Source organism: Tepidimonas ignava (genome assembly GCF_004342625.1).
GTDB lineage: Bacteria > Pseudomonadota > Gammaproteobacteria > Burkholderiales > Burkholderiaceae_C > Tepidimonas > Tepidimonas ignava.
The window spans coordinates 1-113439 of record NZ_SMAH01000003.1 but is presented as its reverse complement, the minus strand read 5'-3'; the positions used below and the strand labels follow the sequence as shown (position 1 = coordinate 113439).

General features: G+C 69.9%; 100 protein-coding genes and 3 tRNA genes (1 of these 103 only partly in view). 44 read left to right on the top strand and 59 right to left on the bottom strand.

The annotated features are described in order from the left end of the window. Window positions 1-2785, bottom strand: partial view of an exodeoxyribonuclease V subunit beta gene (gene recB / locus EDC36_RS03115; protein WP_165902800.1) — the 5' portion only. 971 nt of this gene lie to the left of the window's left edge; 2785 of the gene's 3756 nt are visible here — the first part of the coding sequence; it begins with the start codon at window positions 2783-2785; its stop codon lies off the left edge, out of view. Further along, window positions 2775-6272 (bottom strand): exodeoxyribonuclease V subunit gamma, encoded by a 3498-nt coding sequence (locus EDC36_RS03110; protein WP_132961800.1) that lies wholly within the window; start codon window positions 6270-6272, stop codon window positions 2775-2777. Before EDC36_RS03110 ends, recB begins: the two co-directional genes overlap by 11 nt. Window positions 6273-6354: 82 nt before the next feature. Between EDC36_RS03110 and EDC36_RS03105 the strand changes: the two genes are divergently transcribed. Further along, window positions 6355-7488: an AAA family ATPase gene (locus EDC36_RS03105; RefSeq protein ID WP_207895027.1), complete on the top strand. Its 1134-nt coding sequence runs from the start codon at window positions 6355-6357 to the stop codon at window positions 7486-7488. A 106-nt stretch (window positions 7489-7594) separates the two neighbouring features. Beyond that, entirely contained in the window at window positions 7595-8155 is a 561-nt protein-coding gene (gene greB / locus EDC36_RS03100; protein ID WP_132961799.1) for a transcription elongation factor GreB, read from the top strand. An 18-nt stretch (window positions 8156-8173) separates the two neighbouring features. Here greB and EDC36_RS03095 read toward each other — a convergent pair whose 3' ends face one another. The 4 genes from EDC36_RS03095 to EDC36_RS03080 form a co-directional block, all read right to left on the bottom strand. Next, entirely contained in the window at window positions 8174-10459 is a 2286-nt protein-coding gene (locus tag EDC36_RS03095; RefSeq protein WP_165902796.1) for a RelA/SpoT family protein, read from the bottom strand. A gap of 64 nt (window positions 10460-10523) precedes the next feature. Further along, on the bottom strand, window positions 10524-10727 hold the full coding sequence (gene rpoZ / locus EDC36_RS03090; RefSeq protein WP_132961797.1) for a DNA-directed RNA polymerase subunit omega: 204 nt from the start codon (window positions 10725-10727) through the stop codon (window positions 10524-10526). 21 nt (window positions 10728-10748) lie between these two features. Then, entirely contained in the window at window positions 10749-11378 is a 630-nt protein-coding gene (gmk, locus tag EDC36_RS03085; RefSeq protein WP_132961796.1) for a guanylate kinase, read from the bottom strand. An 8-nt stretch (window positions 11379-11386) separates the two neighbouring features. After that, window positions 11387-12283 (bottom strand): YicC/YloC family endoribonuclease, encoded by an 897-nt coding sequence (locus EDC36_RS03080; RefSeq protein WP_132961795.1) that lies wholly within the window; start codon window positions 12281-12283, stop codon window positions 11387-11389. 78 nt (window positions 12284-12361) lie between these two features. Here EDC36_RS03080 and EDC36_RS03075 point away from each other — a divergent pair, with 78 nt between their 5' ends. From EDC36_RS03075 to EDC36_RS03050, 6 genes are all read left to right on the top strand, one after another. Next, window positions 12362-13372, top strand: coding sequence for a serine/threonine-protein kinase (locus EDC36_RS03075; RefSeq protein ID WP_132961794.1), 1011 nt, complete (start codon window positions 12362-12364; stop codon window positions 13370-13372). Further along, entirely contained in the window at window positions 13369-14145 is a 777-nt protein-coding gene (rph, locus tag EDC36_RS03070; protein WP_390616720.1) for a ribonuclease PH, read from the top strand. The genes EDC36_RS03075 and rph overlap by 4 nt, the downstream gene beginning before the upstream one ends. After that, window positions 14142-14771: a non-canonical purine NTP pyrophosphatase gene (locus EDC36_RS03065; RefSeq protein ID WP_132961793.1), complete on the top strand. Its 630-nt coding sequence runs from the start codon at window positions 14142-14144 to the stop codon at window positions 14769-14771. Before rph ends, EDC36_RS03065 begins: the two co-directional genes overlap by 4 nt. Then, window positions 14768-15967 carry a radical SAM family heme chaperone HemW gene (gene hemW, locus EDC36_RS03060; RefSeq protein ID WP_132961792.1) on the top strand — a complete coding sequence of 400 codons (1200 nt, stop codon included), beginning with the start codon at window positions 14768-14770 and terminating at the stop codon, window positions 15965-15967. The genes EDC36_RS03065 and hemW overlap by 4 nt, the downstream gene beginning before the upstream one ends. A gap of 56 nt (window positions 15968-16023) precedes the next feature. Further along, window positions 16024-16722 (top strand): CBS domain-containing protein, encoded by a 699-nt coding sequence (locus EDC36_RS03055; protein WP_132961791.1) that lies wholly within the window; start codon window positions 16024-16026, stop codon window positions 16720-16722. Between the two features lie 98 nt (window positions 16723-16820). After that, the gene (locus EDC36_RS03050) at window positions 16821-19352 is read left to right on the top strand and encodes a DUF349 domain-containing protein (protein ID WP_132961790.1); all 2532 of its coding nucleotides are present in this window, start codon (window positions 16821-16823) and stop codon (window positions 19350-19352) included. On the opposite strand, the gene EDC36_RS03045 is transcribed toward EDC36_RS03050, so the two are convergent. The 4 genes from EDC36_RS03045 to EDC36_RS03030 all read right to left on the bottom strand — a co-directional run bounded on the left by EDC36_RS03045 (window position 19330) and on the right by EDC36_RS03030 (window position 22331). Next, window positions 19330-20256, bottom strand: coding sequence for a M90 family metallopeptidase (locus EDC36_RS03045; RefSeq protein ID WP_132961789.1), 927 nt, complete (start codon window positions 20254-20256; stop codon window positions 19330-19332). The two genes, EDC36_RS03050 and EDC36_RS03045, sit on opposite strands and share 23 nt — an antisense overlap. A gap of 26 nt (window positions 20257-20282) precedes the next feature. After that, the gene (locus EDC36_RS03040; RefSeq protein ID WP_243646452.1) at window positions 20283-21095 is read right to left on the bottom strand and encodes a UDP-2,3-diacylglucosamine diphosphatase; all 813 of its coding nucleotides are present in this window, start codon (window positions 21093-21095) and stop codon (window positions 20283-20285) included. A 20-nt stretch (window positions 21096-21115) separates the two neighbouring features. Continuing rightward, on the bottom strand, window positions 21116-21625 hold the full coding sequence (locus EDC36_RS03035) for a peptidylprolyl isomerase (protein ID WP_243646451.1): 510 nt from the start codon (window positions 21623-21625) through the stop codon (window positions 21116-21118). A gap of 157 nt (window positions 21626-21782) precedes the next feature. Next, window positions 21783-22331, bottom strand: coding sequence for a tetratricopeptide repeat protein (locus EDC36_RS03030; protein WP_165902799.1), 549 nt, complete (start codon window positions 22329-22331; stop codon window positions 21783-21785). 81 nt (window positions 22332-22412) lie between these two features. Here EDC36_RS03030 and cysS point away from each other — a divergent pair, with 81 nt between their 5' ends. From cysS to tilS, 4 genes are all read left to right on the top strand, one after another. Next, complete coding sequence (gene cysS / locus EDC36_RS03025; protein WP_132961786.1) at window positions 22413-23789, top strand: cysteine--tRNA ligase; 1377 nt, start codon at window positions 22413-22415, stop codon at window positions 23787-23789. Next, entirely contained in the window at window positions 23786-24481 is a 696-nt protein-coding gene (locus tag EDC36_RS03020) for a DNA-3-methyladenine glycosylase family protein (protein ID WP_132961785.1), read from the top strand. The genes cysS and EDC36_RS03020 overlap by 4 nt, the downstream gene beginning before the upstream one ends. 84 nt (window positions 24482-24565) lie before the next feature. Then, window positions 24566-25543 (top strand): acetyl-CoA carboxylase carboxyltransferase subunit alpha, encoded by a 978-nt coding sequence (locus tag EDC36_RS03015; protein ID WP_132961784.1) that lies wholly within the window; start codon window positions 24566-24568, stop codon window positions 25541-25543. Next, the gene (gene tilS / locus EDC36_RS03010) at window positions 25488-26576 is read left to right on the top strand and encodes a tRNA lysidine(34) synthetase TilS (protein ID WP_132961783.1); all 1089 of its coding nucleotides are present in this window, start codon (window positions 25488-25490) and stop codon (window positions 26574-26576) included. The genes EDC36_RS03015 and tilS overlap by 56 nt, the downstream gene beginning before the upstream one ends. Here the strand turns inward: tilS and EDC36_RS03005 are convergent. Next, the gene (locus EDC36_RS03005) at window positions 26497-26697 is read right to left on the bottom strand and encodes a DUF2905 domain-containing protein (RefSeq protein WP_132961782.1); all 201 of its coding nucleotides are present in this window, start codon (window positions 26695-26697) and stop codon (window positions 26497-26499) included. The genes tilS and EDC36_RS03005 overlap by 80 nt on opposite strands. A 60-nt stretch (window positions 26698-26757) precedes the next feature. On the opposite strand from EDC36_RS03005, the gene EDC36_RS03000 reads away from it, so the two are divergent. The 6 genes from EDC36_RS03000 to EDC36_RS02975 all read left to right on the top strand — a co-directional run bounded on the left by EDC36_RS03000 (window position 26758) and on the right by EDC36_RS02975 (window position 32297). Next, the gene (locus tag EDC36_RS03000) at window positions 26758-28041 is read left to right on the top strand and encodes an aspartate kinase (RefSeq protein WP_132961781.1); all 1284 of its coding nucleotides are present in this window, start codon (window positions 26758-26760) and stop codon (window positions 28039-28041) included. A gap of 57 nt (window positions 28042-28098) precedes the next feature. Continuing rightward, a tRNA-Ser gene (locus EDC36_RS02995) sits at window positions 28099-28192 on the top strand. Between the two features lie 114 nt (window positions 28193-28306). After that, window positions 28307-29299, top strand: a complete 993-nt coding sequence (locus EDC36_RS02990) for a Bug family tripartite tricarboxylate transporter substrate binding protein (RefSeq protein ID WP_132961780.1) — start codon at window positions 28307-28309, stop codon at window positions 29297-29299. Window positions 29300-29303: 4 nt separating this feature from the next. Continuing rightward, the gene (locus EDC36_RS02985) at window positions 29304-29750 is read left to right on the top strand and encodes a tripartite tricarboxylate transporter TctB family protein (RefSeq protein ID WP_132961779.1); all 447 of its coding nucleotides are present in this window, start codon (window positions 29304-29306) and stop codon (window positions 29748-29750) included. 2 nt (window positions 29751-29752) lie between these two features. Next, the gene (locus EDC36_RS02980; protein WP_132961778.1) at window positions 29753-31261 is read left to right on the top strand and encodes a tripartite tricarboxylate transporter permease; all 1509 of its coding nucleotides are present in this window, start codon (window positions 29753-29755) and stop codon (window positions 31259-31261) included. A gap of 4 nt (window positions 31262-31265) precedes the next feature. Continuing rightward, window positions 31266-32297 (top strand): asparaginase, encoded by a 1032-nt coding sequence (locus EDC36_RS02975; RefSeq protein ID WP_165902795.1) that lies wholly within the window; start codon window positions 31266-31268, stop codon window positions 32295-32297. Here EDC36_RS02975 and adk read toward each other — a convergent pair. From adk to EDC36_RS02945, 6 genes are all read right to left on the bottom strand, one after another. Beyond that, on the bottom strand, window positions 32294-32950 hold the full coding sequence (adk, locus tag EDC36_RS02970) for an adenylate kinase (protein ID WP_132961776.1): 657 nt from the start codon (window positions 32948-32950) through the stop codon (window positions 32294-32296). The two genes, EDC36_RS02975 and adk, sit on opposite strands and share 4 nt — an antisense overlap. 143 nt (window positions 32951-33093) lie before the next feature. Continuing rightward, window positions 33094-33891 (bottom strand): 3-deoxy-manno-octulosonate cytidylyltransferase, encoded by a 798-nt coding sequence (kdsB, locus tag EDC36_RS02965; protein ID WP_132961775.1) that lies wholly within the window; start codon window positions 33889-33891, stop codon window positions 33094-33096. Beyond that, window positions 33888-34112 (bottom strand): Trm112 family protein, encoded by a 225-nt coding sequence (locus EDC36_RS02960; RefSeq protein WP_132961774.1) that lies wholly within the window; start codon window positions 34110-34112, stop codon window positions 33888-33890. Before EDC36_RS02960 ends, kdsB begins: the two co-directional genes overlap by 4 nt. Before the next feature lie 8 nt (window positions 34113-34120). Beyond that, window positions 34121-35191, bottom strand: coding sequence for a tetraacyldisaccharide 4'-kinase (gene lpxK / locus EDC36_RS02955; RefSeq protein ID WP_132961773.1), 1071 nt, complete (start codon window positions 35189-35191; stop codon window positions 34121-34123). Further along, window positions 35191-35607: an ExbD/TolR family protein gene (locus EDC36_RS02950; RefSeq protein ID WP_132961772.1), complete on the bottom strand. Its 417-nt coding sequence runs from the start codon at window positions 35605-35607 to the stop codon at window positions 35191-35193. Before EDC36_RS02950 ends, lpxK begins: the two co-directional genes overlap by 1 nt. Before the next feature lie 31 nt (window positions 35608-35638). Continuing rightward, on the bottom strand, window positions 35639-36274 hold the full coding sequence (locus EDC36_RS02945; protein ID WP_132961771.1) for a MotA/TolQ/ExbB proton channel family protein: 636 nt from the start codon (window positions 36272-36274) through the stop codon (window positions 35639-35641). Between the two features lie 112 nt (window positions 36275-36386). Between EDC36_RS02945 and xseA the strand changes: the two genes are divergently transcribed. Both xseA and EDC36_RS13315 read left to right on the top strand, forming a co-directional pair. Next, complete coding sequence (gene xseA / locus EDC36_RS02940) at window positions 36387-37766, top strand: exodeoxyribonuclease VII large subunit (RefSeq protein ID WP_143946023.1); 1380 nt, start codon at window positions 36387-36389, stop codon at window positions 37764-37766. 90 nt (window positions 37767-37856) lie between these two features. After that, window positions 37857-38447 carry a superoxide dismutase gene (locus EDC36_RS13315; RefSeq protein ID WP_143946024.1) on the top strand — a complete coding sequence of 197 codons (591 nt, stop codon included), beginning with the start codon at window positions 37857-37859 and terminating at the stop codon, window positions 38445-38447. Window positions 38448-38472: 25 nt separating this feature from the next. On the opposite strand, the gene EDC36_RS02935 is transcribed toward EDC36_RS13315, so the two are convergent. After that, window positions 38473-38973 carry a DUF192 domain-containing protein gene (locus EDC36_RS02935; protein WP_132961770.1) on the bottom strand — a complete coding sequence of 167 codons (501 nt, stop codon included), beginning with the start codon at window positions 38971-38973 and terminating at the stop codon, window positions 38473-38475. Between the two features lie 107 nt (window positions 38974-39080). Here EDC36_RS02935 and icd point away from each other — a divergent pair, with 107 nt between their 5' ends. Next, entirely contained in the window at window positions 39081-40334 is a 1254-nt protein-coding gene (gene icd / locus EDC36_RS02930; protein ID WP_132961769.1) for an NADP-dependent isocitrate dehydrogenase, read from the top strand. Window positions 40335-40463: 129 nt separating this feature from the next. Here icd and EDC36_RS02925 read toward each other — a convergent pair whose 3' ends face one another. Continuing rightward, entirely contained in the window at window positions 40464-42701 is a 2238-nt protein-coding gene (locus EDC36_RS02925) for a methyl-accepting chemotaxis protein (RefSeq protein ID WP_165902798.1), read from the bottom strand. 159 nt (window positions 42702-42860) lie between these two features. On the opposite strand from EDC36_RS02925, the gene clpS reads away from it, so the two are divergent. Together clpS and clpA are read left to right on the top strand one after the other, a co-directional pair. Continuing rightward, entirely contained in the window at window positions 42861-43211 is a 351-nt protein-coding gene (clpS, locus tag EDC36_RS02920; protein ID WP_132961767.1) for an ATP-dependent Clp protease adapter ClpS, read from the top strand. An 85-nt stretch (window positions 43212-43296) separates the two neighbouring features. After that, a complete protein-coding gene (gene clpA, locus EDC36_RS02915) occupies window positions 43297-45639 on the top strand; it encodes an ATP-dependent Clp protease ATP-binding subunit ClpA (RefSeq protein WP_132961766.1) in 2343 nt (780 codons plus the stop codon). A gap of 73 nt (window positions 45640-45712) precedes the next feature. Here the strand turns inward: clpA and EDC36_RS02910 are convergent, their stop codons facing one another. Next, window positions 45713-46234, bottom strand: a complete 522-nt coding sequence (locus tag EDC36_RS02910; RefSeq protein WP_132961765.1) for a methylated-DNA--[protein]-cysteine S-methyltransferase — start codon at window positions 46232-46234, stop codon at window positions 45713-45715. Window positions 46235-46301: 67 nt separating this feature from the next. Here EDC36_RS02910 and sbcB point away from each other — a divergent pair, with 67 nt between their 5' ends. After that, window positions 46302-47768, top strand: coding sequence for an exodeoxyribonuclease I (sbcB, locus tag EDC36_RS02905; protein WP_132961764.1), 1467 nt, complete (start codon window positions 46302-46304; stop codon window positions 47766-47768). Here the strand turns inward: sbcB and EDC36_RS02900 are convergent. Continuing rightward, entirely contained in the window at window positions 47735-50383 is a 2649-nt protein-coding gene (locus EDC36_RS02900; protein WP_132961763.1) for a sensor domain-containing protein, read from the bottom strand. The genes sbcB and EDC36_RS02900 overlap by 34 nt on opposite strands. Window positions 50384-50473: 90 nt before the next feature. Continuing rightward, window positions 50474-51994, bottom strand: coding sequence for a helicase HerA-like domain-containing protein (locus tag EDC36_RS02895; protein ID WP_132961762.1), 1521 nt, complete (start codon window positions 51992-51994; stop codon window positions 50474-50476). Window positions 51995-52092: 98 nt separating this feature from the next. Here EDC36_RS02895 and EDC36_RS02890 point away from each other — a divergent pair, with 98 nt between their 5' ends. The 8 genes from EDC36_RS02890 to rng all read left to right on the top strand — a co-directional run bounded on the left by EDC36_RS02890 (window position 52093) and on the right by rng (window position 58758). After that, window positions 52093-52818, top strand: a complete 726-nt coding sequence (locus tag EDC36_RS02890; RefSeq protein ID WP_132961761.1) for a YebC/PmpR family DNA-binding transcriptional regulator — start codon at window positions 52093-52095, stop codon at window positions 52816-52818. An 8-nt stretch (window positions 52819-52826) separates the two neighbouring features. Next, window positions 52827-54113, top strand: coding sequence for a phosphoribosylamine--glycine ligase (gene purD / locus EDC36_RS02885; protein WP_132961906.1), 1287 nt, complete (start codon window positions 52827-52829; stop codon window positions 54111-54113). Between the two features lie 63 nt (window positions 54114-54176). After that, window positions 54177-55070 carry an oxygen-dependent coproporphyrinogen oxidase gene (hemF, locus tag EDC36_RS02880; RefSeq protein WP_132961905.1) on the top strand — a complete coding sequence of 298 codons (894 nt, stop codon included), beginning with the start codon at window positions 54177-54179 and terminating at the stop codon, window positions 55068-55070. Beyond that, the gene (gene nadD, locus EDC36_RS02875; RefSeq protein ID WP_132961760.1) at window positions 55067-55690 is read left to right on the top strand and encodes a nicotinate (nicotinamide) nucleotide adenylyltransferase; all 624 of its coding nucleotides are present in this window, start codon (window positions 55067-55069) and stop codon (window positions 55688-55690) included. The genes hemF and nadD overlap by 4 nt, the downstream gene beginning before the upstream one ends. Then, the gene (gene rsfS, locus EDC36_RS02870; protein ID WP_243646450.1) at window positions 55687-56157 is read left to right on the top strand and encodes a ribosome silencing factor; all 471 of its coding nucleotides are present in this window, start codon (window positions 55687-55689) and stop codon (window positions 56155-56157) included. Before nadD ends, rsfS begins: the two co-directional genes overlap by 4 nt. Then, on the top strand, window positions 56154-56624 hold the full coding sequence (gene rlmH, locus EDC36_RS02865; protein WP_132961759.1) for a 23S rRNA (pseudouridine(1915)-N(3))-methyltransferase RlmH: 471 nt from the start codon (window positions 56154-56156) through the stop codon (window positions 56622-56624). The genes rsfS and rlmH overlap by 4 nt, the downstream gene beginning before the upstream one ends. Further along, window positions 56621-57256: a Maf family protein gene (locus EDC36_RS02860; RefSeq protein ID WP_132961758.1), complete on the top strand. Its 636-nt coding sequence runs from the start codon at window positions 56621-56623 to the stop codon at window positions 57254-57256. The genes rlmH and EDC36_RS02860 overlap by 4 nt, the downstream gene beginning before the upstream one ends. A gap of 11 nt (window positions 57257-57267) precedes the next feature. Continuing rightward, window positions 57268-58758 carry a ribonuclease G gene (gene rng / locus EDC36_RS02855; RefSeq protein WP_132961757.1) on the top strand — a complete coding sequence of 497 codons (1491 nt, stop codon included), beginning with the start codon at window positions 57268-57270 and terminating at the stop codon, window positions 58756-58758. Window positions 58759-58765: 7 nt separating this feature from the next. Here the strand turns inward: rng and EDC36_RS13230 are convergent, their stop codons facing one another. From EDC36_RS13230 to msbA, 4 genes are read right to left on the bottom strand one after another with little or no spacing between them, the layout of a single operon-like run. Further along, window positions 58766-59029 carry a hypothetical protein gene (locus EDC36_RS13230; protein WP_207895026.1) on the bottom strand — a complete coding sequence of 88 codons (264 nt, stop codon included), beginning with the start codon at window positions 59027-59029 and terminating at the stop codon, window positions 58766-58768. Continuing rightward, a complete protein-coding gene (locus EDC36_RS13225; protein WP_207895025.1) occupies window positions 59026-59469 on the bottom strand; it encodes a hypothetical protein in 444 nt (147 codons plus the stop codon). The genes EDC36_RS13230 and EDC36_RS13225 overlap by 4 nt, the downstream gene beginning before the upstream one ends. Before the next feature lie 45 nt (window positions 59470-59514). Continuing rightward, on the bottom strand, window positions 59515-59703 hold the full coding sequence (locus tag EDC36_RS13220) for a hypothetical protein (protein ID WP_207895024.1): 189 nt from the start codon (window positions 59701-59703) through the stop codon (window positions 59515-59517). 47 nt (window positions 59704-59750) lie between these two features. Next, the gene (msbA, locus tag EDC36_RS02845; RefSeq protein WP_132961756.1) at window positions 59751-61526 is read right to left on the bottom strand and encodes a lipid A export permease/ATP-binding protein MsbA; all 1776 of its coding nucleotides are present in this window, start codon (window positions 61524-61526) and stop codon (window positions 59751-59753) included. Between the two features lie 122 nt (window positions 61527-61648). On the opposite strand from msbA, the gene tolB reads away from it, so the two are divergent. The 8 genes from tolB (at window position 61649) to EDC36_RS02805 (ending at window position 67456) form a co-directional block, all read left to right on the top strand. After that, window positions 61649-62962 (top strand): Tol-Pal system beta propeller repeat protein TolB, encoded by a 1314-nt coding sequence (gene tolB, locus EDC36_RS02840; RefSeq protein ID WP_132961755.1) that lies wholly within the window; start codon window positions 61649-61651, stop codon window positions 62960-62962. Window positions 62963-63025: 63 nt separating this feature from the next. After that, complete coding sequence (gene pal / locus EDC36_RS02835) at window positions 63026-63607, top strand: peptidoglycan-associated lipoprotein Pal (protein ID WP_132961754.1); 582 nt, start codon at window positions 63026-63028, stop codon at window positions 63605-63607. A gap of 20 nt (window positions 63608-63627) precedes the next feature. Then, entirely contained in the window at window positions 63628-64464 is an 837-nt protein-coding gene (gene ybgF, locus EDC36_RS02830; RefSeq protein WP_243646449.1) for a tol-pal system protein YbgF, read from the top strand. 64 nt (window positions 64465-64528) lie between these two features. Then, a complete protein-coding gene (locus EDC36_RS02825; RefSeq protein WP_132961753.1) occupies window positions 64529-65644 on the top strand; it encodes a YeeE/YedE family protein in 1116 nt (371 codons plus the stop codon). Continuing rightward, window positions 65637-66470, top strand: a complete 834-nt coding sequence (locus tag EDC36_RS02820; protein WP_132961752.1) for a tRNA threonylcarbamoyladenosine dehydratase — start codon at window positions 65637-65639, stop codon at window positions 66468-66470. Before EDC36_RS02825 ends, EDC36_RS02820 begins: the two co-directional genes overlap by 8 nt. A 44-nt stretch (window positions 66471-66514) precedes the next feature. Beyond that, a tRNA-Lys gene (locus EDC36_RS02815) sits at window positions 66515-66590 on the top strand. 21 nt (window positions 66591-66611) lie between these two features. Then, window positions 66612-66920, top strand: a complete 309-nt coding sequence (locus EDC36_RS02810; protein WP_132961751.1) for a nucleotidyltransferase domain-containing protein — start codon at window positions 66612-66614, stop codon at window positions 66918-66920. Next, window positions 66917-67456 (top strand): hypothetical protein, encoded by a 540-nt coding sequence (locus EDC36_RS02805; protein ID WP_132961750.1) that lies wholly within the window; start codon window positions 66917-66919, stop codon window positions 67454-67456. The genes EDC36_RS02810 and EDC36_RS02805 overlap by 4 nt, the downstream gene beginning before the upstream one ends. An 11-nt stretch (window positions 67457-67467) precedes the next feature. On the opposite strand, the gene EDC36_RS02800 is transcribed toward EDC36_RS02805, so the two are convergent. From EDC36_RS02800 to EDC36_RS02780, 5 genes are read right to left on the bottom strand one after another with little or no spacing between them, the layout of a single operon-like run. Further along, a complete protein-coding gene (locus tag EDC36_RS02800; RefSeq protein WP_132961749.1) occupies window positions 67468-67788 on the bottom strand; it encodes a hypothetical protein in 321 nt (106 codons plus the stop codon). Continuing rightward, window positions 67785-68036 carry a MoaD/ThiS family protein gene (locus EDC36_RS02795; protein WP_132961748.1) on the bottom strand — a complete coding sequence of 84 codons (252 nt, stop codon included), beginning with the start codon at window positions 68034-68036 and terminating at the stop codon, window positions 67785-67787. Before EDC36_RS02795 ends, EDC36_RS02800 begins: the two co-directional genes overlap by 4 nt. Before the next feature lie 9 nt (window positions 68037-68045). Beyond that, window positions 68046-69323 carry an NAD(P)/FAD-dependent oxidoreductase gene (locus tag EDC36_RS02790; protein ID WP_132961747.1) on the bottom strand — a complete coding sequence of 426 codons (1278 nt, stop codon included), beginning with the start codon at window positions 69321-69323 and terminating at the stop codon, window positions 68046-68048. 2 nt (window positions 69324-69325) lie between these two features. Then, entirely contained in the window at window positions 69326-71173 is a 1848-nt protein-coding gene (locus EDC36_RS02785; protein ID WP_132961746.1) for an aldehyde ferredoxin oxidoreductase family protein, read from the bottom strand. Window positions 71174-71226: 53 nt separating this feature from the next. Then, complete coding sequence (locus EDC36_RS02780; protein ID WP_132961745.1) at window positions 71227-71709, bottom strand: 4Fe-4S dicluster domain-containing protein; 483 nt, start codon at window positions 71707-71709, stop codon at window positions 71227-71229. A gap of 168 nt (window positions 71710-71877) precedes the next feature. Between EDC36_RS02780 and EDC36_RS02775 the strand changes: the two genes are divergently transcribed. Next, window positions 71878-73011 (top strand): helix-turn-helix domain-containing protein, encoded by a 1134-nt coding sequence (locus tag EDC36_RS02775; protein WP_132961744.1) that lies wholly within the window; start codon window positions 71878-71880, stop codon window positions 73009-73011. 175 nt (window positions 73012-73186) lie between these two features. On the opposite strand, the gene EDC36_RS02770 is transcribed toward EDC36_RS02775, so the two are convergent. The 11 genes from EDC36_RS02770 to EDC36_RS02720 form a co-directional block, all read right to left on the bottom strand. Further along, window positions 73187-74023 carry an ABC transporter substrate-binding protein gene (locus tag EDC36_RS02770; protein WP_132961743.1) on the bottom strand — a complete coding sequence of 279 codons (837 nt, stop codon included), beginning with the start codon at window positions 74021-74023 and terminating at the stop codon, window positions 73187-73189. After that, a complete protein-coding gene (locus EDC36_RS02765; protein WP_132961742.1) occupies window positions 74020-74745 on the bottom strand; it encodes an ATP-binding cassette domain-containing protein in 726 nt (241 codons plus the stop codon). The genes EDC36_RS02770 and EDC36_RS02765 overlap by 4 nt, the downstream gene beginning before the upstream one ends. Further along, window positions 74742-75464, bottom strand: a complete 723-nt coding sequence (locus tag EDC36_RS02760) for an ABC transporter permease (RefSeq protein WP_132961741.1) — start codon at window positions 75462-75464, stop codon at window positions 74742-74744. Before EDC36_RS02760 ends, EDC36_RS02765 begins: the two co-directional genes overlap by 4 nt. A 116-nt stretch (window positions 75465-75580) precedes the next feature. After that, entirely contained in the window at window positions 75581-76645 is a 1065-nt protein-coding gene (locus EDC36_RS02755) for an MBL fold metallo-hydrolase (protein WP_243646448.1), read from the bottom strand. Window positions 76646-76706: 61 nt separating this feature from the next. Further along, window positions 76707-77294: a TMEM165/GDT1 family protein gene (locus EDC36_RS02750; protein ID WP_260680220.1), complete on the bottom strand. Its 588-nt coding sequence runs from the start codon at window positions 77292-77294 to the stop codon at window positions 76707-76709. Beyond that, on the bottom strand, window positions 77291-78517 hold the full coding sequence (locus EDC36_RS02745; protein WP_132961740.1) for a DUF2399 domain-containing protein: 1227 nt from the start codon (window positions 78515-78517) through the stop codon (window positions 77291-77293). The genes EDC36_RS02750 and EDC36_RS02745 overlap by 4 nt, the downstream gene beginning before the upstream one ends. A gap of 6 nt (window positions 78518-78523) precedes the next feature. Continuing rightward, window positions 78524-81331 carry an ATP-binding protein gene (locus tag EDC36_RS02740; RefSeq protein WP_132961739.1) on the bottom strand — a complete coding sequence of 936 codons (2808 nt, stop codon included), beginning with the start codon at window positions 81329-81331 and terminating at the stop codon, window positions 78524-78526. 11 nt (window positions 81332-81342) lie between these two features. Then, window positions 81343-82047 carry a DUF4194 domain-containing protein gene (locus EDC36_RS02735; protein WP_243646447.1) on the bottom strand — a complete coding sequence of 235 codons (705 nt, stop codon included), beginning with the start codon at window positions 82045-82047 and terminating at the stop codon, window positions 81343-81345. Beyond that, window positions 82044-83351: a DNA recombination RmuC family protein gene (locus EDC36_RS02730; RefSeq protein WP_243646446.1), complete on the bottom strand. Its 1308-nt coding sequence runs from the start codon at window positions 83349-83351 to the stop codon at window positions 82044-82046. Before EDC36_RS02730 ends, EDC36_RS02735 begins: the two co-directional genes overlap by 4 nt. Before the next feature lie 126 nt (window positions 83352-83477). Continuing rightward, window positions 83478-83828, bottom strand: a complete 351-nt coding sequence (locus EDC36_RS02725) for a DUF5368 family protein (RefSeq protein ID WP_132961738.1) — start codon at window positions 83826-83828, stop codon at window positions 83478-83480. 21 nt (window positions 83829-83849) lie between these two features. Beyond that, window positions 83850-85190, bottom strand: coding sequence for an NAD(P)/FAD-dependent oxidoreductase (locus EDC36_RS02720; protein ID WP_243646445.1), 1341 nt, complete (start codon window positions 85188-85190; stop codon window positions 83850-83852). A gap of 110 nt (window positions 85191-85300) precedes the next feature. Here EDC36_RS02720 and EDC36_RS02715 point away from each other — a divergent pair, with 110 nt between their 5' ends. Beyond that, window positions 85301-85747 (top strand): OsmC family protein, encoded by a 447-nt coding sequence (locus tag EDC36_RS02715; RefSeq protein WP_132961737.1) that lies wholly within the window; start codon window positions 85301-85303, stop codon window positions 85745-85747. Here the strand turns inward: EDC36_RS02715 and EDC36_RS02710 are convergent. The 5 genes from EDC36_RS02710 to EDC36_RS02690 form a co-directional block, all read right to left on the bottom strand. Next, complete coding sequence (locus tag EDC36_RS02710; RefSeq protein WP_132961736.1) at window positions 85737-86657, bottom strand: recombination-associated protein RdgC; 921 nt, start codon at window positions 86655-86657, stop codon at window positions 85737-85739. The two genes, EDC36_RS02715 and EDC36_RS02710, sit on opposite strands and share 11 nt — an antisense overlap. Window positions 86658-86742: 85 nt before the next feature. Next, window positions 86743-86816 (bottom strand) — tRNA-Gly (locus EDC36_RS02705). Window positions 86817-86880: 64 nt separating this feature from the next. After that, a complete protein-coding gene (locus EDC36_RS02700; RefSeq protein ID WP_132961735.1) occupies window positions 86881-88359 on the bottom strand; it encodes an NAD-dependent succinate-semialdehyde dehydrogenase in 1479 nt (492 codons plus the stop codon). 213 nt (window positions 88360-88572) lie between these two features. After that, a complete protein-coding gene (locus EDC36_RS02695) occupies window positions 88573-89754 on the bottom strand; it encodes a CaiB/BaiF CoA transferase family protein (protein WP_132961734.1) in 1182 nt (393 codons plus the stop codon). 7 nt (window positions 89755-89761) lie between these two features. Continuing rightward, on the bottom strand, window positions 89762-90949 hold the full coding sequence (locus EDC36_RS02690) for an acyl-CoA dehydrogenase (RefSeq protein ID WP_132961733.1): 1188 nt from the start codon (window positions 90947-90949) through the stop codon (window positions 89762-89764). Between the two features lie 119 nt (window positions 90950-91068). On the opposite strand from EDC36_RS02690, the gene EDC36_RS02685 reads away from it, so the two are divergent. Further along, the gene (locus EDC36_RS02685) at window positions 91069-92001 is read left to right on the top strand and encodes a LysR substrate-binding domain-containing protein (RefSeq protein WP_132961732.1); all 933 of its coding nucleotides are present in this window, start codon (window positions 91069-91071) and stop codon (window positions 91999-92001) included. On the opposite strand, the gene EDC36_RS02680 is transcribed toward EDC36_RS02685, so the two are convergent. The 3 genes from EDC36_RS02680 to gabT all read right to left on the bottom strand — a co-directional run bounded on the left by EDC36_RS02680 (window position 91931) and on the right by gabT (window position 97306). Then, window positions 91931-94984, bottom strand: a complete 3054-nt coding sequence (locus EDC36_RS02680; protein WP_243646444.1) for an EAL domain-containing protein — start codon at window positions 94982-94984, stop codon at window positions 91931-91933. The genes EDC36_RS02685 and EDC36_RS02680 overlap by 71 nt on opposite strands. 34 nt (window positions 94985-95018) lie before the next feature. Beyond that, on the bottom strand, window positions 95019-95831 hold the full coding sequence (locus tag EDC36_RS02675) for an ABC transporter substrate-binding protein (RefSeq protein WP_132961730.1): 813 nt from the start codon (window positions 95829-95831) through the stop codon (window positions 95019-95021). Between the two features lie 164 nt (window positions 95832-95995). Further along, window positions 95996-97306 (bottom strand): 4-aminobutyrate--2-oxoglutarate transaminase, encoded by a 1311-nt coding sequence (gene gabT / locus EDC36_RS02670; RefSeq protein ID WP_132961729.1) that lies wholly within the window; start codon window positions 97304-97306, stop codon window positions 95996-95998. A 162-nt stretch (window positions 97307-97468) separates the two neighbouring features. Between gabT and EDC36_RS02665 the strand changes: the two genes are divergently transcribed. Next, complete coding sequence (locus EDC36_RS02665) at window positions 97469-98860, top strand: aminotransferase-like domain-containing protein (protein ID WP_132961728.1); 1392 nt, start codon at window positions 97469-97471, stop codon at window positions 98858-98860. 1 nt (window position 98861) lies between these two features. Here the strand turns inward: EDC36_RS02665 and EDC36_RS02660 are convergent, their stop codons facing one another. From EDC36_RS02660 to EDC36_RS02620, 9 genes are all read right to left on the bottom strand, one after another. Further along, on the bottom strand, window positions 98862-100229 hold the full coding sequence (locus EDC36_RS02660; protein WP_132961727.1) for an MBL fold metallo-hydrolase: 1368 nt from the start codon (window positions 100227-100229) through the stop codon (window positions 98862-98864). Window positions 100230-100307: 78 nt separating this feature from the next. Beyond that, window positions 100308-101684: an exopolysaccharide Pel transporter PelG gene (gene pelG / locus EDC36_RS02655; RefSeq protein WP_132961726.1), complete on the bottom strand. Its 1377-nt coding sequence runs from the start codon at window positions 101682-101684 to the stop codon at window positions 100308-100310. A 2-nt stretch (window positions 101685-101686) separates the two neighbouring features. Further along, window positions 101687-103201 carry a GT4 family glycosyltransferase PelF gene (pelF, locus tag EDC36_RS02650; RefSeq protein WP_132961725.1) on the bottom strand — a complete coding sequence of 505 codons (1515 nt, stop codon included), beginning with the start codon at window positions 103199-103201 and terminating at the stop codon, window positions 101687-101689. Continuing rightward, window positions 103198-104208, bottom strand: coding sequence for a hypothetical protein (locus tag EDC36_RS02645; protein ID WP_132961724.1), 1011 nt, complete (start codon window positions 104206-104208; stop codon window positions 103198-103200). The genes pelF and EDC36_RS02645 overlap by 4 nt, the downstream gene beginning before the upstream one ends. Continuing rightward, window positions 104205-105509 carry a PelD GGDEF domain-containing protein gene (locus EDC36_RS02640; protein WP_132961723.1) on the bottom strand — a complete coding sequence of 435 codons (1305 nt, stop codon included), beginning with the start codon at window positions 105507-105509 and terminating at the stop codon, window positions 104205-104207. The genes EDC36_RS02645 and EDC36_RS02640 overlap by 4 nt, the downstream gene beginning before the upstream one ends. Then, the gene (locus tag EDC36_RS02635; RefSeq protein WP_185971204.1) at window positions 105506-106027 is read right to left on the bottom strand and encodes a penicillin-binding protein activator LpoB; all 522 of its coding nucleotides are present in this window, start codon (window positions 106025-106027) and stop codon (window positions 105506-105508) included. The genes EDC36_RS02640 and EDC36_RS02635 overlap by 4 nt, the downstream gene beginning before the upstream one ends. 43 nt (window positions 106028-106070) lie before the next feature. Then, on the bottom strand, window positions 106071-109862 hold the full coding sequence (locus tag EDC36_RS02630; protein WP_132961721.1) for a tetratricopeptide repeat protein: 3792 nt from the start codon (window positions 109860-109862) through the stop codon (window positions 106071-106073). Continuing rightward, the gene (locus EDC36_RS02625; protein WP_165902797.1) at window positions 109822-112476 is read right to left on the bottom strand and encodes a bifunctional glycoside hydrolase/polysaccharide deacetylase family protein; all 2655 of its coding nucleotides are present in this window, start codon (window positions 112474-112476) and stop codon (window positions 109822-109824) included. Before EDC36_RS02625 ends, EDC36_RS02630 begins: the two co-directional genes overlap by 41 nt. A 208-nt stretch (window positions 112477-112684) precedes the next feature. Further along, on the bottom strand, window positions 112685-113439 hold a 755-nt coding region (locus EDC36_RS02620), incomplete at its 5' end, for a DDE-type integrase/transposase/recombinase (RefSeq protein ID WP_243646443.1).

The window sequence follows — 113439 nt, the reverse complement described above, 5'->3', positions numbered from 1 at the left end:
CCTGCGGCCGGGCCGTCGGGGCGTGGCGCAGCGCCTCTGTGGGGCGCCACGCGATGGTGCCGCCGCTGCCGTCGCTCAACCGTTGCAGCGCTTGGGTGATGGCCTCGACGCCCTGTTCGCCCGGGTGGTGGCCGGGCAAACCCAGCACCTGCGCCCAGGCGCTGACGCCAAACACGTCGTCCAGCGGGATGCCCGCCCAGGTGGCGTGGCGCGCACGGGTCAGCGCCACGTACAGTTTGCGCACGTCTTCCAACTGGCGCTCGTGCTCGCCGCGTTGCAGTGCGTGGCTCCATGCGTCGCCTTCGTCGCTGAGGGTGACGTGCAGGTGACCTTCGGCGTCGTGCCAGCGCACCACACCGAGTTGGTGGCTTTTGGGGGCGGCCAGCGGTCGCGGGCGCACCCCGAAGGGCAGCAGCACGACGTCAAACTCCAGTCCCTTGGCCTTGTGCACCGTGATCAGCGTGATGGCGCCGCCGTCGCTCTCAAGCCGCACCTGCGGGGCGCTGGCGTCGTCGTCCTGCCCGCCCAGCAGCCCGCGGCGGGCTTGTTGCAGCAGCGTCAGGGTGGTTTGGATACCTCGCACCCCCTCGCGCGGGGCACGCGCTTGCAGCCACTCGGCCAGGTGCAGCAGGTTGACCAGCGCACGGCGACCGCTGCCCGCGTCGCCGGCGCGGCGCAGCAAGCGCGCGGGCACCGCGTGGTCGATCATCAGTTGGCGCACGGCGGCCAACACCCCGTGGCGCAGCCACAGCGCGTGGTAGTGCGCGAAGCGTTGCAGCGTTTGCTCCCACCCCTGCTCGTCGGCCAACAGGGCGTGCACCTCGGCGGTGTCCAGGCCGGTGCTGGCCGCCAGCAGCGCGTGCGCCACGGCGTCGCGGTCGTGCGGACGGGCGCACGCTTGCAGCCACAGCGCCAAGTCCTCGGCTTGGGGCGTGGTCCACACCGGCGCGCGCTCCGAGCGGTAGGCGCTGGGCAGCCCGTGGTGGCGCAACGCACGGCCGATGCGTTGGGCCTCCTCGCGCTCGTTGACGAGGATGGCGATTTGGCTCGGCTGCAAGCGGTGCAGGCGCCCCTCGGCGTCAACAAGACCGGTGCGCGGGTCGGCCAGCCAGCGCGCCACGGTGGCGGCGCAGGCCTGGGCCAGGGTGTCATGGGGCGCCGCGTCGCCTGACGGGGGCAGGGCCAGCGTCAGCGCTGGGGCGTTGTCGCGTCCGCCTTCGCACCAGCGCAGCGCCAGGCCGCGCGGCTGCACCGGGACGAAAGGCACCTGCCCGGTGCCACCGCCACCGAACCCGAAGGCCCCGTCGGGCGATTGGTGTTCGGCGTGCGCGAACAGGGCGTTGACGGCCCGCACCATGGCTTCGCTGCTGCGGTGGTTGGTGCCCAGCCGCCACACGCGCGGCCCGCAGGCGCGGCGCGCTTGCAGGTAGCTGTGGATGTCGGCGTGGCGAAAGGCGTAGATGGCCTGCTTAGGGTCGCCGATCAGCAGCAGCGCGGTGTCGGGCGCAGCGCGCTCAGGCTGGTAGATGGCGCGCAGGATGCGCCACTGGCGCGGATCGGTGTCCTGAAACTCGTCCACCAGGGCCGCCGGTTGACGCTGGCGCAGGCGCGCCGCCAAGGCCGGCCCATGGGGGCCGCTCAACGCTTCGTCGACGCGGCGCAGCATTTCGTCGTAGGTCAGGCTCTGCTGCTGGCGCAGCTGGGCGCGCATGCGCTGGTCGATCCAGGCGGCGGCGTGGCGGACCACGGCGCCGGCCACGTCGGGCAGGCTGCGCAGGGCCTGCTCGAGGTGGCGCAGCGCGCGCCACAGGTCCAGGTTCTCGGCCTCGGGCGGCAACGTGCCTTCGGTCTGCTGCAGGTGTGCCAGGGTCAGGCGTTGGCGGGCGGTGTGGGTCAGTGGGAGGCGGGCATCGTCGGGCTCTGCCGACCAGCGCCGCAGCTTGTCGAGCCAGCCGCGCACGTCGGCCGGACGTCCCAGGCGGGCGAGCAACGCGTGTGCCGTCAGCACCTTGTCGGCTTCGTCTGCCCAAGCGTGCAGCGGCGCTTTGAGGGCCTGCAGGGCCGCGCGGCGCTGGGCTTGGGCCTGCTGCAGCAGCGTGGGCAGGGGCGTGTCGGCGCCGCCGGGCAGCGCCGCGGCCCACGACGCGGCGTGTTCCAGCAGAGGTTTGACAGCGTCCAGCACCGCCCGCGGGTGGGGGTAGGACGCCAGGACCGCGCTGGCCAGTTCGGTTGGCAGGGGCTGCACGTGCACGCGCCACCAATCCTGCGCGCACTGTTGCAGCAGCGCGGCGGTGTCGGTCAGCACCTCCAAGGCGAACGGCTCGCCGCTGAGCAAGGCGTGTTCGCGCAGGATGCGTTGGCACCAACCGTGGATGGTGCTGATCGGGGCCTCGTCCAGGGCCTGCGCGGCCGCGTCGAGGCGCGCGGCCAGGGCCGGCCATTGGGCCGCCGGGTAGTGCTCGCGCAGCGCACGCAGGGCGGCCAGCGCCGCGGTGTCGTCGCTGGCCGTGTTGGGCGCGCCTTGCATGACCTGCACCGCTTGCCGCAGGCGGGTGTGGATGCGGCTGCGCAGCTCCTGGGTGGCGGCGTCGGTGTAGGTGACCACCAGGATGCGGCGTGCGTCCAGCGGCGGCAAGCCCGGCTGGCCGGGGGCAGCGCCCAGCACCAGCCGCACGTACAGCAGCGCGATGTTCCATGTCTTGCCGCTGCCCGCGCTGGCTTCGATCAGGTGGCTGCCCTGCAGCGGCAGCGCCAGCGCGTCCAGGTCGCGGGGCTCAGGCGTCATCGGGCGGGTCTCCGTCCGTGGGGGTGTCGAGGCTGCTGGCCACGTGGGCGCGCAGCGGTTGCACGATGCGCTCGGTCCATCGGGCAAAGGGGCGGTCGTCGTGCGCCTCGCGCGGGCCGGCCAGCGCTTCGAACGTGGGGTAGTGGCGCCGCCACAGGGCATCGCGCGCCAGACCATGGCCCCTGTCTTCGTACGCTTCGCGGGCTTGGTCCCAAGCGCGCAGCCGCGCGTCCGTGTCGGGTTCGGATGTGCTGCGCAGCGCCTGAAAGTACGCCGCGGCGGCGTGGCGCGGCAGCGGCAGCGGTTGGGGTCCCAGGCCGGTGGTCCAGGCTTCCCACAGGGATTGCCAGACGTCGCGCGCCAGCGTGGTGTCCACCGGGCGAAGCCACGCGTTGCCCATCGGCGAGACCACGCAGGTGGCGGTGGCGCCCAGCGCCAGCTGCAGCGCGACGTGCTCCACCCACACGCGCCACAGGGCGGCCAGCCGCCACCGCTTGCTGTTGAGGCTTTTGCTGTCGAGCAGGCGGCTGCCCTGCACGACCAGCCGGGCGTAGCGGCCATCGTCGCTGCGGCGCACGGCGGGCAACACCGCGTCGAACGGTATCGGCGCCGACGACGGGATCTCGACCACGGTGCGCAGCCGCGGGCGCGCGTCGCAGGGCTGGGGGAAGGTTGTCAAGAAGCCCTGGACGTGCTGCACCAAACGCTGCAAGCGTTCGTCAGCATCGCGCCGTTGGTGTTCGCCCGCTGCACCCAGCGGCCACAGGCCGCTCCACTGGGCGCGGCGCCAGGCGTCGAGGGCCGCGTGTTGGATGTCTTGCTGCGTGGCTCCTTGCATGCAGGCTCGGACCGCGGCCTGCACCCACGTCAGCTCGGCGCGCCAGCGCTGCAGCCCGTCAGGCTCGAACGGTTCGGTGTCGAGGTCGGTGTCCGGCTCCTCGTCCGGCAGGCCGATGCGCAGCCGCTGTTGCGTCCAACCCCGCACCGGGTCGTGCAGCAGATCGGCCAGCATCCCCAGGTTGACCTGGGCGGGACGTTCCCACGCCGGCGCCACCCCCGCCGCGGCAGGGGGGGATGCCAGCCAGTGCGCGGCGTAGCTGAAGCGTTGCGCGTCCAGCGGTGGCGCGGGGTCGGCGGGGGGCGTCGAGGCATAGTTGGCAGGCGCGAACGGCTGCAGCGCGTGTTGGGTGGTGAGCGCATTCAGCAGCGCATCATGGTTGGCGGTATCTCCAGGGGTGTGGCCCACCAGCCGCCAGTGGCGCCGCAAATGATCCCGCAGCTGCGTCACCAGCAGCGAGGGTTGCGCCGGGGTGTCGTCCACGGGGCTGCGCCCCACCCAACTGATGCTCAGATGCTCCCGTGCGGCCAGCACGGCCTCCAAGAAAAGGTAGTGGTCTTCGTATCGGCGCAGGCGGTCGCCGGGGCGCGGCAGGGCGGCCATCAGGTCATGCGCATCGTGGGTGTCACGCCGGGGGTAGGCGCCATCGTGCATGCCCAACAGGTACACGCGCCGAAACGGCACCGAGCGCATCGGCATCAAGGTGGCGAACGTCACCCCACCCGCCAGGAAGCGCTGCCCCACGGCCGCGGGGGCGGCCAGGGCCAGCCAGGCATCGGCCACCACGGCGGCGGGGATGGGGTCGTCGCCCGCGGCCGCGGCGTGTTGCGCCCAGCGGTCCAGCGCGCTGCGCAGGTCACCCACGGTGCGGCGCTCGGCGTCGCTGGTGGGCGCCAGCAGGCTGTCGAGCATGCCGTGCAGACGCTGGTGCCAGGCGTTGGCCGGGGCGGGCTGCCGCAGCGTGCGCTGCCAGGCGTCCAGCGCATCGACCAGCGCCTGCAGCTTGGCCAGCAGCGGCGCTTGCAGCACCGCCACCCCCCGCGCGGGCAGCGCCCGGTCAGCCCACACGGCCTCGTCGTCGCCGATGGCGTAGCCCAACCACAGCCGCTGCAATCCGTCCCGCCAAGTCAGGCGTTCGGCCTGCGGGTCGGTGGGTTGGGTCAGACCCAGGTGCTGTTTGTGTTCGGCGTCCAACGCCCAGCGGATGCCGGCGCGCTCGCGCCAGCGCGCCAGGGTCTCGACCTCGTCGGGCTGCAGGTCGAAGGCGTGCGCCAGTGCGGGCACGTCCAGCCAATCCAGCACCTGGCTGCCTTGCCAGCGCGCCTGGTCCAGCTGCAGCAGGGCGCGCACCAGTTCGTGCAGGCGCTGGGCTTCGGGGTCGCCCGTGTCGCTCACCGTGTACGGCACATGGCGCGGGTCGTGCGGCGGGAGGCTGCCCCACACCGCGTGCACAAACGGTGCGTAGGTGGGCACGTCGGGCACAAAAACCGCGATGTCGCGCGGTTGCAGCGTGGGGTCGCGCTGCAACGCGGCCAGCACCTGGTCGTGCAGCACTTCCACCTCGCGCAACGGCGTGTGCCCAATGTGCATGCGCAGCGAGCCGTCGCGCTGCGGGTCCACCGCGGGCCAGCTCGATTCGCCCTCGGCACGGCCGTGCAGGATGTCGTCCTGCAACTGCGCCAGAAGGTGCGCGGGCGCGCGGTCCGCCGCGGTGCCGTCATCGAAGTGTTCGTGCAACCGGACTTCGGGGTCGCCATCCGGGGCCGCGTCGGCCAGCTGGTGCAGCCCGGCGATGCAATCCCGCCCCTGCCGCCCCCAGGCCGCCAGCAGGGGGTGCCCGGCTTGCGCACCGACGCGATCGAACCAGTCGGTCAGGCTCGGGTTGACGATGAACATCGCCACGTCGCACCAGCGGGCGCACAGGCGCAACGCTTGCAACACGTCCGGGGTGATGGCGCTGAGGCCAAACACCGTCAAGCGCGGCGGCACGCCCGGCGCGGCAGGCAGGGTGCGGGCCCGTTGGACGAACGCCGCATGCAGCTCGCTGCGGCTGGGCCAACGGTGGCCCTCGGCCAGCGCATCGGCGCGCAACAGCCGCCACAGCGCAGGCTGCCAGCGCTCGTCGTGCGGCACCTCGCGCACACGGCCCTCGGCGTCGCGCAGCCGATCCAGCCCCCGCGCCCAGTCGTCCAGCCAATCGGCGCGGTAGATTTGGTACTGGTCGAACAGGTCGGCGATGCGCCACGCCAACTGCGCCCGCCGGTGCAGGTCGCCTTGGCCTAGGTAGGTCAGCAACGGGGCGTAGCGGTCGGCGTCGGGCTGGCTGGCCAGCGTGGGCAGCAGCCGCCACAGACGCCAGCGCAGCGGTCCGCGGTCCAGCGGCGCTTCGTCCGGCACCGCGTCGTGCCCGAGCACGCTACGGTACAGCTGCCACAGCCACTGCGCGGGCAAGCGCATGTCATGCCCCGCGCACACGCCGTGGTGCTGGGCGATGCTTTGCTGCACCCACTGCGCGATGCCGTGGCTGGGCACCAGCCAAACGCGGGGCGCGAGCGGGTCCACATCCAGCTGCGGGGCCAGCGCGTGGCGGGTGGCCAAAGCCAGCAACCGCTCCGGGCGGTGGGACAGGTGGACGTGCAAGGCAGGCATGGCGGGGCGCGGAGGTGACAGCGCGGCAAATGTAGCAAAACCGTCCGCCACGAGGCTCAGCCCCACGCGCTACACTGCGTCCATGGCCGACAAGCAGTTCAACACCGCCGGCCCCAGCAAGCCGGAGCTGCACTACCTGCTCGACCCGCTGGCGCGGGTGGATGTACAAGAGATCGAAGCGCTGATCGAAGCGCAGCGCTACTTCGTGCTGCACGCGCCGCGCCAAACGGGCAAAACCACCGTGCTGCTGGCGCTGATGGCGCACCTCAACGCCCAAGGCCGGTACCGGGCACTGTACGCCAACATCGAAACCGCGCAGGCCGCACGCGGCAACGTTGAGCGCGGCATCACGGCCGCTTGCAGCGCCATTGCCCGCAGCGCCCAGGTGTACCTGGGTGACACCCGGTTGGACGACTGGCTGCTGCGTGGCGAGGGGCGCACCGTTGAAGCCGAAGAAAAACTCTCACGCCTGCTGGCGCACTGGAGCCAACTGGACCCCGCCCACCCGGCGGTGCTGCTGCTGGATGAAGTGGACGCGCTGGTGGGCGACACGCTCATCTCTCTGCTGAGGCAAATCCGCGCCGGCTACGCGCAGCGCCCGCAGGCGTTTCCGCAAACGGTGGTGCTGTGCGGCGTGCGCGATGTGCGCGACTACCGCATCCACAGCGGCGGCGGCGACATCATCACGGGCGGCAGCGCCTTCAACATCAAGGCCAAGTCGCTGCGGCTGGGCAACTTCAGCCGTGAGGAGACGGTGGCGCTGTGGCGGCAGCACACCGAGGCCACGGGCCAGGTGTTTGACGAGGCCATCTGGCCCGAGCTGTGGCAAGACACCCAGGGGCAGCCGTGGCTGGTCAATGCGCTTGGGCACGAATGCACGTGGGAAAACAAAGAGCTGAGGCGCAACCGTGCGCTGCCCGTGACGCTGGCGCACTACTGGGCTGCGCGCGAGCGGCTCATCCAGAGTCGCGCCACGCACCTGGACCAGCTCACCGACAAGCTGCGCGAGCCGCGCGTGCACCGCGTCATTGCCCCGCTGCTGGCCGGTGGCCAAGCACTGTGGGACCCCCTACCCAGCATCGACGACGTCGAGTACGTGGAGGACGCCGGCTTGGTGGCGCTGCGACCCCAGATGCGTGCAGCCAACCGGATCTACGCACGGTTGATCGAGCAGGTGCTTGGACGTGATGTTCAGGCACCATCGCCAACGGCATGAACGCGTGCTGATCGCGCCGCGCACCGAGCGGGTGGGGAACCGCACCGTGGGGGTGTGGGGGATGTGAGCGCTGTGGCGCGACCGACCAACGACTGCATGGGTGACCATGAGCAAGGCATTCACACGCGAAAGCGATCGCGACGACGAGGACGAAGACCTGACCGCGCAGCCGCGTCTGCCGGCTGGCGGCAAGAACTACATCACGCCGCAGGGCTACGCGCGCCTGCGCGACGAACTCAAGTGGCTGCTGGACGAGGAACGCCCGCGCGTGGTCGAGACGGTGGCCTGGGCGGCCAGCAACGGCGACCGCTCGGAAAACGGCGACTACCTGTATGGCAAAAAGCGCCTGCGCGAAATCGACCGGCGCATTCGGTTTTTGACCAAACGGCTGCAGATCGCCGAGGTGGTGGACCCCAGCGTGCACCACGGCAAGGATCAGGTCTTTTTCGGGGCCACCGTCACCTACGCGCGTCCCGACGGCAGTGAAGAAACGGTCACGATCCTCGGCATCGACGAGGCCGACAGCGCCCAGGGGCAGATCAGTTGGGTGTCGCCGGTGGCGCAAGCGCTGCTGAAGGCACGCGAGGGGGACGAGGTGCGCTTGCACACGCCCGCCGGCGTGCAAACGTTGGAGGTGGTGCGCGTCAGCTACCCGGCCCCCACCTGACCGCCCACGGTCGGGCGTTCAGTTGCCATCGTGGCCGCGCGGCGGGCGCACGCGCTGCGCGCGCAGCACCGACGGGGTGCGGCGCAGCTGCCGCAGCACCTGGGCCAGATGCACACGGTCGCGCACCGCGACGGTGAAGCGCAGCTCGGTGGTGGGCTGGGCGCCGTCGTCGCCCATCTGGATGTGGGTGATGTCGGCTTCGGCCGCGGCGATGGCAGCCGCCACCCGCGCCAGCACCCCTTTGCCGTTGGCCACGGTGACGGCGACCGTGGCGTCGAACGCACGGGTGAGCTCCTCGGCCCACTCGACCTCCAAAAAGCGTTCGCGGTCGCGCTGCAGCAGCCGCCGGCCGACGGGGCACTCTTCGGTGTGCACGACCAGGCCTTCGCCTTTGCCCAGGTAGCCCACGATGCGGTCGCCCGGGATCGGACGGCAGCAACTGGCGTAGACGATGGAGCCGCCCTCGCTGCCGTCCAGCACGACCACGCCCTGGCTGGGTTGGTCGTCGCCGGGGGCGCCAAAGCGTTCCTGACTGATCAGCAGCGCGTCGGGCCGCTGCCCAGCTTCGGCCAGCAGCGCGGCGAGCTTTTTGCCCACCATGCCGGCGATGCGCCGCCCTTGCCCGATGTCGATCAGCAGCTCGTCGCGGCTGCGGGCGCCGGTGGAACGCAGCAGCTTGTCCCACACCCCCTGGCCGTCGCCCTCGTGAGGGGGCAGCTCCGCGTAGCCTTCGGCGCGCAGCGCCTGGCGCAGCAAGCGCTCGCCCAACGCGCGCGCTTCTTCTTGCGCCAGGGTTTTGAGGTAATGGCGGATTTTGGAGCGCGCGCGGCCGGTGCGCACAAACCCCAGCCACGCCGGGTTGGGGTGGGCGTGCGGGGAGGTGGTGATCTCGACCACATCGCCGTTGCGCAGCTCGGTGCGCAGCGGCACTTGCTCGCCGTTGATGGTGGCGCCGATGGCGCGGTGACCGACGTCGCTGTGGATCGCGTAGGCAAAGTCCACCGCCGTGGCCCCGCGCGGCAGCGCCAGGATTTTGCTTTTGGGCGTGAACACGTACACCGAGTCTGGAAACAGGTCGATGCGTACGTGGTCCCAAAATTCGCCCGAATCTTTGGTTTCCTGTTGAATGTCCAGCAGCGACTGCAGCCACTGGGCGTTGAGCGTTTGGGCCGCCGGGTCGTTGGCGTCGCCGCTCTTGTAGAGCCAGTGCGCGGCAATGCCCGATTCGGCCACCACGTCCATGCTGGGGGTGCGCAACTGGAATTCGATCGGCGTGCCAAATGGCCCAATCAGCGTCGTGTGCAGCGACTGGTAGCCGTTGACCTTGGGGATGGCGATGTAGTCGCGGAACTTGCCCGGCATCGGCTTGTAGAGCTGGTGCAGCACGCCCAGCGCCGTGTAGCAGTCCAGCACCTGCGGCACGATGATGCGAAACCCGTAAATGTCGGTCACCTGCGCGAACGACAGGTGCTTGGCGTCCATCTTGCGGTAGATGGAATACAGGGTTTTTTCGCGGCCCGCGATGCGCACGTCCATGCCGGTGTGGGCGAAGGCTGCTTCCACTTCGCCTTGCACACGCGCGATGAGGTCCTTGCGCCGCGCGCGTGAGCGCGCCAACGCCTTCGACAGCGCCTGGTAGCGCCATGGGTGCAGGTGGCGAAACGCCAGGTCTTGCAGCTCGCGGTACAGGTTGTTGAGGCCCAGCCGATGCGCGATCGGGGCGTAGATGTCCAGCGTCTCGCGCGAGATGCGCGCCCACTTGTGGCGCGGCATGTCGGCCATCGTGCGCATGTTGTGCAGCCGGTCGGCCAGCTTGATGAGCATCACGCGCACGTCGCGCGCCATGGCCAGCAGCATCTTGCGAAACGACTCGGCCTGGCCTTGCTCGCGGCTGTCGAACTCCAGCTTGTCCAGCTTGGTCAGGCCATCGACCAGGTCGGCCACGGCGGGGCCGAAGTGTTCGGTCAGCTCGGCTTTGGTGACGCCGCAGTCCTCCAGCACGTCGTGCAGCAGTGCTGCCGCCAACGCTTGCGCGTCGAGCCGCCACTGGGTGCAGATTTGCGCCACCGCGATCGGGTGCGTGATGTAGGGGTCACCGTTTTTGCGCAACTGCCCCAAGTGCGCCTGGTCGGCAAAGCGGTACGCTTGCCGCACCTGGTCGATGTCGGACGGGGTCAGGTAACCCAGGCTGGCTTCGAGCGCAGCAAAACTGGCCGCCGCCGCGCTGGCTGCGGCAGCCGAGGGGGCGCTGGCGGGCGGCGTCACCGCCGGCGGCGCGTCCAAGGGGGCGACATCGACACTCACCCCCGTACTGTAAACAAAAAAGGCACCCGACGGGGGTGCCTCGCGGCGATGGCCATGATGGCCGTCAGACCGGGACCTTGCGCAGCATTTCCAGCCCGACCAGGCCGGCCGCGATCTCGCGCAGCGCGGTGACGGCCGGCTTGTTGCGCGTCTCGACCTTGGGCGCATGGCCCTGGCTGAGCATGCGGGCGCGGTAGGTGGCGGCCAGCACGAGTTGGAAGCGGTTGGGGATTTTTTCCAGGCAATCTTCGACGGTGATGCGTGCCATGGAAACCTCCGGATGGTGCGGTCAAGGGTTGGGGGTGAGGCCGAGCGCGGCAAACACGTCGGCGCGGCTGCGGCGCTGCGCGGCCACGCGCAGACGCTGCGAGTGGGTGATCGTTTTCAGATCGAACAGCGCGCGCTCAAAGACTTCGTTGATTATAACGAAGTCGAAGGCGTCGACGTGCGCCATTTCCTGCGCAGCGTTGCGCAGCCGCAGCTCAATGACGTCGGGGCTGTCTTCGCCGCGCCGTTGCAGCCGCGCGCGCAGTTCGTCCCAACTGGGGGGCAGAATGAAGATCAGCACCGCCGCCGGGAACTGGCGCCGGATTTGCAGCGCACCTTGGTAGTCGATCTCCAGCACGATGTCCTCACCGGCAGCGACGCGCGCCTCGATGGCCTGGCGCGAGGTGCCGTAGCGCCGTCCGTGCACCTGCGCCCACTCGATGAAGGCGCCCTCGGCGATCATGCGATCGAACTCGGCGTCGCTGACGAAGTAGTACTCGCGCCCGTGCACCTCTTGTCCGCGTGGCGCGCGCGTGGTGTGTGAGATCGACAGCTTGAGCTGGGCGTCCACCTCCAGCAGCGCTTTGACCAGGCTGGACTTGCCCGCCCCGCTGGGGGCGGCGATGACGAACAGGTTGCCGGGTTGCTGCATGTCGACACTCACTCGAGGTTTTGCACCTGCTCGCGCATTTGTTCGATCAGCACCTTCATGTCCACGCTCAGGCGCGTCAGCTCCAGGTTGGCGGCTTTGGAGCCCAGCGTGTTGGCCTCGCGGTGCAGCTCCTGGATCAGAAAGTCGAGCCGCTTGCCCACTTCGCCCCCTTGGTGCAGCAACCGCTCGATCTCGTCCAGGTGCGAGCGCAGGCGGGTCAGTTCCTCGGCCACATCGATGCGCAGCGCGTAGGCGGCGGCTTCGGCCAGGGCACGTTCTTGCATCGTGGCCGCATCGACGCGCGCGTCGGCCAGCGCTTCGTGCAGGCGTTGCAGGTAGCGCTCGCGCTGCTGCGCCACGGCTTGCGGCACCAGCGGTTCGGCCTGCGCCGCCAGGGTGCGCAACCGATGCACGCGATCATGCAACATCAAGGCCAGGCGCTCGCCCTCGCGGGCGCGCGCCGCCTGGAGCTCGTCCAGCGCACGCCGCACCAGCGCCAGCAGCGCGTCGGCTGTGTTCGGTGGCAGGCTCGCGCCGCGCTGCGCCCACTGCAGCACTTCGGCCACGCTCAACGGGGTGGCTTGGGGCAGCCAGGCGCGCACCTGCTCCTGGGCCGTGGCCAGGCGCTGCAACTCGGCGGCGCTGGGCACGCGCACCGCGGTTCCGTCGGTGGCGTCGAAGCTGACGCGCACCTCCAGCTTGCCGCGCCGCACCCGCGCCGACACGCTCTCGCGCAGCGCCGGCTCAGCCGCGCGCAACTCGTCGGGCAGGCGCAGCGTCAGGTCCAAAAAACGGCCATTGACGGCGCGCACTTCGACGCGCAGCGCTGCGGCGGCTGCCGTACCGGATTCGGCCTCGACGGCACCCGTCAGGGCCGCGTAGCCGGTCATGCTGTAAACTGCCATGAGCGTTGCAAGACAAGACCAGGGATCCGGTGCAGGTGAGGGCCGTGCGGCGCGCCCTGACCGGGGAATCGAGCGATTATGTCAAAGACCAGGCCGGCCCCGTTGCCCGCCGACACGCTGGTGGGCGGCTACCGTATCGTGCGGGTGCTGGCCAGCGGCGGCTTCGGGTTGGTGTACCTGGCGCGCGACGCCAGCGGGTCCCCCGTGGCCATCAAGGAATACCTGCCCACGGCGTTGTGCACGCGCGCCCCGGGCGAGCGGCTGCCGCAGGTACGGCCCGACAAACAGGCGTTGTACCGTTTGGGGCTGCGCGGCTTTTTTGAGGAGGCGCGCGCGCTGGCGCAAATCGCCCACCCGGCCGTGGTGGGCGTGCAGCATTTTTTCCACGCCAACGACACCGTGTACCTGGTGATGGAGTACCTGCAAGGCGCGTCGTTGCAGGACTACATCGTCGTGGCGCGCGAACGCCAGTTGCGCCACGTGCTGCAGGAAGGCACGATCCGCGCCTTGTTCGACGAGGTGTTGCGTGGCTTGCGCATCGTGCACCAGCACGGGCTGCTGCATCTGGACATCAAGCCGGCCAACATCCTCATCACCGACGACGACCGCGCGGTGTTGATCGACTTCGGCGCGGCGCGCGAAGCGTTGCAGCACGAGGGCGACTACGTGCGCCCGATGTACACACCGGGTTTTGCCGCGCCGGAGATGTACCAGCGCGGACCGCACGGCGCGCTGGGGCCGTGGACCGACCTGTACGCCATCGGCGCGTGTCTGTACTCGTGCATGGTAGGCTACCCGCCCCCGGATGCGCCCACGCGCCAGCAGCGCGAGCGCCTGCTGGGGCCGCTGGCGCGCTTGCAGGGCGTGTATTCGGATAACCTGCGTGAAGCCGTGCGCTGGTGCATGATGCTGGATCCGGCGTCGCGCCCGCAGTCGGTGTACGCGCTGCAGCGCGAGCTGGCGCGCGAGGACGAAGACGAAGCCGCCCCGCCGGCACCGCCGCCCTGGTGGGCGCGTTGGCGCACCCGCGCGGACCGCCCTCCGAGCCACGCCGGCGCCCCAACTTCCACCGCAACCCCTACCGTATGACGATGGTCGCTGCCACACCCACCCCCAACCTCGCTGCGCGTCACGACGGGCGCGCGCCCGACCAACTGCGCCCGGTGCGCATCACGCGCGGCTACACCGTGCACGCCGAAGGCTCGGTGCTGATCGAGTTTGGACGCACGCGCGTGCTGTGCACCGCCAGCGTCGAGGACAAGGTTCCGCCGCACCAAAAGGGCAGCGGCCAAGGCTGGGTCACCGCCGAATATGGCATGCTGCCCCGCGCCACCCACACCCGCAGCGACCGCGAGGCCGCGCGTGGCAAGCAAAGCGGGCGCACGCAGGAAATCCAGCGCCTGATCGGCCGCTCGCTGCGCGCGGTGTTCGACCTGGGCGCGCTGGGCGAGCGCACCATCACGCTGGACTGCGACGTGCTGCAAGCCGACGGCGGCACGCGCACCGCCGCCATCACCGGGGCCTGGGTGGCCGCGCACGACGCCGTGCACCAACTGCTGGCCGAAGGCAAACTCGCGCGCAACCCCATCACGGCGCCGGTGGCGGCGGTGTCGGTGGGCATCGTGCAGGGGCGCGCGGTGCTGGACCTGGACTATGTCGAAGACTCGGCGTGCGAGACCGACATGAACGTGGTGATGACCGGCGCGGGCCAGTTCGTCGAGGTGCAAGGCACGGCCGAGGGCGCGCCCTTCAACCGGGCGGCGCTGGACGCGATGCTGGCGCTGGCTGAGCACGGCATCCAGCAGCTCATCACGTTGCAGCGCGCGGCGCTGGACGGCGTGTCGTTTGGGGGCGGGGCATGACCCTGGCTGCCCCCCCGCGCCGGCTGGTGCTGGCGTCCAACAACCCCGGCAAGCTGGCCGAACTGCAGGCGATGTTGGCGCCGCTGGGGGTCGAGCTCGTGACCCAGGGCAGCCTGGGCATCCCAGAGGCCGCCGAGCCGCATCGAACCTTTGTCGAAAACGCGCTGGCCAAGGCGCGCCACGCGGCCGCCGCCAGCGGGCTGCCCGCGCTGGCCGACGACGCCGGGCTGTGCGTGGCCGCCTTTGGTGGGCGCCCGGGTGTGGACACGGCCTACTACTGCACGCAGTTCGGCTACCCCAAAAGCGATGCCAACAACGTGCGCGCGCTGCTGGAAGCGATGCAAGGGGTGCAGGACCGGCGTGCCGCGATGGTCAGCACCCTGGTGGCGCTGCGCGACCCGCACGATCCCGAACCCCTCATCGCCAACGGTCGGGTCGAAGGCTTGATCACCGAGGCTCCGGTGGGCGAGGGCGGCTTTGGCTTCGACCCGGTGATGTACATCCCGGCGTTGGGCGGCACCTTTGCCCAACTGCCGCCCGAGGTCAAAAACACCCACAGCCACCGGGGGCGCGCGGCGGCGGTCATGCTGGCGCTGCTGCGGCAGCAGTGGTGGCCAACCCCATGAACGCCGACGCCGCCATCCACTGGCAGCGCCCGGGGGACATCAGGCTGCCCCACCTGCCGCCGCTGGCGCTGTACATCCACCTGCCGTGGTGCCTGCGCAAGTGCCCGTACTGTGACTTCAACTCCCATGCGTGGGAGGGCACCGCAACGCTGCCCCAACAACGCTACCTGCGCGCGCTGCTGGCCGACCTCGACGCCAGCGTGCCGCTGGTGTGGGGGCGCCCCGTGGTCAGCGTCTTCATCGGCGGCGGCACGCCCAGCTTGTTCGACCCTGACGTCGTGGGGCAGCTCCTCAGCGAGGTGCGCGCCCGCCTGCCGCTGGCGCCGGGGGCCGAAATCACCCTCGAAGCCAACCCCGGCACGTTCGAGCGCCAGCGCTTTGCCGCGTACCGCGACGCCGGCGTGACGCGGCTGAGCGTCGGCGTGCAAAGTTTTGACGACCAGCGCCTGGCGGCCATCGGCCGCGTGCACGACGCGGCGCAGGCCCGCGCCGCCGTGCAGGAGGCCGCGCGTCATTTCGAGACGTTCAACATCGACCTGATGTACGCGCTGCCGGGACAGACCGTGCAAGATCTTGCGCGCGACGTGGACCAGGCGTTGGCGTTGCAGCCGCCCCACCTGTCGGTGTACCACCTGACCATCGAGCCCAACACCTGGTTCGCCAAACACCCGCCGCCGCTGCCGGACGACGACACCGCGTACGCGATGCTGGACCTCATCACCGAGCGCACGGCGGCGGCGGGCATGCAGCGCTACGAAGTGTCGGCCTACGCCAAGCGCGGGCACCGCTGCCGCCACAACCTCAACTACTGGCAGTTCGGCGACTACCTGGGCATCGGCGCCGGGGCGCACGGCAAGCTCAGCTTTGCCCAGCGCATCGTGCGCCAGGTGCGCTGGCGCGACCCGGCCCGTTACATGGACCAGGCGCTGCAGGGGCAGCCGGTGGCGCAGCAGCACGAGGTGGCCGCCTCCGACCTGCCGTTCGAGTTCATGCTCAACGCGTTGCGCTTGCGCGAAGGTTTTACGCTGCGGCTGTTCAGTGAACGCACGGGCTTGCCGATAACCGCGGTATCGACGACCATCGACGCTGCGGTGGCGCGCGGCTGGCTCAGCGTCGGCGACGACGGCTGGGTCGCCCCGACGCCGCGCGGCTTCGACTGGTTGAGTGACCTGCAGGCGCTGTTTTTGCCGGGTTGATGGCGGCTTAGGGTGGCCCGCGCGGCCGGCGCCTGCACACCGTGGAGGGCACGGCGATGCTGGCGGTTTATGGCACCTCGGGGTTGATGTACCGTGGCCCGATCGAGGAGGCGCGGCGCGTGCTGCCGACGCTGCGCAGCACGCGTGCGCGCGCGCTCAAGGTTGAAACCGACCGGCCCGACTTCGCCGACAGCGGCTGGGATCCCTACGCGGCGCACGCGCCCAGCGCGGCCGGCGTGCCCGGCGAGCCACTGTCGCGCAACGCTGCGGTCGCCGTGCAAGCGTACGGCGAGGTGCAGCGTCCGTCACCGCAGCGCCAGCCCCTGCAGCGCGTGGCCGACGTCATGACGCCCGAGGTGGTGACCGTGCGCGCCGGCGACAGCGTCGAGCAAGCGTGGCAGCGCCTCATCGACCTGGGGCTGGGGCAGGCCCCGGTGCTGGACGCCCAAGGGCAACTGGTGGGTTTGTTGACCCGCGCCGAACTGTTGCGCCCCGAGCGGCTGCCGCGGCTGCACGACAGCGCCATCGTCTGGCGGGCGCTGTTGGCGCAGCCGGTCAGCGTCGTGATGGTGTCGCCGGTGCCGGCGGTGGAGCCCGACACCCTGCTGCGCCGGCTGGCGTTGCTGTTGCTGCACACCGGCTTGCCCGGCGTGCCGGTGGTGGACATGGCCGGCGCGCTGGTGGGCTTCGTGTCGCGCAGCGACGTCCTCAAAGCCGTCGTGCACGACCCTCCGCTGGACCTGTGGGCGGGCTGAGCGACAATAAGGGCTTGTGCCCGCTGGCGCCGTGCGGTGCTGGCGCCCCCGATGACCCCGTGCGCGGCCCCGATGGCCGCCGCCTTGTTGCCGCTGCCGTGAACACCACCGTCCTGTCCGTGCCCCAACCGACCGTTGCCGAACTCGACGCCCTGACCGGGGGTGCGTTCAGCGCACCCACCTCGGGCGAGCGGGCTGCCCGCTTGCGCGCCTGGCTGGAGGGCCAGCCGCCGATCGAGACCGTGCGCGCCGTGTACCGCGAGCTGGCCACGCGCGACAAAGGCGCAGCCAAGATCGTCAAGGAGCGGCTGGAAGAACACAAGCGCCAGCGCGCGCAGGACGAAGCCGCCGCCCAGTGGGCCGCGCGGGCCGAGGCGCTGCTGGCGCAAACCCACTTCAATATGGCCGACGCGCTGGCGTGGCAGCGCGACGCCGCCAAGGCCGGCGCCCCGCTGTCGCGCGAACCCCTGGCCAGCCTGCGCCAGCGCCTGGCCGAGCGCATCGCCGCCATCGAAGATCTCACCCACCGGGTGCACGTCGAGCGTGAAGCGGCGGGGCTGCTCGTGCAACGCATCGACATGCTGTCCACCCGCCCGATCGCCGACGCCGAGGCCGCCCACGAGGCCTTGGCGCGCGACGTCGCCCAGTGGCGCGAGCGGGCCGAGGCGCTGGTCGCGGCGCCCGCCTGGGGCGATCTGGAGCCGCGCCATGCCGCGCAACTGCAAGCCACGCGCGAGCAGGTGCAGGCCGTATGGCAGGCGTTCGACGCCGCCTTGGCGCAGGCGCGCCGCGCGCGCGACGATGCGCAAGCCGCGCTGCCCGGCGTGCCGCTGTGGGACGACGAAATCCGCACCCTGCGCGGCCAGGAGGTCGCCGCGGCGCCGGAGGCGGCAGGCGCCGTCGCCGTGCCCAAGGCGGTGCAGGCGGTGGCCCAGGCTGCGCTGCTGCCCACGCTGGAAGCGCTGGAGCGCGAGCTGGCCGAAGGCCACACCAAAGCCATGGTGCGTCTGGCGGGCGAACTGCGCCACCTGCACAAGCTGCACGGCCGTCATGCCGGGCCCGAGGTGGACGCGCGTGCGCAGGCGGCCTTGGCCAAAGCCAAGGAGCTGGAAGACTGGGCGCGTTGGCGCGCCGACCAGTTGCGCGAGGAGTTGATCGCCAAGGCCGAGGCCTTGACGCAAGGCGACGGCGCCAGCCGCCCGGCCGGCAAGGCGCTGGCCGACGCCATCCGCGCGTTGCGCGAGCAATGGAAGCAGGTCGACCAGGGCGGCGTGCCACCCAACCAGACGTTGTGGAAACGCTTCGATGCCGCCTGCAACCGCGCGCACGAGGCGCTGCAGGCCTGGCGCGACAGCCTCAAGGCGCAGCACGAAGCGGCCCGCCAGGCGCGCTTGGCCCTGATCGACGAAGTGCGGGCGTGGACCGCGGCCCACGCCGAGGACGAAGACTGGAAAGCCCAACTGCGCGAGCTGCATGCCTTGGCCGAGCGCTGGCGGCAAGCTGGCCACGTCAGCGAAAAGGCGTACGCCGAGCTGCAGGCGGCGTGGAAAGAGGCGATGACCGCGGCCCACGCCCGGCTGGAGGCGGCACAGGCCGACAGCGTGCAGCGCCGCCAAGCGATGATCGCCGAGGCGCAAGCCCTGGCTGAGCAGCCGCGGGTGAGGCTCGATGCTGTGCGCGAGCTGCAACAGCGCTGGCAGGCCGAGGCGCAGCGCGTGCCGCTGGAGCGGCGCAAAGAGCAAAAGCTGTGGGAGGCCTTCCGCGCCCCGATCGACGCCGCGTTTGCGCGTCGCAGCGCCGAGCGTGAGCAAGCGCAAGCGGCCCTGAGCGCCGTGGACGCCGCGGTGCTGCAAGCGGCCCGCGCGCTGGAGGAGGCTTGCGCGCAAGACGACGCGCAGGCCATCCGGGCCGCCATGGCGGCGCTGCGCGAAGCGGCCTTGGGGGCCGCCGAGCCTGCCCCAGCGCCGGCGGGGCAGGCGGCGGCGCCGGCCGAGGCGGCGCCCGCGCCGGCGCCGAGCGACGCCGCAACCCGGCCGCTGGTGGCGCGCCGTGGCGACGACCGGCCCGGCGTGGCCGCGCCTGCCGCGGCCCCGGCGCGGGACGTGCGCCCCAGCCCGCGTGCCGCAGCGGGCCGCGCGCCAGCGGGCGAGCGACCGAGCGTGCGGCCGCGCCTGGGGGACGCGGCGTTCCGTGCGCAGCGGCAAGCGCTGGAGCGCGCCGAAGCGCGGCTGCGCGAGCTGGCCGCCCGTGCCCACGGCGAAGCCGTGACGGCGCTGCTGCAGGCGTGGCAGCAGCGCCAGCCGCAGGCCGTGCCCAGCGCCGCCCAACTGGGCCGCAGCGCGGCGGCGGCACGGGGGCGTTGGGTGCAGGCCGTGGAGGCGGCGCCGGCGGTGGACGACGCGGCGGCCGACGAGGCGCTGCTGCGTCTGGAAATCGCGGCCGACCTGCCCACGCCCGCCGAGCACCTGCCGGCGCGCCGCCAGTTGCAGTTGCAACTGCTGACACGCCGCCACGAGCCGGGGCCCGCTGAAACCTGGCCGCAAGACGTTGCGCGCGTGCTGGCCAGCGCGGCCACGCCGGCGCGCCAGCAGCGGCTGCAAGCCGTGCTCAAGGTGCTGCTGCGTCGTTGACCGCAGGGGGCGGCCCGTCGCCGCCCAGGTCGTCGTCCGCCGCCGGCAGCGCCGTGGCGCTGGTCGGGGCCTGCGGGTGGCCGAAAAACGCATCGAGCAGTGCGGTCCAGCGGGGGTGCTGCGCCGCCAGCCGTGCGCGGTCGACCCAGTACGCTTCGCACGAGACGGCGAAAAACTCCGCCGCCGACGTGGCGCCATAGGCATCCAGCCACGGCGCGGGGCCGGCAAAGTGCTCGTGCAGCGTGACGCGGCGGCGGTGCTGACGCAGCGCGGCATGCAGCGTGTCGTGCCACAGCCGCGCCGCTTGCGTGGCCGGCAACCCCAGCAGGCCGGCAGGCAGGGGTGGGAGGCCATCGGCCGGTTGGCCCAAGGGCTTGCCACGCATGTCGATGGCGTGGGCGAATTCGTGGATCACCAGGTTATGGCCGACGCCCTGGCTGTGCGCATGGCCCAGCACGCGTGGCCAGGCCAGCACGATCGGGCCGCCTTGCATCGCCTCGCCCGCCAGCGCTTCGTCGTACTCGTGCACCACACCGACGTCGTCGGTGACGCGGCGCGGGGCACGCACCTCGTGCGGGTGCAGCACGATGCCGACGAAGCCGTCGTACCAGCCCAACGCGGCGTGGCCACGGTACAGCAGCGGCAGGCACGCCTGCGCGGCCACCAGCAGCGCCTTGTGGTCATCGACCACGAAGCCATGCGCGCCGCTGAAGCGCTTGCGCGCCAAAAACGCGGCGCACAGCCCGCGCAGCCGCCGCTGCTCGTCAGCGCTGAGCAGCTGCAGCCACGGCAACCCCTGCAGCACCCGTTGCCACAGCGTCGTCGGGATGGCCTCGGGGTCGCCGCGGCGCGCACGCCAGCGGCGCCAGGCGCGTTGCCACCAGCGGCGCAGTGCGTTGGGCATCGCCACCTCCACGGTACGGCGGGCGCTCAAGCGCCGGCCGGCGCCACGCGCCAGGCCCCGGCGGGGCCCAGTTGCAGCACCTGCAGGCGCGGCGGCCGGGCGCCCACGTCCCAGTCGCTGAGCACCAGCCGGGGTGCGCCACCGGGCAGCCGGTGCGCCGCCGGGCGGTGCGTGTGGCCGTGGATGACGCCGTCGGCTTGATGCTGCTGGCGCGCCGCCTCGACCGCGGCGGGATCCACGTCGCCGGTGTCCACCATGCCCGTGTGGATGCGCTGGGCCTGGTACACGCGGCTTTGTGCACGCAGCGCGCGCGCCAGCGCCTGCCGCTCGGCCAGCGGCCGGGCGGCAAAGTCGGCTTGCCACGCGGCGCTGCGCGCCTGGGCGCGAAAGCGCTGGTAGTCAGCATCGTGCACGCACCACGCGTCGCCGTGGGCCAGCAGCCAGCGCCAGCCGCCGGTGTCCAGCACGCAGGGGTCGGCCAGCAGCGTGGCACCGCTGGCCTCGACAAAGGCGCGGCCAAGCAAAAAATCGCGGTTGCCGTGCATCAGGTACACGGGGCGGCGCTGCGCCACCGCGCGCAGCGCCGCGGCCACGTCGCGCGCCAGCGCCGCCTCGGCATCGTCACCGTGCAGCAAATCGTCCCCGACCCAGACCTCGAACAGGTCGCCCAGGATGCACAGGGCGTCGAACGGCGCGCTGCGCAGGTGCCCCACAAACGCGGCGGCGGTGGCCGGGTCGTTCGCGTGCAGGTGCACATCGGACACACAATCGAGCCGCCGCGCCCCCGGTGGCCATGGCACGGCAGCCAGCATCGGCGCGCCGAGCGAACCCGCAACCATGGCCCCTGCGTCGGCGCGCGTCACGGCTGGACGATCACCGCCTTGGTGATGACGACGTCGTCCAGCGGCACGTCGTCATGGAAGCCGCGCCGCCCCGTGCGCACCTGGCGGATCGCATCCACCACTTCGGTGCCCTTGATGACACGGCCAAACACCGCGTAACCCCAGCCTTGCAGCGTGGGCGCGGTGTGGTTGAGGAAGTCGTTGTCCGCGACGTTGATGAAAAACTGCGCCGTGGCCGAGTGCGGTGCCTGCGTGCGCGCCATGGCGATGGTGTAGCGGTCGTTTTTGAGGCCGTTGGCGGCTTCGTTTTCGATCGGGGCGCGCGTGGGTTTTTGCTTCATGCCGGGCTCGAAGCCACCGCCCTGGATCATGAAGCCATCGATGACGCGGTGGAAGATCGTGCCGTCGTAGTGGCCATCGCGCACGTAGGCCAGAAAGTTTTCCACCGTTTTGGGGGCCTTGGCGGCATCCAGCTCCAGCGTGATGACGCCACGGCCGGCGATGTGCAGTTCGACTTGAGGGTTCACGGAACGTGCTCCAGGTTGGGCGCGGGCGGGTGCGGCCGCGCGCGGGGTGGGGGAGGGTTGCGCCGCCAGCGGCCAAACCGAGGCGGCCCACAGCGCGCCCAGCAAGCGCCGACGCACGGAGGTCCGAAGTGGCTGGGTTGGCATGGGACGGACGGGTTCAACGGGCCAGGGGGGCGAACAGTTGGCGCAGCGCCTGCTCACGCTGGCGCAGATCGGCCTGGTCAGGCTGCAGCGCCAGCGCGCGCTGCCAATGGCCCAGCGCCAGTTGCGCGTACACGTCGCCCAGGTTGCGGTGCGCGGTGGCGTAGTCGGGGTGGTGGCGCAGCGCCGCCTCCAGCGCCGCGCGCGCCTCGGCCAGCCGGCCCGCAGCGGCGTGCAGCACCGCCAGATTGTTGTACGGCTCGGGCAGCTCGGGGTGCTCGCGCGTCAACTGCTCGTAGGTGGCTTGGGCGCCGGCGCTGTCGCCCGCCGCGGCCTGGGTGACGCCCAGCAGCAGCCGCGCCTGGACGTCGTTGGGGTGCTCGCGCAGCCAGCCGTCCAGCGCCTGGCGCGCCAGGACCACGTCGCCCGCCGCCAGCCGACGTTGCACCTCGGCGTAAGGGGCACTGCCTTGCGCGGCAGCCGCCAGCGGCACGGCCAAGGCCACGGCGGCCAGCAGCGCGCGCACACCGCGCGAGCGGTCAAAGGGGCAGGGAAACAGCATCATGAACGGTTCGGGGCGGTGCACAATACGCGCCTTCAACCGATTGTAGAGCCGCCGCCACCCAGGCGCTGCGGCGCCGTTGCCATGACCCTGCGCATATACAACTCGCTCACCCGACGCCTTGACCCGCTCGTGCCCCTCGAACCCGGCCACGTGCGCATGTACGTCTGCGGCATGACGGTGTACGACCTGTGCCACCTTGGCCACGCACGCTCGATGGTGGCGTTCGACGTCGTGCAGCGCTGGCTCAAGGCCAGCGGCTACCGCGTCACCTACGTGCGCAACATCACCGACATCGACGACAAGATCATCGCGCGCGCGCTGGCCAACGGCGAGACCATCCGTGGCCTGACCGACCGCATGATCGCCGCGCTGCACGCGGACGCCGATGCGCTGGGCATCGAGCGGCCCACGCACGAGCCGCGCGCCACCGACTACGTGCCGCAGATGCTGAGCCTGATCGAGCGCCTGCAGGCCAAGGGGCTGGCCTACCGCAGCGACGACGGCGACGTCAACTACGCGGTGCGCGCCTTTGCTGGCTACGGCAAGCTGTCGGGCAAGAGCCTCGATGAGCTGCGCGCCGGCGAGCGTGTGCAGGTCGACAGCACCAAGCGCGACCCGCTGGACTTTGTGCTGTGGAAGGCGGCCAAGCCCGACGAGCCCGCCGAGGCGCAGTGGGACAGCCCCTACGGGCGCGGGCGCCCGGGCTGGCACATCGAGTGCTCGGCGATGAGCTGCGCGCTGCTGGGCGAGAGCTTCGACATCCACGGCGGCGGCGCCGACCTGCAGTTTCCCCACCACGAAAACGAAATCGCGCAAAGCGAAGGCGCCACGGGCAAGCCGCTGGCGCAGATCTGGATGCACAACGGCTTTGTGCGCGTCGATGGCGAAAAGATGTCCAAAAGCCTGGGCAACTTTTTCACCATCCGCGAGGTGCTGCAGCGCTACGACGCCGAAACGGTGCGTTTTTTCATCGTGCGCGCGCACTACCGCAGCCCGCTCAACTACAGCGACCAGCACCTGGACGATGCGCGCGCCGCGCTCAAGCGCCTGTACACCGCGCTGGCCGCGGTGCCCGCGCAGGCGCCGGCGACCATCGACTGGGGCGACCCCTGGACGGCGCGCTTCAAGGCGGCGTTGGACGAGGACTTTGGCACGCCGGAGGCGGTGGCTGTGCTGTTCGAGCTGGCCGCCGAGGTCAACCGCACCCGGGACGCGCGCCTGAGCGGCGTGCTGCGTGCGCTGGGCGGCGTGCTGGGCCTGCTGCAGCAAGACCCGCAAGCCTACCTGCGCGCCGGGGTGGGGTTGGACGAAGCCACCATCCAAGCCCGCATCGCCGAGCGGGCGGCGGCCAAGGCGGCGCGCGATTACGCCCGCGCCGACCGCATCCGCGCCGAGCTGGCCGCCGCGGGCATCGTGCTCAAAGACGGACCTGGCGGCACCACCTGGGAGCGCGCATGAACGCACGCCGTGCCCCCGACGGCGCCTGCGTCGCGCCTGCGCACGCCGTGGCGGCCGGCGAAGGCTTGGTGCCCGCGTACTGGGCCGACGCCTGCCAGCACCTGTGCGCACGCGACCGCGTGATGGCGCGCCTGATCCCCCAGCACGGGCAAGCCTGCCTGCAGTCGCGTGGTGACCCGTTCACCACGCTGGCGCGCAGCGTGGTGGGGCAGCAGATATCGGTCAAAGCGGCGCAGGCCGTGTGGGATCGCCTGTTGGCCACGCTGCAGCGCGTCGAAACCCTCACGCCCGCGGCGGTGCTGGCCGCCGGCCCTGACGCGCTGCGCGCGGCGGGCCTGAGCGCGCGCAAGGTCGAGTACCTGCTGGACCTGGCGCGCCACTTCGATGACGGCCGCATCGATCCGCAGGCCTGGCACGCGATGGACGACGAAGCCATCATCCGTGAGCTGGTGGCCATCCGTGGCATCGGCCGCTGGACGGCTGAGATGTTTTTGATGTTCCACCTGCTGCGCCCCGACGTGCTGCCGCTGGACGACCTGGGGCTGCTGCGTGGCATCAGCCGGTGCTACTTCTCGGGCGAGCCGGTCAGCCGCAGCGACGCGCGTGAAGTCGCCGCCGCCTGGGCGCCGTACCGCAGCGTGGCGACTTGGTATATTTGGCGGTCGCTGGATCCGATCCCGGTGGCCTATTGACGACCGCGCGCTGGCGGCGGCCCGCACGCCGCGCCCGCGCCACCCTGCAACGGGCTGCCCAAGCGGCCCCAAGGAGCGACCGAAGTGGCCAAACGCAACTTTCTCGACTTCGAGCAGCCCATCGCCGAACTCGAAGCCAAGATCGAAGAGCTGCGCTACGTCCAAAACGAGTCCGCGGTGGACATCTCGGACGAAATCGAGCGCCTGAGCCAAAAGAGCCTACAGCTCACCAAAGACATTTACGCCAAGCTCACCCCGTGGCAGGTGACCAAAATCGCCCGCCACAGCGACCGGCCGTACACGCTGGACTACGTGCGCGCCATCTTCACGCACTGGACCGAGCTGCACGGTGACCGCCACTTTGCGGACGACCTCAGCATCGTCACCGGGTTGGCACGCTTCAACGGCCAGCCGTGCGTCGTCGTCGGCCACCAAAAGGGTCGCGACACCAAAGAGCGCGCGCTGCGCAACTTCGGCATGACCAAGCCTGAGGGCTACCGCAAAGCGCTGCGGGCGATGAAGCTGGCGGAAAAATTCCGCCTGCCCGTGTTCACCTTTGTCGACACGCCCGGCGCCTACCCCGGCATCGACGCCGAGGAGCGCAACCAGTCCGAGGCCATCGGCCGCAACATCTTCGAGATGGCGCAACTCGAAGTGCCCATCATCAGCACCATCATCGGCGAGGGTGGCTCGGGTGGGGCGCTGGCCATCGCCGTGGCCGACCAGGTGCTGATGTTGCAGTACGCCGTGTACTCGGTCATCAGCCCCGAGGGCTGCGCCTCCATCCTGTGGAAGACGGCCGACAAAGCGCCCGAGGCGGCCGAGGCGCTGGGCATCACCGCGCACCGCCTCAAGGCGCTGGGGCTGATCGACAAAATCGTCAACGAGCCGGTCGGCGGCGCGCACCGCGATCCCCAACAGATGGCCGCGCTGCTCAAACGCGCGCTGGCCGAGGCGCTGCGGCAGGTGGCCGACCTGGAGCCGGCCGAACTGATCGAGCGGCGCCATGCACGGCTGCAGTCCTTCGGGCGCTACACCGACACCAAGGCCGCGCGCGCCTGAAGCCGCGCTGCACGCGCTCGACGCCTGGGCCCTGCGCCACCCCGACGTGGCGCGCGGCCACGCCCCCCTGCTGGTGGCCTACAGCGGCGGGGCGGATTCCACCGCGTTGCTGCTGGCCGTGGCGCAGCGCTGGCCCCAGCGGGTGCGCGCGGTGCACGTGCACCATGGCCTGCAAGCCGCGGCCGATGCCTTTGCCGACCACGCGCAGGCCTGTTGCGCCGCCTGGGGCGTACCGCTGCAGGTGCAGCGTGTGCAGGTGGTGCTGACCCCCGGCCGCAGCCCCGAGGAAGCGGCGCGCGCGGCGCGCTACGCGGCGCTGGCGCAACAGGCCCAAGCGTGCGGGGCGGCGGTGCTGCTGGCCCACCACGCGCTGGACCAGTTGGAGACGGTGCTGTTGGCCCTCACCCGTGGCGCTGGCCTGCCGGGGTTGGCGGCGATGCCCGAGCGCTTCGAGCGCGATGGCGTGACCTTTGGCCGCCCGCTGCTGGCAGCCGACCCCCAAGCGCTGCGCGCGCAACTGGCGCAAGCCGGCGTGCCGTGGGTGGAAGACCCCACCAACGCCGATCCCCACCCCACCCGCAACCGCTTGCGCTTGCAGGTGCTGCCGGCCCTGCTGCAGGCGTTTCCACACGCGCCGGCCACCTTCGCGCGCAGCGCGCGCCACGCGGCGCAGGCGCAGGCGCTGCTGCAGCAGCTCGCCGCGGAGGACCTTGCCCGCATCGGCGACCCCCCGCAACTGGCCGCGCTGCGCGCGCTGCCGCCGCCGCGCGCCGTCAACGCGCTGCGCCTGTGGCTGCGCCAGCGCCACGGCGCGCAGGCCAGCGACGCGCAGTGGCAGGCCCTGGCGCAGCAAATTCAAGCCGCCCGCACGCGCGGCCAGCGCATCGAGCTGCGGCTGGGCGCCGGCACCGTGCGGCGCGACGGCCCCGTGCTGCGCTGGCGGCCGGACAACGCTAGCGGCGCCACCACCACAGCAGCAACGACAGCAGCACCGACACCACCAGGCTCGTGCCCAGCGGCAAGTAAAAGCTGAACCCTTCGCGCTCGATGGCGATGTCGCCTGGCAGCCGGCCCCAGGGCAAGCGGCTCAACCACGGCCACAACAGCCCCGCGAGCAGCAGCAGGGTCCCGAGAACGATCAGAAAGCGCTGCATGGCCACCTATAATGTTCGGGTTTGCCCGCATCCGCGCGGGCCATTCCTGTAGATTCATCCATGGCACTGATCGTTCACAAATACGGCGGCACCAGCATGGGGTCCACGGAGCGCATTCGCAACGTGGCCAAGCGGGTCGCCAAATGGGTGCGGGCCGGCCACCAAATGGTGGTGGTGCCCAGCGCCATGAGCGGCGAGACCAACCGTCTGCTCGGCCTGGCCAAGGAAGTCGCCCCCGAAAAGCCCGGCCCCGCGTACTACCGCGAGCTCGACCAACTCGCGGCCACCGGTGAACAGGTTTCGGTGGGCCTGCTGGCCATCGCGCTGCAGGCCGAAGGCATCGACGCCGTGTCGTACTGCGGCTGGCAGGTGCCCATCCGCACCAACAGCGCCTTCACCAAAGCCCGTATCGAATCGATCGACGACCAGCGCATCCGCGCCGACCTGGCCGCCGGCAAAGTCGTCATCATCACCGGCTTTCAGGGCGTGGACGCGCATGGCAACGTCACCACGCTGGGGCGTGGGGGCTCCGACACCTCCGCCGTGGCGGTGGCCGCCGCCATCAAGGCCGACGAATGCCTCATCTACACCGACGTCGACGGTGTGTACACCACCGACCCGCGCGTCGTGCCCGAAGCGCGCCGCCTGCAGCGCATCAGCTTCGAAGAGATGCTGGAAATGGCCAGCATGGGCTCCAAGGTGCTGCAAATCCGCTCCGTGGAGTTTGCCGGCAAATACCGTGTTCCGATGCGCGTGCTGTCCAGCTTCACGCCGTGGGACATCCCCATCGAGGAAGAAGCCCGCAGCGGTACCCTGATCACCTTTGAGGAAGGCCAACCCATGGAACAAGCCGTCGTCTCCGGCATCGCCTTCAACCGCGACGAAGCCAAGGTCTCGGTGCTGGGCGTGCCCGACAAACCCGGCATCGCCGCGCAAATCCTGGGCGCGGTGGCCGACGCCAACATCGACGTCGACGTCATCATCCAAAACGTCGGCAAAGACGGGCGCACCGACTTCAGCTTCACCGTGCACCGCAACGACCTGGCGCGCGCGCTGGACGTGCTGCGCACGCAGGTGGTGCCGGCGCTGGGCGCCAGCGATGTCGTCGGTGACGCGCGCATCTGCAAGGTCAGCGTCGTGGGCATCGGCATGCGCAGCCACGTCGGCGTGGCCAGCCGCATGTTCCGCTGCCTGGCCGCAGAGGGCATCAACATCCAGATGATCTCCACCTCCGAGATCAAGATCTCGGTCGTCATCGACGAGAAGTACATGGAGCTGGCCGTGCGCGCGCTGCACCGCGAGTTCGACCTCGACCAGCCCGAAGACACCCTGCAAGGCGCGTAAATTTTTCGCCCCGAGCCGCCCAGCGCCCCCCAACTTCGGGCATAATGGCGGCTCTTCGGAGTGATGACCGAGAGGCCGAAGGTGCTCCCCTGCTAAGGGAGTATACGGGCTAAAACCCGTATCGAGGGTTCGAATCCCTCTCACTCCGCCAGCCAACCCCGCCCGCCGTGACGCGCGCGGGGTTTTGTCGTTATGGGCGCTATCATCGCCCCTCACGTGCGGGTTGGTGCGCGTGACATGCGCAGATGACGAGGAGACGCGATCGATGAACGTTGGCAAGGGATTGACGCGGCGCAGCCTTGTGTTGGGGGCGGCCGGTGGCGCGTTGTCACCATGGGCCGTGGCGCAAGGCGGGGGTGTGACCGCCTGGCCGCAGCGCCCCCTGCGGCTGGTGGTGGGCTTCCCACCGGGGTCGTCGCCCGACACCACCGCGCGTACCCTGGCTGAGCCCCTGGCCGCCCGCCTGGGGCAACCGGTGGTGGTGGACAACCGGCCCGGCGCCGCCGGCAACATCGCCGCCGATGCGGTCGCGCGCGCCACCGATGGCCACACGTTGGGGCTGATGATCAACGGCAACCTGACCGTGGCCAAACTGCTCAACCCCGCCACGCCCTACGACCCGCACACCGACCTGGCCCCCGTGAGCCTGCTGGTCAAAGCCCCGTTGGTGCTGTGTGCCGGACCCCAGGTGCAGGCGCGCGGCGCGGCGGTGTGGGCGGCGGCGCAGCAGGCCGGTGATCGCTGGAACTATGGCTCGCCCGGCGTGGGGACGTTGGCGCATTTGGGAATGGAGCTGTTGCAAAGCCGTGCCGGCTGGCGCGCGGTGCACGTACCGTTCCCTGGCAACCCACAGGTCATCCAGGCGATGCTGCGCGGCGAAGTGCACTTGGCCTTGTTGCCGCCGGGCCTGGCCCTGCAGCAGGCCGAGACGGGCAGGCTGCAGGCGGTTGCGGTGACCAGTGGCGGGCGCAGCCCACTGGCGCCGCACGTGCCCTCACTGGCCGAGGTGGGCTTGCCCGACGTTGAGCTGGAGGTGTGGAACGCCGTGGCCGCACCGCGCGCCATGGCCGCAGCCCACGTGGCCCGAGTGGCCAATGCGCTGGTGGACGTGGTTCGGCAGCCCGACATCCGGGCCAAGCTGTTTCAGCAGGGGTGGCAGGTCGTGGGGACGAGTCCGGAAGGGTTGGCGCGTCGCATCGCCAGCGACACCGCGCGCATGCGTGAGGTGATCGAGCGCCTGAACCTGCGCGTGGGGTGAGTGGATGAAACGAGACGTACGCGATGTGCTGGGCGGCGCCCTGATGGTGGCCGTGGGTGCGGGGGCGGCGCTGTACGCGCAGCAGCACTACGAGCTGGGTGAGCTGCGCAACATGGGGCCAGGGTTTTTCCCGGTGGCGCTGGGCTGGCTGCTGGCCGCGCTGGGGGTGCTGATTGCGCTGCCGGCGCTGTTGCGGGGGGGTGAGCCGATCGTGCTGGCGGGGCGGGCCGCCGTGGCGGTGCTGGGGTCGCTGGTGGTGTTCGGGCTGTTGCTCAAACCGGCCGGGTTGGTGCTGGCCACGGTGGCGGCGGTGCTGCTGGCCTCGTTGGCCGATGCCCGCTACCGCTGGCGCACGCGGCTGCTGACGGCGGGGGTGATCGCTGCGTTGGCGTGGTTGATCTTTATCGCGGGCTTGGGCATGGTGTTGCCCACGTGGCCCTGGAGCGCCTGATCATGGACGTCGTACAAGGACTGCTCTACGGGCTGCAGCAGGCCCTGCAGCCGATGATGCTGCTGTACTGCTTCATCGGTGTGTTCATCGGCACGCTCATCGGCGTGCTGCCGGGCATTGGTGCGATGGCCACCATCTCGCTGCTGTTGCCGGTCACGTACCACATCCCGCCCACGGCGGCCATCATCATGCTGGCGGGGGTGTACTACGGGGCGCAGTACGGCGGCTCCACCGCGTCGATCCTGCTCAACCTGCCCGGCACGCCTTCGTCGGCCGTGACCTGCTTGGACGGCTACCAGATGGCCAAGCAGGGGCGCGCCGGGGTGGCGCTGTTCATGACGACCATCGCTTCCTTCATCGGCTCGATGTTGGGCGTGGCGATCCTGGCCGGTTTTGCCCCTGCCATTGCCGAGGTGGGCCTGAAGTTTGGCCCGGCGGAGTACTTTGCCATGATGGCGCTGGGGCTGCTGGCGGCTTCGACGTTGGCCTCGGGATCGCCGATCAAGGGTTTGGCGATGGTGGTGCTGGGGCTGCTGCTGGGTACCGTGGGCACGGACGTCAACTCGGGCGTGGCGCGCTTTCACTTCGACGTGCCTGAGCTCATGGACGGCATCAACATCGTGGCGCTGGCCATGGGGCTGTTTGGCATTGCCGAGGTGGTGGGCTCGGTCAACCAGCCGCGCGAAGGGCACATGACCGGCTCGATCCGCCTGCGTGACATGCTGCCCACCGGCGAGGACTGGCGCCGCTCGTGGCTGCCGATGTTGCGCGGCACCGGCATCGGGTCGTTTTTTGGGGCGTTGCCAGGCACGGGGGCGTCGATCGCCTCGTTCATGGCCTACGCGGTGGAAAAGCGCATGGCCAAAGAGCCCAGCCGGTTTGGCCGTGGCGCCATTGAGGGCGTGGCGGCGCCGGAGGCGGCCAACAACGCCGCGGCGCAAACGGCGTTCGTGCCCACGCTGTCGCTGGGCATCCCGGGCGATGCGGTGATGGCGCTGATGCTGGGCGCGCTCATCATCCACGGCATCCAGCCCGGGCCGCTGCTGATGAGCAACCAGCCCGATCTCTTTTGGGGGCTGATCGTCAGTTTTGCCATCGGCAACATCCTGCTCGTCATCCTCAACTTGCCGCTGGTGGGCATGTGGGTGGCGATTTTGCGCATTCCGTACCACGTGCTGTACCCGGCGATTTTGGTGTTCATCGCGCTGGGCACCTACAGCGTCAACAACAACGTCTTTGACATTTACATGGTGGCGGCCATCGGGGCGGTGGGCTACCTGTTGGCGGTGCTGCGGTTTGAAGCGGCGCCGCTGATGCTGGGCTTTGTGCTGGGGCCGCTGATGGAAGAAAACCTGCGCCGCGCGCTGCTGCTGTCGCGGGGCGATGCGGCCATTTTCATCGAGCGGCCCATCAGCGCAGGTTTTTTGGCGGTGGGGGCGGCGCTGTTCCTGTGGAGCGTGTGGGGCATGCTGCGCCGCACGCTGCGCGAGCGCGAGCGCGCGGAGGGCTGACCGCGTGGACACCAACGGGCGCACGCTGCGGGTGCTGGGCACCGGTGGCACGATCGCCGGGCGGGCCGCCCAGGCGCACGACGTGGTGGGCTACCAGGCCGGCGTGGTGCCGGTGCAGGCGCTGTTGCAGGGCATCGCGTGCCCTGCAGGCTGGCGGCTGCAGGCGCAACAGGTGGCCAACGTGGACAGCAAGGACATGGACCGCGCCGTGTGGCAGGCCTTGCTGCGCGCGGTGCAGGACGCGCTGGACGATGCCGACGTGGGTGCGGTGGTGGTGACGCACGGCACCGACACGATGGAGGAGACCGCGTGGCTGCTGCAGGCCGTGCTGGCGCCCACCAAGCCGGTGGTGCTGACCGGCGCGATGCGGCCGGCCTCGGCGGCGGTGCCGGACGGCCCGCAAAACCTGACCGATGCGCTGGCGTTGGCCACCGACACCCAAGCGTTGGCGGCCGGCGGCGTGTGGGTCACGTTGGCCGGGCGGGTGTTCGATGCGGTGGCGGTGCGCAAAGTGCATCCGCTGCGCGCCGACGCGTTCGGCGCCGGGGACGCTGGACCGTGCGCCTGGGTCGAGGCGGGCCGCGTGCGTTGGTGCGCTGCGCCCGTGCCGGGGTCCTGGGGTGATGATGGCGCGTGGCCGCGCGACGCTGCCTGGCGCCACGCCGTGCTGCACGCACCGGCGTGGCCGCGGGTGGAGTGGATCACCAGCCACGCCGACCACGACGGGGCGATCGTGCGCGCCCTGCTGGCGCAGCGGCAACGCGCCCTGGCCGGGCAGGACGACGACGCGCCGCTGCAGGGGTTGGTGGTGGCCGGCACCGGCAACGGCTCGCTGCACCGGCGGCTGGCGGCGGCACTGACCGACGCCGAGGCGCAAGGGGTGCGGGTGTGGGTGACGACGCGCTGCGCGCAGGGCCAGGTAATGGTGGCCCACGCGGGCCGCGCGCATCCCGCGTTCACAGTGACGACGCTGCCGCCGGCCAAAGCGCGGCTGGCGCTGGCGTTGCGGCTGCTGGCAACGCCGCGGGCCGGTTAGCTGGCCAGCGCCTCGAACACGCGCTGGGTGATTTCCTCCACCGCGCCCACACCGCTGATGCGACGGTAGCGCGGCGCTTGCTCGGGGTCGCGCTCGGCCCAGCTACGGTAGTAGTCCACCAGTGGGCGGGTTTGCGCGGCGTACACGTCCAGGCGCTTGCGCACGGTTTCTTCTTTGTCGTCGTCACGCTGGATCAGATCTTCGCCGGTGACGTCGTCCTTGCCCGGTACCTTGGGCGGGTTGTAGCGGATGTGGTAGGTGCGCCCGGAGGCAGGGTGCACGCGCCGGCCGCTCATGCGTTCGATGATGGCGTCGAACGGCACGTCGATCTCCAGCACGTAGTCGAGCTTGACGCCCGCCTGGCGCATCGCTTCGGCCTGGGGGATGGTGCGCGGGAAGCCGTCGAACAGAAAGCCGTTGGCGCAGTCCGGCTGCGCGATGCGGTCTTTGACCAACCCGATGATGATGTCGTCGCTGACCAGGCCGCCGGCGTCCATGACCTGCTTGGCCGCCAAGCCCAGCGGGGTGCCGGCCTTGACCGCCGCACGCAGCATGTCACCGGTGGAAATCTGGGGGATGCCGTACTTCTGGCAGATGAACGCGGCTTGCGTGCCTTTGCCAGCGCCCGGAGCGCCCAGCAGGATCAGTCTCATGGGTTTCCTTTGCTCGTCTGGTGGGTTGGACCGCTCGACGTGCCGCGCCCTGTCTCCTCAGGCTGGGTGCGCTGGCCGCCAGCGCGCAAGAATAGCATGCGCTGCCCGACACAGGCTTACAGCGGCCGCCATACCGGCCGGGGTTATCGGCGCGCCGCGTGCCGCGCCGCCCACAAGGCACGCACGCGGGCCAGGTCGTCGGGGGTGTCCACCCCGGGGCCAGGGGCTTCGGGTGTGATGTGCACCGCGATGCGCTGGCCGTGCCACAGCACACGCAGCTGCTCCAGCGCTTCGCACTGCTCCAGCGGCGCCGGCGGCAGGGTCGGGAAGGTGCGCAAAAACCCGGCCCGGTAGGCGTACAGCCCGATGTGGCGCAGCGGACGCAACCCGGCGGGCCAAGCGCACAGGTCCAACGCGTCGTCGTGGCGCGGCGCATCGCGCCACCAGGGGATGGGGGCGCGGCTGAACAGCAGCGCCGTCTCGCGCGCGTCCAGCACGACCTTGACCACGTTGGGGTTGAACAACTCGGCCGCGTCGCTCAGCGGGTGCGCGGCGGTGGCCATCGCGCAGTCCGGACGGTCATGCAACCGCTGCGCCACGGCTTGCAACAGCGCAGGGTCGATGAGCGGCTCATCGCCTTGGACGTTGACGACGATCGCGTCGTCGGGCAGGCCCAGCCGCGCCACCGCTTCGGCCAGGCGGTCGCTGCCGCTGGGGTGGTCGGGGCGGGTCAGCAGCGCATCGACGCCGGCGCGGGTGCAGGCTTCAACGATGGCGGCGTCGTCGGTGGCGACGGTGCAACTGAGCGCGCCACTGGCGCGTGCGCGTTCGGCCACGCGCACGACCATGGGGGCGCCGCCGATGTCGGCCAGTGGCTTGTCGGGCAGGCGGGTGGAGGCACGCCGTGCCGGGATCAGGGCGTGAAAGGGCGGCGGCGTCATGCGCTGGCAGCGGGCGGTGCGCTGGGGCGCGGCGGGGCGAGGCGATCCAATTCGGCTTCGTCCAGCGCGCGGGCTTCGTTTTCCAGCAGGATGGGGATGCCGTCGCGGATAGGGTAGGCCAGGCGCGCGCCGCGCGAGACGAGTTCGCCGGTTTCGCGCGCGTACACCAGCGGGCCCTTGGTCACGGGGCACACCAGCAGCTCAAGCAGCTTGGGGTCCATGTTCGGCATCATAGCGCGCGCGGGCGCGGTTGGCCCGCCGTGGCCAGCCAGGCGTCGAGGGCGTCGAGCCATGCGGCCGAGGGGACCACCTCCAGCGGCACGGCCCATACGCCGACGCCCTCGGGCAGGTCGGCGGGGCGCAGTTTGATGGCGTCTTTTTCGGTGCACAGCCACTGGCGCGGCCCGCCCGCGGTCACCGCGGCGTGCAAGGCCGCGCGCAACTGCGCGGTCGGGGCGTGGTCCGCCAGTGGCACGGTGGCCGCCAGCGGCACGCCCTGCGCCTGCAACGCCGCGAAAAACGCCGCGGGGCGGGCGATGCCCGCCAGCGCCCCGATCGCTTCGGGCGTGCTGCGCCAATGCGCCATCGGTCGACGCGTGCCATCCAGCGCCACCGTTTCAGGCGCCAGCCGCCGCTGGGCGGCGAATTCGGGGTAGGGGTGCGCCGCCGGGGGATGGCTGGCCGGCTCGGTGCGCAGCACCCACACGGTGGGCGCGGGCGCGCGGCGCAGCGGCCACGGTTCGCGCAACGGCCCGGCGGGCAGCAGCCAGCCGTTGCCCACGTCCCGTGCGTCGAACACCACCAGCGCCGCGTCGGCGGCCAGGCGCCAGTGTTGCAAGCCGTCGTCGGCCACGACGATGTCCACCTCCGGGTGGCGCTGCAGCAACCGCCGCACCGCGGCCACGCGGTCGCGCCCCACCGCGACCGGCACGCCGGTGGCGCGCGCCAGCAGCACCGGCTCGTCGCCGCAACGCGCCGGGTCGGGGTCGTCGGCCACCAGCCGCGCGCTGCCGTCGGCCGCGGGCGCACCGTAGCCGCGCGCCACGATACCGGGGTGGCGGCCGCGCCGACGCAGGTGTTGCACCAGCGCCGCGGTCGTGGGGGTTTTGCCAGCGCCGCCGGCGACGACATTGCCCACCACCAACACCGGCACCGGCGCGCGCCACGGCCGCCGCCATCCGAGGCGCCATAGCCCGCGCCGCACCCCCAGCAGCGCCGCGTACAGCAGCGCCAGCGGGTACAAGCCCACCGCCGCAGCCGTGCGGCGCTGCCACAGCCGCGTCCAATCGATGGCCGCCATCACGGCCCGCTGCGCTGGGTGGCAAACGTGATCTGCACCAAGCCCGCTTGCCGCGCCGCGTCCAGCACGTCCACCACGGCCTGGTGGGTGGCGGCGGCGTCGGCCTGGATGACCAGCAGCGGCTCAGGCGTCGCTTCGGCCGCGCGGCGCAGCGCCGCCACCAGCGCGGCCACGCTGCGCTCGGGCAGCACGTTGTCTTGCACCGCCACGCGCCCGTCGGCGGCCACGGCCACGGTGATTTCACGGCGTACCTGGGGGGGCGGCTCAGCGTCGGCCTGCGGCAGGTTGACCTGCAGCGCCGTGGCCTGGCTGAAGGTGGTGGTCAACATCAAAAAGATGAGGATCACCAGCAGCACGTCGATGAACGGGATCAGGTTGATCTCCGGCTCGTCGCGTTCCCCGTGGCGAAAGTTCATCGTGGCACTCCCGGAGGGCGGGTCGGGTTGCTCAGCGGCGCAGCGTCAGCAGGTGGTGCACGAAGCGCTCGGCGGCCAGCTCCAGCTCCAGCAGCAGCGCGTCGGCGCGCGCACGGTAGATGCGCCAAAAAATGAGCGCCGGCACCGCGATGATCAGACCAAAGGCGGTGTTGTACAGCGCCACCGAGATGCCGTGCGCCAGTTGCGCCGGGTTGCCGCCACCGGGCAGCAAACCGCCCGGGCCGGCTTGCGAGCCAAAAATTTCAATCATGCCGATGACCGTGCCCAGCAGACCCAACAACGGCGCGGCCGAGGCCACCGTGGCCAGCGCGCCGAGGTAGCGCTGCAGGCGGGCCGCGGCGCGGCGGCCGGCGCCTTCCAGCGCGGCGCGCAGCTCGGCTTGCGTGGCCTGTGGGTGGTGGTGCAGCGCCAGCAGGCCCGCGGCCAGCACCTCGCCCAGCAGCGAGTGCTGGGCAAGCTGCTCGATGACGTTGAGCGGCGGCACGCCGTGGCGCGACGCGGTGATGGCCTCGTCCAGCAAGCCCGCGGGGGCGACGCGCGCGCGCCGCAGGCTCCAGGCGCGCTCCAGAATCAGCGCCAGCCCTATGACCGAGCACGCGATCAAAAACCCGATGGGCCAACCGGCGGCCTGTATGATCGACAGCAACGCTATCCTCCTCTCCACGTGCGGGGAGTGACGGTGGCGCATTATCACCGACACCTGCTGCCGTGCGTGTTCATCGGGCCACGGCACCGCCCGCGTTGATGTGACCTCGACCATGCCGCTTTCGACCTACACGGACCCCGCCGACGCGCCGGTGTGGACGGTCGGTGCGCTGGTGGCCGCGCTGGCCGACGCGCTGCGGGCGCGCTTCAACCCCGTCCAGGTCGAAGGGGAGGTGGCCGGCTGCACGCAAGCCAGCAGCGGGCACGTGTATTTCACGCTCAAAGACGAGCAGGGCCAACTGCGCTGCGCGCTGTTTCGGCGCGTCGCGCAGGCCAGCGCCGTGACGCTGCGCGACGGTTTGCGCGTGCGCCTGCTGGGGCGGCTCGACGTGTACGCGCCGCGCGGGGATTTGCAGCTCATCGTCGAGCGGGTGCAGCTGGCCGGGCAAGGCGCTTTGTACGAACAGTTTGTGCGCCTGAAGGCGGCGCTGGCGGCCGAAGGGTTGTTCGACAGCGCGCGCAAGCGTCCACTGCCGCCGTACCCGGAAAGCCTGGGCGTGGTCACGTCGCTGGACGCGGCCGCCTTGCGCGACGTCGCCACCACGCTGGCGCGCCGTGCGCCGCACCTGCCGGTGCGCCTGTACCCGGCTGCGGTGCAGGGGCCCCAGGCGCCGGCGCAACTGTGCGCGGCGCTGCAGCGCGCCTACGCCGATTTTGTGGCCTGCGGCGCCCCGCAGGTGGTGCTGCTGGTGCGTGGGGGTGGCTCGTTGGAAGACCTGTGGGCCTTCAACGACCCCGAGTTGGTGCGCACCATCGTGCGCGCGCCGATGCCGGTGGTGTGCGGTGTGGGGCACGAGACCGACGTGACGCTGGCCGACTTTGCCGCCGACGTGCGTGCGCCGACGCCCACCGCCGCGGCCGAGCTGTGCGCGCCGGCGCGCGCCGACCTGCTGCAACGCTGGGCGCAGCAGCGTGAGCGCTTGCGCGACGCGGTGCGCCGCCATCTGGACACCCAGGCGCAGCGTGTGGACCGCTTGGCGCTGCGCATCGGGCGGCCGTCGCAGCGGCTGGCGCAACAGCGCCAGTGGCTGCAGGCGGTGCAGCACCGCGCCCAGCGTGCCGTGCAGCGTGCGCTGCAACGGCAGCACGAACGCTTGCGCACCTCGGCGGCGCGGCTGCCCGCGTTGCCGGCGACGCGCCTGGCGGTGGCGCGCCAGCAATGGCTGGCGCAGCAGCGGCGCCTGCCCCGCGCCGTGGACGCGCTGCTGCACCAACACACCCAGCGGCTGCAGCGCTGGCAGGCGCAACTGGCGCTGCTGGACCCGCAGCGGGTGTTGCAGCGGGGTTATGCGCTGGTCACCGGACCGGACGGCCGCGTGCTGCTGGACGCAACCCAGGCCCCGCTGGGGGCGCGGGTGCGCGTGCGGCTGGCGCGCGGGGCGCTGGCGGCGCGGGTGGAGCAGCACGTGGATGGCGCTGCCGACGCGCCCTGAGCGTGGCCCCACGGGGTGCGTGGACTCGCCGGCCTTGCCTACAATGTTTGCCCGTTACCCTTTTGTAACCGTCACGAGCGAGGAACGACCATGGAACACACACTGCCGCCGCTGCCGTTTGCCATCGACGCGCTGGAGCCGTACTACTCCAAGGAAACGCTGGAGTACCACCACGGCAAGCACCACAACGCCTACGTGGTCAACCTCAACAACCTGCAAAAGGGCACCGAGTTCGAATCGATGTCGCTGGAGGACATCGTTCGCAAGGCGCCCAACCCCGGCCCGATCTACAACAACGCCGCGCAGGTCTGGAACCACACGTTCTTCTGGAACTGCATGAAGCCCAACGGCGGTGGTGAGCCCACCGGCGCGTTGGCCGACGCCATCCGCGCCAAATGGGGCAGCTACGCCGCGTTCCGCGAGGCGTTTGTCAAGAGCGCCGTGGGCAACTTCGGGTCCGGCTGGACGTGGCTGGTCCAAAAGCCCGATGGCAGCCTGGACATCGTCAACATGGGCGCGGCCGGCACGCCGCTGACCACCGGCGACAAGCCGCTGCTGACCGTGGACGTGTGGGAGCACGCCTACTACATCGACTACCGCAACCTGCGGCAAAAGTTTGTCGAAACCTTCCTCGACAAACTGGTCAACTGGGAGTTTGTGCAGGCCAATTTCGCGGGGTGACCCGCAAGGCTTGGGCGCCGCGCCGTCAGCGCTGCGGCGCCTGAAACGGCGGCCCGGCCAGCCGAAAGCCGGGCCCGATGCCGCGCTGGCGGAACCAACCCTGCGCCATTTCCAGCACGTAGCGCACCGGCTCGTTGGAGCAGTGGCTGGTTTCGTCCAGCGGGCGCATGTCGGCCAGGTTGACGATGCGGCCATCGTCGGCGACGAAGGCGGCCGTCAAGGGCACGTAGGTGTTTTTCATCCAGAAGCACTGCACCGCCGGCGCCTCGAACACAAACAGCATGCCTTCGTTGGGGCCGAGCTCGCGCCGCCACATCAGGCCGGTGGCGCGTTGCGCGTGCGTGGCGGCCACTTGCGCGTGGATCAGGTGCATGCCAGCGCGCAGCGTCACGCGCGGCAAATCGCGCTGAGGGGCCTCGGCCACACCCTGCGCGCACGCGCTCGCCACCGCCCAGGCGGCCGCAGCGGCGACCAAGCCACGGCGCTGCACGCGGCGCCACGACGACGAGGGGGTTGCGCGAGGCATGGCAAGCTGTCAGGTTCGTAACGGTTTTGTCGCTAGAATTTTGGCATACCTCCACCGTGGCCAAGAGCCGCGGTGGCCCGCAGCAGACCCTCGGAGACCCTGTCCCCATGTACCAACACATCCGCGTACCCGCCGACGGCGCCAAGATCACGGTCAACCCGGACATGTCACTCAACGTGCCGGACAACCCCATCATCCCCTACATCGAGGGTGATGGCACCGGGGTGGACATCACGCCGGTGATGATCAAGGTGGTCGACGCCGCGGTGGCCAAGGCCTACGGCGGCAAGCGCAAGATCCACTGGATGGAAGTCTACGCGGGTGAAAAGTCCACCCGTGTGTACGGCCCAGACGTGTGGCTGCCGGATGAGACGCTGGCCGCGCTGAAAGAGTTCGTCGTTTCGATCAAGGGCCCGCTGACCACCCCGGTGGGCGGTGGCATCCGTTCGCTCAACGTGGCGCTGCGCCAGGAGCTGGACCTGTACGTGTGCCTGCGCCCGGTGCGCTACTTCAAGGGCGTGCCCAGCCCGCTGAAGGAGCCGGAAAAGACCGACATGGTCATCTTCCGCGAAAACTCCGAGGACATCTACGCCGGCATCGAATACCCGGCCCAGAGCGACAAGGCCAAAAAGCTCATCAAGTTCCTGCAAGAAGAGCTGGGGGTGACCAAGATCCGCTTCCCCGAAACGTCGGGCATCGGCATCAAGCCCGTCAGCCAGGAAGGCACCGAGCGCCTGGTGCGCAAAGCCATCCAGTACGCCATCGACAACGACAAGCCCAGCGTGACGCTTGTGCACAAGGGCAACATCATGAAGTACACCGAAGGCGCCTTCCGCGACTGGGGCTACGCGCTGGCCAAGCGTGAGTTCGGCGCGGTGGAGATCGACGGCGGCCCGTGGTGCAAGTTCACCAACCCCAAAACGGGCAAAGACATCATCATCAAAGACTCGATCGCCGACGCGTTCCTGCAGCAGATCCTGCTGCGTCCGGCCGAGTACTCGGTGATCGCCACGCTCAACCTCAACGGCGACTACATCTCCGACGCGTTGGCGGCGCAGGTGGGCGGCATTGGCATCGCGCCCGGGGCCAACCTGTCCGACTCGGTGGCGTGCTTCGAAGCCACGCACGGCACCGCGCCCAAGTACGCCGGCAAGGACTACGTCAACCCCGGGTCCGAAATCCTGTCGGCCGAAATGATGCTGCGCCACATGGGCTGGAAGGAGGCCGCCGACCTCATCATCGTGTCGATGGAGCGCGCCATCCAGTCGAAGAAGGTGACCTACGACTTTGCCCGCCTGATGGAGGGCGCGACGCAGGTGTCGTGCTCGGGCTTTGGTCAGGTCATGATCGACAACATGTAAGCCCAGGCCGCGGCGGGGCTTCGCCCCGCGGGCTGTGGCGGCGCTGATCCCACAACCAGGGCTGGCGGGGCAACCCGCCAGCCCTTGCTCGTTGGTGGGGCGTTGGGGTGCCCCGGCGGCTGTGCCCCGTCAGAAGGTTTCCCAGTCGTCGTCGCTGGCGTTGGCCGACGGTTGGCCCCCCGGCGCCGAGCGCGCGGGCGGCGTCGAGGGTTGTGCGGAGGGCGTCGGTGAGGCTGGCGCGCTCGAAGGGGCGCCGTGGTGGCGCGGCGCGGGCTGCACCAGCCGCAGGGGTTTCGACGCTGCTGGCTTGGGCGCCGGGGCCGAGGTGTGGGAGGGCGCCGGGGGCGACGATGTGGCTGGACCGGCTCCGGCCATCGGCAGCGCGGCGGAGGCCGCCTGCGCGGCGACGTCGAACGCTTGCAAGGCTTGCAGCAGGGCTTGCGCCTGCTGCTGCAAGCTGGCCGCGGCGGCCGAGGCTTGCTCGACCAGCGCGGCGTTTTGCTGGGTCATCTGGTCGAGTTGGCCCATGGCGGCGTTGACCTGGGCGATGTTGTCGCTTTGTTCGGCGGTGGAGGCGCTGACCTCGCCGATCAGGTCGGCCACGCGTTGGATGGACTGCACGACCTCGGCGATGGTGGCGCCGGAATGCTGCACCTGCTGGCTGCCGTTGCGCACGGCGGTCACGCTTTCTTCGATCAATGCTTTGATTTGCCGCGCCGCTTCGGCGCTGCGCTGGGCCAGGCTGCGCACCTCGCCGGCCACGACGGCAAAGCCCCGGCCCGCTTCGCCGGCGCGGGCGGCTTCGACGGCGGCGTTGAGCGCCAGGATGTTGGTCTGGAACGCGATGCTGTCGATGACGCTGGTGATGTCGGCGATGCGCTGGCTGCTGGCCTCAATGGCCTGCATCGAGGCCACGGCCTGCTGCACCTCGTGTCCGCCGGTGCGCGCGCTTTCGGCGGCCTGCATCGCCAGTTGGTTGGCCGTGCGCGCGGTGTCGGCACCCTGGCGCACGGCGTCGGTCAGGCTGGCCAGGCTGGCGGTGGTTTGCTCCAGGCTGGCCGCAGCGCGCTCGGTGCGCTCGGACAGATCCTGATTGCCTTGCGCGATCTCGATGGCGCCGTTGGCCACCCCCGTGCTGGCCTGGTGCACGCGCTGCACCACGTCCAGCCAGGTGCGGCGCATCGCCTCCGTGGCCCGCATCAGAACGCCAAACTCGTCGCGGCCCCCTGCCGGTATGGCCACCGACAGCCGCCCCTGCGCCAACGCGCCCAGGGCGGCCACCACGCTGTGCAGCGGGCGCATCAGCCGTGTGCGCACAAACCAGGCCAACAGCACGGCCACCACCGCCCCGCTGAACGCCACCAGGCTCCACAAATGAAGCATGTCGTCACGCGATGCGCGGGTTGTCTCGGCATCCCGCTCGGCGGCCAGCACCACCCAGTGCCAGGCTGGGAAGTGCCGCCACACCAGATTGACCGGCCCTGACCCTTCAAGCCCCTGAAGGTCGGCCACCTCCAGCACGCCGTCGGTTTGGCCCTGTTGGGTGGCTTCGCGCAACCGCTGCAGCAGCGCGTCGTCCGCGCCAAGTTTGGGCAGGTCACGCCCGTACCATTGGCCTGCCCGCGCACCCTGCGAGATATCCAACGCGGCAAAGATCAGCCGATCCCGGTTGATGGCCTTGAGCAGCCGGGTCAGTACGCCCAGCTCGTTGTTGAGGTCGTAACCCACGAACAGGATGCCGGCCACCTGGCCGTCGATCTTGATGGGCTGGTACACCGTCATGTAGCTGCGTCCGAACAGCACCGCGCGGCCGACGTAGCGGGTGCCGGCCATCATGGCGGCGTAGGCGGGGTGGTCCTTGCCCAGCAGCGTGCCCACCGCGCGGCTGCCGTCTTCCTTGGTCAGGCTGGTGGTGATGCGCCGGAAATCGTCGCCTTCGCGTTCGAAGATGGTGGCCACGCCGCCGCTGCGCTGCGCGAACAGGTCCACCATCGTGAAGTCGCCTGCCAACGCTTGCCCGTACAGGGTGAGGGTGCGCTTGCCATCCACCTCCGACCACGACAGCGCCACGCTGGGCACCAGTTGCTCGAATTCGGCGTACAGGCGCTGCGCATTGCGCTTGCCGGATTCGTCCACCTGCTCGATGACGGCGGCCACCGTGGCAATACGTTCGCCCAGCTCGTCCAGGCGTGCTTGCCGCTCGTCGCGGTACATGCTGACGCTGAACCAGACCAAACCGATGACGAGGATCAGCCCGGCTACCGCCAGCAGCAGGGCGACTTGGACGCCGATGCGGTGGCGCCAAGGTACCACAGCTTGATGGGGCGCAGGCAACGTACCCAGGTTGGCCGACGTTGATGGTGACATGAACCGTTCTCCTCTGCTTGGCAAGGGATCCACGGCGATGGGGTCGCCGATGGTCGGCGGCATGATACCCAACCTGCACCAGGTGGTGCCCCGTAGAGGGCGACCAGCGGACATACCCTCCGACGTGAAAGGCGCGGCGATTTATTGCAGAATGTGCACATGGCCACGACACCCAAGCAACCCGACCTGACCCCGCAGCTGCCGGGTGGCGGCGAAGCGGTGGTGGTGGAACGGCGTCGCCAGCGCGTGCCACCGCCGCGGCTGTACCAGGTGGTGCTGCTCAACGACGACTTCACGCCGATGGAGTTTGTCGTGCAGGTGTTGCAAGAGTTTTTTCACAAAGACCGCGAGACGGCCACGCAGATCATGCTGAAGGTGCACGTGCACGGGCGCGGGGTCTGCGGGGTGTACTCGCACGACGTGGCCACGACCAAGGTCGAGCAGGTGACCCAGGCGGCGCGCGCCGCCGGCCACCCGTTGCAATGCATCGCGGAGCCGGTTGAAACATGAGCGCAACGCCCCATTTATCGGACCATACCCGGCGCACGCGGTGTGTCAGGATGGCCGCAGCATCGTCAGTCGAAGGAAGTGCCCCATGATTGCCCAGGAACTTGAAGTCAGCCTCCACATGGCCTTTGTCGAGGCGCGGCAGCAGCGGCACGAGTTCATCACCGTCGAGCACCTGCTGCTGGCGCTGTTGGACAACCCGAGCGCCGCCGAGGTGCTGCGCGCGTGCAACGCCAACATCGAGGAGTTGCGCAAGCAGCTCACCACCTTCATCAAGGACAACACCCCCATCGTCGCCGGCACCGACGAGGTGGACACGCAGCCCACGCTGGGCTTTCAGCGCGTGATCCAGCGTGCCATCATGCACGTGCAGTCCACCGGCAACGGCAAAAAGGAAGTGACCGGCGCCAACGTGCTGGTGGCCATCTTTGGCGAGAAGGATTCGCACGCCGTGTACTACCTGCACCAGCAGGGCATCACGCGGCTGGACGTGGTCAACTACATCGCGCACGGCATCCGCAAGGGTGACACGCCCGAGCCGGCCAAGGCCAACGACGGGCCCGAGGCCGACGAAGCCGGCGCCAGCGAAGGCGCGCGTGGCAACGAAAAGGCCTCGGTGCTGGAGCAGTTCACGCAAAACCTCAACCAGGCCGCGCGCGAAGGGCGCATCGACCCGCTGATCGGGCGCGAGGCCGAGGTCGAGCGCGTCATCCAGGTGCTGTGCCGCCGGCGCAAAAACAACCCCCTGCTGGTGGGCGAAGCGGGCGTGGGCAAAACCGCCATCGCCGAAGGGCTGGCCTGGCGCATCGTGCAAAAGGACGTGCCCGAGGTGCTGGCCGACGCCACCGTGTACGCGCTGGACATGGGGGCGTTGCTGGCCGGCACCAAATACCGGGGTGACTTCGAGCAGCGCCTCAAAGGCGTGCTCAAGGCGCTCAAGGACCGTCCCGGCGCCATTTTGTTCATCGACGAGATCCACACGCTGATCGGCGCGGGCGCGGCGTCGGGCGGCACGTTGGATGCGTCCAACCTGCTCAAGCCGGCGCTCTCAAGCGGCCAGCTCAAGTGCATCGGCGCCACCACCTTCACCGAGTACCGCGGGATTTTCGAGAAAGACGCCGCGCTGTCGCGGCGCTTCCAGAAAATCGACGTCGTCGAGCCGACCGTGGAGCAAACGGTGGAAATCCTCAAGGGGCTCAAGTCCCGCTTCGAGGAGCACCACGGCGTCAAGTACGCCACCGCGGCGCTGCAAGCGGCGGCGGAGCTGTCGGCCAAGTACATCAACGACCGTCACCTGCCCGACAAGGCCATCGACGTCATCGACGAAGCCGGCGCGGCGCAGCGGGTGGCGCCGCCGTCCAAGCGCAAAAAGACCATTGGCAAGGCCGAGATCGAGGAGATCGTGGCCAAGATCGCGCGCATCCCGCCGGCCAGCGTCTCCAGCGACGACCGCAGCAAGCTGCAAAACCTGGAGCGCGACCTCAAGGCGGTGGTGTTCGGGCAAGACAAGGCGCTGGAGCTGCTGGCGTCGGCGGTCAAGATGGCGCGCTCGGGCCTGGGCAAGCCGGACAAGCCCATCGGGGCGTTCTTGTTCAGCGGTCCGACGGGCGTGGGCAAGACCGAGGCGGCCAAGCAGCTGGCCTACATCCTTGGCATCGAACTCGTGCGCTTCGACATGTCGGAGTACATGGAGCGCCACGCGGTCAGCCGCCTGATCGGCGCGCCGCCGGGGTACGTCGGCTTTGACCAGGGCGGCCTGTTGACCGAGGCCATCACCAAGAAGCCGCACTGCGTGCTGCTGCTCGATGAAATCGAAAAGGCGCACCCGGACATCTTCAACGTGCTGCTGCAGGTGATGGACCACGGCACGCTGACCGACAACAACGGGCGCAAGGCGGACTTCCGCAACGTCATCATCATCATGACGACCAACGCCGGCGCCGAGACGATGCAAAAGTCCACCATCGGCTTCACCACGCAGCGGCAAGCGGGCGACGAGATGGCCGACATCAAGCGCCTGTTCACGCCGGAGTTCCGCAACCGGCTCGATGCCATCGTGAGCTTCAAGCCGCTGGACGAGCAGGTCATTTTGCGCGTGGTGGACAAATTCCTGCTGCAGCTGGAGCAGCAGTTGGCCGAGAAGAAGGTGGAGGTCACCTTCACCGACGCGCTGCGCAAGCACCTGGCCAAGAAGGGCTTCGACCCCCTGATGGGCGCGCGCCCGATGCAGCGGCTCATCCAGGACACGATCCGCCGTGCGCTGGCCGACGAGCTGCTCTTTGGCCGCCTGGTGGACGGCGGGCGCCTGACGGTGGACATCGAAACCCCGGCCGACGGCGGCGAGCCGCAGGTCAAGCTCGACATCCAACCGCTGCCCAAGAAAGACCGCAAGGCCGAGCCGGCCGAGCCCGAGGAAGCCACCGCGGACTGACCTGGTGCCTCCGGCGTGGCCGGGGTGCCAGCGGCACCGATGCCGCCCGCGCACGGCGCGCGGGGCGGTCGTGTTAGGTGGGCCGGGCGCTGGCGGCTTCGGCCTGCAACAGGGCGCGCTTGCGCGCCAACCCCCAGCGGTAGCCGCTCAGCCGTCCGTCGGCGCCCACCACGCGGTGGCAGGGGATGACGACGGCCAACGGGTTGCGCGCGCAGGCGCTGGCCACGGCGCGTGCGGCGTTGGGCATGCCCAGGCGCGCCGCCAGCGCCCCGTAGCTGAGGGTTTGGCCCGGCGCGATGGTGTGCAGCGCCGCCCAGACACGTTGCTGGAAGGGGCTGCCCTGGGGTGCCAGCGGCAGCGGGCACGGGGTGCCCGGGTGGGCCAGCACCTCGCGCAAAACCGCCTGCCACGCGGTGGGCAGCACACCCAGCGGCGCCGGGTGACCCCAGGCGCGGCGCCACAACGTTAGCAACGCCGCGTCGTCGTCGCCCAGCCACAGCGCGTGCAGGCCCTGGGCGCTGGCGGCCGCCAGGGCCCGCCCCCACGGCGTGGGCAAGGTCGTCACCGTCAGGTCGGAGGGTAGGGTGGGGCGCATGCAGTGACTGTAGCACCGCCGCGGTGCCCGCGGGCGCCCAGGCGCCCAGCGGTTACGATGCGCACCGATGAGCCCGGACCACACGACGTTTTACTGGCACGACTACGAGACCTTTGGCCGCGACGCGCGCGTGGACCGGCCGGCGCAGTTTGCCGGGGTGCGCACCGACGCCGAGCTGCGCGAAATCGGCGAGCCGCTGGTGGCGTACTGCCAGCCGACGCCGGACTTCTTTCCCGACCCCCAGAGTTGCGTGCTGACCGGCATCACACCGCAGCACTGTCAGCGCCATGGTTGGCCGGAGCGCGTGTTCGCCGAGCGCATCCATGCGGAGCTGTCGCAGCCCGGCACGATCGGCGTCGGCTACAACTCGATCCGCTTCGACGACGAATTCACGCGCCACCTGCTGTGGCGCAACCTGCTCGACCCCTATGGGCGCGAGTGGCGCGACGGCTGCAGCCGCTGGGATTTGCTCGACGTGATGCGCGCCGCGTGGGCGCTGCGGCCCGAGGGCATCGAGTGGCCGCGCGGCGACGACGGGCAGGTGAGCCTGCGGCTGGAGCATTTGAGCGCCGCCAATGGGCTCACGCACACCCAGGCGCACGACGCGCTGTCGGACGTGCGCGCCACCATCGCGCTGGCGCGGCTGCTGCGTGCGCGCCAGCCACGCTTGTTCGAGTTTGCCTTGGGGCTGCGGCGGCGCGAGCGCGTGATGCAGGAGCTGGGCTTGCCGCGGCTGGCGGCGCAGGCGCGGCCGTTCGTGCATGTGTCGGGTATGTTGGGCGCGGCGCGGGGCTTTTGGGCGGTGATGTGGCCGCTGGCGCAGCACCCGCGCAACCGCAACGAAATCATCGCCTGGGATTTGGCGCACGACCCGCGCGAGCTGGCCGATTTGCGCGCCGACGAGGTGCGCGCGCGCTTGTTCGTGCGCGCGCAGGATTTGCCCGCCGGGGTGACGCGCCTGCCGATCAAGAGCGTGCACCTCAACCGCGCGCCGTTTGTGCTGGGGCAGCTGCAGGTGGTGCGTGGGCCTGTGGCCGAGCGTTGGGGCGTGGACTGGGGCGTCATCGAGCGCAACGCGCAGCGCATCGTGCAGTTGCCCGACCTGAGCGGCCTGTGGGCCGAGGTCTACGCCACGCCGACCGCACGGCCCGAGCCGGATGTGGACGCGGCGCTGTACGACGGCTTCGTCGGCGACGCCGACCGGCGGCGGCTGGCGCGGCTGCGGGCGCTGGACCCGAGGGAGCCGGCATGGCGCGAGATGGGCTTTGACGACGCGCGCCTGGGCGAGCTCGTGTTTCGCTTTCGCGCCCGCAACCACCCGGACACGCTGGACGCTGACGAGCGCGCGCGCTGGCAGGCGAACTGCCGTGCGCGCCTGCTGGACGGGGCGGGCGGTGCCACCCCGTGGCAGACCCGACGCCAGCAACTGCTGCAGGCGCACGCCGAGGCCCGCGCCCGTGGCGACGCGGCCGCGCTGGGTGTGGTGCAGGCGCTGTGGGATTACGCCGCCGCGCTGGGGCTGCCGGTGGGCTGAAGCCAGCGCAGGTGCTCACCGGCGGCGACGCCACGCAGGTAGGCGGGCACCTGGCGCGCCGGCATCGGTTGGGCCAGCCCGTAACCTTGCACGGCGTCGCAGCCCATCGCGCGCAAGGCGTGCAACTGGGTGGGGCGCTCGACGCCTTCGGCCACGGCGGCACGCCCCAAGCGATGCGCCAGCTCCACCGCCGCCAGCACGATGGCAGCGTCGTCGGCGTCGCGGTCCAGGTCGCGCACGAACGTGCGGTCGATCTTGAGCCGGTCGATGGGCAGTTGCTTCAGGTACGCCAGCGACGAGTACCCGGTGCCGAAATCGTCGATCGCGATCGTGGCCCCGGCCTCACGCAGCCGCATCAGCTCCTCGTGCGTGCGTTGCGGATCGCGCATCATCGCGCCTTCGGTGATTTCAAATTCCAGACCCTGCAGCGGTACCTGGCCGTCGTCGCTTTCGCCGCGGCTGGCGGCCACGACACCGATGACGCGGTCGGCCAAGCCCACGCGGTCGAACTGCCGTGCCGACAGGTTGACGCTCAGCGTCAGGCCAGGGTGGTCGCGCCGCCACAACGTGAGGTGGTGCAGCGCGGTGGCGCACACCCAGGCGCCCAGCGCATCGATCAATTCGGCCGAACTCTCGGCCAACGGGATGAACTGCGCCGGGGGCAGCAGCGTGCCGTCCGGCTGGGGCCAGCGCACCAGGGCCTCGAAGCCCAGCAGCGGCAGGCCGTCACGCAGCGCGTGGATGGGTTGGTAGTGCAGCTCCAGCGCGCCGATGCGGATGGCGTCGCGCAGCCGGGTTTCCAGCTCAATGCGGCGCAGCACGGCGTCGTTCATCGCGGGTTCGTAGTAACGCCAACTGGCGCCGCCGTCGGTCTTGGCGCTGTACATCGCGAGGTCAGCCAGGCGCAGCAGCTCGGCGGCCGTGTCGGCGTCCCGGGGCGCCAGTGCGATGCCGATGGAGGGGCTGAGGTACACCCGCTGGGGCGCGGCGGCCTCCCCCACCGCAACCTCGAACGGTTCGGTGAGTGCCTGCAGCAGCTGCATGGCCACGCGGGCGGCCTGGCTGTCGTCGTCCAGATCCGGCAGCGTGACGACGAACTCATCGCCACCCAGGCGCCCGATGAGGTCACTCTGGCGCAGCCGTTGGCGCAAGCGCTGCGCGGTTTGTTGCAGCACGGCGTCACCGGCGGCGTGGCCCAGCGAGTCGTTGACCGGCTTGAAGCGGTCCAGATCGATGAACAGCACCGCCAGCTGGCCCCCGCGACGCGCCCGGGCGGCCAAGGCCTGGTGCAGCTGCTCCAGCCACGCCGTGCGGTTGGCCAGGCCGGTGAGCGTGTCGGTGCGCGCCAGACGCTCGATTTCGGCCTGGGCGCGGCGGCGTTCGGTGATGTCGGTGTAGACCGTCACGAAGCCGCCGGTGCGCAGCGGCTGGCCGCGCACCTCCAGCACGCGGCCGTTGGGGCGCACGCGCTCGAAGTGGTGCGGCTCGAAGCGCAGCGCCCGCTCGGTCAGCGCGCGCAGCATGCCCTCGGGGTCGTCGGTGGGGCCGTACTCGCCACGCTCCACGTTGTAGCGCAGCACATCGCTCAACGTGACGCCCTCGCGCGCCAGCAGCGCGCGCGGCAGGTCCAGCAGCTCCACCAGAAGCTCGTTCCACACCTGGACCTTGAGTTCGCCATCGACCATCGACACGCCGACCGGGATGTTGGCCACCAGGGTTTGCAGCACGTCCACGGTGCGCTCCAGCCGCAGGCGTTGGCGTTGCTCGTCGGTGATGTCGGTGTAGGTCGTGACAAAGCCCAGCAACTCGCCATCGACATGGATCGGCTCGCCGATGACGAGGTGGGTGCGCCCGTTGGGGCGGGTGCGCTCAAGGCGGTGCGGCTCGAAGCGCAGCGCCAGCGCGCGCCGCTCAGCCACGGCTTGCTCGACGTCCACCGGTCCGTACTCGCCCCGGCTGGCCGGTACCCGGATCAGGTCGCCAAAGTCCACCCCCTCGCGCAGCAGCTCGGCGGGCAGCTCCAGCACACGGCCAAATTCGGCGTTCCACACCCGCAGTTTGAGGTCGCGGTCGAACACGCTCAGACCCATCGGCAGGTTGTGCACGATCGCTTCCAGGTACGCGCTGCGCTGGCGCAGGGCCTCTTCCAGCCGCACGCGCTCGGTGATGTCGATGTTGATGCCGTAGGCGATGCGTTGGCCGCTGGCGGGGTCGCGCGTGACGGTGATGCGCAGCAGGTGGTGCGTGACGCGGCCGTCGGGTTGGCGCACGCGGTAGTGCGTTTCGCCCTGGCCGCGTTGGTAGGCTTGCTCCAGTTCCTGGTTGACGCGGGCGCGGTCGTCGGGGACCAGGTGGCGCAGGGCGTTTTCCCGGGCGGCGGCCTCCTCGGGGCCGATGCCGTGCATGCGCCGAAACACCGCCGACCACCACAGCTCGCCGCTGTCGAGGTTGCGGCGCCAATGCGCGATGTCGAGCCGGTCCAGCAGCTCGGAAAAACGCTGGCGCTCGTCGTCCAGCAGCCCCTGGGTGCGGCGCTGCCGATCGTGGGCGCGCCACCACGCCCAGCCTGCCGCAGCGGCGCAGGCCCACCCGAGCAGGGCAAACGCAATCAGCATGGTGTGGCAGGCCGCTTCATGGTGGTTGCAGTATAGGCGCCGTCCGCGGCGCAGGGGGCTCGGAATTACCCGCAACGCCGCCAGGCCGGGTCAACGGCGTCGGCTGCTGCCACCCACCAGGCCACCCAACAGCCCGCGCACCAGTTCACGTCCGAGCTGGGCGCCGACCTGCCGTACCGCCGTCTTGACCACCGTCTGCACCAAACCGTCGGTCTGACCACCGCGCGGCCCGGTACGGCCCAACAGCAGCTCACCGACCAGGCCACCCAAGCCGGTGCCTGCCGTGACGGTGGGCGCCGCGGTTGCGGACGCGGCGCCAGCCGCCCCCGCGCCGCCGGCGTGGGCGGCGCGCAGCCGTTCGTAGGCGCTTTCGCGGTCCACCGCTTGCTCGTACACCCCGGCCACGAGCGAGCCGCGCAGCAGCGCCGCACGCTCCTCAGGGGTGATGGGGCCCAGCCGGCTGGCCGGCGGCAACACCCAGGCGCGCTCGGTTTCGCTGGGGCGGCCTTTGGCGTCGAGCAGGCTGACCAACGCCTCGCCGACGCCCAGTTCGGTGATGGCGCGCTCCAGGTCGAGCCCTGGCTTGGGTCGCATCGTTTGCGCGGTGGCCTTGACGGCTTTTTGGTCGCGCGGTGTGTAGGCACGCAGGGCGTGCTGGATGCGGTTGCCCAGTTGGCCCAGGATGCTGTCGGGCACGTCCAGCGGGTTTTGCGTCACAAAGTACACCCCCACGCCCTTGGAGCGAATCAGCCGCACGACCAGTTCGATGCGCTCCAGCAGCACCGGTGGCGCGTCGGCGAACAGCAGGTGCGCTTCGTCAAAGAAAAACACCAGCTTGGGTTTGTCCAGGTCGCCCACTTCGGGCAGCGCCTCGAACAGCTCCGACAGCAGCCACAGCAGAAACGCGCCGTACAGGCGCGGCGCGGTCAGCAGCTTGTCGGCGGCCAGGATGTTGACGACGCCACGCCCGTCGACGGTCTGCATCAGGTCGGCGATGTCGAGCATCGGCTCGCCAAAAAAGCGCTCGGCGCCTTGTTGTTCCAGCGTCAGCAGGCCGCGCTGGATGGCGCCCACGCTGGCGGCGCTGATGTTGCCGTACTCGGTGGTGAATTGGCGCGCGTTGTCGCCGACGTGCTGCAGCATCGCGCGCAGGTCCTTCAGGTCCAGCAGCAACAGGCCCTGGTCGTCGGCGATCTTGAACACCAGGTTGAGCACGCCGGCCTGGGTGTCGTTGAGGCCCAGCATGCGTGCCAACAGCAGCGGGCCCATGTCCGACACCGTGGCGCGCACGGGGTGGCCTTGTTCGCCGAACACGTCCCACAGCGTCACCGGGCAAGCGGCCGGCTGCGGGGCGGGCAGGCCGCGTTCGGCCAGCACCTGGGCCAGTTTGCCCTCGATGCGGCCGGGCTGGCTGATGCCGGTCAGGTCCCCTTTGACGTCGGCCAGAAACACCGGCACGCCGTGGCGCGAAAACCCTTCGGCCAGCGTTTGCAGGGTGACGGTTTTGCCGGTGCCGGTGGCGCCGGTGATCAGGCCATGCCGGTTGGCCTTGTCCAGCAGCAGGTGGCACTCGGTGGCGTCACGTCGGGCGACGAGGATGGAAGCGCTCATGGGTCGTGGAGGATCGGGTTGCAACAGGGGTGCCGCGTAGAATAACGGATTGCCCCTGCGGGGGCTGGACGAACGACGCAAACGACGACGAGGTTCGCATGGCAGGACATTCCAAGTGGGCCAACATCCAGCACCGCAAGGCGCGGCAGGATGAAAAGCGCCAGCGCATCTGGACGCGCGTGGTGCGCGAGATCATGATCGCGGCGCGCCAAGGCGGTGGTGACCCGGCGGCCAACCCGCGCCTGCGGCTGGCGATCGAAAAGGCCAAAGCGGCCAACATGCCCGCCGACACGATCAAGCGCAACATCGACAAAGCCACCGGCAACCTGGAAGGTGTGCAGTACGAGGAGGTGCGCTACGAGGGCTACGGCATCGGTGGCGCGGCGGTGATCGTGGACTGCATGACCGACAACCGCGTGCGCACGGTGGCCGAGGTGCGGCATGTGTTTTCCAAGCATGGCGGCAACCTCGGCACCGAGGGTTCGGTGGCGTTTCAGTTCCAGCACTGCGGGCAGATCGTGTTCGAGCCCGGCGTGTCCGAAGACAAGGTGATGGAAGTGGCGCTGGAAGCCGGCGCCGACGACGTGCTGACGCAGGATGACGGCTCGATCGAGGTGCTGACCGCGCCGACGCAGTTCGAAGCGGTGCGCGACGCGCTGCAAGCCGCGGGGTTGAGGCCGGCGATGGCCGAGGTGACCTGGCGTCCCACCAACACCGTGGCCTTGAGCGGCGAGGACGCGCAGCGCATGCAAAAGCTGCTGGACGCGCTGGAAGACCTGGACGACGTGCAGGAGGTGTTCCACAACGCGGAGCTCGACCTATGAGCGGCGGGCTGCGCATCCTGGTGGTGGGGGGGGGCGGCCGCGAGCATGCGCTGGCGTGGAAGCTGGCGCAGTCGCCGCAGGCGGCGCAGGTGTTCGTGGCGCCGGGCAACGGCGGCACCGCGCGCGACCCGCGTCTGACCAACGTGCCGCTGAGCGACGTGGCGGCGTTGCGCGACTGGGCGCGCGAGCAGCGCATCGACCTGACCGTGGTGGGGCCCGAAGCGCCGCTGGCCGCCGGCATCGTCGATGCCTTCCGGGCCGCGGGGCTGCGCATCTTCGGGCCGACGCAGGCCGCGGCACGCCTGGAGAGCTCCAAAGCCTTTGCCAAAGCGTTCATGCAGCGCCACGGCATCCCGACCGCGGCGCACGAGACCTTTGCCGACGCGGCCGCCGCGCACGCCTACGTCGAGCGCGTCGGCGCGCCCATCGTCGTCAAGGCCGATGGCCTGGCCGCCGGCAAAGGCGTGGTGGTGGCGATGACGGCCGCCGAGGCGCACGAGGCGATCGACTTCATGCTGCTGGACAACCGGCTGGGCGTGCAGCACAACGCCGAGGGCGCGCGCGTGGTCATCGAGTCGTACCTGGAGGGCGAGGAAGCCAGCTTCATCGTGCTGGTGGACGGCGAGCACGTGCTGCCGCTGGCCACGAGCCAGGACCACAAACGGCTGCTCGACGGCGACGCCGGCCCCAACACGGGTGGCATGGGGGCCTATTCGCCCGCGCCCGTGGTCACGCCCGAGGTGCACGCGCGCGTGATGCGCGACATCATCGAGCCCACCGTGCGCGCCATGGCGGCCGAAGGCACGCCCTACACGGGCTTTTTGTACGCCGGGCTGATGATCGCGCCGGACGGCACGCCGCGCACGCTGGAGTTCAACTGCCGCATGGGCGACCCCGAAACCCAGCCCATCCTGATGCGGCTGCGCAGCGACCTGGTGCCGGTGCTGCTGGCGGCCACCGAAGGGCGGCTCGACCAAGTGACGCTGCAGTGGGACGAGCGCGTGGCGCTGGGGGTGGTGGTGGCCGCCGAGGGCTACCCTCTCAACCCTCGCAAGGGCGACGTCATCGAAGCGCTGCCGGCCGACGGCGACGACGCCATGGTGTTCCATGCCGGCACCGCGCTGGACGCGACCGGGCGCTTGGTCGCCAGCGGTGGGCGGGTGCTGTGCTGCACGGCCCTGGGCACGGATGTGGCCGCCGCGCGCGCGCGGGCCTACGCGCTGGTCGATGGCGTGCGCCTGGCCGGCATGCAATACCGGCGTGACATTGGCCACCGGGCGCTGGCGCGCGGTTGAGGCCGCGCGGCCACCCTGGGCGACCTTCAGAGGAGAGCAGCCGTGAACGACCCGGTGCCTACGATGCGCGAGTACCTGCTGGGCTTGCAGGCACGCATCACCAGCGCGATCGCCGAAATCGACGGGCGATCGTTCCTGTCCGACGCCTGGGAAAAGGAGCCCGGCAGCACGCTGCAAGGCAGCGGCGTGACGCAAATCCTGGAAGGCGGCGAGGTGTTCGAGCGCGCCGGCTGCGGGTTTTCCCACGTCAGCGGCCCGCGGCTGCCGCCCTCGGCCACCCAGCACCGGCCGGAGCTGGCGGGCGCGCCCTTCGAGGCGTTGGGCGTGTCGCTCGTGTTCCACCCGCGCAACCCGTACGTGCCCACCGTGCACATGAATGTGCGCATGATCACGGCACGCCCCCAGGGTGGCGCTGCGGTGAGCTGGTTCGGCGGCGGCATGGACCTGACGCCGTACTACGGCTTCGAAGAGGACGCGGTGCATTTTCACCGTACCTGCGCGCAGGCGCTGGCGCCGTTTGGCGACGACAAATACCCGCGCTTCAAAGCCTGGTGCGATGACTATTTTTGCCTGCGCCACCGGGGGGAACAGCGCGGCATCGGCGGCATTTTTTACGACGACCTCACCGAACTCGGCGTCGAAGGCGGGCTGGCGCTGACACGGGCGGTGGGGGATGCCTTTTTGCACGCCTACGTGCCCATCGTGCAGCGGCGCAAGGACACGCCTTACGGTGAGCGCGAGCGCCAGTTCCAACTGTACCGGCGTGGTCGCTACGTCGAGTTCAACCTGGTGTGGGATCGTGGAACGCACTTCGGCTTGCAGTCGGGCGGGCGCACCGAGTCGATCCTGCTGTCGATGCCGCCGCTGGTGCGCTGGGCCTACGACGAGCGACCGGCGCCGGGCACGCCGGAGCATCGCCTGCTGACCGAATTTTTGGTGCGACGGGATTGGTTGTGAGCGAGCGGCCAGCCCCGCAGCGGCGCCGTGTCGGTGTGCTGGGTGGGGCGTTTGACCCGCCCCACCGCGCGCACCGGGCGCTGGCCGAGGCGGCGCTGGCGCAGCTAGACCTCGATGCGCTGCACATCGTGCCCACCGGGCAGGCCTGGCACAAGGCACGCCCGCTGACCGACGCGGCGCATCGGCTGGCGATGTGCCAACGGGCGTTTGGCGATTTGCCCGGCGTGGTGCTGGACGCGCGCGAGCTGCGGCGCACGGGGCCTTCGTACACGGTGGACACGCTGACCGAGCTGCGTGCCGAGCACCCCGCGGCCGAGCTGTTGCTGCTGCTGGGGGCCGACCAGTGGGCGGCGCTGCCCACCTGGAAACGCTGGCGCGACGTGCTGGCGCTGGCCACGGTGGTGGTGGCGCAGCGGCCGGGCTGCGTCGCCCCAGGTCCACCCGGGGCCTGTGCCCTGAGCTTGGAGCTGCCGCCGCTGCCGGTCAGCTCCACCGCCGTGCGTGCAGCCGTGGCCGCAGGCGCCGACGAAGCGGCGCTGCGCGCGCTGGTGCCGGTGGCGGTTGCGCGGTATATTGTCGAACACGGTTTGTACCGTCTCCCTTCACCCACCGATCCATGACCGACACCGCCGCCCAACGCCGCATCCAAATACTTCAGCGTGCCATCGTCGATGGCCTGGAAGACGTCAAAGCGCAGGACATCCGCGTGTACGACACGCAGGCGCTCACCCCGCTGTTCGAGCGCGTCATCATCGCCAGCGGCACCTCCAACCGCCAAACCAAGGCGCTGGCCGCCAGCGTGCGCGACAAGGTCGTGGAGGCCGGCTTTCCCAAGCCCCGGCTGGAGGGCGAGGACAACGGCGAGTGGATCATCGTCGACTGCGGCGCCGCCGTCGTGCACGTGATGCAGCCGGCCATCCGCCAGTACTACCGGCTGGAGGAGATTTGGGGCGACAAGCCGGTGCGGCTGCGTCGCGCGGCCACGCGGACCGCCGCTTCGGGGACCGCCCCTGCCACCACCGCGGCCCCAGCGTCCAACCGGGCGCCGCGGCGCCGGCGTCCCGCAAGCGCTGCCGATCCAGCATGAAAATCCACGTGCTGGCCGTCGGGCAGCGCTTGCCCGACTGGGCCGAGGCCGCGTGCGCGGATTACTTGAAGCGCTTTCCGCCAACGCAGCGCGTCGTGCTGCAGACCGTCAAAGCCGAGCCGCGCACCGACACGCGCGGGGCCGAGGCCTGCATGGCCGCCGAAGCCGAGCGGCTGCGTGCCGCCCTGCCCAAAAGCGCCCACGTGGTTGCGCTGGACGAGCGCGGCCAGCGCTGCACCACCGAGCAGCTCGCCCAACGCTGGCAACGGTGGCAGCATCTGGGCGCCGACGTCGCGCTGTTGATCGGCGGCCCTGATGGGCTGAACCCGGCGTTGCGCGAGCAGGCCCACGAGCGGCTGCGCCTGTCGGACCTGACGTTGCCCCACGCGCTCGCGCGCGTGGTGCTGTTGGAACAGTTGTACCGCGCCTGGTCCATCGTTCACGGACATCCTTACCACCGCGCATGAGCCCGCCCGACCTGCCCACCGATGGCCGCCCCTGGGTCTATCTGGCGTCGCAAAGCCCGCGCCGCCACGAGCTGCTGCGCACCTGGGGCGTGACACCGGTGCCGCTGCTGCCCGACGCGCACGAAGACCCCGAGGAGCTGGAAGTGCCCGCACCGAACGAGCCGCCCGCCGCCTACGTGCGGCGTGTGACGCGCGCCAAGCTGGCCGCGGCGGTGGCCCGCCTGCGCCGCCGCAGCTGGCCGGCGGGCGTGGTGCTGAGCGCCGACACCACGGTGGCCGTGGACGGCGCGATCCTGGGCAAGCCCACCGACGCCGCCGACGCGGCGGTGATGCTGGCGCGCTTGAGCGGGCGTGCGCACGAGGTGCTGACCGCCGTGGCGGTGGCGCACGGCCCGCGGCGCTGGCTGCGGCTGAGCCGCTCGCGGGTGCTGTTCAAGTGGCTGACCTCGGCGGAGATCGACGCCTACGTCACCAGCGGCGAGCCGATGGGCAAAGCCGGCGCTTACGCCATCCAGGGTGTGGCGGCGCTGTGGGTACGGCGCATCCATGGCAGCCACAGCGGCATCGTCGGCCTGCCGGCGTTCGAGACCGGCGAGCTGCTGGCGCGCGCCGGCCTGACCCCGCTGCGGTAACCTTGCACGCCATGACGCACGACATCCTCATCAACTGGTCGCCGCAGGAAACGCGCGTGGCCATCATTGAGCAAGGCGCGGTGCAGGAGGTGCACATCGAGCGCGCGCTGGAGCGCGGGCTGGTGGGCAACATCTACGTCGGGCGGGTGCAGCGTGTGCTGCCGGGCATGCAGTCGGCGTTCATCGACATCGGCTTGGAACGCACGGCATTTTTGCATGTGGCCGATTTGCTGCCGCACATCCAGCAGCGGTTCGGCCCCGCGCGCGCCGACGCCGACCACGGGGGCGGGCGCCCCGCGCCGCCGCCCATCGAGCGCCAGGTGTTCGAGGGCCAGTCGCTGCTGGTGCAGGTGCTCAAGGACCCCATCGGCAGCAAAGGCGCGCGGCTGACGGCGCAGATCAGTATAGCGGGGCGGCTGCTGGTGTTTCTGCCGCACGACGAACACATCGGGGTGTCGCAAAAAATCCCCAGCGCCCAGCGCGAGGCCCTGCGCCAGCGCTTGCAGTCGCTGGTGGGCGAGGGCGGCGGTGGCTTCATCCTGCGCACCAACGCCGAAGACGCCAGCGACGAGGAGCTGGCCGATGACATCGCCTACCTGCGCAAAACATGGCAGCGCATCCGCGAGCGTGCCAACAGCGCCCGCCCCCCGACCCTGCTGTACGAGGAGCTGACCCTGGTGCAGCGCGTGCTGCGGGATTTGGCCACGCCCGCCACGCGCTCGATCCAGGTCGACTCGCGCGAGCAGTTTGCCGCCTTGCAGGCGTTTGCCCAGGAATACACGCCGCAGGTGGCCGAGCGGCTGCAACTGTACCGTGGCGAGCGGCCGATTTTCGAGCCCTTTCAAGTGGACGAGGAGATCCTGCGCGCGCTGGGCCGGCGCGTCGACCTCAAAAGCGGCGGCTACCTGATCATCGACCAGACCGAAGCGCTGACCACGATCGATGTCAACACCGGCGCGTTTGTGGGCGCGCGCAACTTCGACGACACGGTGTTTCGCACCAACCTAGAAGCCGCGCAGGCCATCGCGCGGCAGTTGCGGCTGCGCAACCTGGGGGGCATCATCATCATCGACTTCATCGACATGGCGCGCGAAGAGCACCGCGAAGCCGTGCTGGCCGAGCTGCGCAAACAACTGGCGCGCGACCGTGTCAAGACGATGGTGGGGGGCTTTTCGGCGCTGGGGCTGGTGGAAATGACGCGCAAGCGCACGCGCGAGTCGCTGGCGCAGATGCTGACGGAAACCTGCCCGGCGTGCGACGGCCGCGGCCGCGTGCGCACCGCGCGCACCGTCTGTTACGACATCCTGCGTGAGATTTTGCGCGAGGCGCGCGCCTTCAACCCACGCGAGTTTCGCATCGTGGCCGCGCCCGCGGTGATCGAGCGTTTCCTGGACGAGGAAAGCCAGCACCTGGCGGGCCTGTCGGACTTCATCGGCAAGCCGATTTCGCTGCAGAGCGAAAGCGCCATGACGCAAGAGCAGTACGACATCGTGCTGCTGTAGGGCGACTTCACATCCCCCACACCCCCACCGTGCGGCTGCCGACTTGCTCGGTGCGCTGCCAGATCTTGTCGTCCCATGGGATACCCGGCCGGCGGTCAAAGACGATCAGGTGCGCCTCATCCGCGCCGCAGTGGTCGGCGTACTGCGCCGTCTGGGCCAGCCCCTCGTGCAGCGTGGCCTCCAGGCTCTTGTGCACGATCTTGAGCTCCAGCACCACCCGCTGCAGCGGCCCCAGCAGCCCCTGCGCTTCGTCGATCGGCCACTCGATCAAGAGGTCGGTGCGCCGCCGCCCCAAGCCATACTCGCGGCTGATGCGCCCACCGCCGTTGACGATGCGCTGCAAAAACGCCTGCAGCAGCAGCTGTGGGCCAGCTTCCTGTACTGAAAGCGCTCGATCCAGGCGTCGGCGTTTTCGCGGAAGAACTGCTGAAACGCCGCCAGCAGCTTGGGCATGTCGAGCCGGCGCTCAGGCGTGAGGTACCAGGCCTGCTCGTGCGCGATGGTGATTTGCCGCGTCCAGGTCAGCTCGCGCGGAATGACTTCGGGGTAGATGCGGTTGGCGATGCGCAGCTGCGGGCGGGTGGTGATGAGGCCAAGGTCGACCACGTACTCCACGTCGTCGGTGGGCAACGTGTCATCAGAATGCTCGCTGGCCAGCAAGCGGCTGATGACGCGGTGCACGCGCTGCTCGCGCACGCCGCACAGCACCACCGTTTGCGGAAAAGCCTGCGGGCGCTGCGCGTAGCCGGCGCGGATTTAGCGCAGCAGTGAAATGAGCGTGCCGCCCACCAGCGCGTCGACCTCATGCGGGGCGTGCAGCACGACGTAGCGCTGCGCTTCGACCAGCGCTTCGATCTCTTGCAAATCCACCCGCTCCAGCGGATCCAGCAGGTAGTGCAGCTCCGGCTTGCTGGGGCCGGCGGTGTTGAATTGCTTTTCGGCCATGGGCGCAGTGTAGCGGGCAGCGAGGCCAAACCACAGCGGGTCGTGCGTCACCCCTGGGGGCCGTCGCCAGCAAAAGCCGCCTCGCCACGCGCGTGCAGCCGCGCGTACAGGCCATCCGCGGCCAGCAGTTGCGCGTGCGTGCCTTGTTCGACCACGCAGCCTCCTTCCAGCACCACGATGCGGTCAGCGTGTTCGATGGTGGACAAGCGGTGCGCGATGACCAGCGTCGTGCGCCCGGTCATCAGCCGTGCCAGGGCTTGTTGCACCAGCCGCTCGGAGGTGTTGTCCAGCGCCGACGTGGCCTCGTCCAGGATCAGCACCGGCGCGTCTTTGTAGATGGCGCGGGCAATCGCCAGCCGTTGACGCTGTCCGCCCGACAGTTGCGCGGCGTTGTGGCCGACCACCGTGTCCAGCCCTTGGGGCAGCGTCGGCCACCAGTCGTCCAAGTTGGCCGCGGCCAGGGCCGCCTGCACGCGCGCGTCGTCCGGGTTGGGGTCGCCCAGCGCGACGTTGGCGCGCACCGTGTCGTTGAGCATCACGACGTCTTGGCTGACCATGGCGAACTGTCGCCGCAACGCCACCAGGTCCCACTCGCGCACGTCGCGCCCGTCCAGCAAGACCCGTCCGCGGCTGGCCTCGACAAAGCGCGGCAGCAGATTGACCAGCGTGGTTTTGCCCGAGCCCGACGGGCCTACCAGCGCCACCACCTCGCCGGGTTGGACGTGCAGCGTCACCCCCTGCAGCGCGTGCCCGGCGCCGTGGCGGTATTGCACCCACACGTCGTCCCACGCGATGGCGCCGTGGACGCGGGGTGTGTCGTGCTGTCCGCCGGCTTGCAACGGCGTGGCCTCCAGCAGGGCCAGCCCGCGCTCCAGCGCCGCCAGCCCGCGCGTGATCGGCGTGGCGATGTCGGCCAGTTGGCGCAGCGGCGTCACCAGCATCAGCATCGCGGTCACGAAGCCCACGAAGCTGCCCACCGACACCCCACCTTGCGCCTGCACGAGCGCCATCACGATCACCGCCGACAACGCCGCCGCCGCCAGCAGCTGGGTCAGCGGGGTCATCAGTGCGGCGGCCACGGTGCTCTTGAGCGCCAGGCCGCGCAACGTCTGGTTGAGGCGGTCGAACCGCTGCTGTTGCTGCGCCTGCGCTTCGTGCAAGCGAATCAGTCGGTGGGCCAGCACGTTTTCTTCGACGACGTAGGCCAGCGCGTCGGTGGCGTCCTGGCTGCGCCGTGTCACCCCGTACAGCCGCCGCGACAGCACCCGCATGCCCCACGCCATCGGCGGAAACATCGCCAGCACCACCAACGTCAGCGCCCAGTTGAGCCACAGCAAATACCCCAGCAGCGCCACGATGGTGAGTGCCGTGCGCACCGCTGTCAGCAAGGCCCCGACCAGTTGCCCGGCGCCGTTGTTGACCTCGTACACCACGGTGTTGGCCAGTTGGCTGGCGTTGTGCTCGGCGAACAGGCGCAGCTCCGCGTGTCCCAGCCGCTCGAACAGCACGCGGCGCAGCGCCACCATGCCACCGTTGGCGGTGTAGGCCAAGCCGTATTGGGCGACGAAGGTGGCCAGTCCCCGCAGCGCAAACAGCCCGATCAGCGCCAGTGGCACCGCCCACAGCGGCACCTGCCCGGCGACAAACCCCTCGTCCAGCAGCAGTTTGAGCAACGCCGGGATGGCCGGCTCGGTGGCGGCGGCCAGCAGCGCGCCGAGCAACGCCAGCCCCAGGCCGACCCGGGCAGGGCGAAAATACGGCCACAGCCGCCGCAAACGCTGATGCAGCGGGGCCGAGGGCGGGGTGGGGGCGGTGGATGTCAACGTCGATCCAGGGGGGTGGGGAACTCGGTCGTACCGGCCAGCGTTCCAACCGCGAAGGCGCTTGGCCGATCCGTTATTATCCGTTCCTCGTCTGGGCGAGTCTCCTGGGCGACGTATTGCGCATGACGACGACCTCCTCGATCGACCCTTTTCCAGATAACCCCTGGGCGCTGCATCGGCGGCAGTGGCTGGGCGCGGCCGCCGCAGCGCTGGCGGCGCCGTGGGCGCGCGCGCAGTTCCGCGTCGAAGTCACCGGCGTGGGCATGCAGCAGATTCCCTTTGCGGTGGCGCCGTGGCGCGTACCGGGTGGCCTGCCGCAGGATGTGCCGGCGATCGTTGCGGCCGACCTGGTGCGCAGCGGGCTGTTGCGGCAAGTGCCCAGCCAGACCCAGGGCCTGGACGAAACCACCCGCCCGGATCTGGCGCCGTGGAAGGCGCAAGGGGTGGATGCGCTGATCACCGGCAGCGTGCGCCCATTGGCCGATGGCCGCTTTGATGTGCGGTTTCGGCTGTGGGATGCGGTGCGCGGCACCGACCTGGGCGGGCAAAGTTACCCGGTCGGCGCGGGTCAGTTGCGTTTGGCGGCGCACCGCATCGCCGACTACGTTTACGAAAAACTGACCGGCGAGCGCGGGGTGTTTGCCACCCGCATCGCCTACGTTGGCGAGCAGGGGGGACAACACCGCCTGTGGGTGGCCGATGCGGATGGCGAAAACGCCCAGCCGGCGTTGACCAGCCGTGAGCCGATCATCTCGCCCGCTTGGTCACCCAACGGCGCGCAACTGGCCTACGTGTCGTTCGAAGCGCGCAAGCCCGTCATCTACGTGCACGACATCGCCACCGGACGGCGGCGGCTGTTGGCCAGTTTTCGTGGTTCCAACAGCGCGCCGGCCTGGTCGCCCGACGGTCGCCGGGTGTACGCGACGCTGACGCTGGCCGGCAGCTCGCAGATCTACGCGCTGGACCTGGACGGTGGCCAGCCGCAGCGCATCACGCAGACCGGGGGCATCGACACCGAACCGGCCTTCGCGCCGGACGGCAAATCGGTGTACTTCGTCAGCGACCGCGGCGGCTCGCCGCAGATTTACCGCATGACCCCGGATGGGCGCGAGGTGACGCGCGTCACCTACGATGGCGGCTACAACATCTCGCCCGCCATCAGCCCCGACGGCCGCCACATGGTCTACGTCACGCGTCAGGGCGGCGCGTTTCAGTTGCGCCTGATGGACCTGAGCAGCGGCGCCGTGACGGCGTTGACCGACACCCAGGCCGACGAGAGCCCGGGTTTCGCGCCCAACGGCCGCCTGATCATTTACGCCACCCGCACCCAGGGGCGCGAAGCGCTGATGACCACCAGCCTGGACGGCCGCGTCAAGGCCCGCCTCAACGCGCGAGGCAACGTGCGCGAGCCCGACTGGGGCCCGTGGATGGCTTGAGGTCTCGACACCATGGCGATGCCCAACGTTTTGGATCCCCTTCAACCCAACGACATGAACCCGATGAACAAGCGACCCACCTCCGCGCGCCCGCTGGCGCGTCTGACCCCGTTCGTGCTCGCCGCCGCGTTGATGGCGGGGTGTTCAAGCGTGCCGCTGGATGAAGGCGGCGCCCCGGTGACCGACCGCAGTCCGGCGCCCGTCGGCGCGGGCGGTGAGGGCGGCGCCGCAGGCGGCGCGGCCAGCGGCGGTGTGGACGGCCGTGCGGTCACCCCGGCGCAAGCGGCGCCGGCCGAAACGGCGCAGCCGCCGGCCAACGTGGCGCGGGTTATTTACTTCGATTTTGACTCGTACGTCGTCAAGCCCGAGTACATGGCCACGCTGGAAGCGCACGCGCGCTTCCTCAACGCCGACCGCAAGCGCCGCGTGGTGCTGGAAGGCCACACCGACGAGCGCGGTGGCCGCGAGTACAACCTGGCGCTGGGGCAAAAGCGCGCCGACGCGGTGCGCCGTGCGCTGGCGCTGCTGGGCGTGCAGGACGAGCAAATGGAGTCGGTGAGCTACGGCAAGGAAAAACCGGCCGTGCCCGGCAGCGGCGAGGAGGCCTGGAGCCGCAATCGCCGCGTTGAATTCGTTTACCGCTGAAGCGCAGCAGGAGCGTGCCGATGATGCCCAACCACCGCAGCGGCCGAAGCGTGCCGAACCGTACACCGCGCCTGGGGGCTTGGTGGCTGGCGTTGGCCCTGCTGGGTGGGGTGGCGCAGCCGGCGTGGGCGCTGTTCAGCGACGACGAGGCGCGCCGCGCGATTTTGGAGTTGCGTGGCCGCGTCGAGGCGCAGCGGCAGGCGCTGGAGGCGCAGCGTCAAGAGCTGGAAGCGGCGCGGCAGCGCGTGGCCGAGCTGGAGGCGGCGCTGGACCCGGCGCGCCGCGGGTTGCTGGAGCAAACCAACCAGCTCGAAGCGTTGCGGCGCGAACTGGCGCAGTTGCGTGGGCAGCAGGAGCAGCTGGCGTTTCAGTTGGCCGAGCTGCAGCGCCAGCAGCGCGACGCGTGGGCCGCGCTGGACGAGCGCTTGCGCGCGCAGGAGCCGGTCAAGGTCTCGATCGAAGGGCAGGAGTTCACCGCCCGGCCGGAGGAAAAGGCCGCGTTCGAAGGCGCGATGGCGGCGCTGCGGGCATCGGAGTTCGCCCGCGCGGCGCAGCTGTACGCCGACTTCGTGCAACGTTACCCCCAAAGCGGTTATGTGCCGCTGGCGCTGTACTGGCGCGGCAACGCCTTGTACGCCACGCGCGACTACAAGCCTGCCATCGACGCGTACCAGCGCTTGCTGGACGCCTACCCGCGCCACCCGCGCGCGCCCGAGGCGATGTTGGCCATCGCCAGCTGCCAGGTTGAACTCAAGGACGTCAAGGCCGCACGGGCCACCTGGCAGGCGCTGGTGCAGCGCTACCCCGACAGCGAAGCGGCTGCCGCGGCGCGCGAACGTTTGAGCCGTCTGCGGTGACGGTTCGCGCAGCCGCCTGACGTCCGCAAGCGGCGCGGGCCCGCTCTACAATCGCGTCCCGACCATGGACGAAACCACTTTTCAATCTTTGCACGCCACGGTGCTGGCGGCGGCTTTCGCCGTCTCGGCGGTCTTTGGCGCACTGGCCCAGCGCACCCATTTTTGCACGATGGGCGCCATCAGCGACGTCGTCAACATGGGCGACACCGTGCGGCTGCGCATGTGGGCGATGGCCATCGGCGTGGCCATGATCGGTTTTCACCTGATGGCGGCGGCCGGGCTCGTTGACCCTACCCAAACCATTTATTGGAGTGGGCGTGTTATTTGGGCCTCGGCCTTGCTGGGCGGGGCGTTGTTCGGCTTTGGCATGGTGCTGGGCTCGGGCTGCGGCAGCAAGACGCTGGTGCGGCTGGGTGGCGGCAGCCTCAAGGCGCTGGTGGTTTTTTTCGTGATGGGGTTTGCCGCCTACGCCACGTTGCGCGGCATCACCGCGGTGTTGCGCGATCGCACGGTGGATCGTCTGGCGTTCGACCTGCAGCCGGGCAGCCCCTTGCCGGCGTGGTTGGCGCAGCAGTTCGGCTGGGCGCCGTCGTCCACGGCACTGGTGCTGGGCGTGGGGGTGGGGGCCGCGCTCGTCGTTTGGGCGGCGTCGCATCCGGACTTCCGTGGCAGCGGCCAGGCATGGCTGGGGGGGGCGGGCATCGGCGCCACGGTGGCGGCGATGTGGGCGGTGTCCGGCTGGTTGGGGTTTGTGCCGGAACACCCACAAACGCTGGAGCCGGTCTATGTGGCCACGCAAAGCGGGCGCATGGAGGCCTTGACCTTCACCGCCCCGATGGCCTACACGCTGGACTGGTTGATTTACTACAGCGACGCCAACAAGGTGCTGACCTTGGGGGTGGTGTCGGTGTTGGGCGTGGTCGCCGGCGCCGCCGCGATGGCGCTGGCCACGCGCACCTTCCGCTGGGAGGGCTTTGCTGGCACCCGCGACACCGCGCTGCACATCGTGGGTGCGCTGTGCATGGGCGTGGGTGGCGTCACCGCCATGGGGTGCACGATCGGGCAGGGGCTCTCCGGGGTGTCGACGCTGAGCCTGACCAGCGTGCTGGCGTTGGTCGGCATCGTGCTCGGGGCGCTGGCGGGTTTTCGGTTCCAGCTTTGGTTGCTGGAGCGTGACTAAGGCTGTTTCCGCGCACGCCCACGCGCCGGCCCCCGACGCGGCATCGGGTGACTGGGATCCGGCGCGCCGCTTTGGTGGCGTGCAGCGCCTGTACGGCGCGCGTCGGGCGCGCACCATCGCCGAGAGCCATGTGGTCGTGGTCGGCGTGGGGGGCGTGGGCTCCTGGGCGGCCGAGGCGCTGGCACGCAGCGGGGTGGGGGCGCTCACGCTGATCGATCTGGACCACGTGGCCGAATCCAACGTCAACCGCCAGGTGCACGCGCTCACCGCCACGCTGGGCATGGCCAAGGTGCATGCGATGCAGGCCCGCATCGCGGGCATCCACCCCGGGTGTCGGGTGCGGGCGGTGGACGCTTTCGTGGCCCCGGACAACTGGGCCGAACTGTGGCAGCAGGCGTGCCGCGCGCAGGGCGAAGCGCGCCCGTTGGCGGTTATCGATGCGTGCGACCAGATGGCGGCCAAGGAAACCCTGGCGGCATGGGCGCGCGCGACACAGAAGGTGCCGTTCGTGACCGTGGGCGCGGCGGGGGGCAAGCGGCTGGCGCACGCGGTGGAGGTGGACGATGTGGCCCTGGCCACGCACGATCCGCTGCTGGCGCGGCTGCGCCAACGGTTGCGCCGCCAGCATGGGGCGCCGCGGCAGGGCCGCATCGGCGTTACCGCGGTGTTCAGCCGCGAGGCGGTCGCCCCGCCCGACCCATCGTGCGCGTTGGGCCGCGAGGGCAACCTCAACTGCCACGGCTACGGCTCGTCGGTGGCCGTGACGGCCACCTTCGGTCTATGCGCCGCGGGGTGGGTGCTGGATCGGCTGGCGCGTTTTTCATGATGCTATAATGCAAGCTTTCGCGCTACCCCTCAACGGTACCGCACGGGTCGTTAGCTCAGTCGGTAGAGCAGCGGACTTTTAATCCGTTGGTCGCAGGTTCGAATCCTGCACGACCCACCAAACGTCGGTTGGTGGCCGATCATGCGTTTGACCGCAGCGCAGCAACGCATCATCCAAGAAACCGTGCGGGCCACCGTCGGCGACGATGCAACGGTGGTTGTGTTTGGGTCGCGGTTGGACGACGCGCGCCGTGGTGGTGACGTTGATTTGTTGATCGAAACCAACCAACCCGTACCCGTTTTAGACCGGGCACGCCTGGGACTTCGGTTGCAGCAGCGGTTGGGCTTGCCATTTGACTTGGTGTTCCACTGCCGCGGGACCCCGTGGTCGCCATTCCAGAAAATGGCCCGGGACACGGGCACAGCGTTGGTTCATCGGCCGTCGCCATGACATCCCTGCAGGATCTCAAAGCTTACCTTGGTGATTTGCTCACCGCGATCCAACGCAGTGTTTATTTTTTGGTGGCGGCGGATCAACAGTTGCCTTGGCCGCTATCGGGCGCGGAGCTTGCGGCGCGCAAGAAGGACGAAGCGCTGTACCAGACCTTATCGGCCTTCAACGAGCGCTACGCCAAGCTGCAGGACACGGTGGGTGCTGCGATGCGGCATGCCAGTCTGTTGCTGGGGGAGCGCACCGACGATTTTTTGCATGTGCTTGCGCACTTTGAAAAGGCCGGCGTGATCACATCGGTCGAGACGTGGCAGGCGTTGCGCTTGGCCCGCAACCAAGCCGCGCATGAGTACGAGACCGATTATGGGAGCATTGCCGAGCATTTCAACGCGTTGCATGCGTTGCTGCCCGAGCTGGTTCTGACCGCGGCGCGGCTGGTGGCGCTGTCCCAAACCAAGCTTGGCATCGGTCCTCGGGATGACGCGTTTGCATCCGATGTTCAGCGCATCGTAGAGCGGCTGTCGCGCTCGCCATGAGCGACGCCGGCTCAGCCCCCACCCCGCCGGGTGTGCAAATCGAAATGGCGCCAAAAGGTCTGGCGCGCCTCAGGGGTGACGTCGGGGCTGAACGCGGCGTGGACGCGCAAGCGCTCCAGGCGCATCAGGCCCAACGCCAACGGCGGCAGCGGTCGCCACGACAGCGTCACCTGGCCACCCTCGACGGGCAGCGTGCACGCGCTGGCGTCGGCGGCAAGGTCGACGCCGGTGGCCAGACGCACCAAGCGCCGCCACTCCGCCGCGCTGGCGGTGACGTCGCGCGTTGCATCGGCCCGGGCCGCCAAAGGGACCGGAGGTGCGCCGTCGTTCATCCGCCCGCGATCGGCGGCCAGATGGCCAAGGTGTCGCCGTCGGTCAGCGCGCGGGCGGCGCGCGCCTCGGGCGGGATGTACACGCCGTTGACCAGCACCAGGTGCACGAGCTTGGGCGGCAGGTGCAGCCGCTCGATGAGCTGCTGCACCGTGGTGCCCGGCGCCACAGGCAACACGATTTGATTGCCCTGGGCGCCGGCCGGTAGATGGTCGCTGAGCGTTGCGAACAGCTTGAGGGTGACGTTCATGCTGCGATGCTAGCGCCGCCCGCCATCGAGCGCGCCGCTCCAGCGGTGCTGGCTTTGCGCGCAGGCCAGGTACGCCGCCGCGAACTGCGTGGGGTCGCGCAGCAGCGCCTCTTTCCAGGCCCCCAGCCGCACTTGGCCTTCGACCAAACCGCGCAGGGCACCCACGTGGTCGGTCCAGCCCACCGTGTTGCAGCCCACCACCCGGTCGCCGTGAAAGGCCAGGCTCACCACCTTGTGGTGGACCTCGTCCACCACTTCGGCCCGCTCGCCACCCGGCACACCCTGCCAGTGGCCGAAGCTGGTCGAGATCAGTCCCAGGGTGTCGAGCACGTTGATTTGGGTGACGCCGCGCAGCTCGGCGCGCAGCCCCACCATGTTGAGCGCGGCCACGCGCGCTTGCTCGGCGGCGTTGGGTTGGATGGCGCTGACGATGGTGGTGCCGCTGACCTTGTCGAAGGCTTCGGCGCAGTCGCCGGCGGCGTACACGCCGGGGACGTTGGTTTGCATGTGCTCGTCGGTGAGCACACCTTGCAGGCAGCGGATGTCGCTGGCTTGCAGGAACTCGATCGCCGGCTTGACACCGGCGGCGATGATGACAAGGTCGGCCTCGACGTGCTGGCCGTCGGACAGACGCACGCGCAGCGGCGCGGCCCGCTCGATGGCTTCGATGCGCGTTTGGGTGAGCACGCGCACGCCTTGGCGTTCGCACCAGTGCCGGATCATGCCGCCGGCGGTCGGCCCCATCATGCGCGGCACCATGCGATCGCCCATTTCCACCACCGTCAGCTGCACACCCCGCTGCTTGAGCGCTTCCATGATGATGCAGCCGATGAAGCCCGCGCCCAGTTGCAGCACGCGCGCACCAGGCTTGGCCAGTGCCTGGATGGCGCGCGCGTCGGCCAGCGTCCAGCAGTGGTGCACACCCGGCAGCGTGACGCCGGGGATGGGAGGCTTGACGGGGCGCGAGCCGGTGGCCAGCAGCAGCCGGTCGTACTCCAGCGTGCGGCCGTCGTGCAGCGTGACGCGGCACGCTTGGGTGTCCACCGCCGTGGCGCGGCCCGCCACGCAGTCGATGCCCAGCGCCGCGTAATGCCCAGGGTGCTTGCGCAGGTAGGTGCCGCGCTCGTCGATGTTGCCCACCAGCAGGTAGGGGATGGCCATGCGCGAGTAGGGCGGCTCGGGCTCGTCGCCCACCAGCGTGACGCGGTCGTGCGGCGCGTGCTTGCGGATGGTTTCGGCCGCGATGACGCCTGCCGGGCCTGCGCCCAGGATGACGTGGTGCCGCATGGTCACAGGCCCAGACGTGCTTTCGTCTCCGCCGTGGGCCGCCCTTGGGCGTCCCAGCCGCGCACTTCGTAGTACTTGGGCAGCATCTCGGGCAGCTTGTTGGTCAACCCCTTGGCCGGGCCGGTCTTGGCCGGCTCGTTGAGCAGCCGTGGCGGCAGCGTGTCGTCGGCGGCGGTGAAGCCGGCGCGGTTGTTGAACTCGCGCTCCAGGTTCCAGATGCGCTCGCCGATGCGCTCGAGCTCCTGCACGGTGAACTCCTCGCCACAGGCGGCGGCCACCTGCGGGGCGACGTCGGCCAGCGTCCAGGCAAAGCTGGTGAAGATGCAAATGCCGGCCGAGTCGAACGCTGCCGTGGCGTCCTGGAACGCTTTGACCAGCTCGGGTTTGCCCTCGGTGCTGTGTGGGTCGGTCTTGACGGGGATGCCCAGCACCTCCGAGGCCACCGTGTAGCCGCGCAGGTGGCACGCGCCGCGGTTGCTGGTGGCGTAGGCCAACCCCATGCCTTGGATGCCGCGGCTGTCGTAGGCAGGGAATTCCTGGCCCTTGACGCTCATTGACAGCTCGGGGTGGCCGTATTTGGCGCACAGCCGCTTGGAGCCCAGGGCGATTTCCTTGCCAAAGCCGATGCCGTTGGCGGTCATGTCGGCCAGCTCGCACAGCGCCCGCGCCGAGCCAAACGGGGCTTCGAGGCCGATTTGCTCTTTGGTCAGCACCCCCAGTTCGTACAGCTCCATGACCGCGCCTACCGTGGCGCCGAAGCTGATGGGGTCCATGCCGTGCTCGTTGCAGATGAGGTTGGCGTATTGCAGGGCCTCGAGGTCGTTGACGCCGTTGGCCGCCCCCAACGCCCAGGCGGCTTCGTACTCCAGGCCGCCGCTGGCGCCCCAGTACTGAGGCTTGTTTTGCACGCTGAAGTGGGTTTCGTCGATTTTGCTGATGCGCCCGCAGGCGATCGTGCAGCCAAAGCAGGCCTGGTTGGTGACCAGGTGCGGCTTGCCGTCGGTGGGGCGTGGCTTGAGCATGGCCTCGGCCGAGATGTCGTTGGCGCCTTCGAACTGCACGTCGCGGTGGTTGCGTGTGGGCAGCGCGCCGATTTCGTTGATGACGTTCATCAGCACCTGGGTGCCGTATTTGGGCAGGCCCTGACCCGTGACGGCGTTGTCGGCCAGCACCTTTTTGGCGGCGCGCGTGGCCTGCATGAAGGCCTGCGGGTCGCGGATGTTGCCCACGCCCTTGGTGCCGCGCACCGCGATGGCCTTGAGGTTTTTGCTGCCGGCCACCGCGCCCACGCCCGAGCGCCCCGCGGCGCGGTGCAGGTCGTTGACGACGCAGGCGAACAGCACCTGGTTTTCGCCGGCGCGCCCGATGCTGGAGATGCGCAGCAGCGGGTCTTGCAGGCTGGTCTTGAGGATGTGCTCGGTGTCCCACACGCTCTTGCCCCACAGGTGCGAGGCGTCACGCAGCTCGGCCACGTCGTCCTGAATGTACAGGTACACCGGCGTGGGCGACTTGCCCTCGAAGATGATCATGTCCCACCCAGCCGCCTTGAGCTCCGCGCCCCAGTAGCCGCCGGAGTTGGAGCAGGCGATGGCGCCGGTCAGCGGCCCCTTGGTGATGACGGTGTAGCGCCCGCCGGTGGAGGCCATCGTGCCGGTCAGCGGCCCCGTGGCCCAGATGATTTTGTTGTCCGGCGACAGCGGATCGACCTTGGGGTCGACTTCTTCGACCAGGTATTTGCTGCCCAGCCCGCGCGAGCCGAGGTACTGGCGCGCCCAGGTCATGTTGAGCGGCTCCGGCGTGCAGGTGCCGGCGGTGAGGTTGACACGCAAAAGTTTTCCGGCCCAGGCCATGATCGGTCTCCTTGCAAGCGTTGGCGTTGTGTGACGGAACGATGGGACGGCGCTCACGCCGTGGCGGCGGCGGGCTGGTTGCCGAGCTTGTCGGCCCACTGCTGCATCTTGCCCAGGCCGGTCCAATTGGCGTCGATGAAGGTGATGGCGCCGGTGGGGCAGGCCTCGGCGCACGCGGGCTGGCCGCCGCACAGGTCGCACTTTTGCACCTTGCCGGTTTCGGCCACGTAGTTGATCGTGCCAAAGGGGCAGGCGATCGTGCACACCTTGCAGCCCACGCAGGTCGATTCGCTGACCACCTTGGCGCCGGTGACCTTGTCCACCGTGATGGCCTCCACCGGGCAGGCGTGCAAGCACCAGGCTTCGTCGCACTGGGTGCAGGTGTAGGGCACCTTGCGGCCGGTGTGGTGGAAGTCAAACACCTTGATGCGGGACTTGGCGGTGGCAAAGACGCCATAGTTTTCGTACGAGCACGCCATCTCGCACGAGAGGCAGCCGGTGCACTTGGCCGGGTCGATGTGCAGCATCTTCTGCATGGTGTGTCTCCTGGTGGTGCGCGGGGCATCCCCACCCGCGTGTGGGTTTTGCGCTATTCTTGGCAGCACAAAACCCCGCACCACCTAGGGTTTACCCCAGGGCGGTGCGAAATTCTCAAAATGCGACACCGTGGCCGGCTCGCGGCCGCACCAGGAGACAACCGCACCATGGCGCAAGGCGTCGAGCACCGTGTGGCCCCCGCCGCCGCGGGCGAGCGCTTGCGCGCCATCGAGCAGGCGCGCCGGCGGTGGTTGCTGCACGAGGGGCCAGCGCCGGCCAGCGCGGCCGTGGAGCCGTGGATCGTGGCGTCGTGGCAGCGCTGCCTGGCGTGGGGGCGCTCGCCGCGCGAGCGCATCACGTTCGACGCCGTCAGCGCCGCGGCGCAACGGCGGGCGCTGCAGGCCAGCGCCGAGCTGCGTCGGGTGGCGGCCCCGGTGATCGAACAAACGCTGGGCCGGGCGATGCACGACACCGGCTACTTCGCGCTGCTGACCAACGCCGACGGCGTCGTCATCGACGTGCATGGGCCGGTCGATGACCACAACGTGCACGTGCACGCGATCGCCCGCGTCGGGGTGGACCTGTCGGAGCGCACCGTGGGCACCACCGCCATCGGCGCTGCGTTGGCCGAACTTACGCCGGTGTGGCTGCACCGCGGCGAGCATTTTTTTGAAGACACCGCGGTGTACTCGTGCGCGGGCGCGCCGCTGTGGGGGCCGGACGGCGCTTGCCTGGGGATGCTGGATTTGACCGGGGTGCTCGCGCCCGAGCGTCGGGCGCTGAAGCACCTGGTGGCGGTGACGGCGCGCCGTATCGAAAACGCGTTGGTGCTGGCCCAGTCGCACACGCTGCGCCTGCGGCTGACGTGGCCCGGCCACCTGCCCGGCGACGATGACGACGGGCTGCTGGCGCTGGACGGTGAGGGCATGATCGTGGCGGCCAACCGAACTGCGGCCCACATGCTGGACATCGGCGCGCCGTGGCCGCACGCCAGCGAGGTGCTGGCGCTGCCGGTGGCGATGCTGTTCGACGCTGCACGGCGCCAGCGCCCGCCGCTGGAGGTGCCGACCTGGGGCGGCCTGCGGGTGCTGGTGTGGGCGCAAACCGGTGGCGCCGACGCTGGCGCGGCCGTTGGCGCGGCGGCGGTGCCGCTGCGCAGCCGCGAGGCGGCCCTGATCCGTCAGGCCGTCGCCGAAGCCGGAGGCAACGTGGCCGAAGCGGCGCGGCGTCTGGGCATCAGCCGCGCCACCGTCTATCGCCGGCTGGCCCAGCGCCGCGATGAGCCCGACACCGCGGCCTGATGCTCAGGCCAGATCCTCGGCCTTGAGGGTGGCCTGCACCGCAGGGCGCACGCCCAGCTCCTCCAGCACGATGTGCACGGCCAGCGAGCAGGCGCCGGGTTTGAGGTACAGCTTCATGATCCGGTTCTGCACAGCGAAAAGTGCTGTGCAGGTGCGAGTGTAGGCATTCGACGGTTCATTTGCTCGCCTGCTGGGCTGCGTTCGGGAAAAATACCGGCTGGCCGGCGATTTGATAGTCGGCGATCGCTTGCTGCCCCTGGGGCGAGACGAGCCAGTCGGCAAAGCGCTGGGCATCGCGCACGTTGACGTGGGGGTGGCGCGCCGGGTTGACCACGATGACGCCGTACTGGTTGAACAGGCGCTGGTCGCCTTCGACCAAGATGGTCAGGTCGGCGCGGTTCTTGAAGTTCAGCCAGGTGCCGCGGTCGGCCAGCACGTAGGCACCACTGCTGGCAGCGATATTGAGGGCCGGCCCCATGCCGCAGCCACAGGCCCTGTACCCAGCGCCCTTGTCCTCTACACCAGCCAGCGTCCAATACCGCAGCTCGGCCGCATGCGTGCCGCTTTTGTCGCCACGCGAAATGAACGGCGCACCCGCCGCGCTGATCTTCTTCAGCGCCGCCACGATGTCATGGCCACGGACCCCTAGCGGGTCCGCCTTGGGGCCGATCAGAACGAAGTCGTTGTACATCACCGGCAGGCGCTTCAGACCCCAACCTTCGGCCACAAACTTCTCCTCGGCCGGCTGGTCATGCACGAAGACCACATCCGCATCGCCGCGCCGGGCCATGTCCAGCGCCTGCCCCGTGCCCAGGGCCACGACCTTGACCGCGATGCCACTGTGCTGTGTGAAGCGCGGCAGCAGGTGCGCGAACAAACCCGATTGCTCGGTGGAGGTCGTCGAAGCCACGACGATGCTTTGCGCTGCCGCAGCCGTCAGCAGGCCCAGCCCCAGGCCCCAGGCTGCGACCCAGCGCCACAGCTTTTGGATTCTCTTTTTCGAGCCGCTCATATCAGTTCTCCTTTAACGAAAAGCGCCCCTTCGGGCGATACCACCTGCAGCCGTTCGTGGTCGAAGAATTCGCGCACCGGCAAATCGGCCAACAGCCGCCCGCGCTCCAGATACAGCACGCGACTGGCCAGGCGCTTGACCTGGCCCAGGTTGTGGCTGGCAAAGACCAGCGTCAGCGGCGCGCCCGCTGCCGTGCGGCCCTGCATGAACTGCGCGATCAGCGCCTCCACCTCGCGCTTGGCGTGCGGATCCAGGCTGGCCGTGGGCTCGTCCAGCAACAGCACCTGCGGCTGCAAGGCCCAGGCACGCGCCAGCGCCAGGCGCTGCTGCTGGCCACCCGAGAGCGTGCGCGCCGCACGGCTGGCCTGGCCCTCCAGCCCCACCCGCTGCAGCGCGCGCATGGCCTGCACCTTGGCGTCGGTCCAGCGCGCGCCGCGCAGCCACAGCGCCAGCGCCACATTGCGCAGCGCGCTGGTGCGCAGCAGATAGGGCCGTTGAAACAGCATGGCCTGCGCGCGCAGCGGCACGCTGCTCACACGCCCGCTGCTGGGCGGCTGCAGACCATGCAGCAGCCGCAGCAGCGTGCTCTTGCCGCTGCCGTTGGCACCCACCAGAGCCACCGCCTCGCCCGCGTGAATGCGCAGATCCAGGGCATGCAGCGCCTGCACCGCGCCCAGGCGCACGGCCGCCGCCTGCAGCTCGAACACCGGCGTCGCACTCATGCCGCCGTCTCCACGGCTGCCGTGCCGCGCTGGCCGAGCCTGCGCAGCACGGCCACCAACGCATGCAACGCCCACACCACCAGCAGCAAGACCAGACCCAGAGCCAGCGCCAGCGGCAGATCGCCCTTGCTGGTTTCCAGCGCGATGGCGGTCGTCATCACGCGGGTATAGCCCTCGATGTTGCCGCCCACGATCATGACCGTGCCCACTTCGGAAATGGCGCGCCCAAAAACCGTGATCAGTACCGTCAGCAGCGCGTGGCGCTCGTCCCAGGCTAGCAGCAGGGCGCGCAGCGCCCGCCCCGCACCCAGCGACTGCAGCTGCTCGCCGCCGCGCGCGTGCGCGTCCTCGATCAGCTGGCGCGTCAGCGCTGCCACCAGCGGCAGCACGAGCAGGGCCTGCGCCAACACCATGGCGTGCAGCGAGAACAGCCACCCCAGGTGCCCCAGCGGGCCCGAGCGCGACAGCAGCAGGTACACCAGCAGCCCCACCAACACCGAAGGCACCGCCAGCAACGCGTTGAGCACGGTCACCACCGCGCCACGGCCGGCAAAGCGCGCCAACGCCAGCCACGCACTCAGCGGCAGGCCTACCACACAGGCGAAGGCACAAGCCAGTCCGCTGACCAGCAGCGAACGCGCAACGGTGTGCCACAGCACGGCATCGCCGCTCAGCAGCAGCCCGAACGCCAGGCGCACGCTTTCGCCCAAAGTGCCCATCGGGGACTATTGTAGTAGCCCGAGGCTGCGACGCCCCTCGGTGTGGCGGACGTGGACAGAGCTTCCTGCCCCGGGGGCGCTGCGGGGTGCGCAGAGCTCCCCGTCCTGACGGACGCTCAGAACAGCTCTTTTTCCGCTTCGAGGTATGCCAGGCTCGTGTACTTGCCGATGTTGGACTCGAACCCGGCCATGTTCTTGGCGCGTGTCTGCACGCGCGGGTCTTTGAGCACCAGCTCCTTGGCCCTTTCCAGCGGCACGCCGTCTTTGACCGCCTGCACGCAGGGCTCCCAGATGCCGCGCAGGAAGGTGCCGTAGTCGTTGAGCAGCGTCTTGCTGCCGCGGCCGTGGCCGGGCCACCACAGTTGCTCACCGGCGGACCGCTGCAGCGCCTCGTAGTACTTGAAGGTGCCCGGGTAGGAGCCGTCGTCGATGTTGGCGATGCGGTTTTCCATCGCGATGTCGCCCACGTAGGTGAAGCGATCCTCGACCACTTCGATGCACAGGTCCGACGGCGTGTGTGCGCGGCCGTAGTGGTGCATGCGCAGCGTCACGTCGCCAAAGCGGTAGGTGCGCCCGTGCTCGGTGGCCTGGTTGGGGGGCACCACCTTGGTGCCCATCGTTGCCTGGTTGGTCCAGCGCTCCATCAGGCTGCGCCACAGGTTGCCCTCCGCGCCGCGAATTTGCTCGATCGTGTGCGGCAGGGCGTAAATGGGCAGCTGCGCCCCGAAGGCCTCCACGAAGGCGTGGTTGCCCAGCCAGTGGTCACCGTGGTAGTGGCTGTTGAAAATCGCCACCACCGGCTTGTCGGTGACGGTGCGGATCATGCGGATGGCCATCTGGCCGTGCTGCAGCGAGCAGCCCGAGTCCAGCACCACCACGCCGACCGAGGTGACGACAAACACCACGTTGGCCATGACGCCGCGGTTGTCCGGCGTGGGGAAGCCGTCGCGGGCGTAGATCATCCACACGTGGGGGCTGAGGCGCTCGGGCTTGACGTCGGGCACCGGTGGGCCTTCGATGAAATCCTGCAACTGTTGCGCGAACAGCCGCACTTCGGGCACCGCCGCCAGCGTGGCCACCCCGGCGGAAGCGCCCGCGACGGTGCGCAGCCAGTGTCGGCGGGTAAGAGAGGGTTGCTGCATGAGGGTCTCCGGATGGGACAGCCGCTGCGGTGTGCTCATGCCGCGCTGCTGCATAAGCATGCACGAATGTATGCGATTGTGGCCCAGCGTGCGCGCCCTGTCAAAAGTCCAGGCGCTCGCCAACGCCCAGCAATGTCACCACGCCCAGCGCGGCAAACACGGCCGCGGCGATGGCGTGCACCACCTTCATGGGAACCCGCCGCGCCAGCCGGTCACCCACGAACACGGCCGGCACGTCGGCCAGCAGCATGCCCAGCGTCGTGCCCACCACCACCAGCACCGGTGCGGCGTAGTGGATGGTGAGCGCCACGGTGGCGATTTGCGTCTTGTCAGCCATTTCGGCCAGAAAAAACGCCACCAGCGTCGCACCAAAGACGCCCCAGCGCGGGGGGATGCGCACCTCGTCCTCGTCCACCTTGTCGGGGATCAACATCCAGCCCGCCATGGCCAAGAACGACAGCCCCAATCCCCAACGCAGCACCGCGGGGCTGACCGCCGAGGCCAGCCACGCCCCGACGGCCCCGGCCAGCGCGTGGTTGACCACGGTGGCCGCGACGATGCCCGCCACAATCGGCCAGGGACGCCGAAACCGCGCCGCCAGCAGCAGCGCCAGCAGTTGCGTTTTGTCGCCCATCTCCGCCAGCGCCACCACGCCGGTGGAAACCCAAAGTGCTTCACCAACGATCACAACCAAGCCTCCTGTTCGGCCTTGCGGCCCGTGTGTTGCATGTGCAACGCCAGTGCCCGCAAGGCGGCGGGCAGGTCGTCGCGTGCCAGCAGCCGTGCAAGCCGCTGGCGGTCGTCGTCGCCCAGCGGTTGCGTGTCGGCGGCGTCCAGATGCTGCGCCTCCATGCGCCAAGGTGCCCACGGCTGCCCCAGGGCTTGCCAGCACTGCCCCAGCGCCAGCGCCATTTCCAGCCCGGCGGGGTCCAGGTCGCAACTGATGGCCAGCGGTGCGGGGGCCTGTCGGACCAGGTGCAGCAAGGTGTCTTGCCACGCCTGCGAGGTACGCCCCGGCATCCACACCAGCAGTGTGTCGCCGTCGCGTTGGCCGGCCTGGCGCTCGAAACTGGCGCGGTTTTCGATCAACCACCAACGCTGGGGCGGCGGTTGCAGCGCTCCTACGGCGCGCACATCGTCCATGGGCACGGCCACCATATGCAGCGCTGCCAAGTCGACGCCGTGGCCATGGGGCCAACACAGCCGGGCCTGCCCCGCGAGCCAGAGCACGGGCGCAAAGGCGCTCACGCCCCAAGCCTCGAGGTCGAAGTGGCGCGCCAGCCACTGCCAGTCCGCGGGGCTGAGGCCCTTGGTCGATCCGGTGACTTGCAGCGCAAAATCGCGGCGTGTACCGGTGCGGCGCTGCTGGCCCCACATCCACAGGGTCTGCACGCAGTGCGCGCGCGACCGTAACGTGGGCAGTGGGGTTTGCGCGGCTTCGTCGCGCAGCACCTGCACGGCCCGGCGGTGCATGGCCACGATCGCGTCGGTGGTCGCGCCATCGGTCGGCAAGCGCTCCGCCCAGTCGGCCAGCGTTTGCACGAGGGCGTGCCGAGCGTCGCGGCGCTGCTGGTGTCCCTGAACGCCCAGCTCGGCGCGCAAGGTGTCCAGATCGCGCCACGAGAGGGCCTCCCAGCTCCAGCGGCCACGCTGCCAGCGTTCGTGCCATCGCACCCAGCCGTGCTCCAGCAACCATGAGGCCAGTGCCTCGGCGCTCTCCAGACGGTGCGCGCCCGCCAGCCGCATCAGGCTGTCCCGGCGCCGCGTGGTGGCGTCCGACGGCAGCCAGCGCGCCAGGATGTCGCGCTGCTCCGGAGATATCCATGCCAGCGACGCCGGGTCAGGCGCGGCGACACGCTGGCGCAGGCGCGCGTGGCGGCCATGCTCGACGATGTTCCAGTCGGTGGGCATGGTGCGTCAGGCCGGGCGGCGTTGCAGCACGCCGATGGGGGGCGCCCAGCGCGCGCCGGCGGGTTTTTTGCTGGTCACCAGCGTGATGTCGGCGGGTTCGAACACCTCGACGTTGTGCGTGATCGGGGTGGTCAGCACGTACTGCGCGCGGGTGGACTTGAGGAAGTGCCCGACCAGCTGGATGTTGCGCACGTCCAAGTGGGCAAACGGCTCGTCGATGAAGACAAAGCCGCCCGGGGTCTCGTCGTCTTTCAACAGGCCAACCAGCAGGATCAGCGACTTGATGACCTGCTGGCCGCCCGAGGCTTCGCCGTCGTTGAGGCCAATGTGGCCCTTGCCGTCGAAGTTGAAGTGCACCTTGAGCTCGGCCTGGCGCAGCACGGTGTCGTCGTTGTCCAGGTGCGGCAGCTCGGCGTGCACCTCGACGCCGGCCAGTTGGCCCAGCTCGACGATGTTTTTTCGGTAGCGCCGCACGGTGGAGCGCAGCACGTCGATGTAGCGCTCGCGCGCGTTGTCGACGGCGCGCGCCGCCGCAGCGTTGCCGGCTTGGCGCTCGCGCACGATGAGTTCTTGCTGCACGACGTTGGCCTGCATCAGCGTGTGGCGCTCTTCGACGCTGGGGTCGGTCTCCCACTGGCCTTCGTCCAGGTCGCGTTGCAGCCGCGCCAGTTCGTTGCGCGCGCCCTCGGCGCTGCCGTACTGCGCCCACCACGGCTGCACGGCGGCGCTGTGCCGCCACGACGCTGGCAGGGGGCAGCGGTCGCGGCGCAACGCCGCCGCCTCGTCACGGGCGCGGCGCAGGGCGGCCATGGCATGGCGGGTTTGCTCGTCCAGCGTGCTTTGGTCGTGCTGCAGCTGCTGCTGGTCGGCGTGGTACTGGCGGTCCAGCTCACGCTCGCGCGCCCGCGCCGCTTCGAGCTGCTGCAGGGCTTGCGCCATGCGGGTCTGGGCGTCGGCCAGCGCGGGTTGCAGGGCCTGCAGGGCGGCTTGGGCCTGCTGAAATTCGGTCGCGCGTTGCGCAAGCTGCTGCGCCGCGCCGACGCCGCGCAGCGCCTGCTGCACGGCATCGATGTCGTGTTGCAGCGGTTGCAAGCGCTGCAGCAGGCGGGCGTGTTCGGTGTCCAGCTGGGCCAACCGCTCGTCCAGCGCCTGACGGCGAGCCTGCACGGCGGCGGCGCCAAACTGGTGCTCGCGCGGCTCGATCCACACGCTGCGGCCGCCGCGCCCATCGCGCCAGTAGGCTTGGGGGGTGATCCACTCGCCGCCGAGGCGCAAGCCTTCGTCGATGTTGGCGACGCGGCGGATGCGCCGCAGCGTTTCGATCATCCAGCCGGGCAGGGTGTCGCGCACGCGCAGCACCGCCAGCAGGCTGTCGCGTGGCACGTCGGCGGGCACCGCGTCACCGTGGGGCACGACGTAATGCCGGTAGCGCAGCCGCTCGGCCAACGCCATGGCCTCGGCCTGCGTGTCGGCATGATCCAGCACGACCACCCAGCGCAGGCCGCGCAGCACGCCTTCGGCCGCGGCGCGCCAGCGCTCGTCGGCGATGTCGATGACGTCGGCCACGACATGGTGGCCGATGTTGGCGCGGCGCAGCTCGCGCAAAAACGCCTCCACGTCGGGCGGTGGGGGCGGGGCACGGCGCCCGTCGCTGAGCTGGTCGCGCTCGGTGCTGAGTTGATGACGTTCCTGCTGCAGCGCCGCCAGCCGCGCTTGCAGCGGCTGCGCCTGGGCCACCAGGGCGTCGAGGCGGCGTTGCAGCTCACCGTGGTCGGTGTCGATGGCGGCCAGCGCCTGCAGCCGGGCTTGCTGTTGCAGGGTGTCGTGCAGCACGTCGCGTTGGCGTCCCAGGCGCTCGGCGTCGTCGCGCGCGGCCTGGTAGGCTTGGTCGGCGCCGTGCAGCACCTGACGGGCCTGCTGCCAGCGCTCGTGCAGCGCCGCCAGGGCCTGCCGTTGGGCGGCCAGACGCTGCGCCAGGGGTGCCAGGCGCTGACGTTGACGGTGGGCCTGCCACAGCCGCTGGGCGGCGTCGCGGCGCGCGCCATGCCACTGCAGCGCGGGGATGATGTCGTGCTGCAGCGCGTCGCGTTCGCGTACGCGGGCCTGCCACTGGCGGTACAGGTTGACGCGGCTGGCCAGTTCCGCCAGTTGGGCCTGGCCGTGGGCCAGCTCGCGCTGCGCAGCTTCCAGCTCGGCCGCCACGGCCTGTTGGTGGCGGCGCGCTTCTTCGTAGCGGTCCAGCACCTCCTGGTCGCCAAAAACGTCGAACACCAGCCGCAGCAGCTCGCGCGGCGAGTATTCGCACAGCCGGTCGGTTTGGCCTTGCTCCAGCGCCAGCACGCGCGCGATGGCGCGGCTCAGCCCGGCGCTTTCCAGCCGGCGGCGCCAGGCTTCCAGCCCCAGCCACTCGCGCTCCGGGCGCTGCAGCAGCGCTTCGATGGGGACGTCGCCGTCGCCCATCCAGTAGCGGCGCTGCCAGTCGCCGCCGTTGCGCGCGATGTGGCACGCCAGCGTCACCTCGTCGGCGTACAGCAGGCTGCGCGCAAAGGGGCGGCTGGAGCTTTGGCGCGTGCGCGGGCGGTTGTCCACCGTGGCGCGCAGCCATACGCTGTCGGCGTTGGCGTGGCGTGCGTAGGTTTTGTAGCTGCGCCCGCCCGAGCATTCCAGGCCCAGCAGGGTGCGCATGGCGTCCAGCAGGGTGGTTTTGCCCGACCCGTTGGGGCCAGCCACCGTGATGATGGCGCCGTCCAGCGGCAGCGTCAGGCGCTGGCAGTAGTCCCAGTGCAGCAGCTCCAGGCTCTTGAGGTGAAACATAGGGCTTGGCGTCAATCGGTGGTGGAGGCTTCGGCGTCGGGTCCGGGGGTGTCCACGGGCAGCGCGTCGGGCTCGACCAGCACGCGCTGGCGCGCGCGTTGCAGCACCTCGGCCAGCGTGCCCTCCAGCACGCGCGGCGCCAGCACGTCGTAGTCCAGCAACAGGTCCAGCAGCGGGCCTTCGGCGATGTCGTCGCCGCGGCGAACGATGAAGCCGTGGTTTTCCAGCCGTTTGAGGTTGGCGTCCAGGCGTGTTTTGCGCCCGAGCTGGGCACCGAAGTCGGCCAGCAGCGCGCGGTAGGCCACCACCGGGCTGGTCTGCCGTGCCGCAGGCAGCGGCCGCTCGGCGGCGAACATTTCGGCTTGGCCCGCGTCGCCTTGCCGCGCGGCTTGTCGCTCCCGCTTGGGCAGCACGATCAGCGCCCACAGCACCACCAGCAGCGAAATGGCGTCGCGCGGCAGGTCGATGTTGTTGTGCGTGGCCAGCCCCGTGTCGCCGAAGACGGCGTTTTCCACCGGGCGCAGCAGCGCCACGGTGACATGGTCGGCGTAGATGTTGTCCACCAGCCGCAGCCCCACCGCGGCCAGCCGGTCTTGCACGGCGGCCCACAGGTCGGCATCGACCAAGGCACGGCGCACGCGCGGGTGCTGGCGCGGCAGCCAGCGGCGCGCCAACAGTTCGGCGGCGAGCAGGGCGGCGTCGTCGGGTTGCGTCATGGTCCGGGGGTGTCCAGAGGTTGCGGGGGCAGCAGCGTGCCGTCGCTGACGCGCTGCACGGCGGCGTCGTCCACCGCGATCGTGGTGGGGCTGAACTCGGCACGCCAGCCGCTGCGTGCCAGCGTGCCGGTGGGGCCTTGCAGCGCCGCAGCCTGCGCGTCGCCCAGCAAAGGCAGCAGTTGCAGGCGGTAGGCCGCCTGCGCGTAACGCCCACCCAGCACCGCCTCGGGCAGCGGGTGGGGGTGGGGTTGGGCTTCACGCCAGCGGGTCAGCGCGTCGATCAGCGCCAACAACTCGGCCGGCGGTGGGGGCACGTCCAGGTCCCCGGTGCCGGCGCGGTGCGGGGGTGGCAACGCTTGGCTGCGCGCGGGGTCGGGGCGGTCGCGCTCCCACTCGGCCTCGGCGACGTCGAGCAGGTCGTGCTGGCTGACGAACACCGGGGCCACCCCGTGCAGCAGTGCGCCCTCGGCCAGCCGCGCCAGCTGTGCCGCCGGCAAGCCGCGCAGCCAGTCGCGTACGTCGGAGCTGGTCACCCCGGTGCTGCCCAGCGTGACGCGTTGGCGGTCAAGCTGCTGCAGCGCGCGGTGGAACTGGCTGGCCATGGCCAGCAAGCGTGCCTGCGCGTAGCCCAGCGCGCGCGCCTCGCGCTCCAGCCGGGGGTGGTCGCTGCCGCTGCGGATCAGCGCGGTCAAGGCCTCGCCGGCGCGCTCCACCAAGCCCAGCGCGCGCTCAAAGCGCGGCTGCACCGCGCGCAGCCGCGCTTCGGAGCCGCTGGTGATCGCCTCCTCAAAATCGTCGTGCAGCCGCGCCAGTTGCGCGTGCAGGTGCTGCAGTTGCGCGGGCTGGGTCAGCCCCAGCGCATGGGCGCCGGCGGCCTGCGCCAGCAGCGGCGCCAGCTCGTCGTCGTCGCTGGGCGGCTGGGCCAAGGGGGCCAGCAGCGCGTGCAATTGGCGCGCCAAGGGCGGCAGCGTGTAGTCGTGCGCGGTGGCGTCCCAGGCCAGCAACCCCAGCTCGCGCAGGCGCTTGAGCACCTGCTCCAGCGCCGCGGGTTGCACCGCGTGGAAGCGCTGCTGCAACGCCTCGCGGTCCAGCCGTCCTTGCGCGATCGTGGCCAGCTCCAAAAAACACCACAACCGCAACCGCACCCAGGCCGCCGGGCCGGAGAGCAGGCCGCGCAGCGCTTCGATCAGCGGCGCGCGCTCGGCCAGCGCCCACCCGACCGAGGTGCCCAGCGCGGCGTCAGGGTCGCGGAAAAACGCCTCGAAGGGGCTGGCGTCGGCGTCGGTCTCGGGGGGCAGCGACATGCGCGGGCGGGCGGCTGGGTGTCGTGGGGGCCCCGATTCTAGGGGATGCCATCGCGCCCCACGGCCACGGGCCGCCCCGCCCCAGCGGTGCCGGCACCACGCCGCACCGAGGGGGCTTCAACGCCATCACGCGCGGGGCTTGGGCCACAGCAGGCCCAGCACGGTGTAGGCGGCCACGGTGGTGGCGACGAAACCCACGCCGTACACGATCAGGATCAAAAACCAGTCCGCCGGACCGGCCGCGTCGGTGAAGCCAGACGATGACACGATGGCCATGATCACCAGGGCCAGCCCGCCACCCAGCAGTCCGAGCAGTTCGGCGCGCACCAAGCGGCGCGAGACCAGGGCGCCCTCGCGCCGCCACACCCAGACGAAGCCGACCACCGCCGCCAGCGCCAACAACGGCAGCAGCCACAGCAGCGGGCCCAGCATTTCCTGAAACACCGCCAAAAACACCATCGGGTCGTACTCTTTCATCGTGGACTCCTCCAGCGGGGCTCAGGCGCGGCCACGCAGCATGCTGATGTAGGTGGGCTTGAGGGCCATCGTCTTCATGACCCAGCTCACCCACAGCTCCTCCAGCGGGGCGATGAAGCCGGGGAACGATTCGTACAGGTTGTCGTGGTAGTCGAACTCGATCAACATCGCGCGCCCCAGGCGGGTGATCAAGGGGCACGAGGTGTAGCCGTTGTAACGCTCCTCAGAAGGGCGTCCGGCCAGGTCGCCAACCAAGTGATCGACGGCAACGGGCACCTGCCACTTGACACTGGCCGCGGTTTTGCCCTTGGGCACACCGGCGATGTCGCCCAGGCCAAAGACGTTGGCGTAGCGCTTGTGCCGCAGGGTCTCGCGATCCACCTCCAGCCAGCTTTCGCGTGCGAACGGACCGTCCTGCCACGGCAGCGGGCTGTTGCGCACCACCGCCGGGGCGCGCATCGGCGGCACCACGTGGATGAAGTCCCAGCGCAGCTCGGTGCGCCCCGCGGGGGTTTCGTAGGTCGCGATGCGCCGACCGGGGTCCAGCGCCACGAGGCGGTGTTCCATGTGGGTTTGGATACCGCGCTGGGCGAACAGCATGCGCACCTTCTCGGCCACGATCGGCACCGAGAACAAGGTTTTTTGCGGCGCCAGGTAGTGCAGCTCGGCCCGGCCGCGCTGGCCGGCGCGGCGCAGGCGGTCGTCGGTGATGAAGGTGTACTTCAGCGGCGCGCCGGCGCACTTCATGTCGGTGTGGGGGCGCCCCATCAGCGCCACACCACCCTGGTTGGCGAAGCGTTGCATCGACTGCCACGTCAGTTCGGCCGCCTGCGGGCTGTGGTACACGCTGCCGATGCCCTCTTTGCCGATCAGCGCGATGTCCATGCCCTCGATGGCGCCGTAATTCAGCTCCAGCCCGCAGGCCACGATCAGGTAGTCGTAGGGGATGGTGCGCCCGTCGGTCGTCACGACTTTGCGGGCCTCGGGGTCGATTTCGGCCGCGGCTTGCTGCACCCAATCGACGCCCTGGGGGATATAGTCCTGGGTGCTCGACAGCACGTACGACGCGGGCTTGATGCCCGCCCCGACCAAGGTGAAGCCCGGCTGGTACAAGTGCTCGCGCCGGGCGTCGATCAACGTGATCTGCGCACCCTGCAGCCGTTTGGCCAGGCGCGACGCGCTGGCCAGGCCCGCGGCGCCGGCCCCGACGATGGCGATGCGGGCGGATGTTTTCACCGTTGATGGGGGCGCGGCGTGCGCGCCGCGGGGCAGGGTGGCCGTCCCACCCAGGGCAGCGGCGCCGCTGGCGATGGCGGCCATGCGCGCCAGGGCGGCGCGTCGGTCCAATCGTGGCGAAGTCACGGTTGCCTCCTACAGGTACTCTACAGGGTATGTATGATGGTTGCCGTGAGCGATGACGGGTTTGATAAAACGCAAACCCGCCTGCCTTCTGACCTAGGAGTATCCCCAGTATGGCCCAGAACGTGACCGTGACCTTGACCCGCCGCAGCGGGTACCAGTTTGAGATCGACTTTGGCGCGGCGCTGCCCGCCGTGTTCAGCGACGAGCCGCCGCCGCTGGGGCAGGGTCAGGGGCCGACGCCGAACCACCTGCTGCTGGCGGCGGTGGCCAACTGCCTGTCGGCCAGCCTCACCTTTGCGCTGAGCAAGTTCAAAAACGACCCCGGTGCGCTGCGCGCCACGGCCCGCTCCACGGTGGATCGCAACGCGCAGGGGCGGCTGCGCATCCAGCGCATCGAGGTCGAGATCCAACTCGAGCGCCCGGGTGCCGACTACGAGCACCTCGAGCGCATCCTGGCCCAGTTCGAAGATTTTTGCACCGTCTCGATGAGCGTGCGCGAGGGCATCCCGATCGACGTGCGTGTGCGCGACGGCAGCGGCGCCGTGCTCAAGGGCTGAGCGCCGCTGCGCCCGCCTGCAGGCCGCCCAGCGCGGCGACGAGGTCGTCCAGCAGGGCGCTGAGCTCACCGGTGGCCAGCGCGGCGTCGGCGTCGAAGCCACGGTCGCCCTCGGCCTGGCCGTCGCGCTCGAACACACCGTCCGCAAACGCGATGCGGCGCAGTTGCAGCGACTCGGTCAGCACAAACTGCACACGGCCGTCCCAGTCCAGCGCCAGCCGGGTGGGGCGCTTGCCCTGCGCCAGGTGCTGGCGCATCTGCTCCACATCCAGCACGTGGCGGGCAAAGCGCACCACCGGCGGGCTGTCGCCGTCGCCTTTGAGTTCCACCTCACGCCCGGGGGCAAAGTGCGCGGGCCAGTCCTGCGGCTCGGCCGCCAGCCAGCCCGTCATCGCGCTGGCGGGCGCCAGCGCAGTGCTCAGCGGCTCCAGCCGCAGCCCGTCGATGGCCTTGACCAACGCCGTCGTCACCGCGTCGACCCGCCGTGCCGTCGTGGTGTCGAGCATCAGCCGCTGCGCGCGCGCATCCAGCCACACCGCCACCTCGGTGGCCTGGGCAAACGCCAGCGGCAGCAGCTCCTGGGTGATTTGCTCTTTGAGGTCGCGTTGTTCGCGCCGACCGGGCTGGCGCCCTTCGGCGGCTTCGATCTGAGCGCAGCGCGCCTGCAGCTCGCGCTTGACCACGGCCGCGGGCACCCGTTTGGTCTCCAGCCGCCAGCGCATCAGCCAGTGGCCCGCCACCGACTCCACCAGCGGCGCATGGGGCTCGCCGCGTGGCGGCACCCACCCATGGCTTTCGGTTTGCGTGGGGCCGCACGGCACGAAGGGCTGGGCTTGCAGCGCTTGTTCCACCTGCTCCAGCGTGGCGTGCAGGGGCTGGCCGAGCCGCAACACGGTCAGGTTTTTGAACATGGGGTGGCGTTCCTGCGCGTCGGGGACACGCCGACAGGACGTCGGCGCAAACAAAAAGCCCGGCGGGCGCGGGCTTGCATCGGGTTGGAGCGGCTGATGGGAATCGAACCCACGTCTTGAGCTTGGGAAGCTCAGGTCCTACCATTGAACGACAGCCGCTCAAGCTGGGCGCTATTGTAGCCCAACCCGCCCGCACCGGCGCGCGGTGGCGGCCCCGGCCAGCTCACTTGAGCACGTCGCCGATGCACACGTATTTGATTTCGACGTACTCGTCGATGCCGTGGTGCGAGCCTTCGCGTCCCAGGCCAGACTGCTTGACACCCCCGAACGGCACGTGCTCGGTGGCCAAGATGCCGACGTTGACCCCGACCATGCCGTACTCCAGCGCCTCGGCCACACGCAGAATGCGGCCGATGTCGCGGCTGTAAAAGTAGCCCGCCAGGCCGTACTCGGTGTCGTTGGCCATGCGCACCACCTCGTCTTCGGTGCGGAACTTGAACACCGGCGCAAACGGTCCGAACGTCTCCTCGCGCGCGCACAGCATCTCGGGCGTGGCGTCGGCCACCACCGTGGGGGCGTAAAACAGCCCCCCGAGCCGTTGGCCGCCGGTCAGCAACCGCGCCCCCTTGGCCAGCGCGTCATCGACGTGGCGTTGGACCTTCTCCACCGCGGCCTCTTCGATCAGCGGGCCCTGGTTGACGCCCTCCTCGAAGCCGTTGCCCACCTTGGCCGTGGCCACCTTGGCGGCGAACTTGTGCACGAACGCTTCGTACACCCCCTCTTGCACGTAGATGCGGTTGGAGCACACGCAGGTCTGGCCGGCGTTGCGGTATTTGCTGGCAAACGCACCCTCGACGGCGCTGTCGATGTCGGCATCGTCGAAGACGATGAAGGGCGCGTTGCCGCCCAGCTCCAGCGACAGTTTTTTGATCGTCGGCGCGCTTTGCGCCATCAGGATGCGGCCCACCTCGGTGGAGCCGGTGAAGCTCAGGTGCCGCACCACGGGGCTGGCGCACAGCACTTGGCCGATGGCCACGCTGCCCGGGCCGTCGCTGGTGAGCACGTTCAGCACCCCCGCCGGAATGCCCGCACGCAGCGCCAGCTCGGCCGCCGCCAGCGCGGTCAGTGGCGTTTGCTCGGCCGGCTTGATGACCACCGTGCAGCCTGCCGCCAGCGCCGGGGCAACCTTGCGTGTGATCATCGCCAGCGGGAAGTTCCAGGGCGTGATGGCCGCGCACACCCCGATGGGCTGCTTGAGCACCAGCAGCCGGCGGTTGTTGTCGAACGTGGGCAACGTCTCGCCGTTGACGCGCTTGGCCTCCTCGGCAAACCACTCGACAAAGCTGGCGCCGTAGGCCACCTCGCCTTTGGCCTCGGGCAGCGGCTTGCCTTGCTCGGCGGTCATCAGGCGGCCCAGGTCGTCCTGGTGCGCCATCAGCAGCTCGTACCAACGCCGCAGGATGTTGGCGCGCTCTTTGGCGGTCTTGTTGCGCCAGGCCGGCCAGGCGGCGTTGGCGGCGGCGATGGCCGCTTCGGCGTCCGCCGGGCCCAGGCAGGCGACGTCGGCCAGTTTGGCGCCGGTGGCGGGGTCGATGACATCGAAGCGCGCTTCACCCGCAACCCAGCGCCCATCGATGAGCGCGTCGGTTTTGAGCAGCGTCGGGTCCTTCAACAGCGACAGCGGGGAGGTTTTCATGTCCATCGGTCAGGTCCTTCGGTCACGGCGCGTCAGTGCGCGCCCGCGGCAGCGTGATGGGGTAACTGTAGCGCGCCTGCATGGCCCACGCCGGTACACAAGGTGACAACCCGCGCCCCAGCTGTGGGGTCAGACCAACCGGTACAGCGTCGCCACGCACCGTCAGCGGTAGCGCACACCGTATCGCGATGTCGAAGCAAGACGGCAACCCCGGCCAGCTCAATCCTCCGCCCGCGGCGCTGGGCGCTGGTGCATCCACGCTGGCGTGGCGTTGCCCAACGGTGGGGGGGGCAGCGGGGAGCGAGGGCGCTGGCCATCGAAGCACACCGGGTGCGCCACCATCGGTGGTTGCTGCGCCGTGCCCTCCAGCACCAGGCCACGCGCGCGGGTGTGGGGGTGGGCCATGACCTGCGCAATGTCATGGATGGGGGCGCAGGGCACACCCACGGCGTCCAGCGCCTCGGCCCAGGCGGCGCTGCTGCGCGTGCGCAGCCACTGCGCGATGCGGGGTACCAGTTCGTCGCGATGCTGTACGCGCGCCGGGTTGGTGGCAAAGCGGGGATCCTGCGCCAGCTCGGGGTGGCCGGCCACCTCGCAAAAGCGGGCAAACTGGGCGTCGTTGCCCACCGCCAGCACCAGGTGGCCGTCCGCGGTGGCAAACGCCTGGTACGGCACGATGTTGGGGTGCGCGTTGCCCAGGCGCCGCGGCGTCACACCGCCGACCAACTGGTTGGCGGCCTGGTTGGCCAGCATCGCCACCTGCACGTCGAACAGCGCCACGTCCAGCACGCGCCCGCGCCCGGTGTGTTGGCGCTCGTGCAGCGCCGCCAAGATCGCGGTGGTGGCGTACAGGCCGGTCATCACGTCGACCACCGCCACCCCCACCTTGAGGGGCTCGCCGTCGGGCTGGCCGGTGATGCTCATCAAGCCCCCCTCGGCCTGGATGGCAAAGTCGTAGCCGGCCTTGTGCGCCAGCGGACCGTGCTGACCGTAGCCGGTGATCGAGCAGTACACCAGCCGCGGGTTGAGGGCGGTGAGGCTGGCGGCGTCCAGCCCGTATTTGGCCAGTTGGCCGACTTTGTAGTTTTCCAGCAGCACGTCGGCCTGCGCCGCCAGTGCGCGCACCTGCGCGATGCCCTCGGGCTGGGTGATGTCGATGGCCACCGAGCGTTTGCCGCGGTTGGCGCAGATGAAATAGGCCGACTGGCGCGCGGGCCCTTCGCCCCACCAGGGCGGGCCCCAGGCACGGGTGTCGTCGCCGGCGCCGGGGCGTTCCACTTTGAGCACGTCGGCGCCGTAGTCGGCCAGGATCTGGCTGGCCCAGGGGCCGGCCAGCACGCGTGAAAGGTCCAGCACGCGCACCCCAGCCAGGGGGCGCGGCGGCGTGGTGGTGGGTTGCATGGTGCGCTCAGTTGGCAAACGCCGCGATGCCGGTGATGGCGCGGCCCAGAATCAGCGCGTGGATGTCGTGCGTGCCTTCGTAGGTGTTGACGACCTCCAGGTTGACCAGGTGGCGCGCCACGCCGTACTCGTCGCTGATGCCGTTGCCCCCCATCATGTCGCGCGCCATACGGGCGATGTCCAGCGCCTTGCCGCACGAGTTGCGCTTGCACACGCTGGTCAGCTCCACCGGTGCTTTGCCCTCGTCCTTGAGCCGCCCCAGCCGCAGGCAGGCCTGCAGCCCAATGCCGATTTCGGTCAGCATGTCGGCCAGCTTTTTCTGGATCAACTGGTTCGCTGCCAGCGGCCGGCCGAACTGCTGGCGGTCCAGCACGTACTGGCGCGCGCGCTGGTAGCAGTCTTCGGCCGCCCCCAGCGCCCCCCAGGCGATGCCGTAGCGCGCGCTGTTGAGGCAGGTGAACGGCCCTTTGAGGCCGCGCACCTCGGGGAAGACGTTGTCGTCGGGGCAAAACACGTCGTCCAGCACGATTTCACCGGTGATCGAGGTGCGCAGCCCCACCTTGCCGTGGATGGCAGGGGCGGACAGGCCCGGCCAGCCCTTTTCCAGCACGAAGCCGCGGATCTGCCCCTCATCGTCCTTGGCCCAGACGACGAACACATCGGCGATCGGGCTGTTGGTGATCCACATCTTGGCGCCGCTCAAGCGCCAGCCTCCGGCCACTTTGCGCGCGCGCGTGACCATGCTGCCCGGATCCGAGCCGTGGTTGGGCTCGGTCAAGCCAAAGCAGCCCACCCACTCGCCGCTGGCCAGCTTGGGCAGGTACTTTTGCTTTTGTGCTTCGGTGCCGAACTCGTAAATCGGCACCATCACCAGCGACGACTGCACGCTCATCATGCTGCGGTAGCCGCTGTCGATGCGCTCGACCTCGCGCGCAATCAGGCCGTAGCTGACGTAGTTGAGACCGGCGCCACCGTACGTCTCGGGGATCGTGGGACCCAACAGCCCCAGCTCGCCCATCTCGCGGAAGATGGCGCGGTCGGTCTGCTCGTGGCGGAACGCCTGTTGCACGCGCGGCGCCAGCTTGCCCTGGCAGTACGCGCGCGCGGCATCGCGCACCGCGCGCTCGTCGGCGCTCAGTTGGTCGTCGAGGAAAAACGGGTCGGCCCAGTCGAAGGTGGTGCGGGTGATGCTCATGGCTGCGTGATGTGCAGGTTAAGTTAAAAGACGGTGTCGATGCTACCCCTGCAGGTGAGGGTTGGGCAAACGAAAAATGCGCGCTTAGATATGATCCGTACGCATAAAAGGAGCGCCCCATGCGTCGCCGTCTGCCCACCTTGCAAGCCTTGCAGTGCTTCGAGGCCGCCGCCCGCCACCAAAGCTTCACCCGCGCCGCGCAGGAGTTGGCGCTGACGCAGGGCGCGGTGTCGCGTCAGGTGGCGGCGCTGGAGGACTTTTTGGGCGTGCCCTTGTTTCGGCGCACGCGTCACGGCATGGTGCTGACCCCCGCCGGGGCCGACTACGCGCGGCAGGTGCGCCAGCGCCTGGACGCGCTGGAGCGCGACACCGCGGACGTGATGGGCCGTGGCGGTGTGGGCGACAGCCTCACGCTGGCCGCGGTGCCGACCTTCGCCACCCGTTGGCTGATTCCTCGCCTGCCGCGGCTGGCCGCCCGGCATCCGCAGCTGCAGATCCACCTGGAAACGTGCACCCGTCCGTTCATGTTCACCGACACCGGCATCGACGCCGCGCTGTGGGCGGGCACCCCGCAGCAGGTGCAGCAGTGGGCGGGGACGACCGCCACCCACTTGATGGACGAAGACGTGTTGCCGGTGTGCAGCCCGCGCTTGCTGCCCCAGCGGCAGCCGGTGACGCCCCAAGGGCTCGTGCAGCTGCCGCTGCTGCAGCAATCGACCCGCCCCGAGGCGTGGCGCGACTGGTTCGAGGCCCAGGGTGTGCAGGCGCCGCGCGCGATGGCCGGACCGCGCTACGAGCTGTTTTCGATGCAGGTGGCTGCCGCGATCGCTGGCCTGGGCGTGGCGCTGATGCCCACGCTGCTGGTGCAGCAGGAACTCAGCAGCGGCGCGCTGGTGGTGGCCTGCCCGCGGCCGCTGCAGGCACGGCGGGCCTACTACCTGGTGCAGCCCCAAGGCCCCGAGCGCGCGGCGCTGACGGTGTTCAAGGCGTGGTTGGCGGCGGTGGCGCGGGATGCGCCTGGTGCGGTGCAGGTGCCACCGGGTGCTGTGTGAGCTGCAGCAGGGCCTCGATCAGCGCGTCGCTGGCCGCTTGCAAGGCCTGCCGGTCGGGGTGGTCGGCCATTGGTGTGGTGCCTGCGCGCGCCAGCGCCACCAGCCGCGCCGCGTCGTCGTGCACCTGCTGGTGCAAACCTTGAATGTGGGCCAGCCGGCCGTCGCCTCGCCACGCGTGGTGGGCGGGCAGGTGGTCCAGCCAATGCCCGAACGTGCAACGTGCGGCGTCGAGCTCCGGCGCGGTGTTGAGCCGTCCGTCCAGGTAGGCGAGGATGGCGCGCATCCACTGGCGGTGGTGGGCCATCGCGAACACCACCGGCACCTCGTCCGTGGCCAGGCGGCCCACTTGGGTCCATGCCGCAGGGGGGCGCCAGCGGGCGCACCAAGCCGGTACTTCGTCGGCGGGCATCGGGCGCGCGATGGCCCAGCCCTGGCCCCATTCGCAGCCCAGGCGCAGCAGCATCGCGCCGTGCTCGACCGTCTCCACGCCTTCGGCCACCACGTCGCGCTGGAACGCCCACGCCAAGGCCAACACGCCTTGCAGGATGGCCAGGTCGCTTGGGTCTTCCAGCATGTCGCGCACAAAACTTTGGTCGATCTTGAGTTCCTGGGCTGGCAATTGGCGCAGGTAGGCCAACGAGGAGTACCCGGTGCCGAAGTCGTCCAGCGCGAACGTCACCCCCCGCCGCTGGCAGGCGTCGATGACCTCGACCACCGCTTGAATGTCGCTAACAGCCGTGGTTTCCAGCACTTCCAGGCACAGGTCCTGCGGCTGCACGGTGGGGTGGTCGGCCAACACCCGCTCAAGGTCGTGCACCAGGGTGTGGTCCTGCAGCTGCTGCGCGTCCAGGTTGACGCTGACGCGCGTGTGCAGGCCCTGCGTCTTCCAGTGCGCCACTTGGCGCACCGCCTCGGCCAGCACCCAGCGGCCCAGCTCCAGCCCGAGCGGATGCTCCTCGACGGTGCGCAAAAACGCCGCGGGGCCCAGCAGCCCGCGTTGCGGGTGCTGCCAGCGCAGCAGCGCCTCGAAGCCCAGGACTGTGCCGTCGCGCATGTTGACCTTGGGCTGGTAGTGCAGCACGAATTGCCCCTCGTGCAGGGCTTGCCGGATAGCCTCCAGCATTTCGTGGCGGCTGCGCAGATGGGCGTCGTGCTCGGCGTCGAACACGTGGTAGCGGTTTTTGCCGCTGAGCTTGGCCTGGTACATGGCCTGGTCGGCTTGGCGCAGCAGTTGGTCGGCATCGACGTCGCTGTGCTGCGGGTAAAACGCCAGCCCGAGACTGGCCGTGACCTGCAGCGTGTGCCCATCGACAACAACGGGCGTGGCCGCGGCCAGCAGCAGCCGCTGCAACACCGGGATGCTGGCGGTGTGGTCGTCCAGGTCCTGCAGCACGGCCACGAACTCGTCGCCCCCCAGGCGCCCCAGGGTGTCGCCGCCGCGCAGCGCCTGCTGCATGCGCTGCGCCAGTTGCACCAGCAGTTGGTCACCCACGGCGTGGCCGTGCCGATCGTTGATGCCTTTGAAGCCGTCCAGATCCAGAAACACCACAGCCAGCTTGCGCTGGCTGCGGCGTGTGCGGGCCATGGCCTGGCGCAGCCGGTCGTGCAGCAGCACGCGGTTGGGCAGGCCGGTCAAGGCGTCGTAGTGCGCGATGCGCTGCAGCGCCTGCTCGTGCTCCTTCAGGCGCGTGATGTCGGAAAACATCCCGACGTAGTGCTGCACGCGCCCCTGGGCGTCGCGCACGGCACTGATGGTCAGCAGCTCAGCGTACACCTCGCCGTTTTTGCGCCGGTTCCAGATTTCGCCGCTCCAGCGCCCGTGGGCGATGAGTTCGGCCCACATGGCTTGGTAAAACGCACGGTCTTGGCGGCCGGAGCTGAGCAGGCGGGTGTTGCGGCCCAGCACCTCCTGCCGGTCGTAGCCGGTGATGGCGGTGAAGGCCTCGTTGGCATCCACGATCGTGCCGTGGGGGTCGGTGATGACGATGGCCTCCTGCGCGTGGTGGAACACGCTGGCGGCCAGCTGCAGTTGCCGCTGCTGCCGCGCCAGCGCCACGCCGCGACGCCACAACAAAGTCCCCAGCGCCACCAGGGCGGCCAGCAACGGCACCAGCATCCACACCGCGTAGCGGGCCTGCCTGTGCCAGCCTTGCAACGCCGCCGATTCGGGCTGCCACACCACCACCGTGGCCGCGTAGCGAGCTGAGGTGCGGTGGCCTAGGATCAGGGCCTCATGAACGTGCTCAGATGCCAGCGTACGCGTGTCGGCGATGGTTTGGTGGGTCCACCCCACCAGCGTGGTCAGTGCCTCGGCGGGTAGGCCGCCTGCCGTGCCCGCGGTCGATGTGCTCCACAACGGCGCGCCGTCGTAACGCAGCCACATCGCCTGCAGCGTTCCGGGGCCGAACAGGCGCTGCGCCTGCGCGGTGAAATGGTCCGGGTTGAGCGCCACGACGATCCAGCGCAGCTGCTCACCTTGGATTAGGGGTAGGCCGAGTGGCACGAAGGTTGGGACGGGTGCCACCCCATCGGGTGCGGGGACACCACGGTCGCTCCAGTCGCGTGCTTGCACTGGGCTGCCGATGCGTACCACGTCGGCTTCGGGATGGCCGACCGGATACAGAGCTTCCAGATCGATGCGCAGACCGACGTTGCGTGGGTTGGAGCTGACCAACACCCGTCCAGTGGCGTCGGTGAGCGACAGCGAGCGCACGAAGGGCAGTGGCCGGATAGCGGCCAGCAAGACGTCGGCCGCGGGTTGTGCGGGCGGCCCATCGGCGGCCTGGGTTCGGGCGGTCAGCTCCACCACATGCAGCGTTTGGGTCAGGGTGTCTTCCAGTGCCGCGGCGTGCAGCGCCACGGTGTGGTGGGCACGTTCGAGCGCGTCGTGGCGTTGGGTCCACAACACGTACCCGGTGGCCCCCACCGACAGCGCCGCCAGCCCGGCCACGAGCCATGCGCTGGTCGCGGCCCAGCGGCGCACCGACGCATGCCGCCGTGGCGACCCTGGCGCAGGTTCAGGGGGCCACGATGGGCTCGAGTCCGTGGCGCTTGGCATGGCTGCGCAACAGGCCGCTGGCCTTCATCTCCGCCAGAATCTGGTCGATGCGCGCACGAAACACGTCATCGTCCGGTTTCATGGCCCAGGCATACGGGGTCAAATGGTAGGGGCTGGGAGGGACGATCAAACGTGCCCAGTCGTTGAGGTCCAGCATGCGGCGGCCAAACGGGTAGTCGGTCATGAACACGTCGGCGCGGCCTGACAAGACTTCCTGTTCGCGTGCGGCGGGGGTGTCCACCACCCGCAGTTCCGCAGCCCGCAAACGCTCGCGCATCAGCGGCTCGTGCAGCGTGCCCTTGGCCACGACGACCACCACCCCAGGCTTGTCGATGTCGTCCCAACGCTGGATGCGCGGGTTGGCCTTGGTGGTGATGGCGTACACGTCGCTGATCAAATGGGGCTGCGTGAACGCGAGTTTGCCCTGCCGCTGCGGGGTGATGCCAATGGCGAACATGGCCACATCGCAGCGGTCGCTGTGCAGGTCGTCGATCAGGCGTGCAAACGAGCTGTCGACGAACACTGGCTGCACCCCGAGGGCGCGCGCCACGTGGCGTGCGTTGTCGATGTCGATGCCCGACAGCTCCAGCGAGCGCGGGTTGCGGTATGAAACACCGTAGTAATCCGGCCAGATGCACACCCGCAACTGCCCGCTGTCAGCAATGCGCTGCAGGCGCGGTGATGATGGGATGGCGGCTTGAGCCACAAGCGCGAGCGTGCCCCCCAGGATCGCAAGCGCTGCGCGGCGCACGACAATGCTCAACGACGTCATGGACACCTTGTCGGTTGGTGGTGGCGACAAGGACGACAGTGTAGGTGCCCCGGGGCGCAGCCGTGGCCGAGGAACGCAGCGCGTTTGACGAAGGTCAAAGTCGCGCTGCGTGGGCGCATTGGGGTTGACACACCGCCCGCCTCAGCAAGCGGGCACGGGGCCGATCAACCCTTGGCCGCGACGAGCGCCTGCTCCATGATGGCAAGACCCTCGTCCAGCAGCGCGTCGCTGGCGGTCAGCGGCACCAGAATGCGGATGACGTTGCCGTACAGCCCGCACGACAGCAGCACCAGGCCGCGCTGCAGCGCCTCGTTGCACAGGCGGCGGGTCAGCTCGGCCGCCGGGCGGTTGAGGTCGCCGCCTTCGAACAGCTCGATGGCCACCATCGCCCCCAAGCCACGCACGTCGCGGATTTCGGGGTGGCGCGACATCATCGCCGTCAGCCCCGCACGCAGCCGTTCGCCGATGGCGCGTGAGCGCTCAAGCAGCCGTTCGCGTTCGAACACGTCCAGCACCGCCAGCGCCGCTGCGCACGCCAGCGGATGCCCGGCGTAGGTGCCACCCAAGCCGCCCGCCGGCACGGCGTCCATCAACTCGGCCTTGCCGATCACGGCCGAAATCGGGAAACCACCGGCCATGCTTTTGGCCATCGTGATGAGATCCGGCGCCACGCCCCACTGCTCACACGCCAGCCAGGTGCCGGTGCGTCCGGCGCCGGTTTGCACCTCGTCGGCGATGAACACGATGCCATGCTGATCACACAGCGCGCGCAGCGCCCGCGCGAACTCCAACGGCGCCACGTAAAAACCACCCTCGCCCTGCACCGGCTCCAGGATGATGGCCGCCACCCGCTGCGGCTCGACGTCGTACTTGAAAATATGGTGCAGGCTGCGCAACGCGTCGTCCACCGACACGCCGTGCAGCGCGTTGGGGTACTCGGCGTGGTAAATCTCGGCGGGGAAGGGGCCAAAGCCCGCCTTGTACGGGGCCACCTTGCCGGTCAGCGCCATGCCCAGCAGCGTGCGGCCGTGGAAGCCACCGCCAAAGGCGATGACGGCCTGCCGCCCGGTGGCGGCGCGGGCGATTTTGATCGCGTTTTCCACCGCCTCGGCGCCGGTGGACAGGAAAAACGCCTTTTTGGCGAAGTCGCCCGGGGCCTTGGCGATCAGCCGCTCGGCCAGCTCCACGTACGGCTGGTAGGCCAGCACCTGAAAGCAGGTGTGGTGCAGTTTGTCCAGTTGGGCCTTAACCGCCTCGACGATGGCGGGGTGGCGGTGGCCGGTGTTGAGCACAGCGATGCCACCGGCGAAGTCGATGTAGCGCTTGCCCTCGACGTCCCAGATTTCGGCGCCTTGGGCGCGTTCGGCGAACACTTCGTACGTTTGACCCAGCCCGGCGGGCAGGGCGGTGCGGCGCCGCGCCATCCAGGCGGCGTTGGTGTGGGCGGCGGTGCTCAGGTGGGCGTCGCGGTGCATGGTGTGGTCTCCAGCCAAAAGGTCGAGTGTTCCAAGGGGCAGCGCGCGGCGCTGCCAGCAGTGTCGCCATCTTGGCGCATCGCGCCGCCCGCTACCATATACAGCGCGGGCCATGGCGGCAGAGGGCTGTACCGCCCGCGGCACCGGTACACCTTGAACGCGATGTTTACGCTCGACCCCCAAAGCTCCACTCCGCTCGTGCTGCAAATCGTCGATGGCTTTCGCGAGCTGATCCGCAGCGGCGCCCTGCGACCGGGGGCCAAGGCGCCGTCGATCCGGCAGTTTGCCCACGCGCATGGCGTCAGCGTGTACACGGTGGTCGATGCATACGACCGGCTGGTGGCGCTGGGGTACTTCGTTTCGCGCCCGCACTCGGGGTTTTTCGTGCGCAGCCGCGACACCCGCCCCGAAGCGGCGCCGGACTCTGGGCCCCAGTACCACTTCGACTCGATGTGGTACCTGCGCCGCGTGTTTGAAAACCGTCACCTGCGCCTCAAGCCCGGCTGCGGCTGGCTGCCGCACGACTGGCTGTTTGGCGAAGGCGTGCGACGCAGCCTGCGTGCATTGGCCGCCCAGCCGGTGGACCTTGGCGGCTACGGCGAACCCAAAGGCTACACGCCGCTGCGCCAGCTGGTGCGTGACCTGCTGGCCGAGCAGGAGATCGCGCTGACCAGCGACCAGGTGTTGCTGACCCAGGGTTCGAGCCAGGCCATGGACCTGGTGGCACGCCGCTTGGTACGCCCCGGCGACGCTGTGCTGGTGGACGAGCCGGGCTACCCGAACCTGCTGTTTTCGCTGCGTTTTTTGGGCGCGCGCCTGATCGGCGCGCCACGCACGCCGTGGGGCTGGGACATCGAAACGATGCAAGCGCGCATCCTCGAGCACAAGCCGACGGTTTTTTTCACCCAGCCGCGGCTGCAAAGCCCCACCGGCTCGGTGGCCAACCTGGCCCAGCTTCACCGCGTGCTGCAGTTGGCCGAGCGTCATGGTCTGCGCATCGTCGAAAACGACATCTACGCCGACCTCGACCCGGAGCCGCGGCCCTCGCTGGCCAGCCTGGATCAGCTGCAGCGGGTCGTGCACATCGGCAGCTTTTCCAAGACGATTTCGCCGAATCTGCGTGTGGGCTTCGTGGCCGCGCACCCGGACGTGCTGGAGGATCTGGCGCAGCTCAAAATGATCGCCGGGCTGACCTCATCCGAGTTTGCCGAGCGCCTGACCTACGGCGCGTTGACCGACGGGCGCTGGCGCAAGCACTTGCGTGCCTTGCGCCAACGGCTGGCGCAGGCGCAGCAGCGTTGCGCGCAGCGGCTGGAGACGCTGGGCTTCGAGCTGTTTGCCCAGCCCGGGGCCGGCATGTTTTTGTGGGCCCGCCACCCCCGCATCGACAACGCCTCGACGCTGGCGTACCAAGCGGCCGAGCACGACATTTTGCTGGGGCCAGGGCATCTGTTCGCGCTGGACCTCAACCCCAGCCCGTGGCTGCGCTTCAACGTTGCGTTCACCGAGGATGAGGGGGTGTGGGCGTTTTTGCAGCAGGTCACCGGCGGCTGACTTACACCGCCCACACCGCCCCATGTTCCGCCACCCGCGCGCTGCGGCGCAGCTCGCGCTCGACGCGGCAGCGCAGCGCGTCGGCGGCGTCGGGCTCGCCGTGCACGATGAAGGTGTGCTGCGGCTGCCCGGGGACGGCGCCGAGCCAAGCCATCAGGCCGTCGCTGTCGGCGTGGGCCGAGGCCGATTGCAACTGCGCCACTTCGGCGCGCACCGGCCAGTCTTCGCCGTGGATGCGCAGCGTCGCGGCGCCGCGCTGCAAGCTGTCGCCGCGGGTGCCGGGGGCTTGGTAGCCGGTCAGGATCACCATGTGCCGGTGGTCGCCCAGGTACAGTTTGAGGTGGTGCAACACCCGGCCCCCGGCGGCCATGCCACTGCCGGCCAGGATCACCTTGGGGCCGGATTGGCGGGCGATGGCTTTGGACTCGTCCGGTGTGGAGGTGGCCTTGACGGAGCGCATGAGCTGCTGCACCTCGTGGTGGTTGAGGCGGTGCTCACCCAGGTGCTGCTGCAACAACGCGGTGGCGTGGATGGCCATCGGGCTGTCCAGGTACACGGGCAGCGCCGAAGGCAGACGGCGCTGGCGCTTCAGTTGCGCGATGGCGTACAGGATGGCCTGGGCGCGCCCCACGGCAAACACCGGCACCACGGCGGTACCACCGCGCGCCGCCACGCGCGCCAGCAGGGGGCCTAGTTCGTCAATCAGGTTGAGGTCGGCGGGGTGCTGCCGGTTGCCGTAGGTGGACTCCACCACCACCGCGTCGGCCTGTGGCGGTGGATCGGGCGGCAGCATCAGCACATCGTCAGCGCGGCCCAGGTCGCCCGAAAACAGAATGCGCCGCCCGCCCACCTCGAGCAGCACCTGCGCCGCCCCCAGAATGTGGCCCGCACCGAAAAACTGCACGCGCCAACCACGCAGCGGCTCGAACGCCTGGTACACCGGATGGGGGTGCAAATGGCGCAGCGCGCGTTGGGCGTCGGCCACCGTGTACAGGGGCAACGCAGGCTGGTGCTTGGAAAAGCCGTGCCGGTTGGCAAACGCAGCGTCCTCTTCGAGCAGGTGGGCGCTGTCGGGCAGCAGGATCTCGCACAGGTCGCGCGTGGCGTGCGTGCACCACACCTTGCCGTGAAAGCCCTCGCGCACCAGCAAGGGCAGGTAGCCGCTGTGGTCCAGGTGCGCGTGGGTGAGCACCACCGCCCCAATGTGGCCGGGCACCACGGGCAGCGGGGCGCGGTTGCGCAGCCGCAGCGCCTTGTAGCCCTGGAACAGGCCGCAATCGACCAGCAGCTGCTGGCCATCGTGGCGCAGGAGGTACTTGGAGCCGGTGACGGTGCCGGCTCCGCCGAGGAACTGGATCGTGACGGTCATGGGGCCATCGTACCCCAGACCGCCGGGGCCGGGTGCGGGGGTTTGGCGATGCGTGGCCGCGGCCGCCGGCTTGAGCTCTCACGGCTGTTTCATGAAGGTGTCGAAAACGATCCGGCCCAGGCACCGATCCAGCCGCACCAGCCCCAGCGCCACCGTCAGCAGCGCGGCAGCGGCAAAGCCGTAGCCGTAAAACGATGGCCCTAAGGCCAGGCTCAGCAGCGTCAAAACCACGTTGGCGACGAAGAACACGACGGTCAGCAGTGCCACGTCGTGCCGCCGGTCAAAGTAATAGAGCACGTTGATCAGCGCCAGGATCATGACTTGCAGCCCGGCGCCGATCACCTGCACGTAAAAGAGCGGCAGCAGCGCCGCATCCAGCCCGAGCAGCTCAAACGAGGCCGGCCCCGCCAGCAGCGCTAGCAAGGTGGCAATCGCTTGCCACTTGCCGATTTCCGCCAGCCCCGTGCGCACGGTCAGGATCATTTCATCGCGCAGGGTTTGGATGTGGGTCAGGCTGCCGCCGCCGCGCACGGCGTCGTAATACTTGTCGTAATACTCGACAAAGTCGGTTTCGATGCGCACGAGAAAAATCGCCATGCCAGGCACGATGGCCAGGTAGGCCAGAAACACCGGCACGTCATACACCGGGCTGCTGCGCAGCACGCTGATGACTTCCACCGAGGTGCCGGGGGCGAGCCAAAAGATGAATTTGTCGGCCCACACCGCCAGGTTGAAAGCCGTGCCGGCGAGCCACAGGCTGGGGTAGAAGCGGGGCTGGCGCAGCCAATCCAGCCCCACCCAGTGGGCGGAGGGGTAGCCGCGCACGATGACCTGCCACAGGCCGCCCAGCAGGATCAGCTGCCCGATCAAGAACGCCGCCAGCAGACCTTCCAGCCCCCAGCCGAGCAGTGAGAACGGATAGGCCAGCAACACGGTGCTGCCATAGCCGGCGGCAAACAGCGCCACCAGCGCGCGGTAGCGCTTCAGGCCCGACAGCAACACCGCCAGCATCCACACCGCGCACAGCGCCACCCAGCACGCCAGCGCGAGCACCAGGTAAAGCCCGCTGACCTCGGGCAGCCACAGCGCCACCCCGACGCCTGCCAGCGTGGCCAGCGGCAGCAGCAGCGCCAGCGTGCCGTGCAGCGCGGGCAGCACGCGCTGCGGGCGGCGTTCAAACAGGCGGTCGGCGCAGTAGCGCGTCAGCACCAGCTGCAGCCCGCCGCTGGCGATGAGGCTGCCGGCCACCAGGTACGTGACGGTGGTTTGAAATTGCGTCACCAGCGACGGCGGCACCACGATGCTGGCGCACAGGATGCCGACCAGCAGCATGCCCAGGATCGACAGCACCCACGGCCCGGAGCCGATCAGCCCGGCGTAGGCGTAGGCGCGCGCCCCGCTCCAGAACGTGCCGCGATCCAGCAGCTTGCGCAGTTCAAAGCCGATGCCAGCCATGGTCAGGCGCGCTCCAGAGCGTCGGCATAAAGCTGCCGGTAAGCGGCGTGCATGTCGCGGTCGCGGTAGCGCCGCTGCACGCGCGCCAGGCCGCGCTCGGCCATGGCATGCCAGCGCGGCGGGTCGTCCAGCAGCGCCACGATGGCATCAGCCAGCGCCGTGGGTTGCGCCGGCGGCACCACCAGCCCTGCCGGGCCCAGCGCCAGGTCGTCCGCATCCGTCGGGCAGCCTTCGATGAGCTCGCGGCAGGCGCCGACGTCGGTGCTGATGACGGGGATGCCCGCCGCCAGGCTTTCCAGCACCACCAGTGGCAGCGCCTCGCTGATGGAAGACAGCACGGTGACGCCGACGCGCGGCAGCACTTCAGGCGTGCGCTGCAGGCCCAGCATCTTGACGCGATCCTGCAGCCCGAGCTGCTCGATCAGCGTGCGGCACTCCTCGGCGTAGTCGGGGTCTTCGTCGGTGGGGCCGACGATCCAGCCTTCGATGTCAGGCCGCAGGTTGGCCACGCGGCGCATCGCGCGGATGAAGGTCTTGATGTCTTTGATGGCCACCACGCGCCCGATCAGCGCCGCCACGCGCGGAATGGCAGCCCCGGCGGGGCGGCGCGCCGCCGCCAACGCTTCCACGTCGATGCCGTTGGGGATGACGCGCGTGCGCTCGGGCGCAGCGCCGTCGCGGATTTGACGTTGCCGGTTGGCTTCGTAAAGCGACACGATGGGGTCGGCGCGCTCGTAGCAAAAACGGCCCAGCCACTCAAAGAAGCGGGCCCACATGCCGCGCAGGTAAGGCGTTTCGGTGTCGTCGCGCAGCAGCGGGTGGCGGTTGTCGGGCACCCAGGTGGCCAGCGCCAGGTCGATCTGCCGTTCCTTGGTGTAGATGCCGTGTTCGGTCAGGATCAGCGGGCGGCGGTCGCGGTGGCTCAGCAGCGCGCCGAGAAACCCCGCGTAGCCCGTGGAGATGCTGTGATACACCCGCGCCGGCGGCAACTGCCGCGCCCAGCGCGCCAGCGTCCACAGCGGCGCGTGCAGCGTGCGGCTGGTCCAGAAGTAATCGACGAACGAGGGGTCGGTGCAGTGGCGCTGGTAGCGTTCGCCGATCATCGTCCAGCTGAAGTCCGAGTGCAGATAGTGCCGGGCTTGCAGCCCGTCGTCGCGCAGCAGCGCCTCGGCCACTTCGGCCCCCAGCGTGGCAGGCGCTGACTGCAAGCCCAAAAAAACGTCGTGCCAGCGCTGCACGGCGGCTTGCCATGCCGGCGCGGGTTCGTGCAGGCGGCGGCGCACCTCGGGCGGAGGGCGCAGCTCTTGCGGCTCGAACAGCCAGATCGTGTCCAGAGCCGCCACATGGGGTGGCGGGGTATAGACCGGCGCGCCCGCTTCGCGGGCGCGCGCGCCGATATAGACCGCATGAAAGCGCAGCTGCGGGTGCGCGCGCACGAGCTGATCGACCCAGGCCGCCACCCCGCCGCGGGTGTAAGGGTAGGTGCCTTCCAGCAGCAGCATCACGTCGGCGTTCATGCGCGCGTCCAATAACGAACCACGGGTTGCAATTTGTCGCTCAGCAGCGTGGCGGGCAGCTGGCCGAGCCAGCGCCGGCACAGATCCAGTTGGTTCGCCTCGTAGGCCCACTCGGCCATGTAGGGCAGCCAGGCAGGATCCGGGCTGGGTTCGCGCGCCATCGCCTCCACCTCGGCGCGGGCGGCGTCGCGCCGGCCCAAGGCCAGCCAGGCCCGCAGCCGCAGCAGCCGTAGCCTAGGCGCGAGTTCGCCTTGCCGCTGTTGCAGCGCCTGCAGCCAGTGCAGGGTCTGCTGCAGCGCGTGCTCGCGCAGGTCATCGCTGGCGAGCCCTTGGTGCGCCAGCTCCCAGTGCAGCTCGGCCAGCAGCGCCCACAGCCGCGCCGGGTCGGCGGCGGCGGGCAGCGCTGCGCGCGCTTGCGCAATCCAGTTCTGCAGGCGCTGCTGCTGGCGGTCGAGCACGCCGTAGGCCAGCAGCCGCACATCCTCCAGCTGGCCGGTTTCGCGCAGCGCAGCCAGGGTTTGGTTGCCGGCGGCGGAGGGGCGCTGCGTCAGCAGGGTCAGCACTTGCTGCTGCAACGGCAGCGGCGCAGAGCCGCGCGCCACCTGCGCTCCAAGCCCCGCCACGCGGCGCGCCAAGCGCCTGGGTTCGATGCGCTCCAGCGGCGGCAAGCGCACTTCGCCGAAGCGTTGGCGTGGCGGGCGGGGCTGCAGGCGGCGCATTCGCCCTAGCGCCAGCGGCAACAGCGCCCAGCCCAGCACCGGCCAGGCCATCAACAGCGTACCAACCAGCGCCACCCCTGCCGGGCGACGTTGCGTGCGCTTGCGGGCCAAGCCCAGTGCCAGAGCAGCGGCCAGCAACGCGCTGGCTGCCGTGTGCGCGGCCCAGAACGCGGGCAGCGATGCCCGATCCAGCCCCTTCGCAAACCAGGTCGCCAGCGCTGCCAGTTCCAGGCCGATGCCGAGCACACCGGCCAGCGCCGCCAGCGCGCCTCGCGGCAGCCGTCTCATGGGCCCTCCGTGCCCCAGCGCAGCAGCTCAGCCGGCGGCGCATCCAGCGTGCGCACGCGCCAGCGCAAGCCTGCCTCAGACAAGCCGCCCCCTCCTTGTTGTTGCAGCCACTGCTCCAAGCGTTGAAAAAAGCCTTCGCTGCCTGCTCCGTGCGTCAGCGGCAACAACACCAGCAGACGACCTGGAGCCGGCTCGCAGCTGAGGTCGAGCGAGCGCAGTTGCGCTGCAATCCGCGGCAGCCAGTTGGCAGCCGCCGCGTCCCGGGCTTGCAGCACGCCCAGCGTCGAAGAAAGGCCCCAGCGCTGCTGCAGCCGATGCAGCCGCTGCAGCTCCAGTGCGAAATCCGCGGCGCAGCCAAGCTGCCGGCGCAGCACGTCGGCCGTGCTCAGACGCGCTTGGCGCAACGCGGCGAAGTCGTCGCACAGCACCTGCAGCGCCACCAGCGTGCCATCGTGCAGCGCCAGAAACGGCAGGTGATGCACCGCCAGCAGCCACTGCGCCGCCTGACCGTCGAGCCCGAATGGCAGCACGACCCGGTAGCGCGAGGCGGCCAGCTCCGCGACGTCGCGCACGTGGGCGAGCCGGCCTCGCCGCAGCGCCTGGGTCACCATCGGGTCATCAGGATTGAGGGGCTGCGGCGGGCCCAAGTGCGCCAGCGGCGCGGGGTCAGGCCGGCCTGCCTCGTCGAGCCGGTGCAGCGTGGCCTGCTGCACCTTGGCAAAGCCGGCCAGCAGCTGCAGCAGCAGGCGGCCTGCCTCGCCATCGGGGGTATCCGGCCCCAGGCGGCGCAGCTGCTCCAGCGTCGCGCGCAGCGTCAGCGGCTGGTGCAGCAGCTCCTGTTCAAGTCGATCGTGCGACAGGCGCAGGGTGTAGTGCTGGCGGCTCAAGCGTTGCAGCTGATCTTCGGCGTAGTCGCGCTCAATTTGATGCCGGCGCATCCGCTCGATCCAGCGGTCGGCGAACTCGCCCAGGATCAGGGTGACGATCCAGCCCCCCGCCCAGCCCGATCCGTCGTCCTGGGCGAAACTGGCGCCCAGCCATACCATGCCGACGGCGGTCAGCGACGCGGCGGCCAGCGCGCCAGCCAGGGTGCCGTAGCGCAGCGTGACGATCCACGGCGCCAGCCACGCCCACGGAAAACCCCGCTCACCGCTTAACCAGCCCGGGCTGCCCACCGCTAAGGTTAGCAGCCCCGCCAGCAGCGGAAGCGCCACGGCTTCGATCAGCGCCCACGGGCGAGGCTGGGCGTGATCCCAACGCTGCGCCAGTGTGGGGCTGGAGCGCAAGGCCAGCGCTGTCATGGCGCCAGCGGCCCCAGCAGCTCACGCACCAGCTTTTGCGCCACGCCGGCCAGCGATTCGCGCGAAAAGCCGCTCTTGCCGCCAACGGCGCTGTAAACACGCTGGCCGCTGCCGACATCCAGCACCGTCAGCGCCAGGCCCACGGCCGGCTCGCCATCGACGCCGACCTTGTAGCGCCACTCCGAAACCTGGCCGATGACCAGGTAGCGCGCGCCAGCGGACTGGGCCCATTGCAACAGCTCGGGCGTGCTGCGCAATTGGCCTTTTTCAAACAGGCTTTCATCCAGCCACTCCACCGGGGGCGTGACCACCGACGGCGACACGGACGCGGCCAGCCATTCGGTGACGATGCTCTGCGCACGACGGCCGGCCATCGGGGTTTCGGTGTGGTTGCTGAAAGGGGCCACTGCCCACACGGCATTGGGCTGCAACGTGGAGCGGCTGGAGCGTTGTACCGTGGAGCAGGCGCTCAAGCTCAACACAGCGGCGGTGGCGATCAGCAAGGAGCGTCGTCGCATGGCGGGTTCCTTTGTCATGGTTTGTTGGGGTTGAAGGCAAGGATCACCAATCGGCCCAGTAGCGCAGCAGCAGGCGGCGGGTCAAGCTGGGGCTGGTGCCGAGGTTGCGGTCGAGCTGAAGCCCAATCAGGCCGCGGTCGTGGCCCAGCACGCTGCCCGCGAGGCCCAATTGGCCGCCGAGGCCGACCCCGAGTTCGCTGTCGGTGGACCAGGTCAGCGCCGCATACGGCAGCCAGCCCCGCCGCGGCTCGGCCTGCAGCGTTAGCCCGTGGCTGACGGTCAGCGCCCACTGCGTGCGGCTGCGCGGCACGAAGGCATCCGGCGCGAACAGGGTGGTGCCCGCCGGTAACAGCGCGCGCAGGGCCGGCAGGGTGTTGGGGTCGGTGGCGCGGTAGCGTTGCCGGTTCCAGCCCAGATCGACGCGCAGGCCGTGCGGGTTGCCTTCGGCCTGCCAGCTGAGGATCACGTCCAACCGCTGCCCGCGACCGAGGGAGGCCCCGTCAGGCTGCGCGCGCCAGCGCGCGGCGCTTGTCCGCACGTTAAGTGCCAGCGTGGGTTGTAACGGCCAGACGAGGTCGGCGCCCAGCCAGTCCTGCAGCCCGATCAGGCGCAGGTTGTCGCTGGCGCTGGCTGGCTCGCCCCAGGCGGCTTCCAGGCCGAGCTGCAGGCGATCCCAGCGGTGCTGCCAGCGCAAGCCCAACGAGGTGTGCGAGCCCAGCGCCTCCATCCAACCCAGACGCCACTGCCAGGCAGCGCGCGCATCGCCCGCATCCAGGCGCAGCTGCAGTTGCCGCTCACTTGGCGCCGCACCGAGCAGATCGGGCCGCTGCAGGGTGCGGTCGAAGCGCTGCAACGTGACGCTGAAGCGCAGATGCGGGGTCAACAGCGCCTGCCAGTCCAACAGCGTATGCAAATCGTCCCAGGCGACGCGCTCGGTGCGTTGCAGCTCGACGCTAAAGCGATTGCGTTGGCTGCGCGTGAGGGCCACCCACTGCTCGTGCAGCAGGTCGTCGTCGGGGTAGCGCTCCAGCCCTTCGGCGGCCAGTGTGGCGGCTTGCGCCTCGTCCAGCCGTCGGGCGGCTTGCACGATGTCGCGCCGCGGCAGCGGGCGCGGGTCGTCCAGCAGACGCTGCAGGGTTTCGCGGTCGTCTTCGGCCAGGGCCACCGCCAGCTCGGCCCAGCCCGGCTGGGCCAGACCCTGCACCACGCGGCGTAGCATCCAGGCGCGTGCGGCGGAATACTGGCCGCGCAGGATCCACTGCGCCAGCAGCACGCGGCGCGCCGCGGCGGTGTCGGGCAGCGCGGCCACCTCGCGCAGCGCGGCCCACTCAGCGTCGCCGGGCTGCAAAAAGGCGCTCAGCCGCGCTCGCAGGATCGGCAGCATGGTCTGCGGCGCCAGCGGTTGGTGGCGCAGCTGGCGCCAGGTGTGCAGCCGCAGCTGCCAGGCTTCGTCGTGCCGATCCAGCGCTTGCAGGATGTCGGCGGCTTGGGTCAGCCACAGCGGGTCGTGGCGGCGCTCGCGCAGGGTAGGGGCGGTCAGGCGCCACGCTTCGGCCACGTCGCCCAGCGTGAGGGCCATCGCCACGCGCAGCTCCAGCCGGTCTTGCACCACGGCGCCATGGCGGCTCCAGTGGCGGCGCACCGCGGCCACGTCCTGGGTGTCGAGCGTGAACCACAGGGCGGCCTCCACGATGTCGGCGTCTTGCGGCGCGCGTTGCAGCGCCAGGCCGTAGAGGCGGCGCGCCTCGGGCCATTGGCCCGTTTGCCATGCCTGGCGTCCGGCGGCCACCAGGTAGCGCGGGTTGCGCTCCAGCTGGGCGCGCTGCGCCTCGGTCAGCGAGGCCAGCAGCGTTTGCGCCGCATCCAGCCGAGCGTGGTTTTGCCAGCGGGTGACGGCGCGGATCAGCGCGTCCTCCTGCTGGTGGCGGTGCCACAGCAGCGCTGCGGCTTGCGCCGCATCCAGATCGCGCCCGGCCACTTCGAGGGCGTATTCCCAGTCGGCCAGGTCTTGCGCGCTGGCCTGCGGCCGCTCGGCCAAGACGCGCAGTTGGCGGCTCGCGTCGTCGGCGTCGCCGCTTTCCAGCGCCAGCTCGGCGCGCAGCCGGCGGTAGTCGTCGGCCTCGGCAGTGCCGGTCTGCGGCTCCTGCGCTTGACGCAGCACCATGAGCGCCTGTTCACGCTCGTCCAGCAGCAGATGCAACAGCGCCACGCGTTGCGCCAGTTCCGCCGGCCAAGGCAGCGCGGCACTGCGGCTCCACCAAACAAGGGCCTCGCGCGCGCGGCCCAGCCGCTCGGCCAATTCGGCCAGAGCGCGCGCCAGCGCCGCATCGGGCTGATGTTGCCAGCCGCGTTGCAGGGTTTGCCAGGCTGACTCCGGGGCGCCGAGCCGCTCCTGCACGCTGGCCAGCTCCAGCCAGGTCGCGGCCTCTGCGGGCTGGCGGCGCAGCCGCTGCTGCAGGTAAGCGACATAGGCGTCGTCGCGCAGCAAACCAATTGAGAGGCGTCGCACAGCTTGCCAGGCTGCAGCTTCGTCACTTAGGCGCGCGATCTGCCACCATGATTCCAGCGCCAGCTCGGGGCGCTGGTTCCATTCCGCCACCTGGGCCAGCCGGCGCAGCCAACGCAGGTCGTCTTGGCGCTGCTGCACCACGCGCTGTGCCAGCGCCAGCGCGTTGTCAAGCTTGCGGTTTTCCAGAAAGACTTGATAGGCCAGTTCCATGACCTCTAAGTCGAGGGTCGGCTTGGCGCTAGGCACAGGGTGGGAAGGGGTTGCCGTTTCAGATGTCGGCCAGGCGATGCGCCGCCAGCCGCCGGGCGATACGGCTGCGTAGGCCTGCGCGCGTTGCCACGCCCACAGCCGCGGGCCCAGCGCCCAGCCGGGCATGGCGCTGGCGTCGCTCAAGCGAGCCGCTTGGGGTGTCGGCGCGGGGGCCGTCCGCTCGGTGAGGGCCAGCAGCTTGTTGACGTAGCGCAACGCCAATTTCGGCTGGCCGGCGGCGCGGCTGAGCCGCACCGCCTCGAGCAAGCTCTGACGGTCGTGGGCGAACCAATCCTCGTGGTCTTGCAGCCAGCGCAGCAGCAGCGGCCATTGGCCGGCGCTTTCCAGCGCGCGCAACGCTTGGCCCCAGGCGTGCAGCCGCTGCGCGCCGGGCGGGCTGAGCTCGGCGGCCCAGAGCCACAGCTCCGCGCTGCGCCGATGCAGCCCTGCCGCCAGCGCGGCCTGGGCGGCGCGGCTCAGGATCTCAGGCAGCGGCGCAAAGGCGGGGTTGGGGGCGGTGAGCGCCTGGGCTTGCGCGCGCAGCTGATCCAGCGGCGCGCGCTGCCAGAGCCACTGTTGCAACAGCTCGCGCATGGCGGGCGGCAGCGCGGTTTCGGGCTCCCGCAGCAGGGGCCAGGCGTCGGCGGTGAGCGCGCCGGCGTCGGCCTCGCACGCCACCGCCTTGTTTTTGGGGTCGGCGCAGCCCTGCGCGTGCCACAGCTGCCAGCGCGCATACCAAGCGCGCTGCCGGGCCCACGCTTGCTGTTCCACGCTGCCTTGGGCTTGCAGCGCCGTCAGCAGCGCCAGCGCCTCTGCCGAGCGGCGTTCCTGCAAGAGGCGTTCGGCTTCGGCCATCAGGGCCGTTGAATCCGAGCGCGGGTCTTCGGGGGCGACGGCTTGCACGAGGCGTTCGAGCGCCTGAGCCTGATGGCTGGAGCCGCCGGCGTGTTGCCGCCACTGCAGCGCCGCCAGCCCTGCCGCCACCCCGAGCGCCAGCAGCGCGACGCTCCAAGGCGGCACGGCGCGCGCCGGACGCTCAGCGGGGCGTGCAGTCGATGTCCAGGGTGACCGTTGCATGGGGGCTCGTGACGCGAACGCGGTGACCTGCGGATGCGGTCACCGTGGCGGAAGTGGCAGGGATCAGGCGGCAGCCGTCCGGCACGCGCCATTCGGCTTCCACGGGGACGTGGCCTTGCAAGCGCCAGCGCCAGCGCTGCGCCGCCACGGCCTCGTGCTGGTCGATGGCGGCGTTGGCGCTGATCAGATAAGGGGGATCGTCGGTGCCGGCTGCCTCGCGCAGCGCGAGCTCAGCCGGCAGGCTGGCCAGATGGACATACGTGCCGGAAGGATGGTCGGCGTAGCCGGCCACGCCTGCGCTGCGCGCCCAGTCGGGGCGGCTGCCCGGCGGCAGGCGCACGGTGCGCAGATCGCCACGGCCCTTGAGCAGCCAGCGCCCGTCGGCCAGCCGCGCCACCGCGACGTGCTCAAAAAAATCTTCGACCTTGCGCACGTAGGCGCTGACCGGCTGCGGGTGCAGCGGCTGCGCGCGCGCCCACGCATAGACTTTTTCCAGCGCCTGCAGCGAGGCGGGCTTGGAGGCGGAGTAGGTGTGGTAGTAGATGCTGGCGGGTTTCAGGCGGCGGGGCCGCTCGGTCATTTCCAGCGTTTCGATAACGCGTTGATAGCCCCAGAACGGCCCAGTCCACAGGTTGGTGTAGAGGTTTTCGTTGGCCAGCGGTGCATAGACCTGCAACTGCCCGTCCTTGACGACGCCTATCGGGGCCACGCAGGTCAGGCTCGGACATTGCTGGCTTTTGATGGTATCGCCTCCGTTGAGGTTGAGCAGGCCGGCGCGTCGCACGTGGACGATTTGGTCGGCACTCGGGTTGCAGTCGCCGGACCAGAACAGCAGCCGCACGTCTTTGCCCGATGGCAACAGGCCGCGGATGAACGACACGCTGCCTTCGACCTCACGCCGCATATTGAATTGGTAGCCGGTGATGGCCAGATTGTAATTCAGCTCGGTGACATCGTCGCCGTTGCGCGCAGACTGCTCCAGCAGCTGCCAGCGGTAGGGGTGGCTGAAAGTGTGGGTGGCGGCTTCCACCCATGGCAGTTCGAACAGACGCCGCGCGATGCGCTGCGCTTCTTCGGCAGTGTCCGGATAGGGGCCTTGCGGCGAAAGCTCGGCCTCGATCAGCGACATGCTGTGCGGCCAAGGGTGGCGCTCAATGAAGCGCCGCAGCACCTCGCCCGCCAAGGGGCGCTCGGGCCATTCACCGCGGTTGACGAAGCCGTCGCCGTCGATGTGGATGGTCAGCAGCCGCCGCCCGCTTTCGGTGGTGACGTCCGGCGCCGGCATCGGCGGCAGCCGCAGCGCTTCGGTCAGCAGCGCAAACGGATCGGGCAGCCAACGCACCTGCTTGAAACCTGGCACGAAATCCACCAGCGCCGGCTGCAGCGCAAAGCCGCCCCACGGCGCGGCGCCGACCAACGCCCCCGTCCCGGCCCACGCCCAGCGGCGCAGGTCGGGGCCGGCCAGGCCCGTCGCCGGCCCCGGCAGTCGGGCCGGCGGGCGGGTTTCAGCGCCGAGCCGCTCGTGCTGCAGCGGGGTCTGCGCCGCGATGCGCACCGTGCGCAGCGCTGGATCCAGCACGCGCGGATCCAGCGTCCACTCGTTCAGCACCAGGATCGGCAGCCCTTCGGCCCGCGCGCGGCGCAAAAAGGCGTGCAATCCCGCCGGATCGGGCGCCGGGCCCTCGCCCCAAACGATGATGCCGGCCACATGCCCGCTGAGCGGCTCCTGCGGAAAGGGCCCCTGCAGCGACACCACTTCGGTGCGGTAGCCCAGATATTGGGCTGGCATATCGATCCAGCGCAGCATGGGTGTGGTTTGCAAATCGGGGTGGCGCTGACGGTCCAGCAGGATCAACAACGTCCGCGGCAGGCTTTCCACCCGCCCAACGCCCACGCCTTGCAACAGCCCGTCGGTGACGTAGGGGATGAAGCCCAGCTGCTCGATGCGCTTGGCCACTTCGCGCGCCTGCGCGCGTTCGGCGGGCGCGACGTAGTCGATCACCACCACCGGCTTGCCATAGCGCTGCTGCGCCTGGCGCAGCTGCTGCAGCAGCCACTGCTGGTCGGCCTCGGACGTGGGGCTGTAAGCGCCGCGGGCGGCGTCGAAGCGGTGCAGCAGCGATTCCGCCGCCACCAACTCCACCGCGTCGGCCACCTGCGGCAAAAGCTCAAAGCCGCGGTTGAGCATCAGGCGCGCTTGAGGGGCGCGTTGCCGGATGGCGCGGATGAGTTCCGCCAGAGCGGCTTGCTGGCGTGTGGGGTCGAGTTGGGGGTCGAGCCGGTAGCTGTCCAGCGTGTCGAGAAAAAACCCGCGCCAGCCGCGCTGCCACAACGGCGCAAAGACCTGCTCGATCCAGAATCCGCGGCACGCCGCCTCGGCGTGGTTCCAGATCCGTGCGCCCCAGTGCGGGTTGCGCACCGACGAGAGGCACCCGGCTGGCGCTTGCGCGGCGCCGGGGTGGTGGTCGGGCAGCTCCCCTACGCTGACGTAAGCGAACGGCTCCATCCCCGGCGCGCGCAGGCGCTGGGGATCGTGGCCGTAGGCGGGTTCCAGCACGACGATGTCGAACGCCGTCAGCTCGGGCCGCCAGGTCTCGCCGTAGTACAACGCCACCGACGGCGCCTGTGCCCAGCCGCCGAGGTGGGCGAGCAGAGCGAGGATTCCGAGGCTGAATCGGCCTAGATTCAAGAACATAACCCCATCATCATATCAGCCTAAAGCTGACAAGCTCCTCTTGGCGACGCGCCGGCGTAGGGTGAAGCGTTGAAGCGGTCGTAGTGGGCTGGCTGCGGTGCCGCTCTTCATCATCCGCCTCAATCAGTCAGCATAGCTGAATGCCATAGCTGTCGTGTCCCGGCTGATTGGTAACACGTCTGTTGAACAGTTCGGGGTGTGATCGCTGCCATTGTTTCATGGCCTGGATGGGGCTGACATGCCCCAAGGCTTTCTGTGGCAGTTGGTGATTGTACAGCCAGACATACCGCAGGATGGTGGCCTCAAGTTCTTCGCCGGAATGGAAGTGATGGGTGCGCAGGATGTCGGCGATGCGCCCGTTGAAGCGTTCAACCATGCCGTTGGTCTGCGGGTGTTTTGGGCGGGTCAGGCGATGCTCAATGCCTAGCTCCTCGCAGAGCTGATCGAACTGATGCCTGCCGGTCGGCGTACGCTCTCCCCGTGTGATGAAGCGATCCGTGAATTCCTTGCCGTTGTCGGTCAGGATCGTTCGGATACGGAAGGCAGCGGCCTTGTGCAATTCCTTCAGGAAGCGCCGGGCGTTGGTAGCGCTCTTGCTGGCATAGACACGCACGAACACCCAGCGGGTGGCGCGATCAATGGCCACAAACAGGTAACGCCGCGCGGTTTCGTCCGCCATCTGCGGCAGGTACTTCACATCGATGTGGACGAAGCCGGGCTCGTAGGCCTTGAACGGCTTGGTCCTGGGGCGATCCACGCTCAATGCCTCGCGCGCCGACACTCCATGGTCGCCCCTGAAATATTCATAACAGCATGATTTTTCTTGTGTTATTGTCTGTTTGCGAGTACAATTTCCCCCAGATTTGATGGTCTGATGCGCCG

Bases quoted from the DNA above. Each gene is read 5' to 3' on its own strand.
- EDC36_RS03110 (WP_132961800.1), bottom strand. From the start codon at position 6,272: ATGCCTGCCTTGCACGTCCACCTGTCCCACCGCCCGGAGCGGTTGCTG.
- EDC36_RS03105 (WP_207895027.1), top strand. From the start codon at position 6,355: ATGGCCGACAAGCAGTTCAACACCGCCGGCCCCAGCAAGCCGGAGCTG.
- greB (WP_132961799.1), top strand. From the start codon at position 7,595: ATGAGCAAGGCATTCACACGCGAAAGCGATCGCGACGACGAGGACGAA.
- rpoZ (WP_132961797.1), bottom strand. From the start codon at position 10,727: ATGGCACGCATCACCGTCGAAGATTGCCTGGAAAAAATCCCCAACCGC.
- gmk (WP_132961796.1), bottom strand. From the start codon at position 11,378: ATGCAGCAACCCGGCAACCTGTTCGTCATCGCCGCCCCCAGCGGGGCG.
- EDC36_RS03080 (WP_132961795.1), bottom strand. From the start codon at position 12,283: ATGGCAGTTTACAGCATGACCGGCTACGCGGCCCTGACGGGTGCCGTC.
- EDC36_RS03075 (WP_132961794.1), top strand. From the start codon at position 12,362: ATGTCAAAGACCAGGCCGGCCCCGTTGCCCGCCGACACGCTGGTGGGC.
- rph (WP_390616720.1), top strand. From the start codon at position 13,369: ATGACGATGGTCGCTGCCACACCCACCCCCAACCTCGCTGCGCGTCAC.
- EDC36_RS03065 (WP_132961793.1), top strand. From the start codon at position 14,142: ATGACCCTGGCTGCCCCCCCGCGCCGGCTGGTGCTGGCGTCCAACAAC.
- hemW (WP_132961792.1), top strand. From the start codon at position 14,768: ATGAACGCCGACGCCGCCATCCACTGGCAGCGCCCGGGGGACATCAGG.
- EDC36_RS03055 (WP_132961791.1), top strand. From the start codon at position 16,024: ATGCTGGCGGTTTATGGCACCTCGGGGTTGATGTACCGTGGCCCGATC.
- EDC36_RS03045 (WP_132961789.1), bottom strand. From the start codon at position 20,256: ATGCCCAACGCACTGCGCCGCTGGTGGCAACGCGCCTGGCGCCGCTGG.
- EDC36_RS03040 (WP_243646452.1), bottom strand. From the start codon at position 21,095: ATGGTTGCGGGTTCGCTCGGCGCGCCGATGCTGGCTGCCGTGCCATGG.
- EDC36_RS03030 (WP_165902799.1), bottom strand. From the start codon at position 22,331: ATGATGCTGTTTCCCTGCCCCTTTGACCGCTCGCGCGGTGTGCGCGCG.
- cysS (WP_132961786.1), top strand. From the start codon at position 22,413: ATGACCCTGCGCATATACAACTCGCTCACCCGACGCCTTGACCCGCTC.
- EDC36_RS03020 (WP_132961785.1), top strand. From the start codon at position 23,786: ATGAACGCACGCCGTGCCCCCGACGGCGCCTGCGTCGCGCCTGCGCAC.
- tilS (WP_132961783.1), top strand. From the start codon at position 25,488: ATGCACGGCTGCAGTCCTTCGGGCGCTACACCGACACCAAGGCCGCGC.
- EDC36_RS03005 (WP_132961782.1), bottom strand. From the start codon at position 26,697: ATGCAGCGCTTTCTGATCGTTCTCGGGACCCTGCTGCTGCTCGCGGGG.
- EDC36_RS03000 (WP_132961781.1), top strand. From the start codon at position 26,758: ATGGCACTGATCGTTCACAAATACGGCGGCACCAGCATGGGGTCCACG.
- EDC36_RS02990 (WP_132961780.1), top strand. From the start codon at position 28,307: ATGAACGTTGGCAAGGGATTGACGCGGCGCAGCCTTGTGTTGGGGGCG.
- EDC36_RS02985 (WP_132961779.1), top strand. From the start codon at position 29,304: ATGAAACGAGACGTACGCGATGTGCTGGGCGGCGCCCTGATGGTGGCC.
- EDC36_RS02980 (WP_132961778.1), top strand. From the start codon at position 29,753: ATGGACGTCGTACAAGGACTGCTCTACGGGCTGCAGCAGGCCCTGCAG.
- adk (WP_132961776.1), bottom strand. From the start codon at position 32,950: ATGAGACTGATCCTGCTGGGCGCTCCGGGCGCTGGCAAAGGCACGCAA.
- kdsB (WP_132961775.1), bottom strand. From the start codon at position 33,891: ATGACGCCGCCGCCCTTTCACGCCCTGATCCCGGCACGGCGTGCCTCC.
- EDC36_RS02960 (WP_132961774.1), bottom strand. From the start codon at position 34,112: ATGGACCCCAAGCTGCTTGAGCTGCTGGTGTGCCCCGTGACCAAGGGC.
- lpxK (WP_132961773.1), bottom strand. From the start codon at position 35,191: ATGGCGGCCATCGATTGGACGCGGCTGTGGCAGCGCCGCACGGCTGCG.
- EDC36_RS02950 (WP_132961772.1), bottom strand. From the start codon at position 35,607: ATGAACTTTCGCCACGGGGAACGCGACGAGCCGGAGATCAACCTGATC.
- xseA (WP_143946023.1), top strand. From the start codon at position 36,387: ATGCCGCTTTCGACCTACACGGACCCCGCCGACGCGCCGGTGTGGACG.
- EDC36_RS13315 (WP_143946024.1), top strand. From the start codon at position 37,857: ATGGAACACACACTGCCGCCGCTGCCGTTTGCCATCGACGCGCTGGAG.
- EDC36_RS02935 (WP_132961770.1), bottom strand. From the start codon at position 38,973: ATGCCTCGCGCAACCCCCTCGTCGTCGTGGCGCCGCGTGCAGCGCCGT.
- icd (WP_132961769.1), top strand. From the start codon at position 39,081: ATGTACCAACACATCCGCGTACCCGCCGACGGCGCCAAGATCACGGTC.
- EDC36_RS02925 (WP_165902798.1), bottom strand. From the start codon at position 42,701: ATGTCACCATCAACGTCGGCCAACCTGGGTACGTTGCCTGCGCCCCAT.
- clpS (WP_132961767.1), top strand. From the start codon at position 42,861: ATGGCCACGACACCCAAGCAACCCGACCTGACCCCGCAGCTGCCGGGT.
- clpA (WP_132961766.1), top strand. From the start codon at position 43,297: ATGATTGCCCAGGAACTTGAAGTCAGCCTCCACATGGCCTTTGTCGAG.
- EDC36_RS02910 (WP_132961765.1), bottom strand. From the start codon at position 46,234: ATGCGCCCCACCCTACCCTCCGACCTGACGGTGACGACCTTGCCCACG.
- sbcB (WP_132961764.1), top strand. From the start codon at position 46,302: ATGAGCCCGGACCACACGACGTTTTACTGGCACGACTACGAGACCTTT.
- EDC36_RS02900 (WP_132961763.1), bottom strand. From the start codon at position 50,383: ATGCTGATTGCGTTTGCCCTGCTCGGGTGGGCCTGCGCCGCTGCGGCA.
- EDC36_RS02895 (WP_132961762.1), bottom strand. From the start codon at position 51,994: ATGAGCGCTTCCATCCTCGTCGCCCGACGTGACGCCACCGAGTGCCAC.
- EDC36_RS02890 (WP_132961761.1), top strand. From the start codon at position 52,093: ATGGCAGGACATTCCAAGTGGGCCAACATCCAGCACCGCAAGGCGCGG.
- hemF (WP_132961905.1), top strand. From the start codon at position 54,177: ATGCGCGAGTACCTGCTGGGCTTGCAGGCACGCATCACCAGCGCGATC.
- rsfS (WP_243646450.1), top strand. From the start codon at position 55,687: ATGACCGACACCGCCGCCCAACGCCGCATCCAAATACTTCAGCGTGCC.
- rlmH (WP_132961759.1), top strand. From the start codon at position 56,154: ATGAAAATCCACGTGCTGGCCGTCGGGCAGCGCTTGCCCGACTGGGCC.
- EDC36_RS02860 (WP_132961758.1), top strand. From the start codon at position 56,621: ATGAGCCCGCCCGACCTGCCCACCGATGGCCGCCCCTGGGTCTATCTG.
- rng (WP_132961757.1), top strand. From the start codon at position 57,268: ATGACGCACGACATCCTCATCAACTGGTCGCCGCAGGAAACGCGCGTG.
- EDC36_RS13220 (WP_207895024.1), bottom strand. From the start codon at position 59,703: ATGGCCGAAAAGCAATTCAACACCGCCGGCCCCAGCAAGCCGGAGCTG.
- tolB (WP_132961755.1), top strand. From the start codon at position 61,649: ATGACGACGACCTCCTCGATCGACCCTTTTCCAGATAACCCCTGGGCG.
- pal (WP_132961754.1), top strand. From the start codon at position 63,026: ATGAACAAGCGACCCACCTCCGCGCGCCCGCTGGCGCGTCTGACCCCG.
- ybgF (WP_243646449.1), top strand. From the start codon at position 63,628: ATGATGCCCAACCACCGCAGCGGCCGAAGCGTGCCGAACCGTACACCG.
- EDC36_RS02825 (WP_132961753.1), top strand. From the start codon at position 64,529: ATGGACGAAACCACTTTTCAATCTTTGCACGCCACGGTGCTGGCGGCG.
- EDC36_RS02810 (WP_132961751.1), top strand. From the start codon at position 66,612: ATGCGTTTGACCGCAGCGCAGCAACGCATCATCCAAGAAACCGTGCGG.
- EDC36_RS02805 (WP_132961750.1), top strand. From the start codon at position 66,917: ATGACATCCCTGCAGGATCTCAAAGCTTACCTTGGTGATTTGCTCACC.
- EDC36_RS02800 (WP_132961749.1), bottom strand. From the start codon at position 67,788: ATGAACGACGGCGCACCTCCGGTCCCTTTGGCGGCCCGGGCCGATGCA.
- EDC36_RS02795 (WP_132961748.1), bottom strand. From the start codon at position 68,036: ATGAACGTCACCCTCAAGCTGTTCGCAACGCTCAGCGACCATCTACCG.
- EDC36_RS02790 (WP_132961747.1), bottom strand. From the start codon at position 69,323: ATGCGGCACCACGTCATCCTGGGCGCAGGCCCGGCAGGCGTCATCGCG.
- EDC36_RS02785 (WP_132961746.1), bottom strand. From the start codon at position 71,173: ATGGCCTGGGCCGGAAAACTTTTGCGTGTCAACCTCACCGCCGGCACC.
- EDC36_RS02780 (WP_132961745.1), bottom strand. From the start codon at position 71,709: ATGCAGAAGATGCTGCACATCGACCCGGCCAAGTGCACCGGCTGCCTC.
- EDC36_RS02775 (WP_132961744.1), top strand. From the start codon at position 71,878: ATGGCGCAAGGCGTCGAGCACCGTGTGGCCCCCGCCGCCGCGGGCGAG.
- EDC36_RS02770 (WP_132961743.1), bottom strand. From the start codon at position 74,023: ATGAGCGGCTCGAAAAAGAGAATCCAAAAGCTGTGGCGCTGGGTCGCA.
- EDC36_RS02765 (WP_132961742.1), bottom strand. From the start codon at position 74,745: ATGAGTGCGACGCCGGTGTTCGAGCTGCAGGCGGCGGCCGTGCGCCTG.
- EDC36_RS02760 (WP_132961741.1), bottom strand. From the start codon at position 75,464: ATGGGCACTTTGGGCGAAAGCGTGCGCCTGGCGTTCGGGCTGCTGCTG.
- EDC36_RS02755 (WP_243646448.1), bottom strand. From the start codon at position 76,645: ATGAGCACACCGCAGCGGCTGTCCCATCCGGAGACCCTCATGCAGCAA.
- EDC36_RS02745 (WP_132961740.1), bottom strand. From the start codon at position 78,517: ATGCCCACCGACTGGAACATCGTCGAGCATGGCCGCCACGCGCGCCTG.
- EDC36_RS02740 (WP_132961739.1), bottom strand. From the start codon at position 81,331: ATGTTTCACCTCAAGAGCCTGGAGCTGCTGCACTGGGACTACTGCCAG.
- EDC36_RS02735 (WP_243646447.1), bottom strand. From the start codon at position 82,047: ATGACGCAACCCGACGACGCCGCCCTGCTCGCCGCCGAACTGTTGGCG.
- EDC36_RS02730 (WP_243646446.1), bottom strand. From the start codon at position 83,351: ATGTCGCTGCCCCCCGAGACCGACGCCGACGCCAGCCCCTTCGAGGCG.
- EDC36_RS02725 (WP_132961738.1), bottom strand. From the start codon at position 83,828: ATGAAAGAGTACGACCCGATGGTGTTTTTGGCGGTGTTTCAGGAAATG.
- EDC36_RS02715 (WP_132961737.1), top strand. From the start codon at position 85,301: ATGGCCCAGAACGTGACCGTGACCTTGACCCGCCGCAGCGGGTACCAG.
- EDC36_RS02710 (WP_132961736.1), bottom strand. From the start codon at position 86,657: ATGTTCAAAAACCTGACCGTGTTGCGGCTCGGCCAGCCCCTGCACGCC.
- EDC36_RS02700 (WP_132961735.1), bottom strand. From the start codon at position 88,359: ATGGACATGAAAACCTCCCCGCTGTCGCTGTTGAAGGACCCGACGCTG.
- EDC36_RS02695 (WP_132961734.1), bottom strand. From the start codon at position 89,754: ATGCAACCCACCACCACGCCGCCGCGCCCCCTGGCTGGGGTGCGCGTG.
- EDC36_RS02690 (WP_132961733.1), bottom strand. From the start codon at position 90,949: ATGAGCATCACCCGCACCACCTTCGACTGGGCCGACCCGTTTTTCCTC.
- EDC36_RS02685 (WP_132961732.1), top strand. From the start codon at position 91,069: ATGCGTCGCCGTCTGCCCACCTTGCAAGCCTTGCAGTGCTTCGAGGCC.
- EDC36_RS02675 (WP_132961730.1), bottom strand. From the start codon at position 95,831: ATGACGTCGTTGAGCATTGTCGTGCGCCGCGCAGCGCTTGCGATCCTG.
- gabT (WP_132961729.1), bottom strand. From the start codon at position 97,306: ATGCACCGCGACGCCCACCTGAGCACCGCCGCCCACACCAACGCCGCC.
- EDC36_RS02665 (WP_132961728.1), top strand. From the start codon at position 97,469: ATGTTTACGCTCGACCCCCAAAGCTCCACTCCGCTCGTGCTGCAAATC.
- EDC36_RS02660 (WP_132961727.1), bottom strand. From the start codon at position 100,229: ATGACCGTCACGATCCAGTTCCTCGGCGGAGCCGGCACCGTCACCGGC.
- pelG (WP_132961726.1), bottom strand. From the start codon at position 101,684: ATGGCTGGCATCGGCTTTGAACTGCGCAAGCTGCTGGATCGCGGCACG.
- pelF (WP_132961725.1), bottom strand. From the start codon at position 103,201: ATGAACGCCGACGTGATGCTGCTGCTGGAAGGCACCTACCCTTACACC.
- EDC36_RS02645 (WP_132961724.1), bottom strand. From the start codon at position 104,208: ATGAGACGGCTGCCGCGAGGCGCGCTGGCGGCGCTGGCCGGTGTGCTC.
- EDC36_RS02640 (WP_132961723.1), bottom strand. From the start codon at position 105,509: ATGACAGCGCTGGCCTTGCGCTCCAGCCCCACACTGGCGCAGCGTTGG.
- EDC36_RS02635 (WP_185971204.1), bottom strand. From the start codon at position 106,027: ATGCGACGACGCTCCTTGCTGATCGCCACCGCCGCTGTGTTGAGCTTG.
- EDC36_RS02630 (WP_132961721.1), bottom strand. From the start codon at position 109,862: ATGCAACGGTCACCCTGGACATCGACTGCACGCCCCGCTGAGCGTCCG.